This window comes from Mesorhizobium sp. M8A.F.Ca.ET.181.01.1.1, from assembly GCF_004792025.1.
Taxonomy (GTDB): Bacteria; Pseudomonadota; Alphaproteobacteria; order Rhizobiales; family Rhizobiaceae; genus Mesorhizobium.
This window is the reverse complement of sequence record NZ_SRTV01000001.1, coordinates 810,506-923,743: the sequence shown is the minus strand read 5'-3', so window position 1 is coordinate 923,743 and position 113,238 is coordinate 810,506. Positions and strand designations below refer to the sequence as shown.

Here is a 113,238-nt window from a genome sequence, read left to right as displayed (position 1 = left end):
TCGGGGAACGAAGCGCTGAAGGTCGCAGCCGACATGCGTGCATCCTTGTAAGGGTTGACCGCCCCGCCGGCCGCGATGGTCATGCGGTCGAGCTCGCCGAGCAGGGCAAGCGTCGCCGCTCCCCTGTTGGGGAAGTCCAGCGTCAGCGTGTAGCCCGGCCTCGGGAACGACAGCAGTGCCGGCGAGCGGACTCCGCCGAAGCGCTTCAGGACGGTGAGGAAGGACCCCTGCCTGGCCTGGCGGGCAGCCGTCAGCAATGCCGGCACGATCGCGCGCGCCGCCTCTTCCGGGACCACGCTTTGATGCTGGAACAGCCCCTTCGGGCCATAGAGCCTGTTCCAGTCGTGCAAACCGTCGAGTGGGAAGAAAAAGCCCTGGTATTCGACCTGGCGCGGCACGGTAGCCGGGCGTTTTTTCCACCTGTAGGCAGCGTTGAACGCGGTCAGGAACGGCCGGCTGAGCACGTTGAAGGGCGGCTGGAACGGCACCGAGAATTTCCCGTTTGCACGCGCGGCCGCGTGCGACCCATGCTCGGCGTGGTTGCCGGTAAACAGCAAGCCCCGTCCGCTGTCGCGGCCACCGGCAAGTTGGTCGATCCAGGCGACGGCATATTCGTTGGCCTGGTCCGCTGCTTCGGCAAGGTCGAAATATTCGCCGAGTTCGCGAAACCGCGCCGTCTTTTCGATGATGTCGAGCGACGGAACCCGCATCAGCCGGATCGAGGCCGACAGGATCAGGCCCGTGAGGCCCATGCCCCCGATGGTCGCCCGAAACAGACGCGGATTGTCGGTCGCCGAGCAGCGATAGCTACGCCCGTCCGACCGCAGCAGGGTGAAGCTTTCCACATGGCAACCGAACGTGCCGCGCCGGTGATGGTTCTTGCCATGGACATCGTTGGCGATGGCGCCGCCGAGCGTGACGAATTGTGTGCCGGGGACCACCGCCGGAAAGAAACCGTGAGGCGCGGCATGTGCAATGACATCCGCGAGCGGCACACCGGCATCCGCTTCGAGCAGGCCGCTCTCGGCGTTGAAGCCGCGAATGCGGTTCAGGGACCGCATGTCGATGACCGTGCCGGCCTGGTTCTGGCAGGAATCGCCATAGGACCGGCCATTGCCATAGGCAAGCAACGATGCTTGCCTGGCCTGGCCGCCTTTCAGCAGTGCAATGGCGTCATCGGCATGCATCGCCCTTGCCGCAGGCGGCGTGGCAAGGCCAAAGCTCTGGAAGCGTTCGGCCATGCCTACCAGCCCCCGATGACCAGCAGCACCGCGCCGATCGCTACCACGATCTGGCTACGCCAGTCGCGTATGATGAAGACGACCGGGTCATCGTGCATTTCGTCGCGGCGCGCCAGGATCCAGACGCGCATGGTGAGGTAGAGCACGATCGGCGCCAGCGGCCAGATCAGCCAGGGATGCGGATAAAGTTCGCGCACCGCGACGCTGTCCATGTAGAGCGCCAGCACCAGCGCCGAGGAGAAGGCCGAAGCCATGCCGGCCTGGGCGACGATCTCCTGGTCTTCGGTGCGATAGCCGCGGCCGGCAATGCGTTCGCCTGGCGGAATGGCGGTGGTGCGCAATTCGACGAAGCGCTTCACCAGCGCCAGCGACAGGAAGAAGAAGATCGAGAAGGCGAGCAGCCAGAACGAGACGTCGACGCCTGTGGCGGCCGCGCCCGCCAGCACACGGATCGTATAGAGCCCGGCAAGCGTCAGCACGTCGACCAGAAGCATGCGCTTGAACGACAGCGAATAGGCGGTCGTAACGACCATATAGCCACCGAGCACCCCGAGGAATTCGATCGGCAGAAGGCAGCCGGTGCCGACGCCGATCGCCAGCAGCACCGCGATCGCGCCAAGGCCGAACGGGATCGAGAGCGCGCCGCTGGCGAACGGCCTGTTGCGCTTGGTGACGTGCTTGCGGTCGAGCGCAAGGTCGAAGAAGTCGTTGAGGATATAGATCGCCGAGGCAACGGCGCTGAACGAGACGAACGCCAGCAGGCATTCCCAGATCATGTTGGAGTTGAAATATTCGTGCGACAGCATCATCGGCACGGCGATCAGCGAATTCTTCAGCCATTGGTGGACGCGCAGCATCTTGATGATGGTCGGCAATGTCGGCTTCGGAGCCGGCATCGTTTCGGCGCCATGCGCCGCCTGCCAGCGTGCGGCATGACGGTCCGGCGCCACCACGATCGCGCTGCGCGCCGCGTCGAAGACCTGGAGGTCATGGCGGCTGTTGCCGGCATAGTCGAAACCGGCATCGCCATAGGCCGCGAGGAGCGAGGCGCGCTTCTTGCCCGAAGTGAGATTGTCGAGGCCGTCGGTGGCCAGCACCCGGTCGAAGATGCCGAGATGGACGGCAATGGCGTCGGCGAACTTGCGCGGCGTGCCGGTGGCCAGCACGAGCTTGCGGCCTTCGGCGTGCTCGGTGCGGAGCCGGTCGAGCAACGGCGCCCGATAGGGCAGCGTGGCGGGGTCGATGTCCACGCGCTGGGCGATCGCCTGCTTCAGCCGCGCCGGTCCCCCGGCCGCCCAGAAAGGCACCAGGAAAAGATAGAGCGGGTTCTTCTTGAGGAGGATGAACAGTCCTTCCCACAACAGGTCGGTCGCGATCAGCGTGCCGTCGAGATCGACCGCAAGCGGTATTGCGTTCCTGTCCGACCGCGCGTCCATGCCCGTCCTGCCCTGCCAGCATATGATCCGGAAACCGGAACCCCTTGAGCGCCGTATTTCGGCGTCTTGGACAGTGGTATAGCGGGGGATCGCCTAGCGAACGTTAAAACGTACGGTTGCAGGCGGCTGCCGCGGCGGTATTTCAGGCGTCACTGTTAAGCAACAGCTACCGGAAACGATAAAAGGCCGGACAAATGCCCGGCCTTTCCAACCATGCCACGGAGATTACTTGATGCGGGCGACGCCGCCGGAAATCTCGATGGTTTCCGAACCGGTCAGGGCTTCGAGGTCACCGTTCGGCAAGGTGACGAAGCAGCCGTTCTGGCAGAACTCGACGGTTTCACCGCCGGCCAGGGCAAGCTCGGTCTTGCTGCCGCCCTCGGTCACGACCAGCGTGCGGGTCTCGGCGTCCTTGTTGACCGCGCTGGCGGCATGGGCCGAGCCGCTCACGGCGAGCAAAGCCACGGCAGCGACGAGAGACTTCCACATTTGCAGTATCGGTGTTCCCACCGCCTCTGTTGCATTTCACAAGGCATTTTCGCCGTTGCATGGGAGCTTATATGAGATGAAAGCTGAACCGCAACTGAATGCCGCATTCATGCCGCAATTGGCTTTGGCTTTTGCCCACCCCGTTAATCTGGCCGCCCGGCACGAAATGAGCCGAAAGGCAGCGACGGGCGCCGCCCGGCAGGCCGGATGCCGGGCCTAGTCCGGATCGGGCTTCTTGGACTTGCGCGGCTTCGGCAGCTTTTTCGACTCCGCCTCGGCTTGCGCCTTGGCCTCTTCCTGCTCCGCGAAATCGGCCTCGATCTTGTCGTCATCGGTTGGCCAAGCCTGGTGCTTCTTGGCCTCGACGACCGCGCGCGGCGTGGAAGGGATTTCGATGTGCTGGTCGTCGAACTTCTCCAGCACGGTGAAGCGGACGTCGTTCTGCACGATGTTGCCGTTCATCACATCGGCCAGGAACACACGAATCTCGAATTCGAGCGCGGCGGGTCCGAAATTGGAAAACAGCACGAAAGGCTCGGGATTCTTCAACACCAGCGGATGGCTGCGCGCGATATCCAGCAGCACGGCGTGGACCTGCTTGACGTCGCTGCCATAGGCGACGCCGACCTTGATGTCGATGCGGCCGAGCTTGTTGCGGTGCGTCCAGTTGCCGACGGCGTTGTTGATCAGGTTGGAATTGGGCAGGATCACCGACTGCCGCTGGAAGGTCTCGATCTCCGTGGCGCGCACGCTGATCTTCTTGACCGTGCCGCTGACGTCGCCGGCCACGATCCAGTCGCCGACCTTGAACGGGCGCTCGGCCAAAAGGATCAGGCCGGAGACGAAATTAGACACCACATTCTGCAGGCCGAAACCGATACCGAGGGAGAGAGCACCGGCGACCAGCGCCAGGCTGGAGAGGTCGATGCCCGCGGCCGAGATGCCGACCAGTGCGGCGAGCGCTACGCCGGCATAGCCGACCGCCAGCCGGATCGAGTTGCGCACCCCGGTATCGACCTTGCCGCGCGCCATGACGGAGCCGTCGAGCCAGCCCTGGAACCAGCGCGTCAGGAAATAGCCGATGACGAAGACAACGATGCCCGACAGGATGCCGGTGACCGAAATCGTCACCGAACCGATATTGATGCCGGTAGCGAGCTTATATGCCCACGCCTCGATATCGCCGGGCTGGAAGCCCCACATCAAGAGGATCAGCGGCAGGAAAACCAGCACGATCATCAGGTTGATGGCGATGCTGACGACAAGGCCGAGCTGGTCGAGCGCGGTATCCTCGTAGCTGGAATTGGCCGACAGCCAGCGCCCGACCGAGGTGTTGGCGAAAGCGCCCTCCTCGCCGATCGCCTGCGCCGACAGGAAGCCGATATAGGCTGTTATCAGCGCGGTGCCGGTGACCACGACCTGCAGCGATACGAACAGCGCAAGGCCGATATAACCGAGTAGCGCCGCGATGATGGTGAAAAGCCCGAGCCCGAGCGAGGTGTAGCGCAGCCATGCCGGCCACGGGCGCCAGCTTCCGTCACGCGCCTTGAAGGGCCTCAGCATCGCCATCAGGATCAGGATGACGCCGACGATGATGGTGGCGACGAAACTGCGCGCGATGGTCAGCGACAGCGGCGACCCCATCTTGTCGTTCACGATCGACAGGAAGGTGTTGAAGCTGATGACCACGGCCATGGCGGTGGTCAGGCGGACCAGCCAGCGCGCCGGCCCGGTTTCGACGGGGATGAGACGCCAGTTGGGCAAACGCGGCTCGAGTGCCGCGTTGGTCAGCCGGTTGACGCAAAACACCACGCCGATGACGGTGGCCAACGCATTGAGGAAAAGCCCAATATCGCCGCGCAAGACGTTGTAATAGTTGAAAAAGAAGATAGTCGAGCCGAGAAACGCGGCAACCGCCAGCGTCGGCAGCAAGGTCGACCAGAAGGCCACCGAAAGACGGCTGAGATAGGATGGATCCTCATTGCTGGGGTCGGCCTCGAACACCCGCCCGAACAGGCGCCGCCCGCCGACCAGAAGCACCAGCGCCAGGCCGAGCGCCACGAAGGTTGCCGCCAGGATGGCCTGGAACTTGAACTTGATGGCGAAGCTCAGCCAGGACGACACCGCCTTGTAGAAATTGCCGAACTCGTCGCGCGCATCGGAAAACACCTGCGGGCTCAAGGCGTCCGAGAGTACGTAGCGCTTGGTCAAAAGATTGCGGAACAGCGCGCTGCGCATGTTGCCGATCTTGTCGATCAGCCCGCTGATGCGGATCGACAGGTTCTGTGCGCTGGCGACGACCGCGTTGATCTCGGCCTTCTCCGACGCCAGCGCCTGGCGTTCGCCGGTCACTATGTCGGGCTCCTGCGGCTGGCCCGCCGCCGGCGGCGGGCCCAGCACCTCGATGCGATTGTTGATGTCGGTGAGGCGCGAACGGAATGCCAGCGCACTGGTGAGTGCCGACCGCGACAGATCCTCCAGTTGCAGACGGATATCCACGAGCGAGGCATCGTCCTCACCGTCCTGCTGTATTTTCTTCTCGAGATCATCGGTTTTGGCTGTCAGGCCCTGGATGACCTTCTGCTGATCGGTGACCAATCCGGCGGCGCCCTGGCCGAGCGCTTGCGCCATCGCCTCGAACGAAGGCGGCGCCGAAACGACAAGCGCGAGGATCAGGATGAGGCGAAGCAATCGAAAAAGCATGATCTGTTGGCGACTCACGGAGCGCAAAGGCAATTCAAAAAAAGCCTGTCCTTGATAAAGACGGCCATATCATGGGGCAAGCCGTCGCATCGAGGCGTCGGCCAGTCGAAAGGCCATGGCGCAATATTGGCTTTGCCGATGCGGCCTGCTCTATAGTCTGCCGCATCGCCCGCAACGGACACCTTACACATGGCAGAGTACTCGGCCCTTTCGCTGCTCGCGAACGCGCTCAAGGGAAACAAGGACTGGAAGCCGGCCTGGCGCAAGCCGGATCCGAAGGCATCCTACGACGTCGTCATCATCGGCGGCGGCGGTCACGGCCTGGCGACCGCCTACTATCTGGCCAAGGAACACGGCATCACCAATGTCGCGGTACTGGAGAAAGGCTGGCTGGGATCCGGCAATGTCGGCCGCAACACCACGGCCGTGCGCTCGAACTATCTGCTGCCGGCCAATACCCGCTTCTACGAGCATTCGATGAAGCTTTGGGAGGGCCTGTCGCACGAGCTCAATTACAACGTCATGTTCTCGCAGCGCGGCTGCCTGAACCTGGCGCACACGCCGGCTCAGTTCGACGACTACGCGAGGCGCGGCAACGCCATGCGCCATCTCGGCGTCGACGCGGAATTGATGACGCCAGCCGAGATCAAGCGCCTGATCCCGGCGCTCGATATCTCCAATGATGCACGCTTTCCCGTGGTTGGCGGCCTGATGCAGCGGCGCGCCGGCACCGCCCGGCACGATGCGGTTGCCTGGGGCTATGCGCGCGGCGCCGACCGCCGCGGCGTCGACATCATCGAGAATTGCGAGGTCACCGGCTTCCTGCGCGACGGCGACCGCATCACCGGCGTCACCACCTCGCGCGGCGATATCAGGGCCAAGAAAGTGGCGGTCGCGGTGGCCGGCAGCACCGGCCGCGTCATGCAATTGGCCGGCGTCGAGACGATGCCGATCGAAAGCCATGTGCTGCAGGCCTTCGTCACCGAATCGCTGAAACCTTTCATCGACACCGTCGTGACCTTCGGCATGGGCCATTTCTACATGTCGCAGTCCGACAAGGGCGGCCTTGTCTATGGCGGTGACATCGACGGCTACAACAGCTACGCCCAGCGCGGCAATCTGCCCATCGTCGACGAGGTGATGAGCGAGATGCTGGCGCTTTTCCCAGGCCTTGCCCGCGTGCGCATGCTGCGCTCCTGGGGCGGCGTCTGCGACATGTCGATGGATGGCTCGCCGATCATCACCATCGGCCCCCTGCCCGGCATGTATCTCAATTGCGGCTGGTGCTATGGCGGCTTCAAGGCGACTCCGGCTTCCGGCTGGTGCTTTGCCTGGACCATCGCCAAGGACCAGCCGCACGATTTCAACGCCCCTTTCACGCTCGACCGCTTTCATCGCGGCCTGGTGATCGACGACAAGGGTCAGGGCGCGAACCCGCGGCTTCATTAGGAACATTCCGTGCTGATCACTTGCCCCTACTGCGGCCCGCGCGACGTCATCGAGTTCACCTATCAGGGCGACGGAAACCGCGAGCGTCCCGACCCCGCCTCGCAGAATTTCGAGGCCTGGAACGCCTATGTCTACGACCGGCTGAATCCGGCCGGCGACCACAACGAGATCTGGCAGCACTCCGGCGGCTGCCGGGCGCATCTGAGGGTTGTGCGCAACACGCTGACGCATGAGATTTCCAGTGTCGCCTTCGTGCGCGGCGATCACAGCTCGGCCGCGCGCCGCAAGGCGGAGGACAAGCCATGAGCCCGCGCCGCACCGACACCGGCGGCCGCATAGACCGGCTGAAGACGATCCGCTTCACTTTCGACGGCGTTGCCTATACCGGGCATGGCGGCGACACGCTGGCGTCCGCGCTGCTGGCCAATGGCGTCACGCTGTTCGGACGTTCCTTCAAATACCATCGGCCGCGCGGCCTGCTGAGCGCGGGCGTCGAGGAGCCCAACGCGCTGGTAACGGTGCTGAAGGGCGAAGTGCGCGAGCCCAACATCCCGGCGACCATGGTCGAGATCCATGACGGGCTGATCGCCGTCAGCCAGAACCGTTTCCCCTCGCTCACCTGGGACATCCATGCCGTCAACCAGCTCGGCGGCAAGATCCTGTCGGCCGGCTTCTACTACAAGACCTTCATGGGTCCGGTTGTCGGCCCGCTGAAAGGCACGCGCTTCTGGATGTTCTGCGAGCATTTCATCCGCCGCGCCGCCGGCCTCGGCAGCGCCGGATCGGCAAAGGACCCGGCCCGCTATGAACGCATGAACGCGTTTTGCGACGTGCTTGTGGTCGGCTCCGGCCCGGCCGGGCTGATGGCCGCCAAGGCTGCCGCCGATCAAGGCGCACGCGTTGTCCTGGCCGATCTCGAGCCGCGTTTCGGCGGTTCGGGCAACTGGTCGGGCGAAACCATCGATGGCGCACCGGCGGCTGAATGGGTGCGGCGCACCGTCGCCCAGCTCGAGGCCCGCGACAATGTCCGGCTTCTGCCGCGCACCACGGTCTGGGGTTACTACGACAACAACACGCTTGCCGCGCTCGAGCGGGTCAGCGACCACAAGGCGCAGCCCGCAAAGGGTGAGCCGCGCCATCGTTACTGGGCGATCCGCGCCGGATCCGTGGTGCTGGCCACCGGCGCCTTCGAAAGGCCGCTGGTGTTCCCGGGCAATGACCGGCCCGGCGTGATGCTGGCGCACGCGGCGCAGCGCTACGCCAGCGAATTCGGCGTGCTGCCGGGGCAGCGGGTGGTGGTGTTCACCAACAATGACAGCGCCTACCGGTCGGCGTTGGCGCTGAAGCAGGCAGGTGCCGCGATCGTTGCCATCATCGACGTGCGCCCGCAGCCCTCCGCCGAGATGAGCGCCCTGGCCGGCGAAGCCGAGGCGGAATTGCTGTCCGGCCATGCGGTGGTCGCCACGGAAGGTGGCAAGGCCTTGTCCGGCCTCAAGGTCCAGCGTTTCGACATGGTCGCCGGTGCGCTGAGCGGCGATGCGCGCAGCGTCCATGCCGATTGCCTGCTGATGTCGGGCGGCTGGTCGCCGACCATTCATCTGGCCAGCCAGGCCGGCGCCAAAGCGGAATGGAACGCCGCCCGGCAAGCCTTCCTGCCGCCCAAGCCGACACAAAACTGGATTGGCGCCGGCGCCTTCACCGGCAGCTTTTCGACGGTCGAGGCGATCGCCGAAGGCCGCGCCGCAGGCCTTGCCGCAGCCGGAGGAACAGGCACGCCGGCGGCGCTGCCCACTGTCGAGGCAACTCCTGGAGACCAGGATCCCGCGCCTGTGTTCGAGATCAAGGGCAGCGGCAAGAGCTTTGTCGACTTGCAGCACGACGTCACGGCGGAGGATGTCCGCCTGGCGCATCGCGAAGGCTTCGTCTCAGTCGAGCACCTGAAGCGCTACACCACGCTCGGCATGGCCACCGACCAGGGCAAGAGCTCCAACATCCCCGGCCTTGCCATCATGGCGGAAGCGCTCGGCAAGCCGATCCCGGAAGTCGGCACGACCCGCTTCCGGCCGCCCTTCGCGCCAGTGTCGATCGGCTCGCTGGCAGCCGAACGTTTCGGTGACCTCAAGCCCGAGCGGCTTACGCCGATGCATGACTGGCACCTCGCCAATGGCGCGACCATGTATTCGGCCGGCCTCTGGTACCGGCCGATGATCTACGGGCTTTCAGGCGAGACTGTCGAACAGGCCTATGTGCGAGAAGCCAAGGCGACGCGCGAAAGCGCGGGCATGGTCGATGTCTCGACACTGGGCAAGATCGCCGTGCAAGGCCCCGACGCGGCCGCGTTCCTGGACCGCGTCTACACCAACATGTTCTCGACGCTCGCCGTCGGCAAGGCACGCTACGGGCTGATGCTGCGCGAGGACGGTTTTGCCTTCGACGACGGCACCACCTGGCGGCTGGGCGAACAGGATTTCCTGATGACCACCACCACGGCCAATGCCGGCAAGGTGATGCAGCATCTGGAATATTTCCTCGACGTGATCTGGCCGGAACTCAAGGTCCATGTCACCTCGGTGACCGACGAATGGGCGGGAGCCGCGATAGGCGGCCCCAAAGCGAGGCAGATTCTCGCGGCCTGTGTCACCGGCACGGCTGTCGACAATGCGACGCTGCCCTTCATGGGCATCGTGCACGGTGAGATATCAGGTGTGCCGGTAATGATTTGCCGGCTATCCTTCTCCGGCGAAATGGCCTTCGAAGTCTATTCCGGCGCCGGCCACGGCACCCATGTCTGGGAAGCCTTGGTCGAGGCCGGCAAGCCGTTCGGGCTGGTGACCTACGGGCTCGAGGCGCTGGGCACGATGCGCATCGAGAAGGGTCATGTCACCGGCGCCGAGATCGATGGCCGCACCACGGCGCGCGACCTGCATCTCGACTGGATGCTGTCGAAGAAGAAGCCGTTCATCGGCTCCGCGATGATGGACCGGGAAGGCCTCGTCGCGTCCGAGCGGCTGGAACTGGTCGGCCTGATCGCGCTCGACAACCGGCCGCTCAATGGCGGCGCGCATATTGTCGAGGAAGTCGACGAGGTCAATCCGCACGGCTCGATCGGGCACATCACCGCCTGCTGTTATTCGCCGGCGCTCGGCAAGCATATCGCGCTGGCGCTGGTCAAGGGCGGCAAGGCCAGGCACGGCACGCGTGCCCATGTCTCCGATCCCTTGCGCAGCCGCTTCGGACCCGTGGAGATCGTCTCCAACCACTTCTACGATCCGGAAGGGACCCGCATGCATGGCTGAGCGTCAATCGCCCCTCGAACCGGAATTCCATGTCGGCTCGCACGGCAATTTCGAACATGGCGTCGAAATCCTGCTCACCGAAACCAGGCCGGGCTCGATCGTGCAACTCGCGGCATGGCCTGGCGAAGAGAAGAAACTGATGGCAGCGATCCGCGCCGTCAGCGGGCTCGCTCTGCCGGACGGCGCCGGCGGCGGCTTGAGCGACGGCGCGAAGTCGGTGTTCGGTTTCGCACCGGGAAAATTCACCGTGGCCGATGAGGCCGAAGGATTGGCCGCGGCCTTCGCCAAGGCGGTGACGCCGGCCATCGGCACGGTGACGGACCTGTCGCATGGCCGCACCGCCATCCGCATTGCCGGGCCGAAAGCCGAATGGGTGCTGTCGAAATTCTTTGCCATCGACTTCGTTCTGCCCGCCTTTCCGGTCGGCGCCGGCCGCTCGACAACGCATCACGATGTCTTCGCCCAGATCCAGCGCACCGGCACCGACCAGTTCGACATCTATGTCTTCCGCTCTTTCGCCCGCTCGTTCTGGAAGGCGCTCTGCCATGCCAGCGAGGAAGTCGGCTACGAGGTGCAGTAGGCAGTGCGGCCGGATGTGCCCATTGCCGCTGCTTCTGGCCTCAATACCGGCCAGTTCTGCCGCTAGAGAATCCTGCCGCGGGCGCCCATGATGCAAAACATGGCCGCCCACGGTCCAAGGGATATGAAAATCCGGTCTCAAAGTCGGCATATTTGGTTCGAACATCCCCATGACTGCTGAACTATCCGCCGGCGCCACCGATCGCGCCGATGTGCCGGCCAGAGCCTTGCTCCTGCTGCCGCTGACGGTCGCGTGCGGCGTGTTCATGACCAGCCTCGACCAGAATGTCGTAGTGACGGCGCTGCCGGGCATCAGCCAAAGCCTCGGCCGTCCGCCGAGCCAACTCGGCCTGCTGATCACCGTCTACGTCGCCAGCCTGATCATCTCCATGCCGCTCGGGGGCTGGGCGGCCGATCGTTTCGGCCTGCGCAACGTCTATTGCTTCGCCTTGCTGGTGTTTGCCGCTTCATCGGCTCTGTGCGGGCTCTCGAACGACATCTGGATGCTGGTCGGCGCCCGCGCGCTGCAGGGTTTCGGTGGCGCACTGATGGGCACGCTCGGCCAGGTCGTCATCCTGTCGACCTTCCCGCGCAGCCGGACCTTGAAGATCAACATGTATATCTCGCTGGCCGGCCAGTCCGGGCCGCTGGTCGGTCCGCTCGTCGGCGGCGCGCTGACCACCTACATCTCCTGGCGCTGGATCTTCTTCATCAACGTGCCGTTCGCACTCGCCGCCGCAATCCTTGCCGCCTCACTGTTCCCGACAATGACTAAGCCCGTGCGCACGCGGTTCGATTTTCCAGGCTTTGTGCTTGTCGGCAGCGGCATGGTGCTACTGGTCTTCGGCATGGACTCCCTTGCGGCAAAAGACGCCGCCAGCGGCATGATCGCGGCCGAGCTTGCGCTGGCGCTCGTCATCCTGACGGCCGCCTCCTTCTACTGCCTGCGTGTGCGCAATCCCTTGCTCGATCTCAAGCTCCTGCGCATCCGCACCTTCCGCATCTCCTTCCTTACCGGCGGCGGCCTCGACACGATCGGTCTCAGCTCCGTCGTCTTCCTGCTGCCGCTGATGTTTCAGCTCGGCTTCGGCATGAGCGCGGTGCAGGCGGGATCGCTGACCTTCGTTGCGGCGGTCGGCTCGGTAGGTATGCGTTTCTTCATGCCACGCCTTCTCAACCGTTTCGGTTTTCGCCGCGTGCTGGTCTTCAACACGCCCGTGGTAGCCGCCATGGTCGCGGGCTTCGCCTTGATCCAAGCAACGACCCCGGTCTGGATCACGCTCACCTACATCTTCGTCTTTGGCGTCTTCCGCTCGGTGCAATGGGCTTCGACCGGCAATCTAGCCTATTCCGACATCGCGCCCGAGCAGCTCGCCCGCTTCAGCGCGCTCTATTACATCCTGTGGCAGCTGGCGGTCGCCATCAGCGTCGGCCTCGCGGCCGCGATGCTCTCGTTTCTCGCCGGCGGCGGGCCGGCCGTCGCCAGCGATTTCCGGATCCTGTTCGTGATCGAGGGCATCATCACGCTCTGCGCGCTGCTTGCCTATCTCAAGCTGACGCCGCAAGACGGCGCCCATGTCAGCGGCCACGGCGCGCACATGAATACGGAATAGCGGCCCTGCCCCGGTTGGCGGCCGAGACCTATTCGCTGAACGTCACCCATTCCTCGAGCGGCTCACGATCGGTGCGGAAGGCGTTCTCGGGCTTGGAAGTGTCTTCATAGCCGAGCGCCATGCCGCAGACGACGATCTCCTCGTCGGGAATGCCGAGCACCGACCTAATCTGCCGGTGATAGGGCGCGAAGGCCGCTTGCGGACAGGTATGCAGACCCCTGCCCCGCGCCGCGACCATGATGTTTTGCAGGAACATGCCGTAGTCGATCCACGAACCCTGGTTGAGCCGGCGGTCGATGGTGAAGATCATGCCGACCGGCGCGTCGAAGAAGACGAAGTTGCGGTCGTGCTGGGCGCGCATCTTGTCGACCTCCCGGCGGCCTATGCCGAGCGCGCCATAAAGGCCGAACCCGTTGGCACGGCGGCGGGTGAGATATGGCTCGAAGAACTGGGTCGGATAGTAGCGATATTCGTCCCAGTCGGCTTTTTCCGCGCGGATGCCGGAATTCATGATGGCATCCGTGATCCGCTGCTTGGTCCCGCCCTTGGTAACGTAGACCCGCCACGGCTGCATATTGGTGCCGGAGGGAGCGCGCGCCGCAACAGTCAGTATGTCACGGATCGTCTCGTCATCGATCATGTCGGGCAGAAATGCACGCACCGAACGGCGCGACATGATCGCGTCGTCGACGATCTCGGCATCAACCGTGATTCGAGCCTTCTTTTCCAGCATGGGCCGTCCCTTAGCCGTTGTGTCGATCGGACGTCCCCACTCGCCGCTCGCGGCGGAGCCTTTGCATGAACCGTCAAAATCCTGCAAGCAAATCTTGAGCATTGGTGAAAATCTACTTGATTTTTTCATGAGCTTGATTTCTCATGAAATTCGGCTGAAAATTTTCATGAAGTGAGCGATTTGGTCTCCCCTACCCCACGAACATTACAGGGACCTGACGAGCGAGTCCTGGCCGGCGATATCAGGGCCTTGCGCCGGGTGCGCGGACTGACGCTGGCCGAGATCGCGCTGAAGCTCGGCCGTTCGGTCGGCTGGGTCAGCCAGGTCGAGCGCGGCCTGTCGACGCCATCGCTTAGTGATCTCCGGGCCTTTGCCGAACTGTTCGGCGTGCCGATCAGCCTGTTCTTCAGCCATGACGTGCCCGTGGAGAGCGAGCGCGGCGTGGTGGTGCGCGCCGGCAAGCGCCGCGCGCTTGGCACCAGCGAATCCGGTCTGGTGGAGGAGCTTCTGTCACCGGACCTCGGTGGTAGCTTCGAGATGGTGCGGTCGGTCTTCGCGCCGGGAGCGGAGTTGAAGAACGAGGCCCGCCGGCCGACCGAGGAGGCCGGATACATCGCGTCCGGGCAGTTCGACATCGAAATAGCCGGGGTCTGGCACCGGCTTGGCGAAGGCGACTCCTTTCGCTTCGAAGGCAAGCCTTACCGCTGGCGCAATCCGGGTAGCGAGCCGGCTGTTGTCATCTGGGTGGTTTCGCCGCCGGTCTATTGATTGATGAGTGGATGTCGTCCGGAACCATGCAGCGGTTTTGCGACGGCGACACGCATAAAAACAAAAAGAAAAGCGCGGCGCGCTTGAAGATTGGGAGAAGAACATGGCGGGTTTGCCGAGCACCGCGCGCGTGGTGATCATCGGAGGTGGCGTGGTCGGCACCTCCTCGCTCTATCATCTGGCCAAGGCCGGCTGGACCGACTGCGTGCTCCTGGAAAAGAACGAGCTGACCTCCGGCTCGACCTGGCATGCCGCCGGCAATGTGCCGACCTTCTCCTCCTCATGGTCGCTGATGAACATGCAGCGCTATTCGACCGAACTCTATCGGGGCCTCGCCGACGCCGTCGACTATCCCATGAACTACCATGTCACCGGTTCGCTCAGGCTCGCCCACTCGAAAGAGCGCATGCAGGAGTTCCAGCGCGCCAAAGGCATGGGCCGCTATCAGGGCATGGACATCAACGTGGTCGGGCTCGACGAGATCAAGCGCCGCTATCCCTTCCTCGAAACGCACGAGTTGAAGGGCGCGCTCTACGATCCGAGCGACGGCGACATCGACCCGGCACAGTTGACGCAGGCGCTGGCCAAGGGCGCACGCGACATGGGCGCGAAGATCATCCGCTTCTGCCCCGTCACCGGCGTGCGCCGTGAGAAGGACGAGTGGGTGGTTGTAACGGCGCAAGGCGAGATCCGCTGCGAGATCGTCGTCAACGCAGCCGGCTATCGTGCCGCCGAAGTCGGCAGGATGTTCGGCCGCGAAGTGCCGATGATGGTGATGAGCCACCAGTACATATTGTTCGAAGAGATCCCCGAGCTCGCCGCCTGGTCGAAGGAACAGGGCAAGAAGCTGCCGCTGCTGCGCGACGTCGACACTTCATATTATTTGCGCCAGGAAAAGGCCGGCATGAACCTCGGCCCCTATGAGCGCAATTGCCGCGCGCATTGGGCCACCCATAACGATCCCATGCCGGATGACTTTTCGTTCCAGCTCTTCCCAGACGATCTCGACCGACTGGAGCATTATCTGGCGGACGCGGTCGCCCGCGTCCCGATCCTGGGCACCGCCGGCCTGTCCAAGGTCATCAACGGACCGATCCCCTATGCGCCCGACGGCAATCCGCTGATCGGGCCGATGCCGGGCGTTCCCAACGCCTTCGAGGCTTGCGTCTTCACCTTCGGCATCGCCCAGGGCGGCGGCGCCGGCAAGGTGTTGGCCGAATGGGTGACGCAGGGCCAGACCGAATGGGACATGTGGTCGTGCGATCCGCGCCGCTTCACCTCCTTTGCTTCCGCGCCGGACTATTGCGTGGCCAAGGGCATGGAAATCTACGGCAACGAATACGCCATCCAGTTCCCGCGTCACGCCTGGCCGGAAGGCCGCGACAGGAAACTGTCGCCGATCCACGATCGCATCAAGGCGCTGGGCGCCCGCTTCGATGCCTATAATGGCTGGGAACGCGCCACCTGGTACGCGCAGGACGGCGACGACATCTCCGAGGAAGCCACGCTGACCTTCCGCCGCGAGGGGCCCTGGCAGCAACGAGTCCGCGAAGAGTGTCTCGCGGTCCGCGACGCCGCCGGCATCCTCGACCTGCCCGGCTTCTCGCGCTTCAATCTCGAAGGCCCTGGCGCCGCCGAATGGCTGAGCCGGCAGGTAACCGGCCTGGTGCCGAAGCCCGGTCGCATCGGCCTGGTCTATTTCTCCGACGACAAGGGCCGCATCGTCACCGAAATGTCGGTGGTGCGCCATGGCGAGGAGTCCATGACGCTGATCACCGCGGCGGTGGCGCAGTGGCACGACTTCGAATGGCTGAAGTCGCACATGCCCGGGGATGCCGCGTTCAAGCTGATCGACCGGACAGAGGAATTCTCCACGCAGATCCTGGCCGGCCCCAATTCGCGAAAAATCCTTGCCGATGTCTGTGAGGCCGACCTGACCTTGCCATGGCTGACGCATCAGGAGACCAGGATCGCCGGCCGCTGGGCCAAGCTGGTTCGCGTCTCCTTCGCGGGCGAGCTCGGCTGGGAGATCCACACCAGGGTCGACGACACCGCCGCCATCTTCGATGCGATCTGTGCCGCCGGGCAGCACCACGGGCTGAAGCCGTTCGGCATGTACGCGCTGGATTCGCTGCGCCTGGAAAAGGGCTACCGCACTTGGAAGGGCGACCTGTCGACCGACTATTCGATCCTGCAGGGCGGGCTCGAGCGCTTCGTCAAATGGGAAAAGCCCGACTTCCGCGGCAAGGCGGCACTCCAGAACGAGAAACAGCAAGGCGTGAAGAAGCGCTTCGTCACGCTGGTGGTCGAAAATCCCGGCGATTGCGACGCGCCCTACATGTCGACGCTCTGGCACGACGGCCAGATCGTCGGTGAGACGACATCGGGTGGCTGGGGTCATCGTGTCGACAAATCGATCGCGCTCGGCATGCTGCGCGCCGACCTGAGCGAACCCGGCACCTCTGTCGAGGTCGAGATCTTCGGCGACCGTTTCAAGGCGGTCGTGCAGCAGGACGAGCCGTTGTGGGATCCCAAGAACGAAAGGCTGCGCGCATGAAGCCGGTTATCCTCACCGATGGCGGCATGGGCCAGGAGCTGGTGCGGCGCAGCAAGTCCGAGCCGACGCCGCTGTGGTCGGCCAGGGTGCTGATCGACGAACCGGACCTCGTGCGCGGCCTGCATGCCGAATTCATCCGCGCCGGCGCCCGGGTCATCACCATCAACACCTATTCGGCGACGCCCGAACGCCTGGCGCGCGAGGGCGCGGAAGACCTGTTCAAGCCGTTGCAGAAGCGTGGCATCGACCTCGCCAGGCAAGCCCGCGACGAGGCCGGCGACGCGGCGATCGCCGGCTGCCTGTCACCGCTTTTCGGCAGCTACGCGCCGGCGCTGACGATCCCCTACCGGGACACGCTCGACATCTACCGCCGCATCGTCGCCGAACAGGCTGATGGCGTCGACCTGTTCCTGTGCGAAACCATGGCCTCTGCCGAAGAGGCGCGCGCGGCAGTCACCGCCGCATCGGAAAGCGGCAAGCCCGTCTGGGTGTCATGGACGCTGGCCGATCACGGCACGCCACGCTTGCGCAGCGGCGAGACGATTGCGTCGGCAGCGGACGCGCTCGGAAATCTGCCGGTGGCGGCGCGGCTGCTCAACTGCTGTCGTCCGGAAGCCATCGCGGCGGCCTTGCCGGAACTGATCGAGCTCGGCGGCCCGGTCGGCGCCTATGCCAATGGCTTCACCTCCACCGAAGCGCTCAAGCATGGCGGCACGGTGGATGTGCTGCATGCCCGCCACGATCTCGGTCCGGATGCTTACGCCGATCAGGCTGTCGGCTGGGTGGAATCCGGGGCGGACATCGTCGGCGGTTGCTGCGAGGTCGGTCCCGCTCACATCGCCGCCTTGCGCGATCGGCTGGAACAGAACGGTTACGCGATCTCGGGAGTCTTACATGCCTAAACCATCATCGCGCATCACCGGCATCGTGCCATCGGGCAAGGATGGCTGGGAGGTTCATTTCGCCGCCTGGAACCGCAAGGAGGCTGGTGAGGACATCATCATGCTGTCGGTCGGCGACCACGATTTCGACACGCCGTCGCAGACGATCGAAGCTTGTGTGGCAGCGGTCCGTGGCAGCAACCATCACTACACGCCGCTGCCCGGCCTGCCACGCCTGCGCAAGGCCATGGCGGCGGCCTCCAGCGCCTGCACCGGCGTCGAGACCATGCCCGAAGAGGTCATTGCCACGCCGGGAGGCCAGGCAGCACTTTACGCTGCCGTGCAAGCCGTGCTCGATCAGGGCGACCACGCCATCGTCGTGGCGCCCTACTATGCCACCTACCCCAACACTTTCAGTGCCGCCGGCGCCAGTTTCACCGTGGTCGAGACGCCGGCCGAGGATGGGTTCCAACCCCGCACGGAAATGATCCGTGCAGCACTCAAGCCCAATACGCGCGCCATCCTGATCAACACGCCGAACAATCCGACTGGAGCGGTCTACTCGCGCGAGCGGCTGGAACAACTGGCAGAGCTCTGCCGCGAGCACGACCTCTGGCTGCTGTCCGACGAGGTTTACTGGACGCTGGGCGGCGGCGAGCATGTCTCGCCGCGCTCGCTTCCCGGCATGGCCGAGCGCACGCTGGTCATCAATTCGATGTCCAAGAGCCACGGCATGACCGGCTGGCGCATGGGCTGGCTGACGGGTCCGGAGGAGATGATCGCGCTGCTGATCAACCTCAACCTGGTGACGACCTACGGCCTGCCGGCCTTCATCTCGATCGCTTGCGCCGAGGCGCTGGAGCAGCACTATGGCGTCAAGGACATCGCCGAACGCTACGCCGCACGCCGCACCGTCCTGCTCGATGCGGTGCGCGGCATGAATGATGTCACCGTGCGCGGCTCCGAAGGCGGCATGTATGTCATGCTCGACATATCGGATGTCGAACCCGACGACGAGAAATTCGCTTTCGCCTTTCTCGACAAGGAGAAGGTCGGCGTCATGCCTGGCTCCAGCTTCGGCGAAGCCGCGGCCGGCCATATCAGAATCAGCCTGTGCCAGCCCGAACCGGTACTGCGGGAAGCAGCCGCTCGGCTGCGCCGTTTTGTTTCCAGCTACCGTCGTGAGGCCGCATGACCGCCAAGACCATTCCCACCAAGGCGCGGGCCGTCATCATCGGCGGCGGCGTCTCCGGCTGCTCGGTCGCCTACCACCTGGCCAAGCTCGGCTGGACCGACATCGTGCTTTTGGAGCGCAAGCAGCTGACCTCGGGCACGACATGGCATGCCGCCGGCCTGATCGGACAGTTGCGCGGTTCGCAGAACATGACCCGGCTGGCGAAATATTCGGCCGACCTCTACGTGAAGCTGGAGGCCGAGACCGAGGTCGGCACCGGCATGCGCCAGGTCGGCTCGATCACCGTCGCGCTGACCGAGGAGCGCAAGCACGAGATCTACCGGCAGGCATCGCTCGCCCGCGCCTTCGATGTCGATGTGCGCGAGATTTCTCCCAATGAAGTCAAGCAGATGTATCCGCATCTCAACGTCTCCGACGTGGTCGGCGCCGTGCACCTGCCGCTCGACGGTCAATGCGACCCGGCCAACATCGCCATGGCGCTGGCCAAGGGCGCGCGCCAGCGCGGCGCCACCATTGTCGAGAATGTGAAGGTGACGAAGGTCCATACAAAAAATGGCCGGGTCACCGGCGTGTCCTGGGCGCAGGGCGAAGAGCAAGGCACCATCGAGGCCGACATCGTCGTCAACTGCGCCGGCATGTGGGCGCGCGAACTCGGTGCCCAGAACGGCGTTACCATCCCGCTGCATGCCTGCGAGCATTTCTATCTCGTCACCGAGCCCATCTCAGGCCTCGGCCGCCTACCGGTGCTGCGCGTGCCCGACGAATGCGCCTACTACAAGGAAGACGCCGGCAAGATGATGCTCGGCGCCTTCGAGCCGGTGGCCAAGCCATGGGGCATGGACGGCATCCGCGAGGACTTCTGCTTCGACCAGTTGCCCGAGGACATGGACCATTTCGAGCCTATCCTCGAAATGGGCGTCAACCGCATGCCGATGCTGGCCACCGCCGGCATCCACACTTTCTTCAACGGCCCGGAAAGTTTCACCCCCGACGACCGCTACTATCTCGGCGAGGCGCCGGAACTGCGCGGCTATTGGATGGCGACCGGCTACAACTCGATCGGCATCGTCTCGTCCGGCGGCGCCGGCATGGCGCTGGCGCAGTGGATCAACGATGGCGAAGCGCCGTTCGACCTGTGGGAAGTCGACATCCGCCGCACCCAGCCGTTCCAGAAGAACCGCCGCTATCTCAAGGAGCGCGTTTCCGAAACGCTCGGCCTGCTCTATGCCGACCATTTTCCCTACCGGCAGATGGCGACATCGCGTGGCGTGCGCCGCTCGCCCTTGCATGAACATCTGAAGGCGCGTGGCGCCGTGTTCGGCGAGGTTGCCGGCTGGGAGCGCGCCAACTGGTTCGCGCGCGAAGGCCAGGAGCGCGAATATCGCTATTCCTGGAAGCGGCAGAACTGGTTCGACAATCAGCGTGAGGAGCATCTGGCGGTCCGCAACAAGGTCGGTCTGTTCGACATGACCTCGTTCGGCAAGATCCGAGTCGAGGGTCGCGACGCTCAGCGTTTCCTGCAAAGGCTCTGCGCCAACGACATGGATGTGGCGCCGGGCAAGATCGTCTACACGCAAATGCTCAATCAGCGCGGCGGCATCGAGAGCGACCTCACCGTGTCGCGGCTTTCGGATACGGTCTATTTCCTCGTCGTTCCAGGGGCCACGCTGCAACGCGACCTCGCCTGGCTGCGCCGCCATGTCGGTGAGGCGTTCGTCGTCATCACAGATCTGACCGCCGCCGAAAGCGTGCTCTGCCTGATGGGTCCGGATGCGCGAAAACTGATCCAGAAGGTCAGCCCCAACGACTTCTCCAACGAGAACAATCCGTTCGGCACCTTCCAGGAGATCGAGATTGGCATGGGGCTCGCCCGGGCGCACCGCGTCACCTATGTCGGCGAACTCGGCTGGGAGCTCTATGTCTCTACCGAACAGGCTGCCCATGTCTTCGAGGCGGTCGACAAGGCCGGCGCGGATGTCGGCCTGAAACTCTGCGGCCTGCACACGCTGGATTCCTGCCGCATCGAAAAGGCTTTCCGCCATTTCGGTCACGATATCACCGATGAGGACAATGTGCTGGAAGCAGGCCTTGGCTTCGCGGTGAAGACAGCCAAGGGCGATTTCATCGGCCGCGACGCCGTGCTGAAGAAGAAGGAGGCCGGGTTGAACCGCCGTCTGGTCCAGTTCCGGCTGAAGGACCCGCAGCCGCTGCTCTTCCATAACGAGGCGATCCTGCGCGACGGCAAGATCGTCGGTCCGGTCACCTCCGGCAATTACGGCCATCATCTCGGCGGCGCCATCGGCCTTGGCTATGTGCCATGCCAGGGCGAAAGCGAGGCGGATGTGCTCGCTTCATCTTATGAGATCGAGATCGCCGGCGAACGGTTTGCCGCCGAAGCATCGCTGAAGCCGATGTATGATCCGAGGTCGGAACGGGTGAGGATGTAGCGCGGCTTTTTCCTTCTCCCCTTGTGGGAGAAGGTGGATCGGCGCGCAGCGCCGAGACGGATGAGGGTGTTCCAGCGGAGTGAGGCGTTGGTGTTCCCTGGAGCACCCCTCATCCGACCTCGCTTCGCGAGGCCACCTTCTCCCACAAGGGGAGAAGGCAAGTGCAGCGCTCAAAAACGCTCCAGCTTCGCCCGCACCTTGACCAGAAACGCCGCTCTCGTCGCCGGCGTCGAGGCGTCCATCAAATAATGCGCCAGGAAAAACGTCTTGCAGCGTCTGGCGCACAGCGCCCGCATGCCGCGCAGCAAGGTCTTACGTCCGGGCTGGCCGACGACGACGCTCCACCAGGTTGGCGCACCACAGGTGGTGATGACGCCGACCTTGGTGACATGCGTCATCAGCGACTTGATCCCGCCCTTGCCCGCCGGCAGCTTGAAGGCGATGTCGGTCGCCCACACCCGGTCGAGCCAGCCTTTCAGCATCGCCGGCAGCCCATACCACCAGGTCGGATAGACGAATAGGATCGCCTCGGCCCAATTGAGCAGTTCGAAATGCGGCTTCAGCGCCGGATCCTGCGGCGAATGGTCGTTGTAACTGCGCCGCTCCTCGCAGCTCATCACCGGATCGAATTTCTCGGCATAGAGGTCGAGCAGCCGCACGTCCCAGCCTCGACGCGTCAGCACGTCCACGGCGGTGTCGCGGATCGCGGCGCAAAAGCTCTCCGGCACCGGATGGCAATAGACGACAAGCGCACGCATCAGAAGGCATCCATGCTGGCCGCGACCTTCGTCATGAAGGACTTGCGCGTTTCGTCGGTCGACAGGTTCATCGCATAATGGGCGAGATAGGAGACGGGAGCGCCGGGCTTGATCGTGGCGCGCAGCATGCGCTTCACGACCTTGCGCGGCGGATCGCCCATCACCATGGCGCGGAACCGGCTGCCGCCATAGGTGGTGACAGCCGCCAGTTTACGGATGTTGTGCAGCGTCGGCTGCACTTTGCCATCGACCAGCTTGAACGACACGCCGGGCAGGAAGACGCGGTCGAAAAATCCTTTCAGGATCGCCGGATAGCCGTAGTTCCAGACCGGAAATGACAGCACCAGGGCCTCGGCCGCCTGCAGCCTCTGAATGTAGCCGGCAACCGCATCCCCTGGTCCACGCGGGTCGTGATAGCCAAGCCGTTCGGCCCGCGTCAGGCGCGGGTCGAAATTCTCTGCGTAGAGGTCGCAGTTGTCGACTGTGTGACCCGCCGCCGTCAGCCGCTCGACGATCATCCGGTGCAGGCCGGCATTGAAGCTGGTCTCGACCGGATGGGCGTAGAGCACGAGGATGTTCATCAGCCTGCCTTTTGCAGCCCCTTGAACAGAAAAGTCCGGCCCGAACGGTAGTCGTAGTCCGGGTTTTCCCAGGCGATCATCTTGCCGGGGTTGAGCAGGCCTTCCGGATCGGTCTCGCGCTTGAAGGCCAACTGCACGGCGTCGGTCTGCTTCATGCCGCCCTCTTCCAGCGTGTAGCGGTGCGGGTTGAAGATCGGGCAGCCATTGTCCTCATGCAGGCGGATGATTTCGTCGAGCCTCGCCTCGGTGGTGAACTTGACCAGCGGCAGGCCGAAGCAGGTGATGTTGCCGTCCAGCCGGACGAATTCGAGATGCGAGAACACCTCGCCAGGGAACATTGCATCCATCTTCTCGACCAGCGCCAACTGGTCGGGAAAGGGATAGAGCGATTGCAGATAGGTAATCGACGGATCGACCCGCAGTGCCCTGAGCGTGGTGTGGTTCCAGGCCAGCTCGTAGGCCGGCGGCAGGCCCTTTTTCTCCTCCGGCGCGGCAAGGGCAGCGTTGAAGATCACGTCGCCCCCGGCGCGGCGCGTAAAGGCCAGGAAGGCGTCCAGCCCATGCCGAGCCACCATGACGACGCAGATGCTTTGCCCTTCCCTGAAAAATTTCTGGTGCCGCTTGAAGTAGAGTTGCGGCACGGGTGCCGCGATCGGCGTGATCAGCTTGGTCAGGATGCCGTCCTGGCAGGCGAGCGCGTTTCCATAACGGGCTGCTTCCATGAAGGCGTCGAAACCGACGATGACATCGATCCAGTCATAGGCTGCCGTCAGCGGCATCTCGACCTCGGATATGATGCCATTGGTGCCATAGGCGTGGGTCACCTTGTGCAGGTTCTCGCCTGTCAGTTCGAGCACCTTCGGCTCGGCCTCCATCGTCACCACGCTCAGCCGCAGCACGTTGCCGAAGTCGCGCAATCCGCCGAAATTGATCGAGCCGACACCGCCAGAACCACCGGCGATGAAGCCGCCGATGGAGGCGGTGTTGTAGGTCGAGGGCGACAGCCGCAGTTCCTGGCCGGAATGCGCCCGCGTCGCCTTGTCGATGTCGGCCAGCACCGCGCCGGGTCCGGTCACCACGCGGCCTGGGCCGATCAACTTGATCTCGTTCATCTCGGCGAGGTTGAGTACCACCCCGCCCGACAGCGGCATTGCCTGGCCGTAATTGCCGGTGCCGCTGCCGCGCGGCGTCACCGGCACGCCATGGCGGTGACAGGCGGCAAGCACGCGGATCAGTTCGGCCTCGGTCTTCGGCGTCACGATGAGGTCGCCGGTGACGTGGTCGAGCTGCCGTTTCAGCACCGGGCTGTACCAGTAGAAGTCGCGGCTCTTCTGCTGGACGATCGCCGGATTGTCGTCGAGCTTTATCCCGTCGAGATCGCGTTTGAGCGCCGAAACATCCATCATTCCACCATCAGCTCGTCGAGTTCGGCATAGTCGGGCAATTGCCGGTCGATCGCGCGTCCGGCGCGCACGACGATGCGATCCGATTCGGGCCGCGACAGCAATTCCGTCCAGCTTCGACCTTTGAACAGGACGAAATCCGCGTCGCCGCCGGCGGCAAGCACGCCGAAGCCATCGAGCCGCATCACCTTGGCCGGTGTCGCGGTCACCGCCTGCGGCCAGTCGGCGACCGGATGATCGAAATGCAGGATGCGCGTCGCCATGCGATAGACTTCCAGCATGTCGAGATCACCATAGGCGTAGAAGGGGTCGCGCGTGTTGTCGGAAGCGACGGCCACCGGAATGCCCCTCGCCTTCATCTCGTGCAGCAGAGTCACGCCACGCCAGCGCGGCGTGGTGCCGTCGCTCCGTCGATCCTGCAAATAAAGATTGCACATCGGCAGCGACACGACGGCGAGCCCGGCCTTCGCCACCTTGTCCAGCGTGTCCAGCACCTCGAGATCGGGCTGCCGCGCCAGCGAGCAGCAATGGCCGACGAGGATCTTGCCCTCGAATCCGTTCCACAGGGCTGCCTCGGCGATCTTCTTCAGCGAGATCGCGGCGACATCGTTGGTCTCGTCGGCGTGAAAATCGAGGTCGAGCCCGTGCTTGGTCGCCTGCGCGAAGACGTGGTCGAGCAGTTCCTCCAGGTCCGGCACCATATAGGTGACCACACCCAGCACGCCCCTGGCGGCGGCCACTCGTTTGGCCAGCCTGTCGAACCATTTTCTGTCACGCACGCCCTCGATGCCGAGCAGGCAGGCACCCTGCAATTCGATGCGGCCGCGCCATGCGTCGCGCATCGTCTCGAACACTGGCCAGGAGATTTCCTCCTGAGGGGCGACGCTGTCGATATGGGTTCTCAGCGCCCTGGTGCCATGCGCGTAGGCCGAGCGCAGCGAGAAATCCATGCGCTTCGCCACGTCCTCGGCGCTCCAGCGCGCCATGCGGTCGGCGCCGGTGGCGTTCAGCGCACCCATGAAGCTGCCGTCGGGATTGGGCTTTCGCGGCCAAATATGGCCCTTGTCGAATGCGTGTGGCAATCGACGAAACACGGCAGCACGATACGGCCGCCAAGATTGATGGCGCCGGCGGGTGCCTTCGATGCGGCATACGCGGCGATGCTGGAAATCTTGCCATCGGCGACAGCGATGTCGGCGAGCGCAAAGCCATCATTGTCGTAACCAGCGGCAAGGCCCGGCGTCAGGGATTGGTGAAGCCGGGCATTGGCGAGCCGGTATGAACCTGTATTCGGTATCAAGGACCTAGCGCTCCTGCTTCAGCGCGCTCTCGTGCCAGCGCCGTAAAATGAGATGCGAAATCAGCGACAGCACGAGGAAGATCAGGATGCCTGTCAGCGAAATCAGAAACAAAGCTGCAAACAAACGCGGCGCATTCAGCCGGTAGCCGGCCTCGATGATGCGCGAGGCGAGCCCCGACGACTGGCCGGTGGCGCCGGCGACGAACTCGGCCACCACCGCGCCGATCAGCGACAGGCCGCCGGCAATCTTCAGCCCGCCGAGAAAATACGGCATCGCCGCCGGCAGTCTGAGATAGCGCAGCTGCTGCCAGCGCGTCGCGCCATTGAGCTTGAACAGGTCTCGCAGATTGCGGTCGACGGAGTTGAGGCCGAGCGTGGTGTTGGACAGGATCGGGAAAAAGGCGACGATCCAGGCGCAGAGCAGAAGCTTGGTCGTCTGGTTGTCAACATAGATGTTGATCAGCGGAAAGATCGCCACGATCGGCGTCACCTGCAGCACGATGGCGAAGGGGAAGAACGACATCTCCACCCATTTCGACTGCGCGAACAAGACCGCCAGCCCGACCCCGCCGACAACCGCGAGGAGCAGGCTGAGGAAGGTGATGCGCAAGGTGACCAGCAGCGCGGAGAACAACAGGCCGGCATCGTTGTAGAGCGTCCACAGCACCACGCCCGGCCGCGGCAGGATGTACTGCGGAATCTCGTTCCAGACGCAGATGCGGTCCCAAAGCCAGATCGCCAGGATCATGATCGCCAGCGGCAGCACCCAGCGTCCGATCCGCTCGAGCCGCTCCTGGCGCACGCGCCGCGCTTCCTCGGGGTCGAGTTTCAACGTGCCGTCAATGACCGTCATGATGCGAGCCCGCCGTTGAATTGATGGCATTGACCAGAACGTCGGAGGCCTGCCGGCACAGCGCTGCATAATCCGGCGACGTGCGGAAAGCCTCGTCGCGCGGATAGGATGCCTCGATGGCGAGTTCGTCGAACACCCTGCCCGGCCGCGCCGCCATGACGACGACGCGGTTGGACAGAAACACGCTTTCGAACACACTGTGGGTGACGAAGACGACGGTGAAGCGCTCGTCCTGCCACAGTTCCAGCAGGTCGTTGTTGAGCTTGAAGCGAGTGATCTCGTCAAGCGCGGCGAACGGCTCGTCCATCAACAGCACGCGCGGCTTGGTCACCATGGCGCGTGCGATCGAGACACGCATCTTCATCCCGCCGGACAGCTCGCGCGGCACCGCGTCCTCGAACCCGGTGAGGTGAACCCGCGCCAGCATTTCCGTTATTGCCGGTGCGGCCTTGGCGCGAGAAATGCCTTTCAGCCTGAGCGGCAGCCAGACATTGTCGAAGACGCTGGCCCAGGGCAGCAGCGTCGGCTCCTGGAAGACGAAGCCGATATTGGCACGGTCGAGCGAGCCGCCGCCGCGCCAGTCGAGCACGCCTGACGTCGGCGTCGACAGGCCGGCGATCAGCCGCAGCGCCGTCGACTTGCCGCAACCGGACGGTCCGAGCAGGCTGAGGAAGTCGCCTTCCCGGATCGTCAGGTCGACATCGCTGAGCGCCGTCACGCCATTGGAAAACACCTTGCCGACGCCACGCAGCGCCAACAAGGTCGGAGCGACGTCCAAGGCCGGCGCTTGCGCCACCTTCTCCCTCTTCATACCGGGACCGGCCTATTTCTTCAGCTCGAGCCCAACGCCCTTGTTGACGAAGGCCAGCGTGTAGGCCTTCGTGATGTCGATGCCAGCGGGCGTGACCTTGGCCTTGACCATCTTGTCGTAGAAACTCTTGATCCGCGCATCGGTCATGGCGCCGATGCCGAGCTTCTCGGTGTCGCCGGAATCGGCAAGGCCGAACTTCTTCATCTGCTCGATCGAGAAGGCGATCTGCTCGTCGCTCATGTCAGGATTATCTTTCTTGATCATGTCGTTGGCGGCCTTGTTGTCGCCGTAGAGGTATTTGTACCAGCCCTTGGCCGAGCCATCGACGAAGCACTGGACCACCTCGGGCTTCTTGTCGATCGTGTCCTGCATCACCTCGATCGTGGTCGAATAGGTGTCCCAGCCATAGTCGGCGAGCAGGAACTGGTTCGGCACGAAGCCGCCTTCCTTCTTGACCGCGAACGGCTCCGAAGTGACGTAGCCCTGCTGGATCGACTTCTTGTTGGCGAGGAAAGGAGCGGTGTTGTAGGTGTAGGGCGCGCGCTTTGAGGCGTCGAAACCGAGCTCGATGACCATCCACTGGAAGAAGGTCTGCGCACCTTCATCGCCCAGAATGTACTGCTCGGCGTTCTTCAGGTCTTCCCATTTATCGAGCCCCTCGCCGGGGTGGGACATGATGACCTGTGGATCCTTCTGGAAATCCGCCGCCACCACGCGCATCGGAATGCCTTGCTGGACGGCATCGAAGGCCGACAGCAAATTGCCGCCCATGTAGAAATCGATCTTGCCGGCGAGCAGCATCGGCCGGCCGCTGACCTGCGGGCCGCCCTGCATGATGGTGACATCGAGGCCGCAGGCGGCATAGGTGCCATCCGCCACGGCCTGATAATAGCCGCCATGCTCCGGCTCGGCGAGCCAGTTGGTGCCGAAAGTGACTTTTTCATTCGCCGCCGCGCCCAGCGTGCTGGCCGCAAGCAGAGCCACGACAGCCACCGAAATCTTCTGTTTCACGTACATTGACACCGCCCTTTATTTGCACCGGCGCGTTGCGCGCCGTGCTTGACACCAAAGATTCAAGAAGCAAGACACATGCCACCGGCGTCGCGCGCCGGGACCCGCCCGCCTGCACCACAGCCATCTGCGAAAGCCGGAAAGGTCGTGCTGCACCGAAGGGCATCGTGCCTATTTTTTGAACGCCTGTCCACAATCGCACGGGCGACATGCACCGCCATCTTGATGGTGCAATGCATCCGGCCCTAGGCTGACGATATCCAGGAGATTGCCATGTTCAAGTTTCTCACCCCGAAGTCGATCAAGCCGCCCTTTGCCCGTTACAGCCACGGCGTCGAGGTGCCGGCCGGCAAGCGCCTGGTGCTGTGCTCGGGCCAGGTCGCCATCACGGCGGACGACCAGATACCGGAAGACGCCGGCGCGCAGGCCGAACTCTGCTTCAAGAACATCGCGGCGATCCTGGGCGAAGCCGGGCTGGGGTTGCCTGATATCGTTCGCATCAACGCTTACGTCACCGACCGTGCGCATCTGCGGCCCTATATGGAGGTCCGTGACCGTATGTTCTCCAGCCCGGCGCCGGCCTCGACGCTGATGATCGTTTCCGGCTTTGCCAGGCCCGAATTCAAGGTCGAGGTCGAGGTCATCGCGGCCGGGTAAGAAGCGCCAGTGAAACCCTACGAATCGACAGTCCAATCGTCTAAAGTCACGCGAAGTTGGCGCTGCCCCTCATCCGCCTGCCGGCACCTTCTCCCCGTATAGAGACGGGGAGAAGGGAAGCGCTCCGAGGCTGGCGATACCCTCTCCCCGTCCTTACGGGGAGAGGGTAAGGGTGAGGGGCAGCGCCGACGCCAAATCAGTTCCGTTGAGGCACAAAATGAACGAGACAAAAAGACGCGTCTGGTGGGGCGACTACCGGACATCAGAATATGCCTCGATCGATCCCGAGGCGACTATAGCGGTGTTGCCGCTGGCGGCGATCGAGCAGCATGGGCCGCATCTTCCTGTGTCGACCGACACCTCGATCATGAACGGCATGCTCGACACGGTGATCGCACGCCTGCCCGAGGACCTCGACATCCGTATCCTGCCGGTCCAGGCGGTGGGCAAGTCGAATGAGCATCTCCATGCGCCGGGCACATTGACCCTGCCGGCAACGACGCTGATCGAGGCGTGGACCGAGCTTGGGCTGTCGATCGCGCGCGCCGGCGTGCGCAAGCTCATCGTCGTCAACTCGCATGGCGGCAATGAGGAGATCATGGGCATCGTCACGCGCGAACTGCGCGTGCGCGAAAAGATGCTGGCGGTGAAGACCAGCTGGCAGCGCTTTGGCCGCCCGGCCGGCATGTACACCGAGCTCGAGGACCGCCACGGCATTCATGGCGGCGATGTCGAGACCTCTTTGATGCTGCATTTCCGGCCGGATCTCGTCGACATGGGCAAGGCTGACAATTTCATTTCCAACGTTGCCAAGGCCGAGAAGGACTTCTCGCTGCTGCGCCACACCGGCACGCATGCCTTCGCCTGGATCGCTGGGGATCTCAACCCCAACGGCGTGGTCGGCGACGCCAGCATTGCAACGGCAGAGAAAGGCCGATTGACTGCGCAATATCAGGCCGACGGCTTCATCAACCTGCTGCGGGACATGCGCAAGGCAAAGCTCGCGGAGTGGCTGAAATAGCCGCCTAAATATCGATCTTGAGCGCGAACGGCGTGCCTTCGAAGGCGTCGGCCCCTCGCCCGATCGACTCGATCGCCTCAATCATGCGGCCCTTGCGCTCGAGCAGCGTGTCGGCCACCGCGATCAGTCGCGGATTGGGCGTCGCCGAAGGAGACAGCGCGCGCAACGTCTGCGCCAGTTCCAGCTCATTGCGCTTAGGCGCCAGCGCCGCGGTGATGATGTAGGCCGAAGCCGTCGAACGGCTGATGCCGGCATAGCAGTGAACCACCATCGGCCTTGCCCGGTCCCAGCGGCGCGCGAAATCGAGCAGACTGCGCACATGCTCCTCGCCAGGCATGGTCATGCCGTCCTGCGCCACCGCAATGTCATGCATGACCAGATGCAGGTGGTTTTCCCTAGGGATCGAGGCCGGACGCACCACATCCGTCCCGGCCGCAAGCAGCGATAGCATGCGGTCGGCGCCTGTCCTGGCCACCGTTTCCTCGATCTTCGCCAGCGAGCAGACATGGATCATTGTTTCTAACCTTTCGACCGATCCTCGCGCCGCGACGCCCAATCGGCAAGCGCGGATTCGAGCCTGCGCCATTCCACCTCGCTCCCCGGCAGGCCGGCGCGCAGGACATGCGGCCGGCCGGAGAAATGCCGGAGCAGAATGCCGCTCTCGCCAAGCGCGGAAAACAGGCCGCCGGCATCGGGGAGGCTGAGATAGCGGAACAATGTGGTGCCGCCAGCGACGCGAACGCCGAAACGGCCGAACAGCGCATCGAGGCGCGCCGACGCATCCACCAGCGACGCCCGCATCGCATCCTGCCACCCGAGATCGGCGAGCGCGCGGATGCCATATTCCAACGCCGGCCCGGCGACGGCCCAAGGTCCGAATTGTGTCTCCAGCCGCTCGACCGTCGGCGCATCGGCAAGCGCGAACCCAAGCCGCAGGCCGGCCAGACCAAAGAACTTGCCGAAGGAACGCAGCACAACGATGCCGCCCTGGCCGACATCGCCGGCGAGACTGTGCTCGCGCGGGCCGACATCCATGAACGCCTCGTCGACGACCAGCAACCCGCCCCTGGCGCGCAACCTGGCGGCCAGCGCCAGCAGCCGGTCGCGCTCGATGATGCGCCCATCCGGATTGTTCGGATTGACGATGATGGCGAGGTCGGCTTCGGCCAGCGCGGCGAAATCGCCGACCCCGGCCACCTCGTGCCCGGCGATTGCCGCCGCCCTGGCGTGTTCCGCATAGGTCGGCGCCAGCACCAATGCCTTGCCGGGCCGCACCAGCGATGCCACGCGCGGCAGCAGAATCTGCGTACCAGGCGCCGCCACGACGTTGCCCGCTGAAGGCGCGCCATAGGTTTGGGCCGCAATCTCTATCAGCTCGCACCCACGCGCGGCCTCCGGCAATCGCCACAGGGCGGTGGCGGGCAGGTCGAAAAGCGGGTAGGAGTGCGGATTGATACCGGTCGAGAGGTCGACGAACGGCAGCACGGCATTGGGGAAAAGCGCCCTTGCCCGGCCAAGACTTCCACCATGGTCCACCGCTCCTTCAAGAAGCTTCATGTCAGTCCTGATCGCTTTCCTGTCATTGGTTGTCGAATTCGCCCTCGGTTATCCCGACTGGCTGTTTCGCGCCATCGGCCATCCGGTGACGTGGTTCGGAAGGCTGATATCCTTTCTCGACTTGAGGCTCAACCGCGCCACTGATCCCGACGCGCTGCGTCGCCAACGTGGTGTCCAGGCGCTTCTCGTCATCGTGCTGGTGCCGGCGGCAGCAGGTCTTTGCGTGCAGCTTGTCCTGCTCTGGTTCGTCCCCTTGGGATTGATCATTGCCGTCCTTCTGGCGACATCGCTTCTGTCGCAGAAAAGCCTTTACGAACACGTCGAAGCCGTCGCCGACGCGCTCGACAGCGGAGGCCTCGACATGGGCCGAGCCGCCGTCTCGCGAATCGTTGGCCGCGATCCCGAAACGCTGGACCGCGCCGGCGTCTGCCGGGCGGCGATCGAGAGCCTGGCGGAGAATTTCTCCGACGGCATCGTCGCCCCCGCCTTCTGGACCGGTGTCGGCGGGCTGGCCGGCGGCGCCGCCTACAAGGCCGCCAACACCGCCGATTCGATGATCGGCCACCGCACCCCACGCCATGAGGCCTTCGGCTGGGCGGCGGCACGCTTCGACGATTGGATCAACCTGCCGGCATCCCGGCTGACGGCGGTGCTGATTGTGCTGGCCGCTTTCCTGGTCAAGGGCACCGACCCCGGCAATGCCTGGCAGGCGGTACGGCGCGACGCGAAAAAACACCGCTCGCCCAATGCCGGCTGGCCGGAAGCGGCCATGGCCGGCGCACTTGGCCTCGCGCTCGCCGGGCCGCGCAGCTATGGCGGCGTCGTGGTCGACGACGTCTTCATGGGCGAAGACGGACGACGCGATGTCGACAGCGGCGACATCCGGCGGGCGCTCCAACTTTATCGTGTCGCCGACTATTTGCTGATTGGCCTGTTTGGGCTGATCGCGGTGATCGCAATCCTGGTGTTCTAGAACTCGATGCCCTGCTGCGCTTTTACGCCGGCGGAAAAATGGTGCTTCGTCAGCCCCATCTCGGTGACCAGGTCCGCCGCCTCGACCAGCGCCGGCTTCGCGTTGCGACCGGTGACGACAACGTGCAGGCCCTCGCGGCGAGCCTTGAGCGCGGCAACCACCTTGTCGAGATCGAGATAATCGTAGCGCAGCGCGATGTTGAGTTCATCGAGCACGACAAGGCTGATCGAGGGGTCGCCAATCAATTCCACGGCCTTGGCCCAGGCGGCTTCGGCGGCCGCGATGTCGCGCTTCAGATCCTGCGTTTCCCAGGTGAACCCCTCGCCCATCGCATGCCAGACGATCCGGTCGCCGAAGGCGGCGAAAGCGTCCTTCTCGCCGGTGTGCCATTTGCCCTTGATGAACTGGACGACGCCGACGCGCTTGCCGTAGCCGAGCATCCGCAGTGCGAGACCGAAGGCGGCCGTGGTCTTGCCCTTGCCGGGGCCGGTGTTGACGATCAGCAACCCCTTCTCGATCGTCTTGCCCGCGACCTCGGCGTCCTGCACCGCCTTGCGCTTGGCCATCTTGGCGCGATGGCGTTCTTCATCCCGGTCTTTGGAGCCCTTGTCTTCGGTCATTTCATTTCACCTTGAGCGGTAGCCCCGCCACCATCAGGAGCACCGTATCGGCGACCGCGGCGACCCGCTGGTTGAGCCGACCGGCGTCGTCGCGAAAACGCCGCCCCAGCGCATTGTCGGGCACGATGCCTTGCCCGACCTCGTTCGACACCACGAACCACGGCCCGCGCGGCCGCGACAGAACGTCCGCCAGCCGTCGGCACGCGGCCTCGACGTCGTGATCCGCCAGCATGTGATTGGTCAGCCACAGCGTCAGGCAGTCGACAAGCACCGGCTGATCATCCGGCAACGCCTCCAGGGCTTCGGCAAGGTCGAGTGGCGCGTCGATGGTCGACCAGCCCTCGCCGCGCCGCGAGCGGTGCAGCGCGATGCGTTCATGCATCTCGTCGTCATAGGCTTGCGCCGTGGCGATATAGGCCCATGGCGAGGGCAACGCCGCCACCAGAGTTTCTGCGTGCGCGCTCTTGCCGGAGCGCGCACCACCGATGATGAAGGTCAGCTTGCCCAGATCAGGCAAAGCTGTCGCGCAGGCTGGTCGCCGTGCCGGTGAAGCGCCCGCGAACCACGCCAACGACCGCGCCGAGCACCAGCCAGAACACCAGATTTGTCACCGTCACCGCCACCACGAACTGATGGTGCAGGCCTTCCGGGATCGGTGTCTCGAAGCTGTCGGGCTGCGGCGCGCCGACAATGTGCGGCGCGACGATCAGCAAGACCGCGAGGATGGTCAACGGCAGCGATCTGCGAAACACGATCAGGCCAAGGCCGATAGCGGTTGCCGCCACCGTTGCCGACCACCAGATCTGGCGCGGCAGGAGATCGGCCGCCGGCATTGCAGGCAGCTCCGGCTGCAGGCCGAGGCCAGGCGCCAGTGTGAACACGGCAAAGCCGGCCAGACCCCAGAAAACGCCCTGGCGCCAGTTGCCGACGCCGCCTGCGAATTCCGAAACCGCGACCAGGACCAATGCGAAGCCGATGCCGGTGACGATATTGGCAAGCACGCTGAAGGCGAAACGCTCTAAGCCGTCGGCCGGCGCCCAGCCTTCATCCTCCGCTGCCGGAGCAGCTGCTTCCGCTGCCGGCGCGGCGGAACTCATGGCATTGCCTGCCGGAGCGGCCGTGCTCACGGCGCCGGTTTCGGTTGTGGCGGGTGCCGCGCCATGGTCGTGGTGATGGCCGCCGCCGGCCTGTTCGTAGACTTCCGCTTTCAGGATCAGCGGAACGGTCGCGTAGGCCTGCATGCAGGCAAGAACGACACCGGCCACGAGCCCCGCGATCGCCGCGACGAACACGACGTTGCGAAAAAGGTTCATGATGTCAGATCCCAGTTAGTGGCAGGGAAACGCCATCGAGTGGCGATAATCGTGGGCGGCGTTGTGGACCGCATCGATGTGCGAGAAGCCGACAAAGCCGACAACGAAAATGCCGAGCAGCGCGGCGAGCGCAAGCTGCATGAAGCGCGACTGCGAGGAGACGGAGGCGCCGAGGGAGACGGTAGCAGTGGTCATTTCCAGTCCTTTCGCCCTCCACCCGAGGGCATAGAAGTCAGTCTTTTCGCCGCCGGCAGGTCTCCTGGCTCGCGGATAAGCGCCCTTCCCCACCTTCCCGAAGAAAAATCTTCAGTGGCATATGGAGAGGACTACCGCACACAGTTGCGGGGGCAGCCACGGCATTGGGCGAAACCTCGCCCGCACCGCATTCCCTCTTGGCTCCCAAAAAGGAACCGACGACGTTGGTGACTATAGGGAAATTCGCCGCGCGCGGCAAACCAAATTCCGACAGCCGCCAGCGCAGGAGCGTCGTATCGGCAAAGCCGCTCCCATCCCGTCCTGATTGACAAACTTCATGGCCGGGTGTCGGCTGGCAAGCCTCACAGGAAGCCAGCCATGCAGCCCAATGCCAGCGAGCGCGATCCCTATAACGGGCTGACCCGTACCGAGCCGACGCTGCCCTCATCGGCATATTGGGACCAGGAGAGCTATAAGCGTGATCTCGACGCCATCTGGTACAGAGACTGGCTGCTCGTCTGCCGCGAGGCCGATCTGGCGCAGCCGCTAGCCTTCCGCCGATTCCGCATCGGCACGCAGGACATCCTCGTGCTGCGCGACGACACAGGTGAGCTGCGCGCCTTCCACAACACCTGCCGCCATCGCGGCTCGCAGCTTTGCCAGGAGAGCGAGGGCCGCCTGAAAGCGCGGCTGATAACCTGCCCGTATCACGCCTGGTCCTACTCGCTGCGCGGCGAGCTGGTGCGCGTGCCGTCGAAATCACTGCCTGACGGCTTCGACAAGGCCGATCACCCGCTTTATCGCGTCGCGCTCTCGGTGTGGCGGGGCTTCGTCTTCGTCAATCTTGCTGAAGATGCCGCCGGCTCGGCGCAATCCTCCTTCGATCCCGCGTCCGGCAACCTCGGCAACTGGCCGCTCGAAACGCTGGTATCGGGCCATATGCTGCGCAAGGTCATGAACTGCAACTGGAAGATCTTTTGGGAAAACTTCAACGAGTGCCTGCACTGTCCGGGCGTCCACAAGGATTTGTCGCGGCTGGTGCCGATCTATGGCCGCGGCCTGATGAGCCGGCATGACGATCCCGAATGGCTCCGCCACGCCGACAATGACGCGCCGGAATTTTCCGGCGGCTTGCGCGCAGGCGCCCAGACCTGGTCGCGCGACGGCCAGACGCACGGCCCGGTCTTCTCAGGGCTGAAGCCGGCGGAACGCAGCGCCGGCCAGACTTATGCCACCAGCCTGCCCTCGATGTTCATCGTCGGCCATGTCGACTATGTCAGGACCGTGCACCTGGTGCCGCTCGGTCCCGAACAGACCGAGCTTGTCGCGGAGTGGCTGTTCGCGCCCGAGGCCCTCGCCGAGACCGATATCGACAACATCATCGCCTTTGGCACACAGGTGCTGGAGGAGGACGCCGCCATCTGCGAGGTCAACCAGAAGGGCTTGCGCTCGATGCGCCACACAGCCGGCGTGCTGATGCCCGAGGAATATGATCTGCACCGCTTCCACAATTGGGTGCGCGAGCGCCATGCGGCGGTGACATGAGGGTATGTCGAGATTCAGGTCAGGCCGGCATCACCTGAATATCGACATACCTACAGGGACTTCGGCAGGTAGCGCCAGGTCATGAAGCCGCAAAACGCCGCCAGCAGGCTGAGGGTGACGAACACCGATCCCAGGCCGAAGAACGCCAGCACCACCGAATAGACCAGCGGCGGCGTCAGTTCGGAAAAATCGAGATAGGTGCGGTAGACCGCCGCCATCTGCGCCCGCTCATAGGAGCGTACCGAGCGCATGAAGGCGGTCGAACCCAGGGCGTCGAGCGCGATGGTGAAGAAGGCGCCGCACAACAGGAAGGCGCCGGTCAGCAACGGTGCTGTCGCTCCGATCGTGCCGGCGGCCAGCAGCGATGCCGACATGGCGAAATAGGCAAACGTCATGGTGCGCCGGCCGCCAAAGCGCTTTCCTGCCTTGCCCCAGAAGATAGCCATGAACAAAAGCGCGTTGCCGGCCGAGACCAGCAGGCCGCCGGCGATATCGCCCTGCCCGGTGATGACCATGAACAGCGGCCCATAGACGAAGAACGTCGTCCAGAAGCAGGAGCGGCCGAAGGCGATCAGCCAGGCGAGTCTGAGCCTCGGCTGCGCCACGAAGCGGCCGATATTGGCGAGCGGATTGGCCGGCCGCGTCTTACCCGGGCGGATCGACGGGTTGTCACCCAGCCGGTAGGTCCAGAACAGCGCCAGCAAGGCCAGGGCGAACACCGCCACCGCACCATGCGCGGCATAGATGCCGAAATGCGCGTAAAGAAAGATGCCGAGCGTCGGCCCACAGGTCCAGGCAACCATCGACCACGCCATGCGCAGCGATTCGGCCTGCATGAAGTCGGTCTTGCGGATGTGGTCCATGATGTAGAGGTTGAGCATGATCGACAGCGCGCTGGCGCCCATGACGCGGCACAGCATGCCGGCCAGTTGCCCGGCGAGCGTATGGGTAACGAAGAACAGCGAGCCTATGGCAAGCAGGCAGGCGCCGGCGGTGTACACCCACCGCCGCGCGAAGCGGCGGATCAGCATCGGCATGAACAGGGTCACCGACAGGCCGAGCAGCGACACGACGGTGTAGAGGATCGAGACGACCTGCTCGTTGTGCAGGATTTCGTAGGCCTGGATCGGGATGACGCTCGACACCATGGCGCGGGCGAAGGATTCGACCGCGTAGAGCGAGGCGAAGGTGCGCGCGTCCGCGGCCTTGAGGGCCGGAAGCCAGATCGGATGGCGCACATGGGTGGACATTGCTTCCCCAAACAGAATCGCGGCGCCAAATCTGGCGCGGACATTTCAGGCCCATTAAGAGGAAACCGACGCACACCCGGCAAAAAGCGAAGCCGGTCAAAGGCTTTCCCGCGCTGGCCCAAACCCGGCGGCTGGCGCGGGCTCCGCCGCGCGGTCCGGGCCAGGGCGACCGGTCTTCTTCTATCCGGTGCAACCGTGATAGTCGTCTTGGAGGGGCTGAATCAGATCACGAGACCATGAGCATCAACACGCCGACCGCACCCGTTCCGGAGCCATCGAAGCGAATCGTCGCCATCGACATCGTGCGCGGCATCGCGTTGATCGCGATGGCGAGCTACCACTTCACCTGGGACCTGGAATTCTTCGGTTACACCGACCCTGGCCTCACCGCCTTCGGTTGGTGGAAGATCTACGCCCGCTGCATCGCTTCGACCTTCCTGTTCCTGGTCGGCGTCAGCCTCTATCTCGCCCATGGCGGACAAATCCGCTGGAACGGTTTCTGGAAGCGGTTCGCCATGGTTGCAGGCGCGGCGGTCGCCATATCGGTCGTCACCCGCATCGCCACGCCCGACGGATTCATTTTCTTCGGCATCCTGCACGAGATCGCGCTGGCGAGCCTGCTTGGCCTCGCCTTCCTGCGCCTGCCGGCGCTGCTGACGCTTGTCGTCGCCGCGCTCGTCATCGCGGCGCCAGCCTACCTGCGCTTCGAGGCCCTCGATCATCCGTGGCTGTGGTGGATCGGCCTGTCGGCGATCAATCCGCGCTCCAACGACTATGTGCCGCTGTTTCCATGGTTCGGGGCCGTGCTTCTCGGCCTCGGGGCGGCGAAACTCGCTTCCGCTTCCGGTATACGGGCACGTCTGGCGAGCCGCGTGCCAGGCCGCTGGGCCAATCCTCTGGTCTTCATCGGCCGCCACAGCCTGGCCTTCTACCTGATCCACCAGCCGCTGCTGATCGGTTGCGTCTGGCTGTTCTCGCAAGTGATGCCCGCGCAGGTCGACCCCCCGCGGGTCAATTTCCTGAAAACCTGCCAGCGCTCGTGCGAGCAGATGCGCAACGCAACCTTCTGTTCGAGCTATTGCGGCTGTATGCTCGAGACTCTCGACGGTGAAGGCTCTCTTGATCGGCTCTACAACAACGACCAGACTGCGGACTTCAGGGCGCATCTGTCCGATCTTGCCGCAACGTGTACCGCCAAGACCGAGGACAAGATGACGGAGGGAGGGACGCAATGACGGAGCCGAAGCCTGGGCTGATACCGTGGCCGCCGGTGATCTACGTCGCCGCAATCGCCCTCAGCATCATCCTCGGCCTGCTCTATCCCCTGCCCTGGATCGGCGACCTGCTGGGCGACATCCTGTTCGCCGCCGGTTGGGTGGCTTTGTTCGCTGTCGCCGTCCTCTGGTTCACCGCGATCCGCACCATGATACGGGCCAGGACAACGCTCAATCCCAACGCCGTGCCCGATCATCTCGTCACGACCGGTCCCTTCGGCGTCACCCGCAATCCGATGTACCTGGCCAACACGCTGATGCTGATCGGCGTTGCCTTCGTCTCGGGCATCGCCTGGTTCTTCCTGCTTGCCTTCGTCGCCGCCTTCGTCACCCAGAAGGTCGCGATCGAGCGCGAGGAAAAGATGTTGGCGGCGAAATTCGGCAAGAAATACCGCGACTACGCCAAACGCGTGCGGCGCTGGATCTGAGGTCCGGCGGGATCAGTCAGAAGCCTTGCCTGGAGCGCCTGCCGTGTCCGGAAGCAGTTTCCGGCCGACATAAAACAGCACCGGGAGCAGAAGCACGATGGCCAGGACAATGGCGGGCGCCGTCAAGGCGAAGCCGGTCGCCGAAATATATCCCTCGCGAAATGCCTGATGCAGCAGAGCCGCGGTGACCGGCAGGTTCAATGCGAGAGCGGTCGCGGTCCCCGGCATATAGCGGCGCGTGACCATTGTGACGAGGAGATGTGGAAAAGCCACGTTGAGCAGCATCGCAAGCGCATAGCCCGACAGGACGTAGGCGCCGAAACTCTCCCGTCCCTGCACGGTGGCGAGCAAAGCCGCAACGCCAGCAAGAACAACCAGCACGAACACCACGAACCGGAATTCGTTGGCCGCGAGGGGACGGTGCCAGCGCCCCGCCTGCTCGGACCAGGCAGGCAGGAAAACCGCCTCCTCCAGATTGTGGACGGTGACAGCGGCGACAAACAGCCAAGCGAGAGTGATGAACATGACGTGATCGACCGCCGGTTCAAGCCTTCACAGTTCCTGGCGGCGAGGCATCGGAGCAACCGCACAGGTCAGGTATTGACGCCGAGCTCGACCAGCCGCTCGACGCAGGACTCTTCGGCCTGGTCGAGTTCGGCCAGCGTCTCCTCGAGGTCGCGGCGCTTCTGCCTGAGATCCTCGCGCTTTTCCTCGATGCGCTTGATCATCAGCTTGAGCTGCCCGACCTCGCCCGGCGGCTCCTTGTACATCTGGATAATCTCGCGGATCTCGTTGATCGAGAAGCCGAGCCGTTTTCCACGCATGATCTGCCGGATGAGATGGCGATCGGAAGGGCGAAACAGACGCGTGCGGCCGCGACGCACCGGCTGCACCAGCCCCTCGTCTTCGTAGAAACGCAGCGTCCGCGTCGACACGTCGAATTCGCGGGTCAGTTCGGTGATCGAATAATATTCCCGCATTGTCACTCCATACCGGAATTCCGGGTGATCGCCATGCGGCGTCGCCCATCTGTCCCGAACCAAACCCTTGCCCGCCGGAATCGAACCGGGCACCCCCGCACGAGCCTCGCACGGCATTTACGTAAAAGTCAATTGAGACACTTACCGGACGCCGAACCACCAGGTCGCGAGGCCGAGGAAGGCAAAGAATCCAACGACATCGGTGACCGTGGTGACGAAAACCGCCGAAGCGACCGCGGGATCGACCTTGAAGCGGTCGAGCAGCAGCGGGATCAGGATGCCGGCAAGGGCCGCCACGAACATGTTGATGATCATCGCCGCGGCGATGATGCCGCCCAGATTAGGATCGCGAAACCACGCCGCCGCGACGATGCCGATCAGGATGGCGAAGACGATGCCGTTGATGAAGCCGACGCCCATTTCGCGCCGGATGATGCGGCCGGCATTGTAGATGTCGAGATCCCTGGTCGCCAGCGCCCGCACGGTGACGGTCATGGTCTGCGACCCGGCATTGCCGCCCATGCCGGCCACGATCGGCATCAGCACGGCGAGCGCCACGATCCGTTCGATCGTGTGGTCGAACAGGCCGATCACCGATGCCGCCAGAAATGCGGTCAAGAGATTGACGAGCAGCCAGGGAACGCGCGAGCGCGAGGTCGCCAGAATGCTGTCGGAGAGCTCTTCGTCGCCGACGCCGCCCATGCGCAGCAGGTCTTCCTCCGCTTCCTGCTGGATGACGTCGACGACGTCGTCGATGGTCAGCACGCCGACCAGCCGCTCGTTCTCGTCGACCACGGCCGCCGACAAGAGATCGTATTGTTCGAATTCCCGCGCCGCCTCTTCCTGGTCCATGGTGGCCGGGATGGCGTGCCGCGTCTCATGCATGACTTCCTCGACCTTGACCGCGCGCTTGGTGCGCAGGATCTGGTCGAGATCGATGGCGCCCAGCAACTTGAAGGTCGGATCGATGACGAAGATCTGGCTGAAGCGCTCGGGAAGGTTCTTGTCCTCGCGCATGTAGTCGATGGTCTGGCCGATCGTCCAGAAGGGCGGCACCGCGACGAACTCGGTCTGCATGCGCCTTCCGGCGGTCTCTTCCGGGTAGTCGAGCGAACGGCGCAGCCTGATCCGCTCGGTGAACGGCAGTTGCGACAGGATCTCGTCCTGGTCTTCCGGCTCGAGGTCTTCCAGGATGTAGACCGCATCGTCGGAATCGAGCTCCTGCACCGCCTGCGCGATCTGCGCATTGGGCAGATTGTCGACGATATCCATGCGGATCGCCTCGTCGACTTCGGTCAAAGCGGAGAAGTCGAAGTCGGCGCCCAGCAGATCGACCAAGGCAAGCCGTTGTTCGGGGTGCAGCGCCTCGATGAGGTCGCCAAGTTCCGACTGATGCAGGTCGTCGACTTCACGCTTGAGGGTCAGCGTGTCGCGGTCGGCGATCGCCGCACCAATCCGGGCGAGGAAGGACGAAAGGACGGCACCGTCCTCGCCATAGATGTCGGCGTGGTGCTCGTCGGCGGCCTTGGCGCCCGTCGTCCGTTCGTCCTGGCCTTCCACCAGCGCCTCCCGCCATCAGAATCCCGGAAAAGGTGCAAATCAGGTCTAGACCATGAGTCCGCAAAGTGGAAACCGGTTTTTCGGCCCGGTGCCTGTGCAAAAGCGACGTCGGCCCAACACGCTTCAACTTCGCAACATGGCCTTCTAACGCTCGGGAATCTCAGGTCAAACGCATGCTTGCCCGCTCACGTCGGGCTTCGCCGATGCCGTGTTGTCATGCGCGCGCGGACTATCGATTTCATCAAAAGAAGGGCGCCCTTCGGCTTCCGGCGGCGCGACAGCTGATGTCGCTGGGGAAAGAGCACCCTCGCGCCATTGGGGCAGAATTACCATGACGCAGGTCCAGGCATCGCCAGGACCCGCCAGGCCGCAACAAAAAAGCCGGAAGCCCTTGAAGATCAGGTCACGGACAGAGAACAAGGCAATCGAAGAGCGGCGCGTTCGCGTGGTCGTCGCCGAACGCAATCCGCTCGTCATATCGGCTCTGCGCGAAATGCTGGAATGCGACGGGCGGTTCGAACTTTTGGCCTCGGTACAAAGCGGCAGGCATTTCCTGGAGCTTGCCACGGCACAGGAGTTCGATGTCGCCGTGATCGGTTGGAAGCTCTCTGACATGGACGGCGCGGACGTCCTGGCCGAGGTCCAGGGCAGCAAGCTCAACGTTCGCATCGCCATCTTTTCAAACGACCATGACATCGGCATCCTGAAACAGTGCGTGCGCCTGGGGGCGCAGGGCTACTGCTTCCAGTTCGACGATCCCGCCATCATCTTCGACACGATCCTGGCGGTCGCGCACGGCCGCATCTGCATTCCCTATATCGACATCAACAAGGTCAACGACACGCCTCTGTCTCGACTGACCGTGCGCGAGCGTGAACTGCTGGCGGTGCTGTCCGACGGCTGGACCAATTTGCAGATCGCGACCCGGACCGGCATCTCCGAGAATACGGTGAAATATCACCTCAAGAATCTCTACGACAAGCTGGATGTCCGCAACCGCGCCATGGCGGTGGCGCTCTATTCGAGCGAGAAGCGCCGAAGCCCCAAGTCACCTATCGGGTAGGCCAACCGGGTAGGAGCACCCCACCCGCGCGGGCCAACTACTTACCCGGCAAGGTGTTGTTGGCCGGCCGCATCGACGCGACACTCCCTCCACAATCCAAAAAGATCGGAGGAGTTCGTACATGGCTGGGTTCACTCATCTCTTCATCCCAGGACCCACAAACATTCCCGAGCAGGTGCGGCAGGCGATGAACCTGCCGATGGAGGACATGCGCGCCGCCACCTTCCCCGATCTCACCCTGCCGCTGTTCGAGGACATCAAGAAAGTCTTCAAGAACGAAACCGGCCGCGTCTTCATCTACCCGTCCTCCGGCACCGGTGCCTGGGAAGCGGCGATGACCAATGTGCTCAGCCCTGGCGACCGCGTTTTGATGTCGCGCTTCGGCCAGTTCTCGCATCTGTGGGTCGACATGGCCGAGCGGCTCGGCTTCGAGGTCGACGTGATCGACTGCGAATGGGGAACCGGCGTTCCGCTCGAGCTCTATGCGGAGCGGCTGAAGGCGGACAAGACGCACCGCATCAAGGCCATCTTCTGCACCCAGAACGAGACGGCGACGGGCGTCACCAGCGACGTCGCCGGCTGCCGAGCCATACTTGACGACGCAAACCACCCTGCTCTCCTCTTCGTCGACGGTGTCTCGTCGATCGGCTCGATCGACTTCCGCCAGGAGGAATGGGGCGTCGACTGCGCCGTCAGCGGTTCGCAGAAAGGCTTCATGCTGCCGGCCGGCCTCGGCTTCCTGTCGGTCAGCAAGAAGGCTCTCATCGCTTCGAGAACCGCCACCCACCGGCGCTGCTTCTTCTCCTTCGAGGACATGATCCGCGCCAACGATGCCGGCTATTTTCCCTACACGCCGGCGACGCAATTGCTGCGCGGCCTGCGCGCCTCGCTCGATCTGATCGCCGATGAAGGGCTTGAGAATATCTTTGCCCGCCACCATCGCCTCGGCGAAGGCGTGCGCAAGGCGGTCGATGCCTGGGGGTTGAAGCTCTGCGCCAAGGCGCCGAAATGGCACTCCGACACGGTCAGCGCGATCCTTGTGCCCGAAGGCATCGACAGCGGCGACGTCGTCAAACAGGCCTACCAGAAGTACCAGACCTCGCTTGGCGGCGGTCTCAACAAGGTGATGGGCAAGGTCTTCCGCATCGGCCATCTCGGCTGGCTGAACGAGGTGATGGTGCTCGCCTCGCTGTCGGCGGCCGAAATGGCGTTGCTCGATTGCGGCGTCAAGCTTGCGCCGGGCTCGGGTGTCGGCGCCGCGATCGCGCATTTCCGCCGCTCGCAGCAGCCCGTCATCGCCGAAGCCGCCTGATCCAGGAGCGCGACATGAGCCACACCATCAACCATCTGAAGAAACTCAGGCTGCAGCGCAGCGAGCTGGCGGTTCCCGGCTCCAGCCCGGAGATGATCGACAAGGCGGCCAACAGCGCCGCCGATTTCGTCTTCCTCGACATCGAGGACGCTGTCGCTCCGCCCGACAAGGAACGCGCCCGCAAGAACATCATCCAGGCACTGAACGACATCGACTGGCGCGCAAAGGGCAAGACAGTCTCGGTGCGCATCAACGGCCTCGACACGCACTATATGTACCGCGACGTCGTCGACGTGATGGAACAGGCCGGCGACCGGCTGGACACCATCCTGGTGCCGAAGGTCGGCGTGCCCGCCGACCTCTATATGGTCGAGGCCATGGTCAACCAGATCGAGATGGCCAAGCGCTACAAGACCCGGGTCGGTCTCGAAGCGCTGATCGAGACCGCGCTCGGCATGGCCAATGTCGAGGCCATCGCCGCGACGCCCGGCCGGCTGGAAGCCATGCATTTTGGCGTCGCCGACTATGCCGCCAGCAACAAGGCGCGGACCGTCAACATTGGCGGCCTCAACCCCGATTATCCCGGCGACCAGTGGCATTTCGCCCTGTCGCGCATGACCGTCGCCTGCCGCGCCTATGGCCTGCGCGCCATTGACGGGCCGTTCGGCGATTTCTCCGATCCGGAAGGCTACAAGGCGGCCGCCCGGCGCGCCGCCGCACTCGGCATCGAAGGCAAATGGGCGATCCATCCCTCGCAGATTGCTTTGGCCAACGACGTGTTCTCGCCGCCGGAGAAGGAAGTCACGCGCGCGCGCCGCATCCTGGAGGTGCTGAAGGAAGCCGAGGCGCAGGGCAAAGGCGCCGCCGCACTCGACGGCAAGATGATCGACGCCGCTTCGGAACGCATGGCGCGCAACGTGCTGGTGGTCAACGACGCCATCGAACGCGCCGGCCAGCTTAATTAGCCAACAAGGGCCGCGTCGCGGCACTTTGACGATTTGCGGAGGAGAAAAAATGGACATCCACGAATATCAGGCCAAGGAACTGCTCGCCCGGCATGGAGTGCACGTGCCGCGCGGCGGCCTGGCCTACAGCCCCGAGCAAGCCACCTACCGGGCGCGCGAAATCGGCGGCGGCAAATGGGTGCTGAAAGCGCAGGTTCATTCCGGCGCGCGCGGCAAGGCCGGCGGCATCAAGCTCTGCGCCAATGACGAGGAGATTTCCAGCGCCGCCGAAGCCATGCTCGGGCGCAAGCTGGTGACCCATCAGACCGGCCCGCGCGGCAAGCTGATCTCGCGCCTCTACCTTGAGGAAGCCGTCGACATCGCGCAGGAGCTCTATCTCGGCTTCGTGCTCGACCGCAAGGAAGAGCGCGTCATGATCGTCGCCTCGGCCGCCGGCGGCATGGAGATCGAGGAGATCGCCGAAAGAGCGCCGGATTCCATTATCCGCGCCACCGTCGACCCGGGCGTCGGCATGCAGCGCTTCCAGGCACGCGAGATCGCCTTCGGGCTCGGGCTGGAGGACAGCCTGATCGGCAAGGCGACCGAGACCATCTTCAGCTGCTACCAGGTGTTCCGCGACTACGACGCCTCGATGCTGGAGATCAATCCGCTGGTGGTGACCCGCGACGGCAGCCTGGTGGCGCTCGACGCCAAGATGTCGTTCGACGAGAACGCGCTGTTCCGGCGGCCGGAAATCTCCGAATTGCGCGACAAGAGCCAGGAAGATCCGCGCGAAACCTTCGCCAGCGACCGCGGCCTCTCCTATGTCGGCCTCGAAGGCAATATCGGCTGCATCATCAACGGCGCCGGGCTCGCCATGGCGACGATGGACATGATCAAGATCGCCGGCGGCGAGCCGGCCAATTTCCTCGACATCGGCGGCGGCGCCTCGCCCGAGCGTGTGGCGAAATCCTTCCGCGCCGTGCTCGGGGACAAGAATGTCGAGACCATCCTGGTCAACATCTTCGCCGGCATCAACCGCTGCGACTGGGTTGCCGAGGGCGTCATCAAGGCGATCCGCGAGGTCGGCGTCAGCGTGCCGCTTGTGGTGCGGCTGTCCGGTACCAGGGCCGAGGAAGGACGCAAGATCCTGGCCGATTCCGGCGAGGCGGTGATCGTCGCCGACACGCTCGCCGAAGCCGCCGAAAAAGCCGTCGCCGCATGGCGCGCGGCCACCAATAAAAAAGCAGCCTGAGGGAGGACAGAAAATGGCAATCCTGCTCAACCGCAGCACGCGCGTCATCGTGCAAGGTTTCACCGGCAAGATCGGCAGCTTCCATGCCGAGGACATGAAGCGCTACGGCACCAAGCTCGTCGGCGGCGTCACCCCCGGCAAGGGCGGCCAGACGCATCTTGGCCTGCCGATCTTCAACACCGTCAAGGGCGCTGTGCGCGAAACCCGTGCCGAGGCCAGCATCGTCTTCGTGCCGCCGCCCTTCGCCGCCGATTCGATCATGGAGGCGGCGGACGCGGGAATAAAACTCTGCGTCTGCATCACTGACGGCATCCCCTCGCAAGACATGATGCAGGTCAAGCGCTACATGCGTCGCTACCGCTTCGAGGACCGCATGCGGCTGGTCGGGCCGAACTGCGCCGGCATCATCACGCCCGGACAGGCGCTGATGGGCATCATGCCCGGCTCGATCTACCTTCCCGGCCGCGTCGGCATCGTCGGGCGGTCGGGCACGCTGGGCTACGAGGCCGCCTCGCAGATGAAGGCGCTCGGCATCGGCGTCTCGACCAGCGTCGGCATCGGTGGCGATCCGATCAACGGCTCCTCCTTCAAGGACGTTCTGAAGCTGTTCGAGCAGGACGACGAGACCGACGCCGTGGTGATGATCGGCGAGATCGGCGGACCGCAGGAAGCCGAAGCCGCGATCTGGGCGCGCGACAATATGAGGAAGCCGCTGATCGCCTACATTGCCGGGCTTTCCGCCCCGAAAGGCCGCCGCATGGGCCATGCCGGCGCCATCATCTCGGCTTTCGGTGAGTCCGCGCAGGAGAAGGTCGAGATCCTGAAAGAGGCCGGCGTCATCATCGTGCCGACGCCGTCGTCCTTCGGCGACGTCGTGGCCGAGACTTTGGAGCGAACGAAGAAGGCGGCTTGAAGCGTTTGGAACAGAGCAGACGCATCAAATTTCGGGAGGACGAGCGCAGCCTCTTGTTGCGCCTGCTGCTTCAGGTCGCAAGCGCGCGGGAGCCGGAGATCGCCGCCGTTCTGACCGGACGTCGGTCGCTTGTCTCGCTTGCCGCGGAGCAGCGCATCCCGGCGCTTCAGGCGAGCGGCGTCTGGTTCCAGCTGCTCGCCATTGCCGACGAGTTGCTCGCCATGCGGGCGCGCCGCGAACTCGAACAAGGCACCGGTGTCGACGACGTGCCCGGCTCCTTCGCTAGCGTGATCGCGCGGATGGCGGCGAACGGCCATTCGGCGGAGCAGGTCCAGGCCAGGCTCGACGAACTCTGCGTCGGCCCGACCATGACCGCGCACCCGACGGAGGCCAAACGCGTCACGGTGCTGGAGATCCATCGCCGTATCTACCGCAAGCTGACCGAACTCGACCAGCCGCGCTGGGCGCCGCGCGAACGCGACCTGCTGGTCGCCGATCTGGAAAGCGAGATCGAGCTTCTGTGGATGACGGGCGAGCTGCGGCTGGAGCGCCCGACGATCGAACGCGAAATCGCCTGGGGCCTGCATTTCTTTCGTGAAGTCATCTTCGAGGCAACGCCGCAGCTCTATGGCAAGCTGGAAGGCGCCCTCGAGCGCCATTATCCGGCAGCGCCGATCAGAATCCCCTCCTTCATGCGCTATGCCTCGTGGATCGGCGGCGATCGCGACGGCAACCCGAATGTGACGGCCGCCGTCACCGCCCATGCCCTGGCCGAATACCGCGATACGGCCATAGGCTGGTATCTGGCGCAGATGCAGCGGCTGGTGACGGTGCTGAGCGCCAGCTCAAACGTCATCGACCTGCCGGCGAGCTTCAAGCCGGTGCTGCAAACGGCGCTTGATAAAAGCCGACAGGCCGATGGGATCACCACCCGCAACCCTGACGAACCGCTCCGCCAGTTCGCTTCGGCCCTGCTTGCCCGGCTGGAGGCGACACGGGACGGCGGTGCGGCGGCGTACCCGTCGGCGGGCGCGTTTCGTGCCGATCTGGAGGGGCTGTCGAGCGTTCTCGAAGCAATCGGCGGGCGCGCGGTGGCCAGGCGTTTCGTCCAGCCTCTGCTCTGGCAGGTCGGCAGCTTCGGCTTCCGCACCGTCTCGCTCGACCTCAGGCAGAACTCCACGGTCGTCAACCGCGTGCTGGCCGAGCTGTTTGCGCTGACGAACCCCGCCGATCCGGTCGCGGCTGGCACGCCGCAATGGTCGGCGCGCATTCGCAAAGCCATCAGCGAGGGCGAGCGGCTGGAGATAGACGCTGGGCGGCTCTCGGCTGAAGCAGGCGAACTGCTTTCGACATTCTCCGTCATCGCCAGGCACATCTCCAGCTCTGATCCCGACGCTGTCGGCTCTTTCGTTCTCTCGATGACCCGCTCCGCCGACGATCTGCTCGCGGTCTATCTGCTGGCGCAATATTGCGGACTTTCGACCGCGCCCGCCGGCGGCACAATCAGGCTGCGGATCGTGCCCTTGTTCGAGACCATCGCCGACCTGCAGGCCGCCCCTGGCATATTGAACGGATTGCTCGACGTCTCGCTGGTGAGGCGCACGGTGCGCGATTTCGGCGCGCGCCAGGAAATCATGCTCGGCTATTCCGATTCCAACAAGGACGGCGGCTTCCTCGCCTCCAATTGGGAACTGGCCAAAGCGCAGAAGCGGCTCGCTGCCGTCGGGCGCAAGCACAAGGTTGGGATCAGTTTCTTTCACGGCCGCGGCGGCTCCGTCAGCCGTGGCGGCGCGCCGACCGGCCGGGCGATCGCGGCGCAGCCGCAAGGCACCGTCGCCGGCACCATGCGGGTGACCGAGCAAGGCGAGGTTGTATCGTCGAAATTCGCCAATCGCGGCACCGGCCTCAACCAGCTCGAGATCCTCGCCGCCGCCGTTCTGGCCCACAGCGTCGGATCGCCGGGCGATGCCGAGACGAAGGAGACGCCGGAGTTCGACGAAGCGCTCGAGGCGCTCGCCGGTATGTCGCAGGCATCCTATGCCACGCTGATGGCCGAGCCCGGCTTCCTCGATTATTTCAACCAGGCGAGCCCGGTCGCGGAACTGGCGCTCCTGAAAATGGGCTCACGGCCGGATCGCCGTTTCGGCGCCAACGGCATCGCCGACCTGCGCGCCATTCCATGGGTGTTCGCCTGGAGCCAGAACCGTCATCTGTTGACCGGCTGGTATGGCATCGGCAGCGCGCTGAGCGCCTTCGTCGCGGTGCGCGGCGAGGTCGGGCGCGACCTTCTGGCCCGCATGTTCGAGCACTCGCGCTTTTTCCGCCTGGTCGTCGACGAAGCCGAGAAGACGCTCTACCAGGCCGACATGGAGATCGCGCTGCTCTACGCCGGCCTTGTGTCCGACAGCGATGCCGCCAAACGAATCTATGCCCGCATCGCCGGGGAGTACGAGTTGACGCGACGCCTGATCGGCGACCTCACAGGGGGTGATCTTTCCGAGCGCTTTCCGATGTTCAAGCGGCGTTTCGACAGCCTGCGGCGGCAGATGGACGACATCCACCGGCTGCAGGTCGATCTGCTGCGTGATGTCAGGGCAAGGACGACGGATCAAAAGCGGGCAACTGACGCCTTGCTGGTGTCGATTAATTGCATCTCGGCTGGGCTGGGATGGACGGGGTAGCTCGCCGGCTGGCCGAGTTACGTCAGTCACCTTGCTTCATCATTCTTGGCTGATTGCCGATCGCCCAGATCATCGGCCTGTCTGCCCGAAAGGCCGCCGCATGGGCCATGCCGGCGTCATTATCGTGCCGACGCCGTCCTCCTTCGGCGAGGAGGTGGCCGATACGCTGGCACGGATGAAGAAGGCTGCATAACCTCTGGGAACAGGCTGCCTAAGGGCAGTTCCCGGAGCACGGGGCGGCGCGATCTGAATGCGCGGCCCAGCGGTCCCTTCCAAACAGTCGAAAAGCTCACGCCACGATGGAAGCCCGCCCGCTTTCGACGGCGGGCGATCTGGCAGAAGCCGGTTCGGCCCAGCCCTTAGGTCGGGCAGCCGAAGCTAGGACAAGCTATCGCCGTCACGGCGGACAGCTTTTCGCGCCTTACGAACATCGGCTTCACATAAGTCTTCTTCATGGTATCTCCCCTTTGCCAAAACCCACGGAGCGATTCGTGCCGTGGTCTGGATCGCTTTGTCAAGCGAGCTGAGAGCAGTAACAAAACAGCGACAGCCTTGTTTAGCAGCTCAGCTGAGGAAGCGGCCCGCCGCTGGTGAACTTTAGTTGGCCGACAAAAAATCCCTCTCGACAGCGGTCAGGCCGGCCCAACGTCCTGACGAGCGGGACTATCAAACATTCCCGAGTCTGACGCTTTGCCGTTCCAGAGGCGCGCACGGAGCCAAGATCAAGCCAAGATTGCGCAACAAAACTTAACATCACTTCATGCATACAGCCATTTTCACCTGAAATAGTCCGGGCATCGGGCCTCTTACTGCCTCCCGATGGGCCGGGCATTTCCATGACAGCGCGCTCGCGCGTGTTCGAACCGTTCTTCAAGGAGGACATGTCACGCGGCGTTGCCTCGAAGCACGGCTTCGGGCTCGGCCTTTCCATCGTAGCGGATATCATCCAGGGGCACGGCGGCAAGATCGAGTTGCACGACAACCAGCCAAGCGGCCTCGTCGTGACCTTTGATCTGCCGAGTGGAACCGAGATCCGGCCCTTATAGCAGGCCGGCGCCATACTCAGGATCTGATGATCGCCAGATTGCAGGAGGTCATTTCAAGACGTCCGAAGGCTTGCCTCAGGAATACTGGTGCGGTCGAGAAGACTCGAACTTCCACGGGTTGCCCCACAGCGACCTCAACGCTGCGCGTCTACCAATTCCGCCACGACCGCACGTGGTAGGAGCCGGAACCGACCGGCTCGCGGCGTGTAGCAAATCGTTTCCGGCGAAACAAGTGCGTGGCGAGCAATAATGTCGGGCAATTGGCATAACGTTCCACAGGATTGCAATGAGCGTCGCGAACTGGACGTTTGCGCCCGATATCGCCATATGGAGGCCAAAGGCATGTCGCCCAAACGTGCAAGGCGGTTTTGGGGCCGTGACATGGATAAGCAAAGCGATACGTCATGACCGAACGCAGCCAGATCGCCACGTCGTTCCTGCCCTTGCCCGGTTCGGCGCCGGTCGAATGGCTGGTCGAACCCGGCCTTACCGCCTATCCCGACGCGCTTGCCTTCATGGAGGCGCGCGCCGAGGCGATCCGCAGCGGAGCTGCCGCCGAGATGGTCTGGCTGGTCGAACATCCACCACTCTACACCGCCGGCACCAGCGCCCGCACCGAGGACCTGATCGAGCCGGACCGCTTTCCGGTCTTCGCGGCCGGACGCGGCGGCGAATACACCTATCATGGGCCCGGCCAGCGGGTTGCCTATGTCATGCTCGACCTGAAGCGCCGGCGCGAGGACGTGCGCGCCTTCGTCGCCGCGCTCGAACAATGGATCATCGGCACGCTCGCCACCTTCAACGTGCGCGGCGAGCGCCGCGAGGACCGTGTCGGTGTCTGGGTGGTGCGGCCGGAGCGCCCTGCTTTGCCTGACGGCTCGCCAGCCGAGGACAAGATCGCGGCGATCGGCATCCGGCTGCGTCGCTGGGTGAGTTTTCACGGCATCGCCATCAATGTCGAGCCGGAGCTTGGCCATTTCAGCGGCATCGTGCCTTGCGGTGTCTCGGACTACGGCGTCACCAGCCTCGTCGACCTCGGCCTGCTCCTGACCATGGCCGATCTCGACCTGGCACTGAAATCCGCTTTCGAGGACGTGTTCGGTCCCGCGACGGCCTTGCCCGCCGAAGCTTCGCGCAAGGCCGGCTGACACTGTCGGCCTGGGAACTGCATAAGGTGTATTGAGATTCAGGTCAGGCCGAGTCGAAAGCTGTGGGTTCCGAGCGCCCTTAGATCAGTTGGGCGGAAGCCCATAGCACGCCGCAGCCATGGATGGCGAACACCGCCAGCAAGGCGCCTGCGATGACGAAACGGTCGAGGGTGCCGATCGGCTCCAGTTCGTGACGCGGCTTCACCCCGCTGCCGACGGTGAGCAGGCTGAGGATCGAAAACACCGCACCGGCCGCCAGCAGGAAGCCCGAGGAAAAACCAGCCCGCCAGCCAAGCGCCAGAAAGGCCGAAAGCAGCGAGAAGGACGCCAGCGCCAGGACCACCGGCCCTGGGCAGATCTGGCGCAGCACCTGGCCGCCGTCGAATTTCCACACCGGCACCAGATTGGCGATGTTGAACAGGGCAGCACAACCTGCGAGGGCGGCCAGCAGCGCGGCGGCAACCTTGTGACCCTCGTTCCCGGCAAGCACGCTGGCGGCGATGACGATCGGCACCAGGAAGGCGGAGAACCCCGCCCCCATCAACGCCACGAAGGCCACTTCGAAACGGCTGTTGTAGGGTCGTCCGCCAATGGCGATGCCGCCAAGCAGCGGGATGAAGATCATCCGCGCCCTGCGATGGCCCGTCAACCGGAACGCCGCCATGTGGCCGAGTTCGTGCAATGCCACCACCGACGTCAGGATCGCGGCCAGCGCCAGCCCGCCGAGGTGAAGGCCGAAGAACGGCCACAGCATCAATGCCGACAGCACGGCAAAGCCGACCTGGCTCAGCGGATGCTCGAACCAGCCGCCCTTGCGGTACTGCCCGGTCCTTGCCCAGCGCTGCAGCTTGGAAAGCTCGCGGCGCATGGCGAAGTAGCGGAACACCAGGAAGGCGACGCCGCGATACCGGTCGGTCCGGCTGAGCGTCACGCGTGTGCCGCTGCCCTCCGAAACCAGCTCGGCGGTCTCGCCATAATCCTTCCAGAACGAGCCATCGAGCGCGGTATCCTCGATCACCCGCATCGAGAAGCGGCTGCCCTCGACGACATCTTCAAACCGCGCCCTGCGCTCTATCGGCTTGCCGTCGCGGCCTTCCCACGACAGCATGATGCGAGCCACGCCCTCTTCGTCCAGCGGCTGCGCCGACAGGATCTCGCCGGACCAGCCGGCATCGCTGCCAAGCGGCCACAGCGCCTGCCACAGGCGCTGCCGGTCCATTGCCACGATGCGGCTGGACCGGACCGTGCGCAAACCAAGCGGCACGGTCATCAAGAGAAAGATCAGTCCGAGATTGCTGGCCACGAGAATGGCCGTGACGATGGGCGACACCTGGATGCTGCTCCCTGCCTGGAGACGCACCCTAACGTCGCGGCGGCAAGAAAAGCTTAACGGCGGAGCGGCTTAGGGCCATCGGGAAACAGCGATGGCAGACGCCGCCAACTCACATGGCTCCGATCCAGATCGCCATGGAAACAAGAAACGCGCTCATGCAAACCAGCGAGATGACATCCTGAACCAGATCGGTCATAACTCTCTCCCGTTGTGGATATGTTTCCAATTTGTTCTAATTTTGTTCCATTGTCAATCGCCGGGAGATAGAGCGATAGGTGGGGAATTTTGCACGGTTAGCGAAAGGTTAATCGTTCGCCACGAGACGATGCTGAAAGCGCGGCGGCGTAGGCTTCCAGTCCTGGAGATCAGGATTAGCGCGCGCTTGTATTAAAGCGCGGCCGAAGCAATAATTCTTGGGCTGGGGCACTGCCGGGCGATGGATATGGGGAAGTACGGAGGCGCGAATCAAGGTGACCGTTGGCGAAAGCGCATGCGACAAGGCCGCCGGCGACGCCTCTCTCGCAACCTTGTAATCTGGTTGTTCATCCTGGCGACGAGCGCGATATCGTCCACTCTGATCGCAATGAACGCTCACTGGCGATTCTAAGCTACCCCCGCGCGGTACATTCCAGGCGAGAACCGTTCCTTACAGCGGCACCACCTTGCCGTCGGCCAGCGTGACACGCCGGTCCATGCGCGATGCCAGTTCATGATTGTGGGTAGCGATCAGCGCGGCGAGCCCCGATTGCCGCACCAGCGCCTCCAGCGCCTCGAAGACGTAGGAAGCGGTGACCGGGTCGAGGTTGCCGGTCGGCTCGTCGGCGAGCAGCACCAGCGGCGCGTTGGCGACCGCGCGTGCAATGGCGACGCGCTGCTGCTCGCCGCCGGACAGCTCGGATGGCCGGTGCGACGCCCGCTTGCCGATCTGCATGTAGTCGAGCAGTTGCGCCGCGCGCTCGCCCGCTTCCTTGCGCGGCAGCCCCTTGATGAGCTGCGGCATCATGATGTTTTCCAGCGCGGAAAACTCCGGCAACAGATGATGGAACTGGTAGACGAAGCCGACATCGTTGCGGCGGATCGAGGTGCGCTCGTCATCGGACAGCCGGCCACAGGCGCGTCCGGACAGGATCACGTCTCCGGCGTCAGGACGCTCCAGCAGGCCCGCCGTGTGGAGCAGCGTCGACTTGCCGGTGCCCGACGGGGCCACCAGCGCCACCATCTCACCGCGCCGCAGCGAGAAGTCGGCGCCGTTCAGGATGGTGAGCTTGCGCGGCCCCTGGACGTAGTGCCGCTCGACGCTCTTCAGCTCGATAATGACCTCGGCCACTACTCGTACCTCAAGGCTTCGACCGGATCGAGGCGGGCCGCCCGCCACGCTGGAAACACTGTTGCCAGGAAGGACAGCGCCAGCGCCATTATGATGACATAGGTCGTCTCGCGCGGATCCATCTTGGCCGGCAACTGGCTGAGGAAATAGAGCTCCGGATTGAACAGCACCTTGCCGGTCATCCAGGAGAAGAACTGGCGGATCGATTCGATGTTGGTGCAGATCAAGACGCCGAGCAGCACGCCGGCGAGCGTGCCCGTCACGCCGATCGCCGCACCCGTCATCAGGAAGATACGCAGGATGGCGCCGCGCGAGGCGCCCATGGTGCGCAGGATGGCGATATCATGCCCCTTGTCCTTCACCAGCATGATCAGTCCGGAAATGATGTTGAGCGCCGCCACCAGCACGATCAGCGTCAGGATCATGAACATCACGTTGCGCTCGACCTGCAGGGCAGAAAAGAAGGTCTCGTTGCGCTGGCGCCAGTCGACCAGGTCGATGGGGCGTTGTGCCGCCTCCTCCACCTTCGGCTTCAGCGCGTCGACATCATCGGGATTGTCGACATAGATCTCGATGGTCTGCGCCCGGCCGTCCATGTTGAAATAGAGCTGCGCCTCGGAGAACGGCATGTAGACGATGGAGCTGTCATACTCCGACATGCCGACTTCGAAGATCGCCGCGATCTTGTAACCCTTCATGCGCGGCGTGGTGCCGAGCGGCGTCACATCGCCGTCCGGCGAGATCAAGGTGATGGTATCGCCGAGCGTCAGGCCAAGATTCTCGGCCATCCGCTTGCCGATGGCGACACCGTCGCCCGTATCGAAGCCGTCGAGCGAGCCTTGTTTGATGTTGCTGGCAACGATGGCGATCTTGCCGAGGTCTTCACCCCGGATGCCGCGAACCAGCGCGCCGCTGCCGCCGCCGACATTGCCTTGCGCCAGCACCTGGCCATCGATCAGCGGAATGGCGTATTTGACCCCGGCCACACCGTTGATGCGGCTGGCGACCTGGGCATAGTCCTCAAGCGGCGAATCGAGCGGCTGCACGATCAGATGGCCATTGACGCCGAGAATGCGCGTCAAAAGCTCGGCGCGGAACCCGTTCATCACGGCCATCACCACGATCAGCGTGGCAACGCCCAGCATGATGCCGAGGAAGGAGATCGAGGCGATCACCGAGATCACCGTCTCCTTGCGCCGCGAACGCAAATAGCGCCACGCAACCGTGCGTTCGAAGATGGAAAAAGGGCCGGCGCCGGCCGATCTCGCTGCCGCCGCCTCGCTCATGCGGCGACACCGAAGCGTTTTTTCGCGTCGGCGATCGGCAGCGTCACGCGCTCGCCGCTCTTGCGATTCTTGATCTCGATCTCGCCGGCGGCCACGCCGCGCGGCCCGACGATCACTTGCCAGGGCAGGCCGATCAGGTCGGCGGTGGCGAATTTGCCGCCCGGCCGCTGGTCGGTATCGTCGTAAAGCACATCCTTGCCGGCCGCGGTGAAGGCGGCATTGAGTTCGTCGCAGACGCGATCGCAGTCGGCGTCGCCCGCCTTCATGTTGATCAGGCCGATATCGAACGGCGCCACCGCTTCGGGCCAGATGATGCCATTCTCGTCGTGGCTGGCCTCGATGATCGCCGCGACCAGCCGCGACGGGCCGATGCCGTAGGAGCCGCCCGAGGCGAAATGATCCTTGCCGTCGGGCCCGGTCACCTTGGCGCCCATCGGCTTGGAGTATTTCTCGCCGAAGTGGAAGATATGGCCGACCTCGATGCCGCGCGCCGAGACCCGGTCGCCTGTCGGAACCTTCTCCCAGGCCGCCTCGTCATGCATCTCGTCGGTCGCGGCGTAAGGCGTCGTCCACGTCTTGACGATATCGGCAATTTCGCCGTCATTGGCGAAGTCGGTGTTCGCGCCGGGCACGGCAAGCGACAGATAATCGCGATGGCAGAAGACCTGGCTCTCGCCTGTGTCGGCCAGGATGATGAATTCGTGGCTGAGATCGCCGCCGATCGGCCCGGTGTCGGCCCGCATCGGGATTGCCTGCAGGCCCATGCGGGTGAAGGTCCGGAGATAGGAGACGAACATCCTGTTATAGGCGGCTCGCGCGCCCTCGAAGTCGAGATCGAAGGAATAGGCGTCCTTCATCAGGAATTCGCGCGAACGCATCACGCCGAAGCGCGGCCGCACCTCGTCACGGAACTTCCACTGGATATGGTAGAGGTTGAGCGGCAGGTCCTTGTAGGACTTGACGTAAGCGCGAAAAATCTCGGTGACCATCTCCTCGTTGGTCGGTCCGTAGAGCATGTCGCGGTCCTGGCGGTCCTTGATGCGCAGCATCTCCTTGCCATAGTCGTTGTAGCGCCCGCTCTCGCGCCACAGATCGGCCGACTGGATGGTCGGCATGAGAATCTCCAGCGCGCCGGCGCGGTTCTGCTCCTCGCGGATAATCTTGCAGACCTTGTCCAGCACCCGCTTGCCCAGCGGCAGCCAGGAAAAACTGCCCTGCCCCTGCTGGCGGATCATGCCGGCGCGTAGCATCAACCGATGCGAGACGATTTCGGCCTCGCGCGGATTTTCTTTGAGGATAGGCAGGAAATAGCGCGACAAACGCATGGACTGGTCCGTGAATGAGAATGGCCACGCCAGAATCGGCGCGGCGCAGGCTTGCTTGCCCCGGCTTCATAGCGATTTCATGACGGAATGGAAACCCGGCCATCCCTATACATCACCCCCTTCCGGCCCGGAATCCCTCGCTTCCGGATCAGTCGGCGCCGACAATGGAACGCGCCGAACGTCTTCGGGTCGAGCCGCCAATTCTTTGCGCGCGTCAATTGCGAACATGCCGCAAAGGCTCTGTCGAACTCGCCTGTTCGTTTCAAAAGCAAAGCCTGCCGCACTATTGTGCAGTGCAACACGAGAATGCCCGTTTCAAGGCAAAATTCTTCGTGACATTTTCATTTCCGTTGGGCTAATGTGCCCCGATAACCGAGAGGGCGGAGAAAAATCTGCCCTCCTACGCGGTCAAAGTCTTGGGAGGATGCGATCTAGGCGCGGTTACTCGCTGCCGCCGGATAACGGAAACAGATCGGACGCGTTTAATTGCAAGGCCTCGTGCCTTGCATTTTTTTTGTGCAATCATCTGGTTAGCGCCGCAAGTTGCAAGGTTGCGTGACCTTACGTCACCAGACGTTCGGCGGCGAAAACGCGGCAGCATCCCAATCAGCATCCGATGCTCGATGTGGTCGAAAGGACTTGCCGGCTCTCTACTTCGCTGGGGTCTGGCCGAAATCCGGCACGATGTGCGGGATGTCGTTGAGGCTGTATCCCAGCCCGTGCGTCAGACCGTAGAAAATGCCCATCAGGATCGCCGTCGCGATGGTGGTGCGGATCACGGCACGCAACATATGCGGCCCGCGCGGCGCGCTCGGAACCGTGCCCAGCGTCACGTCGTGATCATCGTCCTGCGTCTTGACGCTGAACGGCAGAACGGCAAACAGCACCACCCACCAGGTCGCGAAAAACAGGGCGGTGAACGAGACCCAGCTCATGATTGCTCCAGTTCGATTAGCGTACCGAAGAAATCCTTCGGATGCAGGAACAACACCGGCTTGCCATGCGCACCGATCTTGGGATTGCCGTCGCCAAGCACGCGGGCGCCGGCGGCCTTGAGCTGGTCGCGCGCCGCCAGGATGTCGTCGACCTCGTAGCAGAGATGATGCATGCCGCCTGACGGGTTCTTTGCCAGGAATGCCGCGATCGGCGAGCCCTCGCCAAGCGGCTCCAGCAATTCGATCTTGGTGTTGCCGACATTGACGAACACCACGGTGACACCATGCTCCGACAAAGCCTGCGGCTCGGTCAGTTCGGCGCCGAGCGTGTTGCGGTAAGCTGCAATGGCGGCAGCCAGATCCGGCACCGCAAGCGCGACATGGTTCAGCCGTCCGAGCATGTCCGAGCTTCTTTCTCCCAGATCCAATGACTGGCGTCATACGTTAAATCAGCCGCGATCAACAGCCATTCGGGAAGCGCGCACTGTCGCACCTGTTCCAACCGATATCGGCGAAGTACAAACGGCAATGTCTGGAATCAGCTCTGCCCGCCCCCGTGTTTTTACCTTCGATCTCGGGTCGTTCAAAGTTGCCGCCTTGCTCGATGCCGTCGACATCAGAGACGAGCTTGCATCGGCCTTCGCGGCCGGACAGCCGCCGGCGGCGGTGCTCGAACTCGCGGCCTCGAACTTCATCGACCAGGATCGCTACGAGCATTGCTTCATCCCGACGCTGATCGACACCGGTTCCGAAAAGATCCTGTTCGACACAGGCTGCGGAGATGACGGCGGTTCACTCCCGGACTGCCTGCAAACCCTTGGGCTCGGCCCCGATGACATCGACGTGGTGGTCATCACGCACGGGCACCCGGACCACATTGGCGGGCTGGTCAGGAATGGCCAACCTGTCTTCAGCCGAGCGCGATACGTATTCGGCGCGGCCGAGTTCGCCTTTTGGACCGAAGGAAATGCGGTGCGCTCGGCAAGGTTGGCCAATCGTGATCTGTTCAGGCGGATTTGCACCGGCCTGGCCGACCACGCGACATTCATCGCGCCTGGAGACGAAGTGGTGCCGGGCATCACTGCCATCGACGCGGCCGGTCACTCTCCCGGGCTCTTGGCATTCCTGGTCGAAAGCAGCGGACAGCAATTGCTGATCTGGTCGGACGCTTTCCTGCACTATGTCGTGTCCATCCAGCGTCCGGAGTGGCATGCGGATTTCGACGACGACAAGGAAAAGGCGGTCGAAACCCGCAAGCGGCTGCTGAGCATGGCTGCGGAGCGGCGCCTGCTCGTCGCCGGCCATCACATGCCGTTTCCGGGCCTGGGCCATGTCGGGCAGACAGGCGGGTCCTTTCGCTGGATTCCGGCAGCTATCAGCTGAACGTCTGACCAGCCGCCGCCTTCAGCGGGTGACGAAAACCGTCACCAGCGGTTTCTTGCCCCAGGCTTCGTTGGCCGCGCCGCGCACCGCGCGCCGCACCGCCTCCTGCACGAGGTCGAGGTCCTTGCGGCGCTGACGGGGGATCGAATCGACCGCGCCTACGGCCGCGTCGATCATCAGGTCCTCGAGCGTCTCGCCACGGGCATCGGCCTCGGCGACGCCGATTGCGACCAGGTCGGGATCGCCGGCCAGCTCGTACTTCTCGTCGAGCACGACATTGACCGCGACATGACCGGCAAAGGACAGCTTGCGCCGGTCGCGAATACCCATCGCCTGATCGGTGCCGATCAGATTGCCGTCCTTGTAGACGCGGCCGAACGGCACCTGGTCGATGATGGTGGCGGGTCCTGGCGCGAGCCGCAGCATGTCGCCGTCGCGCACCTGCGCCACCTGGCCGATGCCAGAGGTCGACATCAGCGAGCCCTGCGCCACCAGATGCGCGGCCTCGCCATGCACGGGAACGCCGATCTGCGGGCGCACCCATTCGTACATCTTGCGCAGTTCGCTGCGCCGCGGGTGGCCGGAGACGTGTACCAGTGCGTCGCCGTCCTCGATGATCTTGATGCCGAGATCGATCAGGCGGTTCTTGATTTCGAGGATCGCCTTCTCGTTGCCGGGAATGGTGCGCGAGGAAAACACCACCGTGTCGCCCGCCGTCAGCGACACCGATTTCATCTCGTCGCGCGACAGTTTCGCCAGCGCCGCCAGCGGCTCGCCCTGGCTGCCGGTGCAGATGATGACCAGGTTCTCGCGCGGGATGAAGCCGAAATCCTCCTCGGCGATGAACTCCGGCAGCCCGTCCATATAGCCAAGCTCGTCAGCCACATCGATGACGCGCTTCAGCGAGCGGCCGAGCACCAGGCACTGGCGGCCGGCATCGCGCGCAGCCCTGGCAATCGAGACGATGCGCCCGACATTGGAGGAGAAGGTGGTGACGGCCACGCGGCCCTTGGCGGCCTGGATGACGCCTTTCAGGCCCTCGCCCACGGCCACTTCCGAAGGCGACTCGCCTTCACGCAGCGCATTGGTCGAATCGCAGATCAGCGCCAGCACGCCCTTGTCGCCATAGGCGCGGAACCGCGCCTCGTCGGTCTTGGGTCCGATCGTCGGTTCCGGATCGATCTTCCAGTCGCCGGTATGGATGACGGTGCCGGCAGGCGACGTGATCGCCAGCGACATGGGTTCGGGAATCGAGTGCGCCACCGGAATGGCTTCGATCTCGAAGGGACCGACGGTGAACTTTTCGCCCGCGCGGTAGATCGTCAGCGGGATTTTCGGCGCGCCCTGCTCGCCCTGCCACTTGGCTTCCAGCAGGCCGGCGCTGAACGGCGTCATCCAGACCGGCGCCTTCAGCCTCGGCCAGGTGTCGAGCAGCGCGCCGTAATGGTCCTCATGCGCGTGGGTGATGATGATGCCGCGCAGATTGGCGAGGTTCTCCTCGATGAAGCGCGTGTCGGGCAGAATCAGGTCGACGCCCGGATGCGCGGCGTCGGGAAAGGTGACGCCGACATCGATGACGATCCACTCGCGCGCGCTCGGCGGGCCGTAGCCGTAGAGGGCGAAGTTCATGCCGATCTCGCCGACACCGCCGAGCGGCACGAAGACGAGTTCGGCGTTGTCCGCTTTCGCCATGATTTTTCCCTTCCTGGCCCTCAGGCCAAGCCGTTAAAGCAATTCCGGCAAAGGTGTCTAACGGTTTTCAGTCCCGAATTGCCCAAAAAACAAAACTAAACCCGCGCGGACGCGACCGCACCGAAATGAACATCGCCGGCGGCGACCGTCAGAACAGCCCCGTCATCGTCGCGGATCACGAAACGGCAGTCCTCGTCAATGGTCTCGAACACGCCACGCACCACATTACCGTCAATTCTGACAGCAACCTCGCCGCCAAGGCCCGCGGCGCGGGCCAGCCAACGCTTTCTGATCGCGGCAAGGCCTCGTCCTTCGTCCCAAAGGCGGGCATTCTCGCTCCAGGCATCCGACAGTGCCAGAAACAGCGTTTCCGCATCGCAGGCAGCGCCCAATGCATGAAGCGATGTCGCGGGATAGGGCAAGTCCTGCGGGTGCGCCACCACATTGACGCCGATGCCGACCGCCACCGCGAAGCGGCCGCCGTCGAGCATCGCCGACTCCAGCAGGATGCCGGCCAGCTTGGCTCCGGACGCCAGCACATCGTTCGGCCATTTCAGCTCGAAGCGGTTCTGTCCCTGGCTCGCACCGTCTAGGCCTACCGAAATGCGGCCCTTCGGGACCGCCGCGTCGAGCGCGTCGGCCAGTGCCAGCCCGGCGACGAAACCGAGCGTCGCGGCAAGGCGCAGTTCACCGCCGGTGATGACGAGCAGCGTCGCCGCCAGATTGCCTTCCGGCGTTGCCCAGGCACGGCCACGCCGGCCGCGCCCGCTTTCCTGTTTCTTGGAAACGACCCAGAGCTTGCCCGGGTCGCCGGCGCGGGCATGGTCCAGCGCCAGCGCGTTGGTGGAGCCGACACTGTCATGCGCCTCGAGCCGGAACCCTTCCGACGCCGAGGTTGGAGCCAGCCGAAATGCCATCCCGTCAGAAAAATGTCTTGGCGGCGGCTTCGGCATAGGTGCCGATCGGCCCGCCGATCAGCACATAGAACAGCACGAAGGCGCCACTGACGCCGAGCACGACACGCAATTCGCTGGCCATCGGCACGAAGCCGCCGACCGGCTCGTCGAACCACATGATCTTGATGATGCGCAGATAATAGTAGGCGCCCACCACCGAGGCCAGCACGCCGATGATCGCCAGCGCATAGAGATTGGCGTTGATGGCGGCGAGGAAGACGTACCATTTTCCCCAGAAGCCGGCGAGCGGCGGGATGCCGGCCAGCGAGAACATCAGGATGGTCAGGATCGTCGCCATGACCGGGTTGGTCGACGACAGGCCGGCGAGATCGCTGATCTGTTCGACATTGCCTTCCTTGCGCCTCATGGCGAGGATGAAGGCAAAGGTGCCGAGCGTCATCACCAGGTAGATCAGCATATAGATGGCGACGCCGCGCACGCCGGCCTGGCTGTTGGCGGCAAGGCCGACCAGCGCGTAGCCCATATGGCCGATCGAGGAATAGGCCATCAGCCGCTTGATGTTGGTCTGGCCAATGGCGGCGAAGGCGCCAAGCGCCATCGAGGCGATCGAGATAAAGACGATGATCTGCTGCCAGTCGGAAGCGATCGGCTTGAACGCGCCCATGGTGACGCGCACGATCAGCGCCATCGCCGCCATCTTGGGCGCCGCCGCCAGGAAGGCCGTCACCGGGGTCGGGGCGCCCTCATAGACGTCCGGCGTCCACATGTGGAACGGCACCGCCGATATCTTGAAGGCAAGTCCGGCCAGCACGAAGACGAGGCCGAAGACGAGGCCAAGCTGGCGTTCTCCGCTGCCCAGCGCGGTCGCGATCTCCTGGAAGCCGGTGTTGCCGGTGTAACCGTAGACCAGGCTGATGCCGTAGAGCAGCATGCCCGATGACAGCGCGCCGAGGACGAAATATTTCAGGCCGGCTTCGGTCGAACGCAGATTGTCGCGGTTGATCGCCGCCAGCACATAGATCGCCAGCGACTGCAGTTCGAGGCCGAGATAGAGCCCGATCATGCCGTTGGCCGAGATCATCAGCATCATGCCGAGCGTGCAAAGCAGGATCAGCACCGGATATTCGAACTTGTCGAAACGCTCCGCCTTGGCAAAGCGCATCGACATGATGAGCGTCACCGCCGAGCCGACCAGGGCCAGCACCTTCATGAAGCGGGCGAAGGAGTCCTGGATGAAGGCGTGGCCATAGGCGCTGCCCTGCCCTGCGTGGAAGATCAGCCAGGCGCCCGCGATCACCAGCACGGCCACGGCAAGGCCGGTCACCGTACTTGCGGTTTTGGAACGCGAATAGGCCCCGACCATCAGCAGCGCGAGCGCGCCGATGGCAAGGATCAGCTCGGGCGTCGAGAGCGACAGGCTGGAGAGAAGGTCCGGCGTCATGGTTCGCAAAACCCCTGGGTCAGTTCGCCGCCGCGGTCTGCGCGGCGCCGATGGATGCGGTGACATTGGTGACGAGCGACTTGACCGACTGGGCCGTCGCGTCGAAGACGGGTGCGGGATAGACGCCGAAGAAGATGACCAGCACGACCAGCGGATAGATGATCGCCTTCTCGCGGGTCGACAGGTCGAGCAGCCCCTTCAGGCTGTCCTTGGTCAGCGCGCCGAAAATCACCCGGCGATAGAGCCAGAGCGCATAGGCGGCCGACAGGATGACGCCGGTGGCGGCGAAGAACGCCACCCAGGTGTTGACGCGGAACACGCCGAGCATGGTCAGGAACTCGCCGACGAAGCCTGACGTGCCCGGCAAGCCGACATTGGCCATGGTGAAGACCATGAACACGGTGGCGTATTTCGGCATGTTGTTGACGAGGCCGCCATAGGCGGCGATCTCACGCGTGTGCATGCGGTCATAGATGACGCCGACGCAGAGGAACAGCGCGCCCGAGACCAGGCCGTGGCTGAGCATCTGGAAGATCGCGCCCTGCACGCCTTCCTGGTTCATGGCGAAGATGCCCATGGTGACGAAGCCCATATGGGCGACCGACGAATAGGCGATCAGCTTCTTCATGTCCTCCTGCATCAGCGCCACCAGCGAGGTGTAGATGATGGCGACGACCGACAGCGTGAACACCAGCGGCGCGAACATTTCGGACGCCAGCGGGAACATCGGCAAGGAGAAGCGCAGGAAGCCGTACCCGCCCATTTTCAAGAGAATGGCCGCCAGGATGACCGAACCGGCCGTCGGCGCCTCGACGTGTGCGTCGGGCAGCCAGGTGTGCACCGGCCACATCGGCATCTTCACCGCGAAGGAGGCGAAGAAGGCGAGCCATAGCCAGGTCTGCATGTTGGCCGGGAAGCTGTGCGTCAGGAGCGTCGGAATGTCGGTCGTGCCGGACTGGTAGAACATCGCCATGATGGCGAGCAGCATCAGCACCGAGCCGGCCAGCGTATAGAGGAAGAACTTGAACGAGGCGTAGACGCGCCGCTTGCCGCCCCACACACCGATGATGATGAACATCGGGATCAGGCCGGCCTCGAAGAAGACGTAGAACAGCACGATGTCCAGCGCGCAGAACACGCCGATCATCAGCGTTTCCAGCAGCAGGAAGGCAATCATGTACGCCTTGACGCGCTTCTCGATCGCTTCCCACGACGCCAGGATGCAAAGCGGCATCAGGAAGGTCGTCAGGATGACGAACAGCATGGAAATGCCGTCGACGCCCATATGGTAGGAAATGCCGGAGTCGAGCCAGGCCACCTTCTCAACGAACTGGAAGCCGGCCTGCGAATTGTCGAAGCCGGTCCAGATAAACAGCGAGATGATGAACGTGAATGTCGTGGTCAACAGCGCGATGGCGCGGATGTTGCGGCGTGCGTTTTCACTGTCATCATTGATGAACAGGATCAGCAGCACACCAACCAACGGCAGGAAGGTGACCAGCGAGAGGATTGGCCAGGCGGTCATCAGAGCATCATCCAGGTGACGAGTGCGGCAACGCCGATCAGCATGGCGAAGGCATAGTGGTAGAGGTAGCCGGTCTGCAGCTTGACGACGCGGTTGGTGACATCGACGACGCGCGCCGAAACGCCGTCAGGCCCCAGGCCATCGATGATGGTCCCGTCGCCGGTCTTCCACAGGAAGGAACCGAGGCGCTTGGCCGGCCGCACGAACAGGAAGTCGTAGAGTTCGTCGAAGTACCACTTGTTGAGCAGGAAGGCGTAGAGCCCGCGATGCCGCGCGGCGAGATCGACCGGCATTTCCGGCGAGCGGATGTAGAACTTCCAGGCCAATGCCAGGCCGATCAGCATGGCGATGAAGGGCGACAGCTCGACCCACAGCGGCAATTCGTGGATTTCGTGCAGGATATGGTTGTCCGCCAGGGTGAACAGTGACGCCTTCCAGAATTCGGCATAGCCCTCGCCGATGAAGGCGCCGTGGAAGATGATGCCTGCAAACAAAGCGCCGGCCGCCAGGATGAACAGCGGCACCAGCATCACCGGCGGCGATTCATGGACGTGATGCATCACATCGTGGCTCGCCCGCGGCTCGCCATGGAAGGTCATGAAGATCAGCCGCCAGGAATAGAAGGAGGTGAAGCCGGCGGCGATCACCAACAGCACGAAGGCCAGGCCCGCAGCCGAATTATGGCCGGCAAAGGCCGTCTCGATGATGGCGTCCTTGGAGAAGAAGCCGGCGGTGCCGATCACGGTCACGGGAATGCCGACGCCGGTCAGCGCCAGTGTGCCGATCACCATCATCCAGTAGGTGGTCGGGATCAGCTTCCTCAAGCCGCCCATCTTGCGCATGTCCTGCTCGTCGGAGACGGCATGGATGACCGAGCCCGAGCCAAGGAACAGCAGCGCCTTGAAGAAGGCATGCGTGAACAGGTGGAAGATGGCAGCGCCATAGGCGCCGACGCCGAGCGCCACGAACATGTAGCCGAGCTGCGAGCAGGTCGAATAGGCAATGACGCGCTTGATGTCGTTCTGGACGAGACCGACGGTCGCGGCGAAGAATGCGGTGAAGGCGCCGATGAAGGTCACCACCGTCAGCGCCGAATGCGACAGCTCGAACAGTGGCGACAGCCGCGCCAGCATGAACACGCCGGCCGTCACCATGGTGGCGGCATGGATGAGTGCCGACACCGGGGTCGGGCCCTCCATGGCGTCGGGCAGCCAGGTGTGCAGCGGCACCTGCGCCGACTTGCCCATGGCGCCCATGAACAAGAGCAGGCAGACGACGGTCATCGCCGCCTGCTTGTCGAGCGCATGGCCGAGGAAGGTGAGCACAGCGGCACCCTGTGGCGCGCCTTCAGCGGGAATGAACGTCGCCGCATTGGCGAAGATGGTGCCGAGATTGACCGAGCCGAACAGCACGAAGAGGCCGAAAATGCCGAGCGCGAAACCGAAATCGCCGACGCGGTTGACGACGAAGGCCTTTATTGCCGCAGCATTGGCCGATGGCTTCTTGTACCAGAAGCCGATCAGCAGGTAGGACGCGAGGCCCACCCCTTCCCAGCCGAAGAACATCTGCACGAGGTTGTCAGCCGTCACCAGCATCAGCATGGCGAAGGTGAACAGCGACAGATAGGCGAAGAAGCGCGGCCGGTTCGGATCGTGGTGCATGTAGCCGATCGAATAGATGTGAACCAGCGCCGACACGGTGTTGACCACCACCAGCATCACCACCGTCAGCGTGTCGATCCGCAGCGCCCAGGAGACGTCCAGCCCGCCGGACTGAATCCAGTGCAGCACCGGCACGGTGAACACCTCGCCATGGCCGAAACCGACGCTGAAGAAGGCGACCCATGACAGCACGGCCGCGATCACCAGGAAGCCGGAGGTGATGTATTCGGATGCCTTGGCACCGAGCGCGTTGCCGAACAGGCCGACGATCAGGAAGCCGAGCAGTGGAAGGAAGACGATCGCTTGATACATAGTCGCCCCGTCAACCCTTCATGGTGTTCACGTCTTCGACCGCGATCGAGCCACGGTTGCGGAAGAAGACGACGAGAATGGCAAGTCCGATGGCGGCTTCAGCCGCCGCGACCGTCAGCACGAACAGCGCGAACACCTGGCCGACCAGATCGCCGAGCGCCGCCGAGAAGGCGACGAAGTTGATGTTGACCGCGAGCAGGATCAATTCGACCGACATCAGGATGACGATGATGTTGCGGCGGTTGAGGAAGATGCCGAACACGCCGAGCGTGAACAGAACAGCCGATACGGTCAGATAATGTGCGATGCCGACGACCATCTCAGACTCCTTCGCCCGACTTGACCTTGCGGATTTCCATGCCGGTCGCCGCGGTGCGGCCGACCTGGGCGGCGATCGACTGCCGCTTGACCCCTTCCTTGTGCCGCAGCGTCAGGACGATGGCGCCGATCATGGCAACCAGCAGGATGAGGCCCGAAATCTGGAAGTAGTAGAGGTAGTCGGTATAGAGGATGTCGCCGAGCGCTGCCGTGTTCGAGCGCGCGGCGAGATCCGGGATGGGCTTTGCGACCGTCGCGGCGAGCTTCGGGGCGAATGTGTAGCCGCCCAGCACGACGATCAGCTCCGCCGCCAGGATCAGCCCGACCAGCGCACCGATCGGCGCGTATTGCAGGGCTCCCTCCTTCATCTCGGCGAAGTCGACGTCGAGCATCATGACGACGAACAGGAACAGCACCATGACCGCGCCGACATAGACGACGAGCAGGATCATCGCCAGGAACTCGGCGCCGGTCAGCATGAACAGGCCGGCGGCGTTGAAGAAGGTCAGGATCAGGAACAGCACCGAATGCACGGGGTTGCGCGACGAAATGACCATGAACGCCGATGCCACCGCGACAAAGGCGAAGAGGTAGAAAAAGGCCGCCTCTAGTCCACTCAGCATTGGGGATCCCCCGGGTTCCTGTCCAAACAGGACACTCGCCCTGTTCGTTGTCTCTGGCTTCGTCGTACCGAAGCCGCGTTGTCCTATCGCATGTTCCGATCGGGTTGAAATACCCGATCGAAAGAAACATGCGACACTTTTGTCTTCCGGAGGATGATCTTGTCCGAAAAGTCTGCAACTTTTCGGGATCATCCTCTAGACGAGGCCCTTCGCCCCGTCCATGCGTCAAATCTCAGCGATAGGGCGAGTCCAGCGAGATGTTGCGCGCCAGTTCGCGCTCCCACCGGTCGCCATTCGCCAGCAGCCTGTCCTTGTCGTAGTAGAGTTCCTCGCGCGTCTCAGTCGCGAACTCGAAATTCGGCCCCTCGACGATGGCGTCGACCGGGCAGGCTTCCTGACAGAAGCCGCAATAGATGCACTTCACCATGTCGATGTCGTAACGCACCGTGCGGCGCGTGCCGTCATTGCGGCGCGGGCCGGCTTCGATGGTGATGGCCTGCGCCGGGCAGATCGCCTCGCACAATTTACAGGCGATGCAGCGCTCCTCGCCATTGGGATAGCGGCGCAGCGCGTGCTCGCCCCGGAAGCGCGGGCTGACCGGCCCCTTCTCGTGCGGATAGTTGATCGTCTCCTTCGGCGCGAAGAACTGGCGCATCGACAGGAAGAAAGCGCTGACGAAATCCTGCAGCAGCAGCGATTTTGCGGCCTGGGACAAAGCGGACATCACGCAAACCCCGTGATCTTGAGGAAGGCCGCGGTGGCGACGACCATGAACAGCGAGATCGGCAGGAACACTTTCCAGCCCAGCCGCATCAGCTGGTCGTAGCGGTAGCGCGGCACGAAGGCCTTCACCATCGAAATGCCGAAGAACACGAAGCAGACCTTCAGCACGAACCAGATGACGCCGGGCACCCAGGTGAAGGGCGCGAAGTCGAAGGGCGGCAGCCAGCCGCCGAGGAACAGGATGGTGGCCAGCGCGCACATCAAGACGATCGCGACATACTCGCCGAGGAAGAACAGCAAGAACGGCGTCGACGAATATTCGACCATGTGGCCGGCGACCAGTTCCGATTCGGCTTCGACCAGATCGAAGGGTGGCCGGTTCGTCTCGGCCAGCGCCGAGATGAAGAAGATGATGAACATCGGGAACAGGGCCAGCCAGTTCCAGTCGAGGAACGTGTTGGGCAGGCCGAGCCGTGTGCCAATTCCGTCATGCTGCGACAGCACGATATCGCTGAGGTTGAGCGAGCCGGCGGTGAGCAGCACGGTGACGATGACGAAGCCGATCGAGACTTCATAGGATACCATCTGCGCGGCCGAACGCAGCGCGCCGAGGAACGGATATTTCGAGTTGGACGCCCAGCCGCCCATGATCACGCCATAAACCTCCAGCGAGGAGATGGCGAAGACATACAGGATGCCGACATTGACGTTGGCGATCGCCCAGCCTTGGCTGACCGGAATGACCGCCCAGGCCGAGATCGCCAGCACGGCCGAGACCAGCGGCGCCAGCAGGAAGACGCCCTTGTTGGCGCCGGACGGGATGACCGGTTCCTTGAAGACAAACTTCAACAGGTCGGCGAAGGCCTGCAGCGTGCCCCAGGGGCCGACGACGTTCGGGCCCCGGCGAAGCTGCACGGCCGCCCAGATCTTGCGGTCGGCGTAGAGGATATAGGCGACGAAGATCAGCAGCACGACGATCAGCACGACCGACTTCAGAAGGATCAGCAGCGCCGGCAGCACGTAGAAGGAGAAGAAGGTGTCCATGCTTATTCCGCCGCCTGCTTGAAGCCGCTCTTGGCCAGTGCCGAGCATTCCGCCATCACGGCCGATGCCCGCGCGATCGGGTTGGTCAGATAGAAATCCTTGACCGGCGAGGTGAAGGTGCCCTTGTTCAGCCGCCCGCCGAGCTTCGCCACGCTGGCGATATCCTCGGCGTTGCCGGCTGCGACCTGGTCGATGCGCGCCAGATGCGGGTATTCGCCATAGAGCTTGGCACGCAGTTGCGGCAGCGAGTCGAACGGCAGTTTCTTGCCCAGCACGTCGGACAGCGCCCGCAATATCGCCCAATCCTCGCGCGCATCGCCCGGTGCGAAGCCGGCGCGGTTTGTCTGCTGCACCCGCCCCTCGGTGTTGACGTACGTGCCCGACTTTTCAGTATAGGCCGCCCCCGGCAGGATGACGTTGGCGCGGTGCGCGCCGGCGTCGCCATGCGTGCCGACATAGACGACAAAGGCGCCGCCGGTCTTGCTCATGTCGATCTCGTCGGCACCGAGCAGGAACAGCACATCCGTCTCGCCCAGCATGCCGGCAACGTTCTTGCCGCCTTCGCCCGGCACGAAGCCGAGGTCGAGGCCGCCGACGCGTGCCGCCGCATTGTGCAGCACGGCAAAGCCGTTCCAGTCGGCGCGAGCAGCATTCACGGCAGCGGCGAGCCTGGCCGCCTGGCCGAGCACGGCCGCACCGTCGGCGCGCGCCAGCGCGCCCTGGCCGACGATGATCAGGGGATGCGTCGCCTTCTTCAGCGTCTGGAAGAACTTGCCGTTGCCGTCCGCCAGATCCTTGAGCGAGTCCGGCCCGGCGCCCAGTTGTTCGTAGTCATAGCGCGTGTCGCCGACATCGCCGATGACGCCGACCGGCAGATTGCCGAGGCGCCAGCGCTTGCGGATGCGGGCATTGAGCACAGAGGCCTCGAAGCGCGGATTGGCTCCGATGATCAGCACCGCGTCGGCCTGCTCGATGCCTTCGATGGTCGGGTTGAAGATATAGCTGGCGCGTCCGAGCGCCGGATCGAGCGCGGCGCCGTCCTGGCGGCAATCGGTGTTCTTCGAACCGAGCGAAGCCATCAGGAGCTTCAACGCAAAGATTTCCTCGACCGCCGCGAGATCGCCTGCGATCGCGCCGATCTTCTCAGGCGTCGTCTTCGACACCGCGTCCTTGATAGATGCGAACGCTTCGGCCCAGCTCGCCGGAACCAGCTTGCCGTCCTTGCGCACATAGGGGCGGTCGAGGCGCTGCGTGCGCAGGCCGTCCCAGATGAAGCGGGTCTTGTCGGAAATCCATTCCTCGTTCACGGCCTCGTTGACGCGCGGCAGGATGCGCATCACTTCCCGGCCACGGCTATCGACGCGGATCGCCGAGCCGACGGCGTCCATGACGTCGATGGATTCGGTCTTGGTCAGCTCCCACGGCCGCGCCTGGAAGGCGAAGGGCTTGGAGGTCAGCGCGCCGACCGGGCAGAGATCGATGACATTGCCCTGCAGCTCCGAGGTCATTGCCTGTTCGAGATAGGTGGTGATCTCGGCATCCTCGCCACGGCCGATCAGGCCGAGTTCGGAAATACCGGCAACCTCGGTGGTGAAGCGGACGCAGCGCGTGCAGTGGATGCAGCGGTTCATCACCGTCTTGACCAGCGGGCCGATATACTTGTCTTCGACCGCGCGCTTGTTCTCGTGATAGCGCGAGGAATCGACGCCGAAGGCCATCGCCTGGTCCTGCAGGTCGCACTCGCCGCCCTGGTCGCAGATCGGGCAATCCAGCGGGTGGTTGATCAGCAGGAATTCCATCACGCCTTCCCGGGCCTTCTTGACCATCGGCGTGTTGGTGAAGATTTCCGGCGGCTCGCCGTTGGGGCCGGGGCGCAGGTCGCGCACGCCCATGGCGCAGGAGGCCTGCGGCTTGGGCGGCCCACCCTTCACCTCGATCAGGCACATGCGGCAGTTGCCGGCGATCGACAGCCGCTCGTGGAAGCAGAAGCGCGGCACTTCCGCGCCCGCGTCTTCCGCCGCCTGCAGCAGCGTGTAGTGGTCGGGTACAGTGACTTCTTTCCCGTCGACCTTGAGCTTTGCCATTCGTCTCAAACCCCTGCGGATTTCCCGCAATCTCATTTCCCGGGCGCGGCAGGAGCAGCGCCCGACATTTCGTTTACTTCTTGGCGGCCAACGCCGCGGCCTGGGCAGTCCAGTCGTCACGGCCGATACGGCCGTTGAACGAGAGATAATCGTCGACCCAGGCGATCTCCTGCGGCGACCATGCGGCGATCTGGGCGTAGGTCCAGATACCCAGGCCGTTCAGCACCTTTTCCAGCTTCGGACCGACGCCCGATATCGCCTTGAGGTCGGACGGTTTCGCCGGCTTCTCCATGGCCTTGGGCTGCCTGAAATCTTCCGGCAGCAGCACATCGGAGGCCTCACCCGCTGCCGGAGCGGCATTCGCGGTCGGCACGATGACAGCGGCTTCCCTGGCTGCGATATCGGTGACCTCCTGGGCGAAGGACTGCGCCTCGGCAATCATGGTCTTCGCCGTCGCCCGCGCCCTGGCGGACGACGAATTCGCGCCCTCGAATTGCTCGACGCGTGCCTCGAAATCCTCGATCAACGGCTGCATGAGCCGATGTGACGCCTCGGCGGCTCCCGAAAGCGCTCCCATCCAGACGCCGAAGGCATGATTGGCGAGCCCCATGCCAAGCGCCGACATCGCCACCGCACCCGCGACAGGATGCGCGAAAAGGTTGACGGCGCTGGCCATCTCCTTCGGCATCATCCTGGTCAGGTCCTGGTTCATCTTGTCGATCTGTTCCAAATTGGGCATCAATGAGTAGGGTGTCGAATACGGCGCCATAGAGTTCTCCTGGTCGTTTCTTCGTCCGCCCCGCCCCGTTTTCTTCCCGAATTCAAAAGTTTCTTTTTATTCCGCCGCCACCATCACCGGTTCGGCCCGGTGCGCGTTGCGTGAAAACTCGTCGATGCGCCGCTCCACCTCGCCACGGAAATGCCGCATCAGGCCCTGGATCGGCCAGGCCGCGGCATCGCCCAGCGCACAGATCGTGTGGCCCTCGACCTGCTTGGTGACGTCGAGCAGCATGTCGATCTCGCGCTTCTGCGCCTCGCCGCGCACCAGCCGCTCCATCACCCGCCACATCCAGCCTGTGCCCTCGCGGCATGGCGTGCACTGGCCGCAGCTCTCGTGCTTGTAGAAGTAGGAAAGCCGCGCGATCGCCTTCACGACATCGGTCGACTTGTCCATGACGATGACGGCCGCGGTGCCGAGGCCGGATTTGAGGTCGCGCAGCGCGTCGAAATCCATCGGCGTGTCGATGATCTGCTCGGCCGGCACCAGCGGCACCGAGGCGCCGCCCGGAATGACCGCAAGCAGATTGTCCCAGCCGCCGCGGATGCCGCCACAATGCGTCTCGATCAGTTCGCGGAACGGGATCGACATCGCCTCTTCGACGGTGCACGGATTGTTGACGTGGCCGGAGACGCAGAACAGCTTGGTGCCGACATTGTTGGGCCGGCCGAAGGACGAGAACCACGCGGCCCCCCGGCGCAGGATGGTCGGCGCCACGGCAATCGATTCGACATTGTTGACCGTGGTCGGGCAGCCATAGAGGCCGACATTGGCCGGGAATGGCGGCTTCAGCCGGGGCTGGCCCTTCTTGCCTTCGAGGCTTTCCAGCAGCGCGGTTTCCTCGCCGCAGATATAGGCGCCGGCGCCGTGATGCATGTAGATTTCGAAATCGTAGCCCGACGTGTTGTTCTTGCCGATCAGCTTGGCCTCGTAGGCCTCTTCGATCGCCCGCTGCAGCGCCTCGCGCTCGCGGATGAATTCGCCGCGCACATAGATATAGGCGGCAATCGCGCCCATGGCGAAGCCGGCCAGAAACGCGCCCTCGACCAGCGTGTGCGGATCGTTGCGCAGGATGTCGCGGTCCTTGCAGGTGCCGGGCTCGGATTCGTCGGCGTTGATGACGAGATAGCTCGGCCGGCCGTCGCTCTGCTTGGGCATGAACGACCATTTGAGGCCCGTCGGGAAGCCGGCGCCACCACGGCCGCGCAGGCCCGACGCCTTCATCTCGTTGACGATCCACTCACGCCCCTTGGCGACGATGCCGGGCGTGTTGTCCCAGGCGCCGCGCGCCATGGCGCCGGCCAGCGACTTGTCGAAGAGGCCGTAGATGTTGGTGAAGATGCGGTCTTTGTCCTGAAGCATTTTTCGTCCCTCAGACCGGCTTCTTGCCGAAAACGCGGATGTATTCGGCAACGCCGCCCTTGGCGAGCGCCTTGGCTTGCGCAACCCAGTTGTCGCGGTCGATGCGGCCCTGGAAGGAGAGATAGCCGTCGACCCATTCGCGCTCGGCCTTCTTCCACGACGCGACTTGCGCGAAGGTGAAGATGCCGAGCGTATGCAGGATGCCCTCGATCTTCGGGCCGACTCCCGAGATCAGCTTGAGATCGTCGACCGCGGCCGGCCTGTCGATACCGGCCGGACGATTCTTGTCCTCGAGCGACGGTTTTGCCGGCTTCGCGGCTGGCACCTTGGCTTCCGGCGCCTTGAAGGCCGAAGCCGGTTCGACCTTGGCCGTCGGCCCATTGCGCTGCTTGGCAACCTTCTCGACTTCCGGCGCTGCCGTATTCGCGTTGGCGGCCGAATGCAGCGGCGCCGAAACGCTCGCCGCCTTTTCCGCCGCCGGCGCCACCTTGGCCTTTGATGGCGTCTTTAGCGCCGGGCTGGTCTCAGGCGCATCGGTTTTCGGCTTGCTGGCATTGGACGGCGCGACAGGAGCGCCAGCCGGTGCCGGCACCGGCGCCGCGATGATCGCGCCGGGCGCTGCCTTGGCGGCCTTGGCTGCTTCCCGGGCTTCACGGTCGCGGGTCGATTTGAGGATCGCCTTTTCGCTCTTGAGCGTCGTCAAACCGGAGGCCGGCTCCGAGCCGGTGCGGCCGTTCTGCGGTCCCGGCGCCACCGAGGCGCCCTTGCCGGCATCATAGAGATCGATGATTTCGGCCAACCGTTCAGGCGTCAGATCCTCGAACGTATCCTTGAACACCATGACCATCGGTGCGTTGACGCAGGCGCCGAGGCACTCGACCTCCTCCCACGACAAGGTGCCCTTGTCGTTGGTGTGGAACTGGTCGTGATGGATTTTCGAGCGGCACACATCCATCAGCGCTTCCGAACCGCGCAGCATGCACGGCGTGGTGCCGCAAACCTGGATATGCGCGCGGGTGCCGACGGGATTCAACTGGTACTGCGTGTAGAAGGTCGCGACCTCGAGCCCACGAATGCGCGGCATGCCGAGCATGTCCGAAATCGTCTCGATCGCCGCCTTGGTGACCCAGCCTTCCTGCTCCTGCGCTATCATCAGAAGCGGGATGATCGCCGATTGTTCGCGCCCCTTCGGATATTTCTTGATCCACTGCTTGGCCGCCGCCGCATTCGCCTTGTTGAAGGCGAAGGACGCTGGCTGGACGCTGGCTTCTGCGAGACGGCGGACTGACATTTAGCGATCGACCTCACCAAACACGATGTCGAGGGAGCCAAGAACGGCGGTGACGTCGGCCAGCATGTGGCCGCGGCACAGGAAGTCCATGGCTTGCAGATGCGCGAAACCCGGCGCGCGCAGCTTGCAGCGATACGGCTTGTTGGTGCCGTCGGAGACGAGATAGACGCCGAACTCGCCCTTCGGCGCCTCGACCGCCGCATACACCTCGCCGGCCGGCACGCGATAGCCCTCGGTGTAGAGCTTGAAGTGGTGGATCAGCGCTTCCATCGAACGCTTCATCGCCTGGCGCTTGGGCGGCACCACCTTGCCGTCGAGGTTCGACACCGGGCCGGTGCTTTCCTTGCCGAGCAGAAGATCGACGCACTGGCGCATGATCCGCGCCGACTGGCGCATTTCTTCCATGCGCACGAGATAACGGTCGAAGCAGTCGCCGTTCTTGCCGATCGGGATGTCGAAATCCATCTCCGAATAGCATTCATAGGGCTGCGACTTGCGCAGATCCCACGGCGAGCCCGAGCCGCGCACCATGACGCCCGAAAAGCCCCAGGCCCAGGCATCGGCCAGCGAAACGATGCCGATATCGACATTGCGCTGCTTGAAGATGCGGTTGCCGGTGAGCAGCTTGTCGAGATCGTCGAGCGATTTCAGGAACGGGTCGATCCATTTGCCGATGTCCTCGACCAGCTGCCGTGGCAGGTCCTGGTGGACGCCGCCGGGCCGGAAGTAGGCCGCATGCATGCGCGAACCGGAAGCGCGCTCATAGAACACCATCAGCTTTTCGCGCTCGACGAAGCCCCACAGCGGCGGCGTCAGCGCACCGACGTCCATCGCCTGCGTCGTCACATTGAGGATGTGCGACATGATGCGGCCGATCTCGCAATAGAGCACGCGGATCAGCTGGCCGCGCCTCGGCACCTCGATGCCGAGCAGGCGCTCGGCGGCAAGCGCGAAGGCGTGCTCCTGGTTCATCGGCGCGCAATAGTCGAGCCGGTCGAGATAAGGCACCGCCTGCAGATAGGTCTTGGCCTCGATCAGCTTCTCCGTGCCGCGATGCAGCAGGCCGATATGCGGATCGACGCGGTCGACGACTTCGCCGTCGAGTTCGAGGACCAATCTCAAAACACCATGCGCCGCAGGGTGTTGAGGTCCAAAGTTGATGTTGAAATTGCGGACGGAGGTTTCAGCCATTCTGGCGCCTCAATTCGTCTTGGCTTTTTCGTCCCCGGGCAGCACGTAGTCGGTGCCTTCCCAAGGGGAAAGAAAATCAAAATTGCGGAATTCCTGCTTGAGCTCGACCGGCTCGTAGATGACGCGCTTGGCCTCGTCGTCGTAGCGCACTTCGACGAAACCGGTCAGCGGGAAGTCCTTGCGCAGCGGATGGCCTTCGAACCCGTAATCGGTCAGCAGGCGGCGCAGGTCCGGATGGCCCGAGAACAGCACGCCATAGAGATCGTAGGTCTCCCGCTCGAACCAGTCGGCGCCGGGATAGACGCCGGTGACCGACGGCACCATCGTCTCCTCGTCGGCCTGCACCTTGACGCGGATGCGGACATTCTGCTTCGGCGAAAGCAGGTGATAGACGACGTCGAAGCGCTTGGCCCGCGACGGATAGTCGGCGCCGCAGACATCGATGATCGAAATGAACTGGCAGCGCGCATCGTCGCGCAGGAAGGTCATTACCTCGATCAGGTTTTGCGGCTCGACGTGAACGGTAAGCTCGCCGTAAGCGAGCACAGCGTCGCTGAAGCGGCCAGGCAGCTTCTCGCCGAGATAGGTCGACAGTTCGCTAAGGGATGCGGCCATGGATTTACCGTTCGATCGTGCCGGTGCGGCGGATCTTCTTCTGCAACAGAAGAATGCCGTAGAGCAGGGCTTCGGCGCTCGGCGGGCAGCCGGGCACATAGATGTCGACCGGCACGACCCGGTCGCAGCCGCGCACCACCGAATAGGAATAGTGGTAATAGCCGCCGCCATTGGCGCAGGAGCCCATCGAGATGACGTAGCGCGGCTCCGGCATCTGGTCGTAGACCTTGCGCAGCGCCGGCGCCATCTTGTTGGTCAGCGTGCCGGCGACGATCATGATGTCGGACTGGCGCGGAGACGCGCGCGGCGCGACACCGAAGCGCTCCGAATCGTAACGCGGCATCGAGGTGTGGATCATCTCGACCGCGCAGCACGCCAAACCGAAGGTCATGAACATCAGCGAGCCGCTGCGCGCCCAGGTGATCAGCGCCTCGGTCGAGGTGACCAGAAAACCCTTGTCTGCAAGCTCATTGTTGATTTCGAGGAAGAAGGGATCGTCCTCCCCCACCGGCCTGCCGGTGTTGGGATCGATGATGCCCTTGGGCTTTGGCGCGACGAGGGTGCCTGAACTGTCGTTCAATCCCATTCCAGCGCTCCTTTTTTCCATTCATAGGCAAAGCCGATGGTCAGCACCGTCAAAAACACCATCATCGACCAGAAGCCGAGCATGCCGATCTTCGAGAAGGACACTGCCCAGGGAAACAGGAAGGCCACTTCGAGGTCGAAGATGATGAACAGGATCGACACCAGGTAGAAACGAATGTCGAACTTCATGCGGGCATCGTCGAACGAGTTGAAACCGCACTCGTAGGCGGACAGCTTTTCGGGATCGGGGTTGCGGTAGGCCACCAGGAACGGTGCGACCAGCAGCGCCAGGCCGACCACCAGCGCCACGCCGATGAACAGGACGATGGGCAGGTACGAACTGAGGAGTGCGTTCATGCAGCGGCTTTCCGTTGGCGCCAATCCACGTTGATTACAGCACCGGACCTTAATGCGGAAGCGTGACAGTTTAACCGCTGAACCGTTTTAAGGAGCCTATGCTGCAACGCGGCGAGGGTTAGCGCAGCACTTCCAGCGAAGCAAGTCAAACCTTGTTCAAAACAACGAGCTGGACGGCATTCCGGGAGAAACTGGTCTCATAGGCTCCTGTTTGATTTCCTTCTCTTTTTACTCCACTTTTCTCTCCTGACAGGGTTGCCGCCAAAACCCTGCTAGCATGGGCTGGAATCACCCATCACATCTTTGTCAAAGCACCCTCAGAGTGACGCCTGCATGAAGGAAAAGATCTCGCTAGCCGCCGCCCGGCGCATCGCGCTCGCCGCTCAGGGATTTCTCGATCCCCGCCCCGCCGGCATGCCCGACCGCCGCCATTTCGCCCGCGTTCTGTCCCGCACCGGCCTGCTGCAGATCGATTCCGTCAGTGCGGTGGTGCGTGCCCACTATATGCCGCTCTATTCGCGTCTGGGTCCCTATCCCGTCGCCTTGCTCGACAACGCCGCCGTGACGCGCAAGCGCACGGTGTTCGAATATTGGGCACACGAGGCCTCATTCCTGCCGGTCGAGACGTACCCGCTGATGCGCTGGCGCATGCAGCGCGCCGAGCAAGGCGATGAAATGTATCTGGGGCTGGCCAAATGGGGCCGTGAGCACGCTGCCTATATAGAAGAGATCTACCGCCAGGTCGTCGATCGTGGCCCGATCGCCGCTTCGGCGCTGGAAGGCCAGAAAGGCTCCGGCGGCTGGTGGGGTTGGAGCCACGCCAAGCACGCCTTCGAATGGCTGTTCTGGGCCGGCCGCATCACCACGGCGCACCGGCGCGGTTTCGAGCGCTTCTATGACCTGCCGGAGCGGGTGCTGCCGCAAGCGATCCTCGACCTGCCGGTACCGGCGGCCGAGGATGCACATCGCGAATTGCTGCGCATTTCCGCCCGCGCCCACGGCATCGCCACATCAGGCGACCTGCGCGACTATTTCCGGCTCTCCCCCGCCGACATGAAAGGCCGGCTCGAGGAACTGGTCGAACTCGGCGAGTTGTTGCCGGTCCGTGTCGAGGGGTGGGACAAGCCAGCTTACCTTCACAGGGATGCGCGTTTGCCACGCAAGATCGAGGCCCGCGCCCTGCTGGCGCCGTTCGATCCCGTCGTCTTCGAGCGCTCGCGCTCGGAGCGGCTGTTCGATTTTCACTATCGCATCGAAATCTACACCCCGGCCGAGAAGCGCCAATACGGCTACTATGTCCTGCCCTTCCTGCTTGGCGACAGGATCGTGGCGCGCGTCGACCTCAAAGCCGACCGGCCGGCCAGTGTCCTGCGCGTCCATGCCGCCTATGCCGAGCCCGGCGCGCCGCCTGAAACCGCCGCTGAACTTTTCGAGGAATTGAAGCAGATGCAGGGCTGGCTTGGGCTTGAACGCATCGAAGTGACGCCTGCCGGCGACCTCGGCCCGGCGCTGTCCGACATCGCGGTGTCGTAAGCTCGCGTTGACACCGCTGCCCGCAAGAGCCTAAATCCGATCCAGACGGTCTCCTCTCGGCAAAGGGAGGAGCCAAGAGGGAATGCGGTGCGGGCCGAAAAGCCCAAATCCGCGGCTGTCCCCGCAACTGTAAGCGAAGAGCCAAGGCCGAAAGCCACTGGGATTGTCCCGGGAAGGCGGCTACCCAAGGCGATGACCCGCGAGCCAGGAGACCTGCCGTCTGGAATGCAAGAATCCGATCGCCCGGCGGGTTTTCCGGGCAAGGAGCCTGATTTGGATCGCGACAGCAGTTTCTCGGCTGAAACAACGGACATTTCGTCCGGCGAGGATGATTCCCTGGCCGGCATCACTGTCATCGTCTGCGCCTCCTGTCGCGACGAGACCGGTTCCGACGCCCATCCCCGGGCCGGCGAACTTTTGGCTGAAGATACGCGCCAAGCCGCCTCGAGCGAGAAAATCCGCATCCGTACGGTCGAATGCCTCGGCAATTGCAAGCGCCGGCTCAGCGCCGCGATCCTGCGCGACGGCTGCTGGAGCTATGTGTTCGGCGACCTGACCGCGACCAGCGGCGCCGATCTCGTCGCCGGCGCGAAACTCTTCGCCACCTCGACCGACGGCCTCATTCCCTGGCGCGGCCGCCCCGATAGCCTCAAGCGCGGCCTCGTTGCCCGCATCCCTCCTCTCGACATGCTGAAGGACTTGACATGACCGCTCCAAATTCGGCCGGCAATCTCTCCCGCGTTCCCTGCACCGTCGTTACCGGCTTCCTCGGGGCCGGCAAGACGACGCTGGTCCGCCATCTCCTGGAAAACGCCGGCGGCAAGCGGATTGCCATCATCGTCAACGAATTCGGCGATATCGGCATCGACGGCGAAATCCTCAAGGGCTGCGGCATCGACACCTGCCCGGAGGAAAACATCGTCGAACTGGCCAATGGCTGCATCTGCTGCACCGTCGCCGACGATTTCGTGCCGGCGCTCGACCAGATCCTGTCGCTGACGCCGAAGGTCGACCATATCCTGATCGAAACCTCCGGTCTCGCTCTCCCCAAGCCTCTGGTCCAGGCGTTCCAGTGGCCGACGGTGAAAAGCCGCGTGACCGTCGACGGCGTCATCGCCGTGGTCGATGGCCCGGCGTTGGCTGAAGGCCGCGTCGCCAATGACATGGACGCCCTGCAGGCGCAGCGCGCCGGGGATGAGAGCCTCGACCATGACGACCCGGTCGAGGAAGTGTTCGAGGACCAGATCGCCTGCGCCGACCTGATCATCCTGTCGAAGAGCGACCTGATGGACGCCGACGGCTCGGCCCGCGCCAACGCCATCGTCAATGAACACTCCGCCCGCGCCGTGAAGATCGTGCCGACGTCGCATGGCAAGGTCGATCCCTCGGTGCTGCTCGGGCTTGGTCTTGCCGTCGAGGATGACATCGAGAACCGCAAGTCCCATCATGACGGCGCATTCGACCACGAGCATGACGACTTCGACACGTTCATCGTCGACATTCCTTCGATCGCCAATCCGGACGAGTTGGCAAAGCGCGTCGCCGCGGCCGCCGAACAGGAAAACGTGCTGCGTGTGAAAGGCTTCGTCGAGGTCGGCGGCAAGCCGATGCGGCTCCTGCTGCAGGCCGTCGGCCCGCGCGTCAATCATTACTATGACCGCGCCTGGGCCGCCGAGGATGACCGCCGCTCGCGCCTGGTCGTCATCGGCCTCAAGGGGCTGAACCGTCCGGCGATCGAACGCATACTCGCCGGCTGATTTCAGACACGGGCCGCGATGCACATCCTCACCACGACCTCCGCCTCGCTCGACGACCTCGCCGAGCCTGTCGACCTCAGGCAAACGCCGGGGGATATCGTGGCCTTGTCGTTCACCGACAGCGATCTCGCCGGACTGGCGGCGGCATGGAAGGCGGACGCCGATCGCTTGCCCTCCATGCGGCTGGCCGCACTGCGCGATCTGCGCCACCCCATGTCCGTCGACCTCTGGATCGACAGCGTCGCCCGCCATGCCAAGGTCATCCTGGTGCGCATCCTCGGCGGCAACGACTGGTGGCGCTATGGCTGCGACCAGCTGGCGGTGATTGCCCGTGAGCGCGGCATCAAACTGGCGCTGCTTCCGGGTGAAAGCCATGACGAGGATCTCAGGCTGATCGAAGCCTCGACGCTGCCACGCGCCGAACTCGACGGCCTGCTTGGCTATTTCCGAGAGGGCGGCCCGGCCAATATGAGCGCGCTGGTTCGGAGGCTGGCAGGCCTGGCTGGACAGGATACGTCCGTCGCCAGTCCGGTCAGCGTGCCGAAGGCCGGTTACTATCAGTCTGGATTGGGGGTCGCGGAGGAGCCGGACCTTTCAATGGTCGGCGCTCCCGTCGTCCCTATTCTCTTCTACCGCTCGATGCTGCTCGCGGCCGACGTCGCCCCGATCGATGCGCTGGCCGAGGCTTTGCGCTCCCAGGGACTGGCAGCGGTCCCGGTCTTCGTTTCCAGCCTCAAGGATCCTGGGTCCCTGGCCTTCGTCGAAAACGCCATTGCATCGCTGAAACCCGCCGCCATCATCACCGCGACCGCCTTCGCTTCGGGTGCCGAACCCGGCGTTGAAACCCTGTTCGACCGCGCCGGCGTGCCCGTCTTCCAGGTCATCATCGCCACCACCCGCCGCGATGTCTGGGAAAACAACCAGCGCGGCCTGGCGCCGGCCGACCTTGCCATGCATGTCGTGCTGCCCGAACTCGACGGCCGCATCCTTGCAGGCGCCATTTCCTTCAAGGGCGAGAGCGATGTCGATCCGGCGCTTGGCCACCGTGCGCTGGCCAACCGGCCGGAACCGGATCGTGTGACGCAGGTGGCTAAGCGCGTTGCGGCCTTCATCCGCCTGCGGGAGACATCGCGCGCAGAGCGCAAACTGGCGATCCTGATTCCCGATTATCCCAGCGCTCCTGGCCGCACCGGATATGCGGTCGGGCTGGATGTGCCATCCAGTGTGCTGGCGATGCTGCACGACTTGAGCGAACAGGGCTATGCCGTTGAGGGGATTCCGCAAACACCGCGCGCGTTGCTGGATCTGCTGGAGCACGGCAATGATCGATTGGGGCTCGACGACTATGGTGCCTTTTCTATTGAGCTTCCGACATCGGCAATTGCCGCGGTAGACGCCGCGTGGGGCAGAGCAGATCAGGAGACAGGTTTGCGCGAGGCGCCCCCCTCTGTCCTGCCGGACATCTCCCCCACACGGGGGGAGATTGTGCCCGCATCTCCGCTTTCGCCAATTTCGAAGGTTAAAGAACGGGCGCCGAAGTTGCCAATCTCCCCCCTCGTGGGGGAGATGTCCGGCAGGACAGAGGGGGGCGCTCAAGCGCCAGCCTCAGCAAACTTCCCCTTCCGTGCCGCAACCTTCGGCAACATCACCGTGGCACTCGCCCCTGATCGCGGCCGTTCCGCCGATCGCCGCGCCGATTACCACGACCCGACACTGCCTCCGCGCCACGCCTTGATCGCCTTCGGCCTCTGGCTGCGCAAATCGCTCGGCGTCCATGCCTTGATCCACGTCGGCGCCCACGGCACGCTGGAATGGCTGCCCGGCAAGACCGTCGCGCTTTCGCAAAACTGCTTCCCCGAGATCGTGACCGGGTCCCTGCCCGTCATCTATCCCTTCATCGTCTCCAATCCAGGCGAGGCGGCGCAGGCCAAACGGCGCATCGCCGCCGTCACCCTTGGCCATCTGCCGCCGCCGCTCGCCGGTGCAGGTCTCGACGAGGACCAGCACAAGCTCGAACGCCTGGTCGATGAATACGCCCAGGCCGATGGCCTTGACCGCCGCCGCCGCGACCGTCTCGCCAGGCTGATTGTCGAAACCGCGCAAAAGACCGGCCTTGCCTCCGAAGCCGGCGTCGCCAAAACCGATGCGCCCGACGAAGCGCTGCGCCGTATCGACGCCTGGCTCTGCGATCTCAAGGACTTCGCTATCAAGGACGGGCTGCATATCTACGGCCGCGCGCCCGAGGGCGAGCCGGATGCCATGCGCCGCCAAAGCGCGGAAGCCGAGAAGTCGGCGCTGTTCGCCGCGCTCGATGGCTGTCACGTCAAGGCCGGCCCGGCTGGCGCGCCCGCACGGGGCCGCTCCGACGTGCTGCCCACTGGCCGCAACCTGTTCACCTCGGACCCGCGCACCATGCCGACGCCGACCGCCTACGACCTGGGCAAGGCGGCGGCGGAGGAAGTGGTGCGCGGCTACCTGCAATCGCATGGCGACTGGCCGCGTTCCCTGGTTATCGACCTCTGGGGCTCGGCCTCGCTGCGCACCGGCGGCGAGGAGATCGCGCAGGGCCTGGCGCTGATGGGCTGCCGACCGCAATGGGACGCTGCCACCGGCCGCATCACCGGCATCGAGGTGCTGCCGCCAGCTATGCTCGGCCGTCCGCGCGTCGACGTCACCTGGCGCATATCAGGCCTGTTCCGCGACATGTTCCCGACCCAGATCGCCCTGATCGACGCCGCCGCCAACGCCGTTTCCGCGCGCGACGAGGACGATTCGGAAAACCCGCTCGCCGCCAAGACCCGCGCCGATGGCAAGATCAGCCCGCGCATCTTCGGCACATCGCCCGGCACTTACGGCGCCGGCGTCGAGGATCTGTTGTCGAGAGGCGACTGGAGCGCGCGCGATGAGATCGGCCGCGCCTATCTCGACGCCACCTCGCACGCCTATGGCGGCGCCGGCGGCGAAGGCGTCTCGGCGCCCGGAGCGTTTGAAGGCCGCATCGCCGAAGCCGATCTTCTGGTCCACACCGGCGACGACCCCGGTCGCGACATCCTCGAAGGTTCCGCCGACGTCGCCTTCATCGGCGGCTTTTCGGCCGCCTTGGCCGCACTCGGCAGGAACGCCGACGTCATCGTGCTCGACACCACCGATCCGCAAAAACCGAAACCGCGATCGGTCGGCGAGGCCGTGTCGCGCGTGGTGCGTGCCCGCGCCGTCAACGCACGCTTCATCTCAGGCCAGATGCGGCACGGCCCGCGTGGCGCCTCCGAATTCGCCGAAACGGTCGATCGGCTGGTCGGCTTCGCCGAGACCACCCATGCCATTTCAGGCGCGCTGATCGAGGCCGTGCACGATGCCTATCTCGGCGATCCGGACGTTCGCGCCTTCATCCTGCGCGAAAATCCCGCCGCCGCCAAAGTCATCGCCGAGCGCTTCCTGTCGGCGCGCCGCCGCGGCCTCTGGCATCCTTTGCGCAATTCCATCGACGACGATCTCGCCGCGCTGATTGCGGAAGCCAACGCGCCCGGGGTCGCGGCATGAACGCCTTCTCGCGCCGTGGCGCCTGCCCCGCTCTGTCCGCGCCGATGCAGACAGGCGACGGCCTGCTGGTGCGCCTGAACCCGGTCGCCGGAGGTCCATCCTCCGGAGGGTTGTCGCCGAAGCTCTTGATCGGGATCGCCGAATCCGCCTTGCGGCACGGCAACGGCATCATGGAAGTCACCGCGCGCGGCAGCCTGCAGATACGCGGCCTCACGGCGGACAGCGCTGCGTTGCTGGCGGCGGAGGTGGATGCATTGGGAATCGCGGTGCGCACCGGGGTGCCGGTCGAGACCGGCCCGCTGGCAGGCATTGACCCGCAGGAGATCGCCGATCCCCGGCCGATGGCGGAAGAGATTCGCGTGGCCGTCGAGGAAGCTGGGTTGACGCAGCGGCTGGGACCGAAGGTTTCGGTGATCGTTGACGGTGGCGGGCAACTGACGCTGGATGCGGTAACGGCCGATGTGCGGCTGAGGGCGGTGCGAGCCGATACAGCCAGCCGTTGGCTTGTATCCGTCGCGGGTGACGGGCGGACCGCCAAGCGGCTCACCGTGGCGGATGAGGATGCGGCACGCGACATTGCTGTCGCGGCGCTGCGGATGGTTGCCGAGAAAGGCCGGGACGCACACACGCGGGATTTGTCGGGGCGGCAATTGGAGTCTCTCGCAAGCTGGCACTCTACGGCGCCCCCCTCTGTCCTGCCGGACATCTCCCCCTCTAGGGGGGAGATCAACGGCTTCGACGCTGGCTTTTCAACAACACCGGAGATTGGCGAAACCATCGGTGACAGCGCAATCTCCCCCCTTGAGGGGGAGATGTCCGGCAGGACAGAGGGGGGCGCCTCGCGCAAACCTATCGGGCTTTTCCCCTTGGCCGGTGAAACTTTCGCCCTCGGCATCGGCCTGCCCTATGGCAGCATCCCAGCGGACAAAATCATCGCACTCGCAAAAAGCGCCCTCGCCCTCGGCACCACCGAAATCCGCCTCGCCCCAGGCCGCGCCTTGCTTTTCCTCGGCCAGCCGGCGACCGCCAACCAGCCCCTGCAAGACACAGCCGCCACCCTCGGCTTCGTCACCTCAGCCGCCGACCCGCGTACGCGCATCGCCGCTTGCCCGGGTGCGCCGGCCTGCGCGTCCGGCCGCATCGCCACCCGCGATATCGCCGAGACGATCGCCACCGAAAACGCCGACATCCTCGATCCCTCCCTCACCCTGCACATTTCCGGCTGCGCCAAGGGCTGCGCGCATCCCGGCCCGGCGGCGCTGACTTTGGTCGGCGGCGAAAACGGAGCCGGACTTGTCGTGAACGCGACGGCAAAGGCTCTTCCTGCCGGCTACAGGCCGGGCTATGACGCCGCGCGCGGCATCGGCCGCGTCGCCGCGGTGATCCGCGGCGCTCGATATCAGGGCGAGACCGCCGCCGCTTGCCTGACAAGGCTGGGCACGGCCGGCATCGCCGAAACTTACCAACGGGCCCAACCTTACCAACGGAAATGAGCATGGCCGCCTACGACTACATCCACGACGGCACGGCGATCTACGAGCGCTCCTTCGCCATCATCCGCGCCGAGGCCGATCTCTCGCGCTTCTCGGAGGCCGAGGCCGATGTCGCCATCCGCATGATCCATGCCTGCGGCCAGGTCGAAGCCGCCAGGAATTTTGTCTTCTCCCCCGATTTCGTCACCGCCGCCCGCAAAGCCCTGGCGGCGGGCGCGCCTATCTTCTGCGACGCGGAGATGGTCTCGCATGGCGTCACCCGCGCCCGGCTGCCGGCCGGCAATGAGGTGATCTGCACCTTGCGCGACCCGCGCACGCATGACATCGCGAGGGAGATCGGCAACACCCGCTCGGCCGCCGCGATCGACCTGTGGGGCGAGCGCATGGCCGGTTCGGTTGTCGCCATCGGCAATGCCCCGACCGCGCTCTTCTACCTCCTGGAGAAGCTGCGCGATGGCGCGCCGAAGCCAGCTGCCATCATCGGCATGCCAGTCGGCTTTGTCGGCGCCGCCGAATCCAAGGATGCGCTGGCCGAGAATTCCTATGGCGTGCCCTACGCCATCGTGCGCGGCAGGCTCGGCGGCAGCGCCATGACCGCCGCCGCGCTCAATTCGCTGGCGAGGCCTGGTCTGTGAACGCGATTTCCAAAGGCAGGCTTGTCGGTGTCGGCACGGGTCCCGGCGACCCCGAATTGTTGACGCTGAAGGCCGCGCGAGCCTTGGCCGAGGCCGATGTCGTGGCCTATTTCGCCAAGCGCGGCAACAACAGCAATGCGCGCGCCATCGTCGAAGCGCGCTTCCGGCCCGACATGCTGGAACTGCCGCTGCTCTATCCCGTGACCACCGAAATCGACAAGGATCACGACGACTACCGCTCGCAGATATCAGGTTTCTACGAGGAATCGGCCGACAAGGTCGCCGAGCACCTAGATGCTGGCCGGATGGTCGCCGTGCTGTCCGAAGGCGACCCGCTGTTCTACGGCTCTTATATGCACCTGCACGTCCGTCTCGCCAATCGTTTCCCGACCGAAGTCATTCCCGGCATCACCGCCATGTCCGGCTGCTGGTCGCAGACCGGTGTGCCGATCGTCCAGGGCGACGACGTGCTGACCGTGCTGCCCGGCACGATGAGCGAGTTCGAGCTGACACGCCGGCTCGCCGACACCGACGCCGCCGTCATCATGAAGGTCGGCCGCAACCTGCCCAAGATCCGGCGGGCGCTGGAAGCGACCGGAAAGCTGACGCGCGCCGTCTATGTCGAGCGCGGCACCATGGCCGGCAGCGTCTCGATGCGGCTTGCCGACAAGCCGGACGACAAGGCGCCCTACTTCGCCATCGTGCTGGTCGCCGGCTGGTCCGGCCGCCCGACTGGAGCGCAGGCATGAGCGGCCGTCTCACCGTCATCGGCCTCGGCCCCGGCAATGCCGACCAGGTCACGCCGCAAGCCAGCCGCGCTGTCGCCGAGGCGAAATTCTTCTACGGCTACAAGCCTTATCTCGACCGGCTTGATCTGCGCCCCGACCAGACCCGCGTCGCTTCGGACAATCGCGAGGAACTCGCCCGTTCCAAGGATGCCCTGACCAAGGCCGCCGAAGGCCACGATGTCGCCGTGGTGTCCGGCGGCGATCCCGGCGTCTTCGCTATGGCCGCCGCTGTCTGCGAGGCGATCGAGGCCGGTCCGGCCGAATGGCGTGCGGTCGATGTCGCCGTCGTGCCTGGCGTCACCGCCATGCTGGCTGTCGCCGCCCGCATCGGTGCGCCGCTCGGCCACGACTTCTGCGCCATTTCGCTGTCCGACAATCTGAAGCCTTGGGATTTGATCGAACTGCGTCTTCTGGCGGCGGCTGGCGCCGGCTTCGTCATCGCGCTCTATAACCCGATCAGCAAGGCGCGTCCCTGGCAGCTTGGCCGCGCCTTCGAATGCCTGACCGCCATCCTGCCCGGCACGACGCCGGTGATCTTCGGCCGTGCCGCGGGCCGGCCAGACGAGCGCATCGAGGTCTATCTACTGGCCGACGTCGACGCTGAAAAGGCCGACATGGCGACCTGCATCATCATCGGTTCGCCGGAGACCCGGATCATCAAGCGCGGCGACAAGCCGGCGCTGGTCTACACGCCGCGCTCGGCGTCGGGTTCGACGAAATGATCGATCATGGCGGCCAGCGCTTCGACGGTTTCAGCCGAAGGCACCTCCGGCAAGGCCGGCCTGCGCACCATGACCACCTCGATGCCGAGCGTTCGCGCCGCGGCAATCTTCCCGTATGTCGCCGCGCCACCGCTGTTCTTCGACACCACGACACCTATGTGATGCTTTTCGAGCAAAGCGCGTTCTTCCCTCTCGTGAAACGGGCCCCGCGCCAGCAGATAGTCGGCGTCGGGCACAACCAGCTTCGGCTCGACCGGATCGACGCTGCGGATGAGATAGTGGTGCTGGGGTGCTGCCTCGAAGGCGGCGACCTCCTGCCGGCCAAGCGCCAGAAATACGCGGCGCGGCACATCGCCAAGCGCCCGCGCGGCGCCAGCAACGCTATCGATCTCAAGCCAGCGGTCGCCTTCTACGGCCTCCCACCCCGGGCGCCGCAAGGCAAGGATCGGCACGCCGGTCTTGCGCGCGGCCATTGCAGCATTGGCGGAGATCCGCGCCGCGTAGGGATGCGTGGCGTCGATCAGCAGACCAGTGCCGGTCTCCCTGAGATATGCGGCCAGTCCATCGGCGCCGCCGAATCCACCGCTTCGCACCGGCACGCCCTGCGCAACCGGGCTTTCCGTGCGGCCGGCCAGAGAAAGCGTGACGAGGAAATCCTCCACCAGTTTTCCGGCCAATTGGCGCGCTTCTGTTGTGCCGCCGAGGATCAGAATCTTCTTCATGGGCACCATGTCAAACATCGTCGGCGCTGCCCCTCACCCTTACCCTCTCCGCGTGAAGGACGGGGAGAGGGAGGCGTCGGCGCCGGAGCTTCTCCCTTCTCCCCGTCACTATACGGGGAGAAGGTGCCGGCAGGCGGATGAGGGGCGGCGCGACATGTCAAAAAATCAGCCAACGCCAAAATGGCTTACGGTAGTCGGCATCGGCGAGGACGGTTTAGCGGGTCTCGGCGACGAGGCCAAGCGTCGGATCGCCGAGGCGGAGTTCATCTTCGGTGGCAAGCGGCACCTGGCGCTAGTCGCTTCTTTCGCCAGGGGTAAGCCATGCCCCTGGCCGGTTCCTTTCGATGCCGGGATGGCCGATGTCCTGGCGCTCACCGGCAGGAATGTCTGTGTGCTCGCCTCCGGCGACCCGTTCTTTCACGGTGTCGGCGCCACCCTCGCCCGCAAGGTCCAGCCACAGGAGATGCATGTCATATCAGCTCCGTCGGCGATTTCGCTGGCCGCGGCGCGGCTCGGCTGGGCGCTGCAGGACATCGAGATCATCTCGTTGCACGGCCACCCGGTCGACCTGATCCGCCCGCTGCTGCAGCCCAACGCGCGCATCCTGGCGCTGACGTCGGATGGCGACGCGCCCGCTGCAATTGCCCGCCTGCTCACCGAGCTTGACTTCGGCGCTTCACGGTTGACGGTGCTGGAGGCGTTGGGCGGACCGAAGGAGACATTGCGCTCAGCGCGTGCCGATGCCTTCAATCTGGAAAACATCAATCCACTCAACGTGCTGGCGATCGAGATTGATTCGAATCCGCAAGGGCGCGTGCTGCCGCTCACATCGGGCCTTGCCGATCATATGTTCGAGCATGACGGCCAGATCACCAAACGCGAAATCCGCGCCATCACCCTGTCGGCGCTGGCGCCGAGACGCGGCGAAGTGCTGTGGGATATCGGCGCCGGCTCAGGGTCCATCGGCATCGAATGGATGCTCACCCACCCTTCGCTGCGCGCCATCGCCATCGAGGCCGACCCGACCCGCGCCGCCCGCATCGGCCACAATGCCGTCGCCTGTGGTGTTCCCGGCCTCGTCATTGTGGAAGGCAGCGCGCCCAAGGCACTGGCCAAACTAGCGACGCCCGATGCCATCTTCATCGGCGGCGGCGGCAGCGACGCCGGTGTCTTGAACGCCGCCATCAAGGCGCTGCGCGCCGGCGGCCGTCTCGTCGCCAACGCGGTGACGCTGGAGATGGAAGCCCTGCTTCTCGCCCAGCACACTAGGCGCGGCGGCGATCTTGTCAGGATAGGCATTTCCCGCGCCTCGCCTATCGGCTCGATGCAGGCGTGGCGGCCGGCCATGCCTGTCACGCAATGGAGCTGGGTCAAGCCATGATGGTCGCGGGCATCGGCAGCCGAAAAGGCGTCACCGTCGAGGACGTGCTCGCGGCGATAGAAACCGCGCTCGAAGCGCATGGGCTGGCGATGTCGGCTCTTTCGGCCCTGGCCACCGCGGCGCTCAAGAAGGATGAAGACGCGATCGCTGCCGCCGGCCGCGCGCTGAACCTTCCGGTCATCATCGTCGATGACGCAGCTCTCCAGGCAGCCTCGCCACGGACGCTCAGCAGCTCCAGCCTCTCGCGGGACCTGGCCGGCACACCATCGGTTTCCGAAGCGTCGGCCGTTGCCGTCGCCGGCAAAGGCGCCAGCCTGCTTGGTCCGCGCACGGTGCTCGGCGCGGTCACCTGCGCCATCGCCATCAGCGGAGACGCCGAATGACCGTCCATTTCATCGGCGCCGGTCCCGGTGCCGCCGACCTCATCACGCTGCGTGGCGCAAGGCTCTTGGCGAGTTGCCCGGTCTGCCTCCATGCCGGCTCCATCGTCGCGCCGGAATTGCTGCAGCATTGCGCGCCGGGAACGAAGCTGATCGACACCGCGCCGATGTCGCTCGACGAGATCGAGGCTGAATATGTGGCGGCCCACAAGGCCGGCCATGACGTTACCCGTCTGCACTCCGGCGACCTGTCGGTGTGGAGCGCGGTTGCCGAGCAGATCCGCCGGCTGGAAAAGCATGGCATCCCCTACACGCTGACGCCGGGCGTCCCTTCCTTCGCGGCGGCGGCCGCCGCCCTTCGCCGCGAGCTGACCATTCCCGAAGTCGCGCAAAGTCTTGTGCTGACCCGTGTCTCCGGCCGCGCCTCGAAAATGCCGCCTGGCGAGACCTTGGCCGGTTTCGGCCGTACCGGCGCCACGCTGGCCATCCATCTTGCCATCCACGCCATCGACCGCGTCGTCGCCGAACTGACACCGCACTATGGCGGCGATTGCCCGGTCGCGATCGTCTTTCGCGCCTCCTGGCCGGACGAGCGCGTGCTGACCGGCACGTTGGAGACGATCGAGGCAAAGCTCGCCGCCGATCCGATGGAGCGCACGGCGCTCATCTTCGTCGGCCGCTCGCTGGCGGCGGAAGGCTTTGGCGAGAGTTCATTGTACGACGCCCACTATCAGCGGCGTTTTCGCGGACGGGACGGATTGTGAGCGGCAGCACCAAAAACAAAGGCGAAAACGCCACGCTCGAACAGGCGCTTGCGCGGCTGAACTTCAAGCCGCGTCCGCTCGAGCCCGGCCATGTCTGGCTGGCCGGCGCCGGCCCCGGCGATCCCGGCTGCCTGACGCTGGAAGTGCTGGCGGCTTTGGCGAAAGCGGATGCGCTGGTCTATGACGCGCTGGTTTCGCCTGACGTGGTCGCGGTTGCCGGAAACGCCGAGCTTTTCTTTGCGGGAAAACGCGGCGGCCAGCCTTCGATGAAGCAGGACGATATCACCGCTTTGCTGGTGCGGCTGGCGCGTGAAGGCCGCCGCGTCGTCAGGCTGAAGGGCGGCGACCCCTATATTTTCGGCCGTGGCGGCGAAGAGGCGCTGGCACTGGCGCGCGAAAACATCCCGTTCCGTGTGCTGCCGGGCCTGACATCGGGCCTCAGCGCATTGGCGGCCACCGGTATCCCGGCCACCATGCGCGGCATCAACAAGGCTGTCATTCTGGCGACCGGCCACGCCGCCGGCACCGATGACGACATCGACTGGGTGGCAATCGCCCGCACCGGCCAGCCGGTCGTCGTCTATATGGGCATGGCCAATCTGCCTGTTATAGCGGCAGCCCTGCTCGACGGCGGGCTTGCGCCATCGACGCCGGCGGCCGTGATCGTCGCCGCGACGACGCCGCAGGAGCGAACCGTCGTCGCCACGCTCGCCACCATTGCCGAGGCAGCGGCGGCGGCCGGGCTTGCCTCACCGGCATTGATCGTCGTCGGCGGCATCGTCGCCATGCGCGCGGCACTGGCTGGGCAAGCATGACCGCGCGCGCGATCATCATCGGCGCGCCACGCTCCGGTTCTGGCAAGACCAGCGTCACCATCGGCATCTTGCGCGCGCTGACCCGGCGCGGCCTGAAGGTGCGCGGCGCCAAATCCGGCCCTGACTATATCGATCCCGGCTTCCACACCGCCGCCACCGGCCTGTCCGGCGTCAATCTCGACAGCTGGGCGATGTCGCCGTCGCTGCTCAATGCGCTGGCCGCACAGGCGGCCGACGATGCCGATTTCGTCATCCTCGAAAGCGCCATGGGTCTGTTCGACGGCATCCCGGCCGCGCAGGGGCGCACCGGTTCGGCCGCCGATCTGGCGCGGCTTTACGGCCTGCCGGTGCTGCTGGTGCTCGACGTGTCGGGCCAGTCGACCACGGCGGCGGCCGTCGCCAAGGGCTTTGCCACCTACGATCCGGATGTGCACATGGCGGGCGTGGTGCTGAACCGGCTGGGTAGCGAGCGCCACCGTCGGCTCTCCGGCGACGCCATCGAGGCGATCGGACTGCCCGTCGTCGGCGCCATCCTGCGCGATCCCACGCTCAATTTGCCCGAACGCCATCTCGGCCTCGTCCAGGCCGGCGAATATGACGACCTGGTGGCGCATCTCGATCGGCTCGCCGACATGGCCGAGAAGTCGCTCGACCTCGATGCGATCATGGCGCTGGCAACACCCCTCGCCCCGACAGTTGGCGACTTTGCCGACGCGCTGCGGCCGCCCGGCCAACGCATCGCGCTGGCAGAGGACGCCGCCTTCAGCTTCCTTTATCCGCATGTCGCCGCCTGTTGGCGCAAGGCCGGCGCGGAAATCGTTCCGTTCTCGCCGCTCGCCGACCAAGCGCCCGACGAGGATTGTGATGTCTGCTGGCTGCCCGGCGGCTACCCCGAGCTTCACGCCGGCACACTCGCAGCCGCAATGAATTTCCATGCGGGAATGGCGCGTTTCGCCGCGAAGAAGCCGGTCCATGGCGAGTGCGGTGGTTTCATGGTTCTTGGTGAAGCGCTGGAGGATGCTGGCGGCGAGACGCATCGCATGCTCGGCCTGCTCGGCCATTCCACCAGCTTCGCCAGGCGCAAGATGAATCTCGGCTACCGCGAGGCGCGGCTGCGCGCCGACTGTCCGCTGGGGCCGCAAGGTGCGCTGATCCGAGGTCACGAATTCCACTATGCGCAGATGACGGCCGCCGGCAATGACGAGCCGCTGGCCGACCTCGCCGACGGCCAGGGCAATCCGCTCGGCGCTTCCGGCTACCGGCGCGGCCATGTCAGCGGCACCTTCTTTCATGCGATTGCGAAGAGCTAGGCCATGAAGCTCCCAAGAATCACCCTGTCGCCTCGGCAAGTCCTCGATGACATCGCGCTCTGCCTGGTCTTCTTCACGCGCCTGCCGCTGCCCGTGCTCGATTTTCGTGGCCGCAGCCTCGCCGCCGCGATCTGGGCCGCTCCGATCGCCGGCCTTGCCGTCGGCTTGATCGGCGCGATCGTCTTTGCCACTGCGGAACGCTTTGGCCTTGCCATTGGGCCATCAGTCGCCCTGGCCCTTGTTGCAACCGTGCTCACCACCGGCTGCCTGCACGAGGATGGCCTCTCCGACGTCGCCGATGGCTTCGGTGGCGGCAAGTCGCGCGGACGCAAGCTCGAGATCATGCGCGACAGCCGCATCGGCGCCTATGGTGCGATGGCGCTGGCGCTGGCGCTGCTGACCCGCTGGAGCACGCTGTCGGAACTCCCCGATCCCACGCAAGCCCTCTTCGCTCTGGTGGCCGCGCATGCGGCCTCGCGTGGCGTGCTCGGCGCCTTCATGCACCTCTTGCCGCCGGCACGATCCGACGGCCTGTCGGCCGACGCCGGCACGGTATCGCTCGGCACCGCCATAGCCGGCGGCGTGCTCGGCGCGATCCCTTTGCTGTTGCTTGGCCCCGGCGGCGCCATCGCCGCGCTCGTCCTGCTTGGCCTGCTGTTTGCCGCTTTCCACGCTCTTTGCCTCAACCAGATCGATGGCCAGACCGGCGATACGATCGGCGCCTTGCAGCAGGTGAGCGAAATCGCGGTGCTTCTCGTCGCTTCCGTCGCCCTTTCCTGATCCCTTGACCTGATTCCCTTCTGGAGACCTTGCCCCCATGCCCTTCAAATCCCTCGATGAACTGCGCGCTGCCTGCCTTAATCTGCCCGCCGGCAGCGAGACGGCGGCCGATGCCGTTGCCCGCCGTCAGGACACGCTGACCAAGCCGCAAGGCAGCCTCGGCCGGCTGGAAACCATCGCCGCCTGGCTGGCGCGCTGGCAGGGCCGCGATATGCCCAAGCTCGACCGCGTGAAAGTCTTCGTCTTCGCCGGCAACCACGGCGTCACCGCGCAGGGCGTGTCGGCCTACCCTTCCGAAGTCACCGTTCAAATGGTGGCGAATTTCGCCGGCGGCGGTGCCGCCATCAACCAGTTGGCCCGCATCGCCGGCGCCGAACTCGACGTCATCCCGCTCGACCTCGACCAGCCCACTGGCGACTTCACGCAGACATCGGCGATGGATGAGAAAGCCTTTCTCGCCGCGGTTTCCGCCGGTTATGACGCGGTCACCAAGGACATCGATCTCGTCTGCTTTGGCGAAATGGGCATCGGCAACACCACGCCGGCCGCCGCCATCTCGGCTGCCCTGTTCGGCGGCGGCGCGGAAAAATGGACTGGACGCGGCACCGGCGTCGACGATGCCGGCCTGAAGCGCAAGGTGGTCGCCATCGAAGCCGGCCTGAAGCGCCACGCCGCCGCCCTTGCCGATCCGCTGGGGATCGCGGCCAGCCTTGGCGGACGCGAACTCGCCGCGATCTTTGGCGCGACGCTGGCCGCACGGCATCTGGGCATACCCGTACTGCTCGACGGCTTCGTCTGCACCGCTGCCGCGGCACCCCTGGCCAAGCTGCACCCGACCGGCCTCGCTCACACCATCGCCGCCCACGTCTCGGCCGAATCGGGCCATCGCGGCCTGCTCGAAGCGCTCGCCCTGCCGCCGCTGCTTGATCTCGGCATGCGGCTCGGCGAAGGCTCAGGCGCGTGCCTGGCCGTCAACATCGTGCGCTCGGCGCTGGAATGCCATGCGAGAATGGCGAGCTTTGCCGAGGCTGGCGTGTCGGAGAAGTAATGCGCGGATCGCCTTGAGGTACAAACCCTCATAAATTTTGGTAGTGGGTCAGTTTGAAATTGCGAGCATCATTCCTCGATCTCATAGGAACCTATAGGGCCCAGCATGGCAGCGACATGGGCGATCACATCGGATAGGATGTCGTGGCGCGCGTGATAATATGGATCAGCGACCTTCGCGAGGCGATCCTTGGGTATTTCCTGCGAATGGGCGTGAAAGAACGCTAGGTGTTTCGCGGTGTCCAAAATCTCCCGCCTGGTTCTGGACATTTGCTCGTCATTATCCCGAAACGGATGCTTCATGACGAAATGCATACGTTCAACGGCATCTGGGTATTTGGTCAGATGCAGATGCATAAACTCTTCGATTTGACTGTCGCTGAACGTTCGCTGTCTCAATTAAGTTTCTTTCGATAAGCCCCGCGAGCCATTGGCTTCTCGGCTTCTTTCGCTTCAATCAACGCGACAATATCACCGATCTCCCAAAGCTTGTCAGTCACGCCAGCGGCCATCGCCGGGGTGACGCGCAGCGTCTTATGGATGCGGACGAAATTGTAATACATGAAGTGCAGAGCGACCGCATTAGCGTGAGCTTCAACCTTTTTGGAAAAGCCATTGGTCAGGCGGGTGAAGCGGCGCATGTGCATCCGCATGGTGAGGTTCTGGCGCTCGGCAAATGACGTGCTGACGTGCTTAGGATCGGGATTGCCTTCGACCGTCTCTTTGCGTCCGCCAGGCGAGCGGCTTCTTATCTTCAGCCTCGCCGGTGGCGAGCGAGACAATCGACTTCGCCAACTGGTTAGGATCGCGCGGGCGCTTTGGGTGCTTCTCTGTCATGCCTTGAAGATGGCATGCGCTTCAGCCTATTTTCCAGACAGAGCGTAGGCGAAAGCGCCTATTGTGATCGGGGCGGAATTTCAAACTGACCCACTACCTAAATTTTCGAAGACCCCGAAACAGGGGGGCGCGATGTCCTTGCTCGAACCGACTGAAATTTCGACAGCAAGAGAAGGCACGGGCGCGCTCGGCCCTTCTGCAGGCTCCAAGGACGCATATTAGCAAGAAAGAATATATTAACGGCTGTGATGCAGCCTTCCATAAGGGGATGGGAAACGCCTCCTCATCGGACGTTCCAAACGCGCGCCCTCAAGCGCCGGGACGCTCGACCAATGCGGAGCAAACGCATGAGTGTCGGAGCAGCTCTCGAACTATTGCTACGGTTGATTCATAGCCGAGCCATGAAGTTGGCGGCGTTGCCGGAGGATGAAAGGGATGTACACTATGATCTCATCCGCCGCGCATGCTGCGAAGCAGCCGAGCACATCGGGCAAAACCCCGACAAGGCAGCCATCACGGCAAACGATATGGTTGAGTTTGTTCACGCGCTGGTGGGAATCATCGAAGTGGGCCGTGGACCAGATCAAGGGGCAAGCACCGACCGACCGCCAGCGCGACATTTTGGTAGCCGGAAGCATGACATGACGCGCATCTAGAGCATGATGCCGAACAAGTGTGACGCGGTTTTCGGACGACATCATGCTCCATCTCTTTGATTTAGAGGCGGATGGGTTTCGCAAGCTTTGAATTTCCGGAGAGGCCGACGGGGCTTTTTGGTCGGATTGAGCGGGAAAGAAACCAGGACGCAACTTCGATGCTGCCCAAAATATTCAGACATAGCGCGGATACCGACTTCCGCCTGCATCCGTCAGGGTCCCTCACCTCGTCCAACAAATTGATTTTGTTAGATTTTTGGTGGGTGCGCACAGGATTGAACTGTGGACCCGCTGATTAAGAGTCAGCTGCTCTACCAACTGAGCTACGCACCCACTCGGCCGGTAAAAACCGGCGTTGGCGGCCATATAGCCGCCGATACTGGTCCTGTCCAGCCCTGCCGGAATCATTTCCCGACAAATCGACAAAGCCCGGAGGCGATCAGAGGAAAAGCTTGCCTTCCGCGACTTTGATCGCATTGCCGCCAATGCGCGCGGAGGCCAGTTTTCCGCCCTGCACGGTCAATTCGAGGCGGATGCGCGATGGCCGCCCCATCTCCAGTCCCTGTTCGATCCACAATTGCGAAACCCCGTCGGTCGGAGCGTCGAAATGCATGATGGCGCCGGCGAAGGCCGCCGCCGCCGAACCCGTCGCCGGGTCTTCATAGGACGGCGTGCCCGGCACGATCATGCGCACGTGGAAAGCGCTTTCGTGGTTTACCGTCTCGCGGCAATAGACATAGGGGCTGGCAAAGGCCCATTCGCTCTTGCGCGGCGCCAGTTCCGACCACGCCTGATTGTCCAGCCGGATCCGGCCCGCCGCCTCGATATTGGCGACCGGAATGGTCACGTAGGGCACGCCCGCCGACCAGAAGGCGACGCGGTGATTCTCGAAGCCGACTTCATGCGGTGCCAAGCCAAGCGCCGCGCCGATCGCCACCGGATCGGCTTCGAGCTTCAGCGGCTCCGGCAGCTTGGCCAGGTCGAATTCGGCGAAGGTGGCGCCATCGTGCTGGCTCACGGCGCAACGCACCGGTCCGATATTTTCCTCCAGCACGAAGATGCCGGCACCGCCCTCACCGGCCAATTCCGCCAGCGCAATGGCCGAGCCCACCGTCGGGTGGCCCGCGAACGGCATTTCATAGTCGGGCGTGAAGATGCGGATGCGGTTTCGGTGCTTGGGATTGTCCGGCGGCAGCACGAAAACCGATTCGGACAGGTTGAACTCGCGCGCGATGGCTTGCATCGCGGCGGTGTCCAGACCTTTGCAATCCAACACCACCGCCAGCGGGTTGCCGGCCAGTCGCTCGGTCGTGAACACATCGTAAAGCAAGTAATTCCGGGTTTGCATTCCTGCCTCAATCCCAACATGGGCGAAATTTAATTTGATATTTGAACCGGTAAGCCTGATCTGTGCACAGATAGGGACGTTGCGCATCATAGGGGTCCGAGGTGGACCAGATTGTCAATCTGCCAAAGACGGAATCGGATTCCGCCATCGAGACGGCGCTGGGGCTCGACCACGCCGGCCGGCGCAGGACGCGCCGCCGCGGTTGGCTCTACGCGCTGCTGATCCTGATCGCCCTCGTCGCGGCTTTTGCCGGCTATCAATGGTATGCCGGCACGCCGACCAGGATCGACTATACGACAGTGCCGGCCGCCAAGGCCGACCTCACCGTCCAGGTGTCGGCGACGGGCACGCTGCAGCCGCTCACCCAAGTCGACATTTCCAGCGAATTGTCCGGCATCATCCGCTCGGTCTCCGCCGAGGAGAACCAGCAGGTCAAGAAGGGCGACGTGCTGGCGACGCTTGATACGGTGAAACTCGAGGTCCAGATCGAACGCGCTGAGGCATCCGCCAAGGGCGCCGCAGCCAATGTCGAAGACGCCACGGTGACGCTGGCCGAGACCGAAAGCGCGTTGGTACGCGCAGCGGCCTTGACAAAACGCGGCATGGCGACCGACCAGTCGCTCGAAGCGGCAACCGCGACCCGCGACCGCGCCAAGGCGGCGCTCGACAGTGCGCAAGCCAATCTCGCCATCGCCCAGGCCGACCTCAAGGCGCAGCAGACCGACCTTGCCAAGAGCACCATCTACGCGCCGATCGACGGCATCGTATTGACCCGTTCGGTCGACCCCGGCCAGACGGTCGCTTCCTCGCTGCAGGCGCCGGTGCTGTTCGTCATCGCCGCCGATCTCAGAAACATGGAGTTGGTGGCCGCGGTCGACGAAGCCGACATCGGCGCGGTCAAGTCGGGCCAGCATGCCCGCTTCACCGTCGACGCCTTCCCCGACCGGCCGTTCGATGCCGAAATTCGCGACATCTCCTATGCCTCGGTCACGACGGATGGCGTCGTCACCTACAATGCACGGCTCGAGGTCGACAACGGCGAACTTCTGTTGCGGCCCGGCATGACCGCCACAGTTTCGGTGGTCACGCGGCAGGCCAAGGACGTGCTCACCGTGCCTTCTTCCGCCTTCCGCTACCGCCCGGCGCAGCAAGCGGCACGCGGCTGGAGCTTGAGCGACCTGTTCACCGGCCGCATGGGCCGCCCCGGCGGCAACCGCCAGCGCCAGGCCGCGAAGGCACCGACCGATGGTTCCCGCACGCTCTATGTGCTGGATAACGGGCGGCCGCATCCGGTCAACGTCAAGATCGGCTCCACCGACGGCGAGCTGACCGAGATCACCTCCGGCCTGGAGGAAGGCGCGCAGGTGATCACCGCCTCGCAGTCGCGGAGCTGAGGCCATGGCCGCCGGTGCCGCCCTCATCACCTTCGACAAGGTCTGGAAGAGCTACGGCCAGGGCGAAGCCAAGGTGCATGCGCTGGCCGGCGTCGACCTTGCCATCAAGCGCGGCGAATTCGTCGCCATCATGGGTCCGTCCGGCTCCGGCAAGTCGACGGCGATGAATATCATCGGTTGCCTCGACACGCCGACGGCCGGAACCTATTCCTTCATGGGCGTCGATGCCGGCCGGCTCGACCGCAACCGCCGCGCCATGCTGCGCAACCTCTATGTCGGCTTTGTCTTCCAGGGCTACAATCTCCTGGCCCGCACCACGGCGGCGGAGAATGTCGAACTGCCGCTGATCTATCGCGGCGTCGCTGCCCGCGAGCGCCGCGACCTCGCCATGCAGGCGCTGGCCGAGGTCGGCCTCGTCGGCCGCGAGCACCACACGCCGGCCGAACTTTCCGGCGGCCAGCAGCAGCGCGTGGCGATCGCCCGCGCCATCGTCACCAGGCCGACACTGCTCGTCGCCGACGAGCCGACCGGCAATCTCGACACCGCGCGCACGCATGAGATCATGGAGCTGCTGACGCGGCTGAACAGGGAGCTTGGCCTGACCATCGCCATGGTTACGCACGAGGCCGATGTCGCCGAATACGCCGAGCGCACCATCCGCTTCCTCGACGGCCACGTGGCCTCCGATTCCATGAACCTGGAAGTGGCATAGGCCATGATCTGGGAAACCGTACGCCTGTCGCTGCGCTCGATCCGCCGCAACGTGCTGCGCTCGTTCCTGACCTTACTCGGCATCGTCATCGGCGTTGCCGCCGTCATTGCCATGCTGACCATCGGCTCCGGTACCACGCAGAAGGTCAAGGCCGACATTTCCAAGCTCGGCAGCAATCTGCTGGTCGTGCGTGCCGGGCGCCCGGCCGGCCCCGGCGGTCCGGGCGGGCTCGACCAGGCGGTGCGGCCGCTGGCCGAAAAGGACCTGGCGGCGCTGGTTGCGCATCTCACCGGCGCGCGCGCCATATCGCCGGCATCGCAGAAGCAGGTGCGCGTCATCTTCGGCACCGAAAGCCTGACCTCTGGCGTCACCGGCACCGACAGCGCCTATCTCGACGCACGCGACTGGAAACTGGTCTCGGGCCGCCCGTTCAGCGATTCCGAAACCCGGTCGGGCACCGGCGTGTGCCTGATCGGCGAAACGGTGCGCCAGCAATTCTTCGGCGCCGGCGATCCCGAGGGCGAGATCATCCGCGTCAACCGCACCTCCTGCAAGATCGTCGGCCTGCTCGAGCCCAAGGGCTATACCGGCTTCGGCCAGGACCAGGACAATGTCGTGCTGATGCCGCTCGCCGCCTATCAGCGCCGCATCGCCGGCAACCGCGACATCGACAACATCTACATCGCCGCCGACGACCGCACGCCGACCACCGAATTGCAGCCGCGCGTCGAGGACATTTTGCGCGATGCGCGCCATATGACCCCCGACCGCGAAAGCGATTTCGCCATTCGCGACATGACCCAGATCGCCGATGCCATGGCCAGTGCCACCACCACCATGACCGGCATGCTGGGCGCGGTCGCCGGCGTCAGCCTGCTGGTCGGCGGCATCGGCATCATGAACATCATGCTGGTGTCCGTCACCGAGCGAACGCGCGAGATCGGCATCAGGCTCGCCATCGGCGCGCATGAAAAGCACATCCTCATCCAGTTCCTGGTCGAGGCGACCGTGCTGTCGCTGCTCGGCGGCATCATCGGCATCCTGATCGGGCTGGCGCTGGCCGGCCTCGCCTCCGTGACCTTGACCATACCCTTTGCGCCAAGCCCCGCGGTGATCCTGCTCGCAGTCGGCTTCTCCGCCCTGATCGGCATGGTGTTCGGCTTCTTCCCGGCCCTGCGCGGCGCCAGGCTCGATCCGATCGACGCGCTAAGGCACGAGTAAGGGAGCAAGCTGCAAAGGCGCCCGGCACGCCGCGCCGGTTTTTGCGCAACCTTGGACGATTCCGCCCTGCCCCTGTCGTCACTGTGTCGGCGATGTTATGCCAAGGCATTTCTGGTCGAGGAGCAGCTGATGAGCAAGAAGGCGCGCGTGATCCTGACCATGGTGATTATCGAAGCTGTCCTGGCAGGGATCTGGTGGTATCTCGCCGATTACGGGATGACCAACCCCGATCGCGTCAAACCGGATTTCCAAGCGGTCGTCGGCCAGACCATGGGTATGGCGATGGGCGGGTTGCTGGGCGTCGGCTTCATTCTGTTTTTCATCGCCGCGCGCAACGAACGCAAGGCACTCACGAGCAAGACATCATAGAGCCCTGTCCGCCTCTCCCCGGATCATTCATCCCGACCGCGGCGACAACGTGCGGTTTCGAGTGGCAGGCACGGTTACAACGCTGCTTCCCACGGATTGACGGTATTCAACCCGGCGGCCGCCAACGGGCTGGTATCGCGGGTGGCGACCGTGAGGCCGTGCGCAGCGGCTGTGGCGGCGATGTAACCATCCGCGTTGCCGATGGCCTTGCCCGCGGCCCTCGCCTGCACCATGAGGATGGCATAGGCGCGCGACGCATCGAGATCGAAGGGCAGAATACGGCCAGCAAACAGCGGCAGCGCGTCCTGCTCCAGACGATCCTGCAGGATCGTGCGGCGCTTGCCGGCAGGCATCGCCGCGACACCGAAACGCAGCTCGGCCACGGTGACGGCCGAAAGATACAGGGTTTCAACGGCCTGAGCGTCGATCCACGCGATGACGCGCGGATCGGGCGCGGGTTTCCACGGTTCGGAAATTACATTGGTATCGATGAGGATCATTCGAACCGTACCGGCTCGCCCGGTGTCTTGTCGCGGAGCCTTTGCAAGGTATCGACATCCTCTTGCGACAATCCAGCCTCGCGACCGATGGCGGCGAGCAGCGAGCCGAGTTTGACCCGATTGGCCGGCCGCACGGCCGTTTCCAGGATCTCTCGCATTTCGGCCTCAGTGCTGCGGCCGTGGTGGGCCGCCCGCACCTTCAAGGCGCGGAGCGTTTCCTCTGGCAAATTGCGGATGGTGACAGCGCTCATCGATAGCAACATACTTATAGTGACATCTTTGATAGCATTTTATCAAGTTTGATATCACAACGCAATCTCTCGACGCTTCTCCGTAAGGCGCATGCAAGGGGATTTAGCCCTCGTTCGCAAAATGCCACTCGATCAGCGGCTTCATATGCGGCGACAGACCGTCCGGCAGGTCGCCGGCATGGCGGATGATCACAGGCCCCTCGATCTCCGGATCGGCTTCGGAGGCGACGAAGGCGCGGATGCGCGATGCGATCTCGTCAGCCGCCTCATCGACATGATAGCGGCGGAAGATGACCGTGCCGCTTGTCGTCGACAGGGCGTGCCAGCGCACACCGCGCCTGGCATCCGACAGGTCGAGGCCGGTCTCCTCGCGCACCTCGCGGATCATGTTGAAATCGACATCGACGAGACCGTCGCGGAAATCGGTCGGCTCGAACGAGCCCGCGGCGAAATAGACGCTCCCGGCACCCACTGTGTGTCGTCCCATGCGGATCGCCACCAGAGCGTTGTCCCCGGCCACCAGCATGGCGTGCCCATAGGCGTGCTCGGCGCCGGAATTCTCCCGTCGTTTGCGCCAAAGCATGAAGGTCGAGTAGTTGATCGCATGACAGCGGCCAATGAGGCTGCGGTCGCGATAGGCGAGTTCCGAAAGCAGAACCACCGTGCCGTCGAACAGCGCCGGATTTGCCGCGATCTCGCTCTGCCAATTCTTGGCGATCGCCTCGGCATTATCCACCGCGAAGGGATGCGGGCCGGGATCGAGACGGACGTCGATGGCATCGACCGGCAGGATGACATTGCGCGGAAGATCGAAGCTCATGTCGGCTCAGGTCCCGATCCTGCCCATCAGGCCATGTCCAGCGTGATCGCCACCGGGCAATGGTCCGAGGCCTTGGGCCGATCCCAGCCGGCACGCGGGAAGCGCTCGACTTCCTGGCCCGCGGGAAAGATCGTGCGCCAGGGCTGGCCGTTGCGGATGATGTCGGGAACGGCGGTGGCGTTCTTGGCCGCCAGTCCCCTGGAAAGCAGGATATAGTCGAGCTGGCACAAATGCCGCTCCTCGGGTCCGCGTGTGTGATAGAAGGTCCAGCGGTTCATTTCCGGCCGCCGCTCGACCACGTTTTCGCAGAAGCCGCCCGCTGTCAGCACGTTGATGCAGGACAGGTTCTCGTCGACCACCTCGAAACGGTAGCCGTCGACCTCATCGCCGGCGATCTTCACGCGCTGGCGGTAATCGTTCATGTCGCCGCAGATCGCCCAGCGCTTGTCGGCAGCGTGATCCCCACCGAAGCGCTCCTCGATGATGCGCCGCACGGCCTGCGCCTCGGCGATGCGCACCGGCATTGTCGCCTCGCGTCCGTCGAGCCCGTTGCGGGGCGACCCCATCGACTTGAAGTGCACGAGATAGAGCGTCATCGGCGCGCCGCCCACCTTGATGTCGACCTCCAGGCAGTCGCGCCGGAAGATGCGTTCATTGGCCTGGTTGCCAAGCGCCGCGAGTTCCGGCGTGTGCAAGCCGAACTGCTCGTAGGTGACATAGGCGTGGCTGGTCATGCGCACGAATTCGATCGGCTGTCCCTGCGCAGTCTCGTTGCGCATCATTATCGCGACATCGATGCCGCGCGAATCATTGCCCGACGTGGTGTATTTCTGGCGGTAGCCCTGCCCCACCATCTTGAACAGATAGCCGTACTCGAACGCCTTCAGCGCTTCGATGTTGTCGACCTCCTGCATGCAGATGATGTCGGCGCGGGTGGCGGCGATGGCCAGCGCCGTCAGCTGGCGCGTGTCATCGGATTGCGCGATGGCGCGCGCCTGTTCCAGCATCCTGTATTCGGCCTCGCTCTGGATATCGAACAGCGCCAGTGTCCGGTCCTCGTTGAGTTGGTTGCGATAGCCGGAAAAGTCGAACCTATTCATCAGGTTCTCGACATTGAAGGTGGCAAGGCGCAGCGACATGCGCTGACCTTTGCCTGCAAGAGCAGCGGAAGACAAGATCGCAAGACCACAAGCAGGGATCGTTTGGTCCTGACGGCGTTCGCGCCATGGTTGACGGAACCTTTCCGTTCATCCGCCGTTCAGACGCAAAGATCCACAGTGGTCCCATTCCCCTGGGTAGGGCGTGGGGCCTGTTCTCTTGGAGAAGTGCAATGAACGCGCTTTTTTCTTCCACTGTCAAATCCGGGCTGATAGCGCTTGGTATTGTCTCCGGCGTCACGGCGCCGTCCGCTGCCGGGCCGATCCTACAGCCGGATGTGTCGATCCCGGCCAGCACCGCCGCGCCAACGGTCACCCCGGTCCGCGAAGGCTGGGCCGGCGGCAACAACCGGAGTTTCAACAACGATTGGAGATGGCGCCGGTCGGGGAACTGGAACGGCCGCCACTGGAATGGCGGAGGCAACTGGAGCGGCCGTCACTGGAATGGTGGCGGCAACTGGAACCGCGGCGACGACTGGCGCTGGCGCCATGGCCGCCGCTACTATCACGGCGGCTACTACGACGATGGCGCCGCCGCGATCCTCGGCCTTGGCCTGGGTCTCGGCCTTGGCAGCATGTACAACAACTATAACAACTACGACTACTATGCGCCGGCGCCACGCCGCTACTACCGCGCGGGACGGCTTTCGAGCGCCCATGTCCGGTGGTGCTACAACCGCTACCGGTCGTACCGCGCTTACGACAACACGTTCCAGCCCTATAACGGGCCGCGCCAGCAGTGCTGGTCGCCCTATAGTTGAGCTGCCTGCGGCTGACACCAGAAATGAAAACGGCGCCACGTGGCGCCGTTTTTGGTTTTTGACCGTTCGAAGTCAGAGCAATTCCAGAAAAGTGCGTAGCGGTTTTCCATCCGGAATTGCGTAAAAACCAAGAGTTGGAGGGGCTTCGAGCGGATAGATTTCGCTCAATTCTTGGCCTTGTCCACCAGCTTGTTCTTCGAAATCCAAGGCATCATCGCGCGCAGCTTGGCGCCGACTTCCTCGATCTGGTGGCTGTCGTTGTTGCGGCGGATGCCCTTGAAGCGCGACATGCCGGCGCGGTATTCCTGCATCCATTCCGAGGTGAATTTCCCCGTCTGGATGTCCTTCAGCACGCGCTTCATCTCGGCCTTGGTCTCGGCGGTGATGATGCGCGGACCCGAGACATATTCGCCCCATTCGGCGGTGTTGGAGATCGAGTAGTTCATGTTGGCGATGCCGCCTTCATAGATCAGGTCGACGATCAGCTTGACCTCGTGCAGGCACTCGAAATAGGCCATTTCCGGCGCGTAACCGGCTTCCACCAGCGTCTCGAAGCCGGCGCGGATCAGTTCGACCAGGCCCCCGCACAGCACGACCTGCTCGCCGAACAGGTCGGTCTCGCATTCTTCGCGGAAATTGGTCTCGATGATGCCCGAACGGCCGCCGCCGACGCCGCAAGCATAGGAGAGAGCGAGGTCGAGCGCGTTGCCCGAGGCGTCCTGGTTGACGGCGACCAGGCACGGCACGCCGCCGCCCTTCTGGTATTCGCCGCGCACCGTGTGGCCGGGACCCTTCGGCGCGATCATGACCACGTCGACGGTCGACTTGGGTTCGATGAGGCCGAAATGCACGTTGAGGCCGTGCGCGAAGGCGATCGCGGCACCGTCGCGGATGTTCGGCGCGATCTCGTTCTTGTAGATGTCGGCCTGCAATTCGTCTGGCGTCGCCATCATCATCAGATCGGCCCATTTGGCGGCGTCGGCGACGCTCATCACCTTGAGCCCGTCAGCCTCGACCTTCTTGGCGGTCGCCGAGCCGGCCTTGAGGCCGATGGCGATTTCCTTGGCGCCGGAATCCTTGAGGTTGAGCGCATGCGCCCTGCCCTGGCTGCCATAGCCGATGATGGCGACCTTCTTGCCCTTGATCAGGTTGAGATCGGCATCACGATCGTAATAGACGCGCATTTTTACTTCCTTCCCGTTTTATGAAGAGGCCTTGCGGCCGTTTGTTGCTCCGAAAAGAGCGAGAAACTGCTGCGTCGCGCGGATGGCATCGCCGCCGATCGCCGCCTCAGTCAATTCCAGCCGGTCACCGAGGAGCAGACGGATCTGCACATCCCGGCCAACCAGTCCGAAAAAGGTACGGAACGCCATCTCGGCATCCGAAAATTCAAGGAGTCCCGCCTGCCGGCCGGCCTCAAGCACCGGCTTCAGCCGCTTGGCCAGGGCAAAGCGCCCATTCTCCAGCACGACGGCGCCGAGATTGTCCTTGCCCGACCCGGCATGGCCGACCGCGACACGGTTGAGCGCAATCGAGGTGTCGCTGGAGATCACTCTCAGCCAATCGGAAGCGAAACGCTCTAGGCTCGCCGCCAGCGAGGCAAGGTCAAGCCCCTTGCCGTCGACCGGAGCCACCCGGACCTTGGAGGCCTGCCACTGCACGGTTGCCGTCAAAAGCCCGTCGCGGTCGCCGAACCATTTGTAGAGGGTTTCCTTGGAACAGCTGGCGCGTCGCGCCACGGCAGTCATGGTCAGGTTGTCGCCCTCCTCGACCAGCAGCCGCAGCGCCGCGTCCAGGACGGCCTGCTGCCGCTCCGTCAGCGTCTGGCTGTTGTCGATGTCGGCGTTGGCCTGCAACACGCTCGGCTCCTGTTCGAAGGGTACAGTTCGGCGTCAACTACAGCGTACCGTACGTTACGGTTCGGGATATTGCGCGATCCGCCATCCGACGCAAGGGGAAAAAGTAGAAATATTTGGCGGCAAAAGGCGACGGTGCGCAACAGCCGCTCAGTACTCTTCCAACCTCAATGGTCCACAGGCGGATCGCGCAGCCGGCCGAGCATCGCCGAGACCGTGTTCAACTCAACGGTTGACAGTTTGGCGCCAACCAGGTCCGCGATCGAGCGCCCGTAGACCGCCCACATCCGGCGGCGCGTCTCACGTCCCGTGGCCGTGACGCGGATGGTTTGCCCACGGCCGTCATCGGCCACCGGCAGTTTCTCGACCAGCCCGCCGGCCTCGAGCCGCGCCAGCAGCCGCGAGATGTTGTACTGGGCAAACAAGGTGCGCTCGATCAATTGAAACGGCCGCAAACCGGCCTCGCCGGCCTCGGCAAGCTCGTGCAACACGTCATACCATGCGAGCGGCGGCAGGCCGCCCTCCTTCAGCGCGTCCTCGGCGCGTTCCATCAATTGGCGCGACACCCGCATCAGGCGGGCCCAGACCTTGATGGCTTCAGGCGAAGGCATGGCTGTCTCTGTCATGGCCGCACCATACGAGGTAGATGCAATTGCATCAAGCTTGACGATCAATGCACATGCATCTACATAAATGCAACCGCATCGATATCGAGAGGCACATCCCCGTGCAACATACCGACACCCTCATTCTCGTCAGCCACCCCCTTTGCCCCTATGTCCAACGCGCCGCGATCTCGTTGGCCGAGAAGGGCGTCCCGTTCGAGCGCGTCGACATCGACCTCGCCGACAAGCCGGACTGGTTCAAGGCGATCTCGCCACTCGGCAAGGTGCCGCTGCTGCGCGTGCGGCAAGCTGGCGACGAGACGATAATCTTCGAATCGGCGGTCATCCTCGAATTCCTCGAGGAGACACAGACCAATCCCCTCCACCCTGCCGATCCCTACGCTCGTGCCCGGCACCGGGCTTGGATCGAATACGGCTCGGCCATCCTCAACGCCATCGGTCGCTTCTATTCAGCGCCGAGCGAGGCCGGCTTCCTCGCCGAGTGTAGTGCGCTGTCGGCGATGTTTGGCCGCCTCGAGGCTGAACTCGCGGACGATACCCCGCGGCGCGGGCCATGGTTCGCTGGCAGCCGCTTTTCCCTCGTCGATGCCGTTTACGGTCCGGTCTTTCGCTACCTCGACGCCTTCGACCGGATCGGCGATTTCGGCATCCTGGAAGGCAAGCCGCTTGTCCAGGCCTGGCGCAAGGCGTTGAGCGGCCGTCCGTCGATCAGGCAAGCCGTGGCGCCTGACTATCCGCAGCGCCTGCATGCTTTCCTGCGGGCGAAGGGGTCTTTCCTATCGAGTCTCATTCGGCAAGGCGATCCGGCCACCGCGCTTCGGCAAGCCCTGCCCGCCTGAACGGATCGATCACCGTGCCGGCCACCATCGAGGCGAGAAACCGCGGCGCCGGCGGGATTTTGGCGATCGTCGCCACCAGCCTGTCGCGGATGAAGGGCAGCGCCGCCGAATCCGACTGGTAGAAGGGCGTGAATGCCAGCGACAGTGCCTGGAAGGCCCGCACATGCCAGCGCCGCGCTCTCGCATAGGCTTCCAGCGCTGCCTCCACGCCGTCCGCTCGCGCCAGCGCATGGCTGAGCGCGGCGGCGTCGAGGAGCGCCATGTTGGCGCCCTGGCCAAGCTGTGGGCTGGTCGAGTGCGCGGCGTCGCCGATCACGGCCAGCCGCCGGCCAGCCGGAAATTTCATCGTATGGTGGCCGTAGCGGGCCAGCGAGAGCTGGTCGAAACTGTCGATCTGGCCGGTGAACGCCTCGGCCTGCGGCCACAGCCGCAGCACCCGCTCCTTCCAGGCATCGATGCCGAGGTTGCGCACGGCATCGGCATCCGCCGGTTTCAGGCTCCAGAAGAAAGCCGCCATCCTTTCGGCATCGGGTTCCGGCCGGCCGATCGGCAGCACGCCGATCATCACGCTGGCCTTGTCGTAGCGCTGCAAGAGCGCGTGCTCGTCAAAGCCCTCGCCTCGCCAATCCAGCGATGCCCAGAACGCGCCATAGGTGAGTGGTCGTGGTGCCGCGGCATTGCCGGCGCATTGCCGCAGTTTCGAGCGTGCGCCGCTGGCATCGACGACCAGATCGAACGGCCCCGCCTTTCGCCCGCCGCTGTGGATCAGCGTTGCCCGTTCGCCGATTTCCAGGGTCTCGATTTCGACGCCGGTTTCGATGGCGAGGGTCTCACGCCGGGCAGCGCGGAACAGCACGCCGAACAGGGCAGCCCGGTGCACCGCCAGGCCGAAGCGGCCGCCCTGCTGGGCGTCGTAGCGGACATCGAGCACGGTGCGGCCGGTCGAGGCATCGGCGCCATGCAGCCGGTCGATGCGGGCACCAAGTGCCATGACATCATCGAGCAGGCCGAGATCGGCCAGCACCGTCAGCCCGGTCGGCTGCAGGATCAGGCCGGAGCCGACCGGCCTGGGTTCCTCGAAGCGTTCGAAGACGGTGACCCTGTGGCCGGCGCGCTTGAGGTAAAGCGCCATGGCCAGCCCTGCCGGACCGGCGCCTGCAATTGCAATGTCGTAGGAAATGCCGATGCCCCCAAGCCGAACTGGCCGGGACAATCCTTCAGCCGTCGGGCGAAATCAAGTCGCCGAGCCGCGCACTGTCCGTTGTTCAAGCCTGGGTCGCGTCGAAGGCAGTGCGCGCGTCGCGCACCGCGTCATGGTTGTTTTCAGCCCACTGCAGCAAATACTGCAAGGCATCGAACATCGAGCGCCCGAGGTCGGTCAGGCTGTATTCGACACTCGGCGGCTTGGTCGGAAACACTTCGCGACGCACATAGCCGTCGCGCTGCAGATCGTAGAGCGTCTGGGTCAGCATGCGCTGCGAAATGTCGGGAACCAGCCGCCGCAGCTCGCCGAAGCGATAGGGCTGCTCAGCCAAGGCCGCCGTCAACAGCGAACTCCATTTGCCATTGAGCCCCTGGATGACGTCGCGGACCGGGCAATCGGCGATGCTTCCGCCGTCGGTCATCGCTTTGTAGACTTCGAGTTTGGATCTCAGATTGACGGTTCGGCTGTCCATGACTGGTTCCCTGCCTGTGCCTACCTCCCCAAAAACTGCCTTCTTTACGGCATCGGGTCAATTCCTATTTTAGTGCTGGTCTCTTTTTGAGACCACCACTCGAACCGCCCTTCCGGCGCAAAGTCAGGATCCCCCATGACCGCAACTCTTCTCGTCACCGGCGCGTCCGGCCAGCTCGGCCGCAGCGTCATCAACCATCTGCTGGACACGTTCGAGATACCGGCGGCCCGAATCATCGCCACGACCCGCACGCCCGCCAATCTTGCCGACCTGTCAGCGCGCGGCGTCACTGTTCGCGAGGCCGACTTCGACGATCAGGCCTCGCTTGCCAAAGCTTTCGCCGGCGCCGACCGGGCGCTCATCATTTCGACCAACGAGCTGGCGATCCAGGGAAAGCGGCGCGAACAGCAGCTCGCGGCGGTCGCTGCGGCCAGCAAGGCAGGCGTCGGCCACCTGCTTTACACCTCGATGCCCAACACCGAGCCGGGGTCGCCGGTGCTCTTCGCGCCCGACCACTACGACACGGAACAGGCGATCAAGGCGAGCGGCATTCCCTACACGATCTTCCGCAATGGCTGGTACGACGAGAACCTGTTCATGGCGATGCCGCAAATCCTCGCATCGGGCCAATGGTATACGTCCGCGGCCGATGGCGCCATTTCCTACGGCGCGCGGAGCGATCTGGCCGCGGCCATAGCCGCGGGGCTGGCTTCGGACGACACCGAAAGCACGACTTACACGCTGACTGGCCCCAAGGCCTATACACCAGCCGAAGTCGCCGCACTGGTCACCGAAGTCACCGGCAAGCCGATCCAGGTCGTCCAGCTCTCCGACGAAGCGCTGACCGAGGGAATGAAGGCGGCCGGGCTTCCCGAGCCGATCGCCAAGCTCCTGGTGTCCTTCGATGCTGCCACACGCGCCGGCGACCTTGGCATGGTAACGGACTCGGTGGAGACCCTTTCCGGCCGGAAGTCGGTACCGCTGAAGCAGTTTCTCAAGGCCAACAAGGCCGCGCTGGCCGGCTGAAATCCGCGCGGCGGGAAGGCTTTGTCCCGCCGCGCTATTTCGGGGTCTTGACCAGCCCAAGCCGAACCAGGCTTGCTCCGGTGGCGGCCAGGGCATCCTCGCGCGAGCGCGGCGCCCAGCCGAGCATGCGCACCGCCTTGGCGTTGGTGGCGTTCTTGACCTTGCCGAGTTCCGTCACCAGCTGCGCGGCTTCCGCGTTGAACAACCCCACCACCCGCACCAGCCAATCGGGAAGCTCCCGTGTCGAGACACGCGAGGCGGCCGCGCCGAGCCGCGTCTTCACGGCCTGCGCGATCTCCCGCACGGTCATGAAATCGCCGGCTACGGCCAGAAACCGCTCGCCCTTGGCAGCGGGATTGGTCATGGCGCGCACATGCAGGTCGGCCACGTCGCGCGCGTCGACCACACCGAAGGACAGGCGCGGCAGCCCCGGCATGGCACCGTTCATCATGCGCTGGACGAATGCGGTGGAGGTCGAATGGTCGGCCCCCAGGACAGGCCCGAAAATGCCGACCGGATTGACGACTGCCAGCTCCAGGCTGCCACCCTCGGCGGCGATGAAATCCCAGGCCGCGCGTTCGGCGAGCGTCTTCGACTTCACATAGGCGCTGACCTTGGCCGTCGGATCGGTCCAGCTCTCTTCGGTGAAGGGCCGGCCGTCCGGCGGCATCTTGCCATAGCCGATAGCGGCGAAGGATGAGGTCAGCACGACGCGTTTGACGCCTGCGTCTCGCGCCGCCCTGAGCACGCGCAAGGCGCCTTCGCGAGCCGGGATGATCAGGTCATCTTCATGCTTCGGCACGCCGAAGGGAAATGGCGAGGCGACATGCAGGACATAGTCGCAGCCGGCAACCGCTTGCGGCCAGCCGGCGTCGCTCATGAGGTCGGCAATGGCAAAGGAAAGCCGGTCGCCGGGCTCGGCGCCACCAACCTTCAGCATGGCCAGAACATCGGCTTCACGCCTGGCGGAGCGCAGCGTCGTGCGCACGCGATAGCCCGGCTTCAACAGGGCAAGGATGCAGTGAGCGCCGAGGAACCCCGACCCGCCGGTGACAAGCACCAATTCGCCGCTCATCCCCGCCTCCCCGTTCAGGCCGAGGCGATCGACCTCGTCAGATCGCCACCTGCGTACCGATTTCTACCACACGTCCGGTTGGAATCTGGAAATATTCGGTGGCGTCGGCCGCCGTGCGCGCTAGGCCGATGAACAGCCTGTCCTGCCACATCGGCATGCCGGAATTGGGCGAGGCCTTCAGCGAGCGCCGCGACAGGAAGAAGGACGTCGTCATGATGTCGAACTTCCAGCCTTGCTTGCGGCAGATCGCCAGCGCGCGCGGAATGTTGGGCTGCTCCATGTAGCCGAAGGTCAGCGTCACCCGCATGAACAGCTCGTTGACCGTCTCCATCTTGACCCGGTCGCTGTCGGGCACCACCGGCTGAGGAGCGGTGACCACCGAGAGGATGACGTTCTGCTCGTGCAGCACCTTGTAATGCTTCAGGCTGTGCATCAGCGCGGTCGGTGCGCTCAAGGGATCGCTGGTTAGGAACACGGCGGTGCCCGAGACCAGCTGCTGC

At 64.2% G+C, this 113,238-nt stretch carries 106 protein-coding genes, 2 tRNA genes, 4 pseudogenes and 2 riboswitches (1 of these 114 running past the window's edge); of the genes and pseudogenes, 50 read left to right on the top strand and 62 right to left on the bottom strand.

Annotated features, from left to right (window positions below):
* The 3 genes from EN824_RS04540 to EN824_RS04530 form a co-directional block, all read right to left on the bottom strand.
* Positions 1-1,241, bottom strand: partial view of an FAD-binding oxidoreductase gene (locus tag EN824_RS04540; RefSeq protein WP_127277683.1) — the 5' portion only. 109 nt of this gene lie to the left of the window's left edge; the window shows 1,241 of its 1,350 coding nt (coding positions 1-1,241); the start codon lies at positions 1,239-1,241; the stop codon falls past the left edge of the window.
* A gap of 2 nt (positions 1,242-1,243) precedes the next feature.
* Positions 1,244-2,677: a UbiA family prenyltransferase gene (locus tag EN824_RS04535; protein WP_127277682.1), complete on the bottom strand. Its 1,434-nt coding sequence runs from the start codon at positions 2,675-2,677 to the stop codon at positions 1,244-1,246.
* 225 nt (positions 2,678-2,902) lie between these two features.
* Entirely contained in the window at positions 2,903-3,166 is a 264-nt protein-coding gene (locus EN824_RS04530; protein ID WP_127277681.1) for a hypothetical protein, read from the bottom strand.
* 76 nt (positions 3,167-3,242) lie between these two features.
* Between EN824_RS04530 and EN824_RS35085 the strand changes: the two genes are divergently transcribed.
* Entirely contained in the window at positions 3,243-3,386 is a 144-nt protein-coding gene (locus EN824_RS35085; protein WP_167531377.1) for a hypothetical protein, read from the top strand.
* Here the strand turns inward: EN824_RS35085 and EN824_RS04525 are convergent.
* Positions 3,383-5,869, bottom strand: coding sequence for a mechanosensitive ion channel family protein (locus EN824_RS04525; RefSeq protein WP_127871544.1), 2,487 nt, complete (start codon positions 5,867-5,869; stop codon positions 3,383-3,385). The two genes, EN824_RS35085 and EN824_RS04525, sit on opposite strands and share 4 nt — an antisense overlap.
* Positions 5,870-6,058: 189 nt before the next feature.
* Here EN824_RS04525 and EN824_RS04520 point away from each other — a divergent pair, with 189 nt between their 5' ends.
* The 5 genes from EN824_RS04520 (at position 6,059) to EN824_RS04500 (ending at position 12,806) form a co-directional block, all read left to right on the top strand.
* Positions 6,059-7,318 carry a sarcosine oxidase subunit beta gene (locus EN824_RS04520; protein ID WP_127871545.1) on the top strand — a complete coding sequence of 420 codons (1,260 nt, stop codon included), beginning with the start codon at positions 6,059-6,061 and terminating at the stop codon, positions 7,316-7,318.
* Positions 7,319-7,327: 9 nt separating this feature from the next.
* Complete coding sequence (locus EN824_RS04515) at positions 7,328-7,624, top strand: sarcosine oxidase subunit delta (RefSeq protein ID WP_027145874.1); 297 nt, start codon at positions 7,328-7,330, stop codon at positions 7,622-7,624.
* The gene (locus EN824_RS04510) at positions 7,621-10,614 is read left to right on the top strand and encodes a sarcosine oxidase subunit alpha (protein ID WP_127871546.1); all 2,994 of its coding nucleotides are present in this window, start codon (positions 7,621-7,623) and stop codon (positions 10,612-10,614) included. Before EN824_RS04515 ends, EN824_RS04510 begins: the two co-directional genes overlap by 4 nt.
* Complete coding sequence (locus EN824_RS04505; protein WP_127871547.1) at positions 10,607-11,194, top strand: sarcosine oxidase subunit gamma; 588 nt, start codon at positions 10,607-10,609, stop codon at positions 11,192-11,194. The genes EN824_RS04510 and EN824_RS04505 overlap by 8 nt, the downstream gene beginning before the upstream one ends.
* Positions 11,195-11,363: 169 nt before the next feature.
* The gene (locus EN824_RS04500) at positions 11,364-12,806 is read left to right on the top strand and encodes an MFS transporter (protein WP_135931938.1); all 1,443 of its coding nucleotides are present in this window, start codon (positions 11,364-11,366) and stop codon (positions 12,804-12,806) included.
* Between the two features lie 28 nt (positions 12,807-12,834).
* Here the strand turns inward: EN824_RS04500 and EN824_RS04495 are convergent, their stop codons facing one another.
* Positions 12,835-13,539, bottom strand: a complete 705-nt coding sequence (locus EN824_RS04495) for a nitroreductase (RefSeq protein ID WP_189343741.1) — start codon at positions 13,537-13,539, stop codon at positions 12,835-12,837.
* 171 nt (positions 13,540-13,710) lie between these two features.
* Here EN824_RS04495 and EN824_RS04490 point away from each other — a divergent pair, with 171 nt between their 5' ends.
* The 5 genes from EN824_RS04490 (at position 13,711) to EN824_RS04470 (ending at position 21,387) form a co-directional block, all read left to right on the top strand.
* Entirely contained in the window at positions 13,711-14,307 is a 597-nt protein-coding gene (locus tag EN824_RS04490) for an XRE family transcriptional regulator (protein ID WP_189343740.1), read from the top strand.
* 103 nt (positions 14,308-14,410) lie between these two features.
* The gene (locus tag EN824_RS04485) at positions 14,411-16,864 is read left to right on the top strand and encodes an FAD-dependent oxidoreductase (RefSeq protein ID WP_135931937.1); all 2,454 of its coding nucleotides are present in this window, start codon (positions 14,411-14,413) and stop codon (positions 16,862-16,864) included.
* Positions 16,861-17,766, top strand: coding sequence for a homocysteine S-methyltransferase family protein (locus tag EN824_RS04480; RefSeq protein WP_135931936.1), 906 nt, complete (start codon positions 16,861-16,863; stop codon positions 17,764-17,766). The genes EN824_RS04485 and EN824_RS04480 overlap by 4 nt, the downstream gene beginning before the upstream one ends.
* Entirely contained in the window at positions 17,759-18,940 is a 1,182-nt protein-coding gene (locus tag EN824_RS04475) for a pyridoxal phosphate-dependent aminotransferase (RefSeq protein ID WP_135931935.1), read from the top strand. The genes EN824_RS04480 and EN824_RS04475 overlap by 8 nt, the downstream gene beginning before the upstream one ends.
* Positions 18,937-21,387 carry an FAD-dependent oxidoreductase gene (locus tag EN824_RS04470; RefSeq protein WP_135931934.1) on the top strand — a complete coding sequence of 817 codons (2,451 nt, stop codon included), beginning with the start codon at positions 18,937-18,939 and terminating at the stop codon, positions 21,385-21,387. The genes EN824_RS04475 and EN824_RS04470 overlap by 4 nt, the downstream gene beginning before the upstream one ends.
* A gap of 170 nt (positions 21,388-21,557) precedes the next feature.
* Here the strand turns inward: EN824_RS04470 and EN824_RS04465 are convergent, their stop codons facing one another.
* The 7 genes and pseudogenes from EN824_RS04465 to EN824_RS04435 all read right to left on the bottom strand — a co-directional run bounded on the left by EN824_RS04465 (position 21,558) and on the right by EN824_RS04435 (position 28,110).
* The gene (locus tag EN824_RS04465) at positions 21,558-22,145 is read right to left on the bottom strand and encodes an NAD(P)H-dependent oxidoreductase (RefSeq protein WP_135931933.1); all 588 of its coding nucleotides are present in this window, start codon (positions 22,143-22,145) and stop codon (positions 21,558-21,560) included.
* On the bottom strand, positions 22,145-22,726 hold the full coding sequence (locus EN824_RS04460) for an NAD(P)H-dependent oxidoreductase (protein ID WP_167531380.1): 582 nt from the start codon (positions 22,724-22,726) through the stop codon (positions 22,145-22,147). Before EN824_RS04460 ends, EN824_RS04465 begins: the two co-directional genes overlap by 1 nt.
* Positions 22,726-24,129: an FAD-binding oxidoreductase gene (locus EN824_RS04455; protein WP_135932126.1), complete on the bottom strand. Its 1,404-nt coding sequence runs from the start codon at positions 24,127-24,129 to the stop codon at positions 22,726-22,728. The genes EN824_RS04460 and EN824_RS04455 overlap by 1 nt, the downstream gene beginning before the upstream one ends.
* A pseudogene (locus EN824_RS04450) lies at positions 24,129-25,429 on the bottom strand (cytosine deaminase). Before EN824_RS04450 ends, EN824_RS04455 begins: the two are co-directional and overlap by 1 nt.
* A 4-nt stretch (positions 25,430-25,433) precedes the next feature.
* Entirely contained in the window at positions 25,434-26,282 is an 849-nt protein-coding gene (locus EN824_RS04445) for an ABC transporter permease (protein WP_127871556.1), read from the bottom strand.
* On the bottom strand, positions 26,269-27,093 hold the full coding sequence (locus EN824_RS04440; protein ID WP_135915686.1) for an ABC transporter ATP-binding protein: 825 nt from the start codon (positions 27,091-27,093) through the stop codon (positions 26,269-26,271). Before EN824_RS04440 ends, EN824_RS04445 begins: the two co-directional genes overlap by 14 nt.
* Positions 27,094-27,105: 12 nt before the next feature.
* Positions 27,106-28,110: an ABC transporter substrate-binding protein gene (locus tag EN824_RS04435; RefSeq protein WP_127277990.1), complete on the bottom strand. Its 1,005-nt coding sequence runs from the start codon at positions 28,108-28,110 to the stop codon at positions 27,106-27,108.
* Between the two features lie 267 nt (positions 28,111-28,377).
* On the opposite strand from EN824_RS04435, the gene EN824_RS04430 reads away from it, so the two are divergent.
* Together EN824_RS04430 and EN824_RS04425 are read left to right on the top strand one after the other, a co-directional pair.
* Positions 28,378-28,761 carry a RidA family protein gene (locus EN824_RS04430; RefSeq protein WP_127277991.1) on the top strand — a complete coding sequence of 128 codons (384 nt, stop codon included), beginning with the start codon at positions 28,378-28,380 and terminating at the stop codon, positions 28,759-28,761.
* A 217-nt stretch (positions 28,762-28,978) separates the two neighbouring features.
* Positions 28,979-29,782, top strand: coding sequence for a creatininase family protein (locus tag EN824_RS04425; RefSeq protein WP_127277992.1), 804 nt, complete (start codon positions 28,979-28,981; stop codon positions 29,780-29,782).
* A gap of 4 nt (positions 29,783-29,786) precedes the next feature.
* On the opposite strand, the gene EN824_RS04420 is transcribed toward EN824_RS04425, so the two are convergent.
* Positions 29,787-30,296 carry a tyrosine phosphatase family protein gene (locus EN824_RS04420; protein ID WP_127277993.1) on the bottom strand — a complete coding sequence of 170 codons (510 nt, stop codon included), beginning with the start codon at positions 30,294-30,296 and terminating at the stop codon, positions 29,787-29,789.
* 5 nt (positions 30,297-30,301) lie between these two features.
* On the bottom strand, positions 30,302-31,339 hold the full coding sequence (gene cobD / locus EN824_RS04415) for a threonine-phosphate decarboxylase CobD (protein WP_127871561.1): 1,038 nt from the start codon (positions 31,337-31,339) through the stop codon (positions 30,302-30,304).
* Here cobD and cbiB point away from each other — a divergent pair.
* Complete coding sequence (gene cbiB / locus EN824_RS04410; protein ID WP_127280780.1) at positions 31,338-32,312, top strand: adenosylcobinamide-phosphate synthase CbiB; 975 nt, start codon at positions 31,338-31,340, stop codon at positions 32,310-32,312. The two genes, cobD and cbiB, sit on opposite strands and share 2 nt — an antisense overlap.
* On the opposite strand, the gene cobO is transcribed toward cbiB, so the two are convergent.
* The 4 genes from cobO to EN824_RS04390 are packed head-to-tail and all read right to left on the bottom strand — an operon-like array spanning position 32,309 to position 34,440.
* On the bottom strand, positions 32,309-32,932 hold the full coding sequence (gene cobO, locus EN824_RS04405) for a cob(I)yrinic acid a,c-diamide adenosyltransferase (protein WP_127280781.1): 624 nt from the start codon (positions 32,930-32,932) through the stop codon (positions 32,309-32,311). The genes cbiB and cobO overlap by 4 nt on opposite strands.
* A gap of 1 nt (position 32,933) precedes the next feature.
* Positions 32,934-33,449, bottom strand: coding sequence for a bifunctional adenosylcobinamide kinase/adenosylcobinamide-phosphate guanylyltransferase (gene cobU / locus EN824_RS04400; protein ID WP_127280782.1), 516 nt, complete (start codon positions 33,447-33,449; stop codon positions 32,934-32,936).
* A complete protein-coding gene (locus EN824_RS04395) occupies positions 33,442-34,245 on the bottom strand; it encodes a CbtA family protein (RefSeq protein ID WP_135866611.1) in 804 nt (267 codons plus the stop codon). The genes cobU and EN824_RS04395 overlap by 8 nt, the downstream gene beginning before the upstream one ends.
* 15 nt (positions 34,246-34,260) lie before the next feature.
* Positions 34,261-34,440 (bottom strand): CbtB domain-containing protein, encoded by a 180-nt coding sequence (locus tag EN824_RS04390; RefSeq protein WP_127280551.1) that lies wholly within the window; start codon positions 34,438-34,440, stop codon positions 34,261-34,263.
* A 36-nt stretch (positions 34,441-34,476) separates the two neighbouring features.
* A riboswitch (cobalamin riboswitch) is annotated at positions 34,477-34,675 on the bottom strand.
* A gap of 143 nt (positions 34,676-34,818) precedes the next feature.
* Here EN824_RS04390 and EN824_RS04385 point away from each other — a divergent pair.
* Positions 34,819-35,985, top strand: coding sequence for an aromatic ring-hydroxylating dioxygenase subunit alpha (locus EN824_RS04385; protein ID WP_135928401.1), 1,167 nt, complete (start codon positions 34,819-34,821; stop codon positions 35,983-35,985).
* Between the two features lie 50 nt (positions 35,986-36,035).
* On the opposite strand, the gene EN824_RS04380 is transcribed toward EN824_RS04385, so the two are convergent.
* Positions 36,036-37,235, bottom strand: coding sequence for an MFS transporter (locus EN824_RS04380; RefSeq protein WP_127280549.1), 1,200 nt, complete (start codon positions 37,233-37,235; stop codon positions 36,036-36,038).
* Between the two features lie 236 nt (positions 37,236-37,471).
* Here EN824_RS04380 and EN824_RS04375 point away from each other — a divergent pair, with 236 nt between their 5' ends.
* Positions 37,472-38,470, top strand: a complete 999-nt coding sequence (locus tag EN824_RS04375) for a DUF1624 domain-containing protein (protein WP_135931932.1) — start codon at positions 37,472-37,474, stop codon at positions 38,468-38,470.
* Positions 38,467-38,937 carry an isoprenylcysteine carboxylmethyltransferase family protein gene (locus tag EN824_RS04370; RefSeq protein ID WP_127280835.1) on the top strand — a complete coding sequence of 157 codons (471 nt, stop codon included), beginning with the start codon at positions 38,467-38,469 and terminating at the stop codon, positions 38,935-38,937. The genes EN824_RS04375 and EN824_RS04370 overlap by 4 nt, the downstream gene beginning before the upstream one ends.
* 12 nt (positions 38,938-38,949) lie before the next feature.
* On the opposite strand, the gene EN824_RS04365 is transcribed toward EN824_RS04370, so the two are convergent.
* From EN824_RS04365 to mgtE, 3 genes are all read right to left on the bottom strand, one after another.
* Positions 38,950-39,462, bottom strand: coding sequence for an HXXEE domain-containing protein (locus tag EN824_RS04365; protein WP_135931931.1), 513 nt, complete (start codon positions 39,460-39,462; stop codon positions 38,950-38,952).
* Between the two features lie 68 nt (positions 39,463-39,530).
* The gene (locus tag EN824_RS04360) at positions 39,531-39,917 is read right to left on the bottom strand and encodes a MerR family DNA-binding transcriptional regulator (protein ID WP_006203215.1); all 387 of its coding nucleotides are present in this window, start codon (positions 39,915-39,917) and stop codon (positions 39,531-39,533) included.
* A 141-nt stretch (positions 39,918-40,058) separates the two neighbouring features.
* A complete protein-coding gene (mgtE, locus tag EN824_RS04355) occupies positions 40,059-41,477 on the bottom strand; it encodes a magnesium transporter (RefSeq protein WP_127871569.1) in 1,419 nt (472 codons plus the stop codon).
* 391 nt (positions 41,478-41,868) lie between these two features.
* Between mgtE and EN824_RS04350 the strand changes: the two genes are divergently transcribed.
* From EN824_RS04350 to EN824_RS04320, 8 genes and pseudogenes are all read left to right on the top strand, one after another.
* Positions 41,869-42,540, top strand: coding sequence for a response regulator transcription factor (locus EN824_RS04350; protein WP_135931930.1), 672 nt, complete (start codon positions 41,869-41,871; stop codon positions 42,538-42,540).
* Between the two features lie 121 nt (positions 42,541-42,661).
* Positions 42,662-43,852, top strand: a complete 1,191-nt coding sequence (locus EN824_RS04345) for an aminotransferase class V-fold PLP-dependent enzyme (protein ID WP_135931929.1) — start codon at positions 42,662-42,664, stop codon at positions 43,850-43,852.
* A gap of 14 nt (positions 43,853-43,866) precedes the next feature.
* Positions 43,867-44,817: a CoA ester lyase gene (locus tag EN824_RS04340; RefSeq protein ID WP_135931928.1), complete on the top strand. Its 951-nt coding sequence runs from the start codon at positions 43,867-43,869 to the stop codon at positions 44,815-44,817.
* A 49-nt stretch (positions 44,818-44,866) separates the two neighbouring features.
* Entirely contained in the window at positions 44,867-46,051 is a 1,185-nt protein-coding gene (locus EN824_RS04335; RefSeq protein WP_135931927.1) for a malate--CoA ligase subunit beta, read from the top strand.
* Between the two features lie 13 nt (positions 46,052-46,064).
* Positions 46,065-46,964 carry a succinate--CoA ligase subunit alpha gene (sucD, locus tag EN824_RS04330; protein WP_127871573.1) on the top strand — a complete coding sequence of 300 codons (900 nt, stop codon included), beginning with the start codon at positions 46,065-46,067 and terminating at the stop codon, positions 46,962-46,964.
* A complete protein-coding gene (locus EN824_RS04325) occupies positions 46,961-49,645 on the top strand; it encodes a phosphoenolpyruvate carboxylase (protein WP_245520943.1) in 2,685 nt (894 codons plus the stop codon). The genes sucD and EN824_RS04325 overlap by 4 nt, the downstream gene beginning before the upstream one ends.
* 31 nt (positions 49,646-49,676) lie before the next feature.
* Complete coding sequence (locus EN824_RS35080) at positions 49,677-49,838, top strand: hypothetical protein (RefSeq protein ID WP_189522123.1); 162 nt, start codon at positions 49,677-49,679, stop codon at positions 49,836-49,838.
* Positions 49,839-50,463: 625 nt separating this feature from the next.
* Positions 50,464-50,691, top strand: a pseudogene (locus tag EN824_RS04320) (ATP-binding protein); the annotation flags it as partial.
* 85 nt (positions 50,692-50,776) lie between these two features.
* On the opposite strand, the gene EN824_RS04315 reads toward EN824_RS04320, so the two are convergent.
* Positions 50,777-50,861, bottom strand: a tRNA-Leu gene (locus EN824_RS04315).
* A gap of 234 nt (positions 50,862-51,095) precedes the next feature.
* Here EN824_RS04315 and lipB point away from each other — a divergent pair.
* Entirely contained in the window at positions 51,096-51,839 is a 744-nt protein-coding gene (gene lipB, locus EN824_RS04310) for a lipoyl(octanoyl) transferase LipB (protein ID WP_135931926.1), read from the top strand.
* Between the two features lie 79 nt (positions 51,840-51,918).
* Here lipB and EN824_RS04305 read toward each other — a convergent pair whose 3' ends face one another.
* The 6 genes from EN824_RS04305 to mce all read right to left on the bottom strand — a co-directional run bounded on the left by EN824_RS04305 (position 51,919) and on the right by mce (position 58,446).
* Positions 51,919-53,169: a site-2 protease family protein gene (locus tag EN824_RS04305; RefSeq protein ID WP_135931925.1), complete on the bottom strand. Its 1,251-nt coding sequence runs from the start codon at positions 53,167-53,169 to the stop codon at positions 51,919-51,921.
* Positions 53,170-53,818: 649 nt separating this feature from the next.
* Positions 53,819-54,499: an ABC transporter ATP-binding protein gene (locus EN824_RS04300; protein WP_135915676.1), complete on the bottom strand. Its 681-nt coding sequence runs from the start codon at positions 54,497-54,499 to the stop codon at positions 53,819-53,821.
* Positions 54,499-55,785: a lipoprotein-releasing ABC transporter permease subunit gene (locus tag EN824_RS04295; RefSeq protein ID WP_127871574.1), complete on the bottom strand. Its 1,287-nt coding sequence runs from the start codon at positions 55,783-55,785 to the stop codon at positions 54,499-54,501. Before EN824_RS04295 ends, EN824_RS04300 begins: the two co-directional genes overlap by 1 nt.
* Positions 55,782-57,110: a proline--tRNA ligase gene (gene proS / locus EN824_RS04290; protein ID WP_127871575.1), complete on the bottom strand. Its 1,329-nt coding sequence runs from the start codon at positions 57,108-57,110 to the stop codon at positions 55,782-55,784. Before proS ends, EN824_RS04295 begins: the two co-directional genes overlap by 4 nt.
* A 650-nt stretch (positions 57,111-57,760) precedes the next feature.
* Positions 57,761-58,045, bottom strand: coding sequence for a DUF1467 family protein (locus tag EN824_RS04285; RefSeq protein ID WP_127276486.1), 285 nt, complete (start codon positions 58,043-58,045; stop codon positions 57,761-57,763).
* Positions 58,042-58,446: a methylmalonyl-CoA epimerase gene (gene mce, locus EN824_RS04280; protein WP_127276488.1), complete on the bottom strand. Its 405-nt coding sequence runs from the start codon at positions 58,444-58,446 to the stop codon at positions 58,042-58,044. Before mce ends, EN824_RS04285 begins: the two co-directional genes overlap by 4 nt.
* Between mce and EN824_RS04275 the strand changes: the two genes are divergently transcribed.
* Positions 58,445-59,428 (top strand): MBL fold metallo-hydrolase, encoded by a 984-nt coding sequence (locus EN824_RS04275; protein WP_245464283.1) that lies wholly within the window; start codon positions 58,445-58,447, stop codon positions 59,426-59,428. The genes mce and EN824_RS04275 overlap by 2 nt on opposite strands.
* A 21-nt stretch (positions 59,429-59,449) precedes the next feature.
* On the opposite strand, the gene EN824_RS04270 is transcribed toward EN824_RS04275, so the two are convergent.
* The 17 genes from EN824_RS04270 to EN824_RS04190 form a co-directional block, all read right to left on the bottom strand.
* Positions 59,450-61,120, bottom strand: coding sequence for a ribonuclease J (locus tag EN824_RS04270; protein WP_135931924.1), 1,671 nt, complete (start codon positions 61,118-61,120; stop codon positions 59,450-59,452).
* Positions 61,121-61,215: 95 nt separating this feature from the next.
* On the bottom strand, positions 61,216-62,037 hold the full coding sequence (locus EN824_RS04265; RefSeq protein ID WP_135919214.1) for a biotin--[acetyl-CoA-carboxylase] ligase: 822 nt from the start codon (positions 62,035-62,037) through the stop codon (positions 61,216-61,218).
* Positions 62,038-62,041: 4 nt separating this feature from the next.
* On the bottom strand, positions 62,042-63,478 hold the full coding sequence (gene nuoN / locus EN824_RS04260; protein ID WP_127276494.1) for an NADH-quinone oxidoreductase subunit NuoN: 1,437 nt from the start codon (positions 63,476-63,478) through the stop codon (positions 62,042-62,044).
* Between the two features lie 19 nt (positions 63,479-63,497).
* A complete protein-coding gene (locus tag EN824_RS04255) occupies positions 63,498-65,003 on the bottom strand; it encodes an NADH-quinone oxidoreductase subunit M (protein WP_127276496.1) in 1,506 nt (501 codons plus the stop codon).
* Positions 65,003-66,976 carry an NADH-quinone oxidoreductase subunit L gene (nuoL, locus tag EN824_RS04250; RefSeq protein WP_135919215.1) on the bottom strand — a complete coding sequence of 658 codons (1,974 nt, stop codon included), beginning with the start codon at positions 66,974-66,976 and terminating at the stop codon, positions 65,003-65,005. The genes EN824_RS04255 and nuoL overlap by 1 nt, the downstream gene beginning before the upstream one ends.
* 10 nt (positions 66,977-66,986) lie before the next feature.
* Positions 66,987-67,295 carry an NADH-quinone oxidoreductase subunit NuoK gene (gene nuoK, locus EN824_RS04245; RefSeq protein ID WP_127276500.1) on the bottom strand — a complete coding sequence of 103 codons (309 nt, stop codon included), beginning with the start codon at positions 67,293-67,295 and terminating at the stop codon, positions 66,987-66,989.
* 1 nt (position 67,296) lies between these two features.
* Positions 67,297-67,917, bottom strand: coding sequence for an NADH-quinone oxidoreductase subunit J (locus EN824_RS04240; RefSeq protein ID WP_127276502.1), 621 nt, complete (start codon positions 67,915-67,917; stop codon positions 67,297-67,299).
* A gap of 232 nt (positions 67,918-68,149) precedes the next feature.
* The gene (gene nuoI / locus EN824_RS04235; protein WP_023763316.1) at positions 68,150-68,641 is read right to left on the bottom strand and encodes an NADH-quinone oxidoreductase subunit NuoI; all 492 of its coding nucleotides are present in this window, start codon (positions 68,639-68,641) and stop codon (positions 68,150-68,152) included.
* Positions 68,641-69,684 carry an NADH-quinone oxidoreductase subunit NuoH gene (nuoH, locus tag EN824_RS04230; RefSeq protein WP_135866582.1) on the bottom strand — a complete coding sequence of 348 codons (1,044 nt, stop codon included), beginning with the start codon at positions 69,682-69,684 and terminating at the stop codon, positions 68,641-68,643. Before nuoH ends, nuoI begins: the two co-directional genes overlap by 1 nt.
* Before the next feature lie 2 nt (positions 69,685-69,686).
* Positions 69,687-71,768 (bottom strand): NADH-quinone oxidoreductase subunit NuoG, encoded by a 2,082-nt coding sequence (gene nuoG / locus EN824_RS04225; RefSeq protein WP_135931923.1) that lies wholly within the window; start codon positions 71,766-71,768, stop codon positions 69,687-69,689.
* Positions 71,769-71,841: 73 nt separating this feature from the next.
* A complete protein-coding gene (locus tag EN824_RS04220; RefSeq protein WP_135915671.1) occupies positions 71,842-72,537 on the bottom strand; it encodes an NADH-ubiquinone dehydrogenase in 696 nt (231 codons plus the stop codon).
* 66 nt (positions 72,538-72,603) lie between these two features.
* Positions 72,604-73,908, bottom strand: a complete 1,305-nt coding sequence (gene nuoF, locus EN824_RS04215) for an NADH-quinone oxidoreductase subunit NuoF (RefSeq protein WP_015317342.1) — start codon at positions 73,906-73,908, stop codon at positions 72,604-72,606.
* A 10-nt stretch (positions 73,909-73,918) separates the two neighbouring features.
* Positions 73,919-75,199, bottom strand: coding sequence for an NADH-quinone oxidoreductase subunit E (locus EN824_RS04210; RefSeq protein WP_135915670.1), 1,281 nt, complete (start codon positions 75,197-75,199; stop codon positions 73,919-73,921).
* On the bottom strand, positions 75,200-76,390 hold the full coding sequence (locus EN824_RS04205) for an NADH-quinone oxidoreductase subunit D (protein ID WP_127871586.1): 1,191 nt from the start codon (positions 76,388-76,390) through the stop codon (positions 75,200-75,202).
* Positions 76,391-76,399: 9 nt separating this feature from the next.
* Complete coding sequence (locus tag EN824_RS04200; protein WP_135866573.1) at positions 76,400-77,005, bottom strand: NADH-quinone oxidoreductase subunit C; 606 nt, start codon at positions 77,003-77,005, stop codon at positions 76,400-76,402.
* Positions 77,006-77,009: 4 nt separating this feature from the next.
* A complete protein-coding gene (locus EN824_RS04195; protein WP_015317338.1) occupies positions 77,010-77,591 on the bottom strand; it encodes an NADH-quinone oxidoreductase subunit B in 582 nt (193 codons plus the stop codon).
* Positions 77,582-77,947, bottom strand: coding sequence for an NADH-quinone oxidoreductase subunit A (locus EN824_RS04190; RefSeq protein ID WP_135931922.1), 366 nt, complete (start codon positions 77,945-77,947; stop codon positions 77,582-77,584). Before EN824_RS04190 ends, EN824_RS04195 begins: the two co-directional genes overlap by 10 nt.
* 333 nt (positions 77,948-78,280) lie before the next feature.
* Between EN824_RS04190 and EN824_RS04185 the strand changes: the two genes are divergently transcribed.
* From EN824_RS04185 to EN824_RS04150, 8 genes and pseudogenes are all read left to right on the top strand, one after another.
* Positions 78,281-79,480 (top strand): winged helix-turn-helix domain-containing protein, encoded by a 1,200-nt coding sequence (locus EN824_RS04185; protein WP_135919217.1) that lies wholly within the window; start codon positions 78,281-78,283, stop codon positions 79,478-79,480.
* 29 nt (positions 79,481-79,509) lie between these two features.
* Positions 79,510-79,716, top strand: a riboswitch (cobalamin riboswitch).
* Positions 79,717-79,753: 37 nt separating this feature from the next.
* Positions 79,754-80,188 (top strand): DUF1636 family protein, encoded by a 435-nt coding sequence (locus EN824_RS04180; RefSeq protein ID WP_135915668.1) that lies wholly within the window; start codon positions 79,754-79,756, stop codon positions 80,186-80,188.
* A complete protein-coding gene (gene cobW, locus EN824_RS04175; protein WP_135915667.1) occupies positions 80,185-81,237 on the top strand; it encodes a cobalamin biosynthesis protein CobW in 1,053 nt (350 codons plus the stop codon). Before EN824_RS04180 ends, cobW begins: the two co-directional genes overlap by 4 nt.
* Positions 81,238-81,255: 18 nt before the next feature.
* Positions 81,256-84,777, top strand: coding sequence for a cobaltochelatase subunit CobN (locus tag EN824_RS04170; protein WP_135931921.1), 3,522 nt, complete (start codon positions 81,256-81,258; stop codon positions 84,775-84,777).
* Positions 84,774-86,267, top strand: a pseudogene (gene cobG / locus EN824_RS04165) (precorrin-3B synthase); the annotation flags it as partial. The gene EN824_RS04170 and the pseudogene cobG, both read left to right, overlap by 4 nt.
* A 5-nt stretch (positions 86,268-86,272) precedes the next feature.
* Positions 86,273-86,905 carry a precorrin-8X methylmutase gene (locus EN824_RS04160; protein ID WP_127871593.1) on the top strand — a complete coding sequence of 211 codons (633 nt, stop codon included), beginning with the start codon at positions 86,273-86,275 and terminating at the stop codon, positions 86,903-86,905.
* Complete coding sequence (locus tag EN824_RS04155) at positions 86,902-87,654, top strand: precorrin-2 C(20)-methyltransferase (RefSeq protein WP_127280970.1); 753 nt, start codon at positions 86,902-86,904, stop codon at positions 87,652-87,654. The genes EN824_RS04160 and EN824_RS04155 overlap by 4 nt, the downstream gene beginning before the upstream one ends.
* Positions 87,651-88,415 (top strand): precorrin-3B C(17)-methyltransferase, encoded by a 765-nt coding sequence (locus tag EN824_RS04150; RefSeq protein WP_127280969.1) that lies wholly within the window; start codon positions 87,651-87,653, stop codon positions 88,413-88,415. The genes EN824_RS04155 and EN824_RS04150 overlap by 4 nt, the downstream gene beginning before the upstream one ends.
* Here EN824_RS04150 and EN824_RS04145 read toward each other — a convergent pair.
* Positions 88,379-89,137 carry a cobalt-precorrin-6A reductase gene (locus EN824_RS04145; protein ID WP_135866560.1) on the bottom strand — a complete coding sequence of 253 codons (759 nt, stop codon included), beginning with the start codon at positions 89,135-89,137 and terminating at the stop codon, positions 88,379-88,381. The two genes, EN824_RS04150 and EN824_RS04145, sit on opposite strands and share 37 nt — an antisense overlap.
* 154 nt (positions 89,138-89,291) lie before the next feature.
* Between EN824_RS04145 and cbiE the strand changes: the two genes are divergently transcribed.
* From cbiE to cobT, 7 genes are read left to right on the top strand one after another with little or no spacing between them, the layout of a single operon-like run.
* Entirely contained in the window at positions 89,292-90,518 is a 1,227-nt protein-coding gene (cbiE, locus tag EN824_RS04140; protein WP_135931919.1) for a precorrin-6y C5,15-methyltransferase (decarboxylating) subunit CbiE, read from the top strand.
* Positions 90,515-90,901 carry a cobalamin biosynthesis protein gene (locus EN824_RS04135; protein WP_135866556.1) on the top strand — a complete coding sequence of 129 codons (387 nt, stop codon included), beginning with the start codon at positions 90,515-90,517 and terminating at the stop codon, positions 90,899-90,901. The genes cbiE and EN824_RS04135 overlap by 4 nt, the downstream gene beginning before the upstream one ends.
* Positions 90,898-91,662, top strand: a complete 765-nt coding sequence (cobM, locus tag EN824_RS04130) for a precorrin-4 C(11)-methyltransferase (RefSeq protein WP_135866554.1) — start codon at positions 90,898-90,900, stop codon at positions 91,660-91,662. Before EN824_RS04135 ends, cobM begins: the two co-directional genes overlap by 4 nt.
* The gene (cobA, locus tag EN824_RS04125) at positions 91,659-92,477 is read left to right on the top strand and encodes a uroporphyrinogen-III C-methyltransferase (protein WP_135866552.1); all 819 of its coding nucleotides are present in this window, start codon (positions 91,659-91,661) and stop codon (positions 92,475-92,477) included. The genes cobM and cobA overlap by 4 nt, the downstream gene beginning before the upstream one ends.
* Entirely contained in the window at positions 92,474-93,787 is a 1,314-nt protein-coding gene (locus tag EN824_RS04120) for a cobyrinate a,c-diamide synthase (protein WP_135866550.1), read from the top strand. Before cobA ends, EN824_RS04120 begins: the two co-directional genes overlap by 4 nt.
* Positions 93,788-93,790: 3 nt before the next feature.
* Complete coding sequence (cobS, locus tag EN824_RS04115; RefSeq protein WP_135866548.1) at positions 93,791-94,567, top strand: adenosylcobinamide-GDP ribazoletransferase; 777 nt, start codon at positions 93,791-93,793, stop codon at positions 94,565-94,567.
* 37 nt (positions 94,568-94,604) lie between these two features.
* Positions 94,605-95,615, top strand: coding sequence for a nicotinate-nucleotide--dimethylbenzimidazole phosphoribosyltransferase (gene cobT, locus EN824_RS04110; protein ID WP_127279491.1), 1,011 nt, complete (start codon positions 94,605-94,607; stop codon positions 95,613-95,615).
* A 68-nt stretch (positions 95,616-95,683) separates the two neighbouring features.
* Here the strand turns inward: cobT and EN824_RS04105 are convergent, their stop codons facing one another.
* Both EN824_RS04105 and EN824_RS04100 read right to left on the bottom strand, forming a co-directional pair.
* Positions 95,684-95,971: a hypothetical protein gene (locus EN824_RS04105; protein ID WP_127279492.1), complete on the bottom strand. Its 288-nt coding sequence runs from the start codon at positions 95,969-95,971 to the stop codon at positions 95,684-95,686.
* 38 nt (positions 95,972-96,009) lie between these two features.
* Positions 96,010-96,330, bottom strand: a pseudogene (locus EN824_RS04100) (IS1 family transposase); the annotation flags it as partial.
* Between the two features lie 468 nt (positions 96,331-96,798).
* On the opposite strand from EN824_RS04100, the gene EN824_RS04090 reads away from it, so the two are divergent.
* The gene (locus EN824_RS04090) at positions 96,799-97,107 is read left to right on the top strand and encodes a hypothetical protein (protein WP_135866546.1); all 309 of its coding nucleotides are present in this window, start codon (positions 96,799-96,801) and stop codon (positions 97,105-97,107) included.
* 257 nt (positions 97,108-97,364) lie between these two features.
* On the opposite strand, the gene EN824_RS04085 is transcribed toward EN824_RS04090, so the two are convergent.
* Together EN824_RS04085 and EN824_RS04080 are read right to left on the bottom strand one after the other, a co-directional pair.
* Positions 97,365-97,440: transfer RNA gene (locus EN824_RS04085), tRNA-Lys, on the bottom strand.
* A gap of 106 nt (positions 97,441-97,546) precedes the next feature.
* Positions 97,547-98,455 (bottom strand): PhzF family phenazine biosynthesis protein, encoded by a 909-nt coding sequence (locus tag EN824_RS04080; protein WP_127279494.1) that lies wholly within the window; start codon positions 98,453-98,455, stop codon positions 97,547-97,549.
* Between the two features lie 101 nt (positions 98,456-98,556).
* Here EN824_RS04080 and EN824_RS04075 point away from each other — a divergent pair, with 101 nt between their 5' ends.
* The 4 genes from EN824_RS04075 to EN824_RS04060 all read left to right on the top strand — a co-directional run bounded on the left by EN824_RS04075 (position 98,557) and on the right by EN824_RS04060 (position 102,151).
* Positions 98,557-99,849, top strand: a complete 1,293-nt coding sequence (locus EN824_RS04075) for an efflux RND transporter periplasmic adaptor subunit (RefSeq protein ID WP_127279495.1) — start codon at positions 98,557-98,559, stop codon at positions 99,847-99,849.
* A gap of 4 nt (positions 99,850-99,853) precedes the next feature.
* Positions 99,854-100,561 (top strand): ABC transporter ATP-binding protein, encoded by a 708-nt coding sequence (locus EN824_RS04070; protein WP_127871606.1) that lies wholly within the window; start codon positions 99,854-99,856, stop codon positions 100,559-100,561.
* A 3-nt stretch (positions 100,562-100,564) separates the two neighbouring features.
* The gene (locus EN824_RS04065; protein WP_135866537.1) at positions 100,565-101,782 is read left to right on the top strand and encodes an ABC transporter permease; all 1,218 of its coding nucleotides are present in this window, start codon (positions 100,565-100,567) and stop codon (positions 101,780-101,782) included.
* 129 nt (positions 101,783-101,911) lie between these two features.
* Positions 101,912-102,151, top strand: coding sequence for a hypothetical protein (locus EN824_RS04060; RefSeq protein ID WP_127280734.1), 240 nt, complete (start codon positions 101,912-101,914; stop codon positions 102,149-102,151).
* A 74-nt stretch (positions 102,152-102,225) separates the two neighbouring features.
* Here the strand turns inward: EN824_RS04060 and EN824_RS04055 are convergent, their stop codons facing one another.
* The 4 genes from EN824_RS04055 to EN824_RS04040 form a co-directional block, all read right to left on the bottom strand.
* Positions 102,226-102,651, bottom strand: a complete 426-nt coding sequence (locus tag EN824_RS04055) for a type II toxin-antitoxin system VapC family toxin (protein ID WP_127280733.1) — start codon at positions 102,649-102,651, stop codon at positions 102,226-102,228.
* A complete protein-coding gene (locus EN824_RS04050; RefSeq protein ID WP_127280732.1) occupies positions 102,648-102,902 on the bottom strand; it encodes a plasmid stabilization protein in 255 nt (84 codons plus the stop codon). The genes EN824_RS04055 and EN824_RS04050 overlap by 4 nt, the downstream gene beginning before the upstream one ends.
* Before the next feature lie 103 nt (positions 102,903-103,005).
* Positions 103,006-103,722, bottom strand: coding sequence for a hypothetical protein (locus tag EN824_RS04045; protein ID WP_127280731.1), 717 nt, complete (start codon positions 103,720-103,722; stop codon positions 103,006-103,008).
* A 26-nt stretch (positions 103,723-103,748) separates the two neighbouring features.
* Positions 103,749-104,861 carry an endonuclease/exonuclease/phosphatase family protein gene (locus EN824_RS04040; RefSeq protein ID WP_135928380.1) on the bottom strand — a complete coding sequence of 371 codons (1,113 nt, stop codon included), beginning with the start codon at positions 104,859-104,861 and terminating at the stop codon, positions 103,749-103,751.
* A gap of 191 nt (positions 104,862-105,052) precedes the next feature.
* Here EN824_RS04040 and EN824_RS04035 point away from each other — a divergent pair, with 191 nt between their 5' ends.
* Positions 105,053-105,640, top strand: coding sequence for a BA14K family protein (locus EN824_RS04035; RefSeq protein WP_127279160.1), 588 nt, complete (start codon positions 105,053-105,055; stop codon positions 105,638-105,640).
* A gap of 164 nt (positions 105,641-105,804) precedes the next feature.
* Here EN824_RS04035 and ilvC read toward each other — a convergent pair whose 3' ends face one another.
* The 3 genes from ilvC to EN824_RS04020 all read right to left on the bottom strand — a co-directional run bounded on the left by ilvC (position 105,805) and on the right by EN824_RS04020 (position 108,122).
* A complete protein-coding gene (gene ilvC, locus EN824_RS04030; RefSeq protein ID WP_013531065.1) occupies positions 105,805-106,824 on the bottom strand; it encodes a ketol-acid reductoisomerase in 1,020 nt (339 codons plus the stop codon).
* 18 nt (positions 106,825-106,842) lie between these two features.
* On the bottom strand, positions 106,843-107,499 hold the full coding sequence (locus EN824_RS04025; RefSeq protein ID WP_127279159.1) for a TetR/AcrR family transcriptional regulator: 657 nt from the start codon (positions 107,497-107,499) through the stop codon (positions 106,843-106,845).
* 164 nt (positions 107,500-107,663) lie between these two features.
* Positions 107,664-108,122, bottom strand: coding sequence for a MarR family transcriptional regulator (locus tag EN824_RS04020; RefSeq protein ID WP_135866525.1), 459 nt, complete (start codon positions 108,120-108,122; stop codon positions 107,664-107,666).
* Between the two features lie 53 nt (positions 108,123-108,175).
* Here EN824_RS04020 and EN824_RS04015 point away from each other — a divergent pair, with 53 nt between their 5' ends.
* A complete protein-coding gene (locus EN824_RS04015; RefSeq protein WP_245520942.1) occupies positions 108,176-108,961 on the top strand; it encodes a glutathione S-transferase family protein in 786 nt (261 codons plus the stop codon).
* On the opposite strand, the gene EN824_RS04010 is transcribed toward EN824_RS04015, so the two are convergent.
* Together EN824_RS04010 and EN824_RS04005 are read right to left on the bottom strand one after the other, a co-directional pair.
* Positions 108,909-110,174 carry an NAD(P)/FAD-dependent oxidoreductase gene (locus EN824_RS04010; protein WP_135866522.1) on the bottom strand — a complete coding sequence of 422 codons (1,266 nt, stop codon included), beginning with the start codon at positions 110,172-110,174 and terminating at the stop codon, positions 108,909-108,911. The genes EN824_RS04015 and EN824_RS04010 overlap by 53 nt on opposite strands.
* A gap of 52 nt (positions 110,175-110,226) precedes the next feature.
* The gene (locus EN824_RS04005; RefSeq protein ID WP_127871613.1) at positions 110,227-110,637 is read right to left on the bottom strand and encodes a helix-turn-helix domain-containing protein; all 411 of its coding nucleotides are present in this window, start codon (positions 110,635-110,637) and stop codon (positions 110,227-110,229) included.
* Between the two features lie 135 nt (positions 110,638-110,772).
* Between EN824_RS04005 and EN824_RS04000 the strand changes: the two genes are divergently transcribed.
* A complete protein-coding gene (locus EN824_RS04000; protein ID WP_127279156.1) occupies positions 110,773-111,663 on the top strand; it encodes an SDR family oxidoreductase in 891 nt (296 codons plus the stop codon).
* A 34-nt stretch (positions 111,664-111,697) separates the two neighbouring features.
* Here the strand turns inward: EN824_RS04000 and EN824_RS03995 are convergent, their stop codons facing one another.
* Both EN824_RS03995 and EN824_RS03990 read right to left on the bottom strand, forming a co-directional pair.
* A complete protein-coding gene (locus EN824_RS03995) occupies positions 111,698-112,738 on the bottom strand; it encodes an aldehyde reductase (protein ID WP_135928376.1) in 1,041 nt (346 codons plus the stop codon).
* Between the two features lie 37 nt (positions 112,739-112,775).
* A partial coding sequence (locus tag EN824_RS03990; protein ID WP_189522122.1) for a KUP/HAK/KT family potassium transporter occupies positions 112,776-113,238 on the bottom strand: 463 nt, incomplete at its 5' end.

Excerpts from the sequence above, each read along its gene's own strand:
- EN824_RS35085 (WP_167531377.1), top strand. The coding sequence starts at position 3,243 with ATGAAAGCTGAACCGCAACTGAATGCCGCATTCATGCCGCAATTGGCT.
- EN824_RS04120 (WP_135866550.1), top strand. The coding sequence starts at position 92,474 with ATGACCGCGCGCGCGATCATCATCGGCGCGCCACGCTCCGGTTCTGGC.
- EN824_RS04395 (WP_135866611.1), bottom strand. The coding sequence starts at position 34,245 with ATGAACCTTTTTCGCAACGTCGTGTTCGTCGCGGCGATCGCGGGGCTC.
- EN824_RS04340 (WP_135931928.1), top strand. The coding sequence starts at position 43,867 with ATGAGCCACACCATCAACCATCTGAAGAAACTCAGGCTGCAGCGCAGC.
- EN824_RS04160 (WP_127871593.1), top strand. The coding sequence starts at position 86,273 with ATGGCCGCCTACGACTACATCCACGACGGCACGGCGATCTACGAGCGC.
- EN824_RS04135 (WP_135866556.1), top strand. The coding sequence starts at position 90,515 with ATGATGGTCGCGGGCATCGGCAGCCGAAAAGGCGTCACCGTCGAGGAC.
- cobD (WP_127871561.1), bottom strand. The coding sequence starts at position 31,339 with ATGAAGCTTCTTGAAGGAGCGGTGGACCATGGTGGAAGTCTTGGCCGG.
- cobT (WP_127279491.1), top strand. The coding sequence starts at position 94,605 with ATGCCCTTCAAATCCCTCGATGAACTGCGCGCTGCCTGCCTTAATCTG.
- EN824_RS04150 (WP_127280969.1), top strand. The coding sequence starts at position 87,651 with ATGAGCGGCCGTCTCACCGTCATCGGCCTCGGCCCCGGCAATGCCGAC.
- lipB (WP_135931926.1), top strand. The coding sequence starts at position 51,096 with ATGACCGAACGCAGCCAGATCGCCACGTCGTTCCTGCCCTTGCCCGGT.
- cbiE (WP_135931919.1), top strand. The coding sequence starts at position 89,292 with ATGTCAAAAAATCAGCCAACGCCAAAATGGCTTACGGTAGTCGGCATC.
- ilvC (WP_013531065.1), bottom strand. The coding sequence starts at position 106,824 with ATGCGCGTCTATTACGATCGTGATGCCGATCTCAACCTGATCAAGGGC.
- cobM (WP_135866554.1), top strand. The coding sequence starts at position 90,898 with ATGACCGTCCATTTCATCGGCGCCGGTCCCGGTGCCGCCGACCTCATC.
- EN824_RS04060 (WP_127280734.1), top strand. The coding sequence starts at position 101,912 with ATGAGCAAGAAGGCGCGCGTGATCCTGACCATGGTGATTATCGAAGCT.
- EN824_RS04480 (WP_135931936.1), top strand. The coding sequence starts at position 16,861 with ATGAAGCCGGTTATCCTCACCGATGGCGGCATGGGCCAGGAGCTGGTG.
- EN824_RS04295 (WP_127871574.1), bottom strand. The coding sequence starts at position 55,785 with ATGAGCGAGGCGGCGGCAGCGAGATCGGCCGGCGCCGGCCCTTTTTCC.
- EN824_RS04535 (WP_127277682.1), bottom strand. The coding sequence starts at position 2,677 with ATGGACGCGCGGTCGGACAGGAACGCAATACCGCTTGCGGTCGATCTC.
- EN824_RS04380 (WP_127280549.1), bottom strand. The coding sequence starts at position 37,235 with ATGTCCACCCATGTGCGCCATCCGATCTGGCTTCCGGCCCTCAAGGCC.
- EN824_RS04170 (WP_135931921.1), top strand. The coding sequence starts at position 81,256 with ATGCACATCCTCACCACGACCTCCGCCTCGCTCGACGACCTCGCCGAG.
- EN824_RS04285 (WP_127276486.1), bottom strand. The coding sequence starts at position 58,045 with ATGAGCTGGGTCTCGTTCACCGCCCTGTTTTTCGCGACCTGGTGGGTG.
- EN824_RS04440 (WP_135915686.1), bottom strand. The coding sequence starts at position 27,093 with ATGAAGAGGGAGAAGGTGGCGCAAGCGCCGGCCTTGGACGTCGCTCCG.
- EN824_RS04460 (WP_167531380.1), bottom strand. The coding sequence starts at position 22,726 with ATGAACATCCTCGTGCTCTACGCCCATCCGGTCGAGACCAGCTTCAAT.
- EN824_RS04210 (WP_135915670.1), bottom strand. The coding sequence starts at position 75,199 with ATGTCAGTCCGCCGTCTCGCAGAAGCCAGCGTCCAGCCAGCGTCCTTC.
- EN824_RS04190 (WP_135931922.1), bottom strand. The coding sequence starts at position 77,947 with ATGAACGCACTCCTCAGTTCGTACCTGCCCATCGTCCTGTTCATCGGC.
- EN824_RS04390 (WP_127280551.1), bottom strand. The coding sequence starts at position 34,440 with ATGACCACTGCTACCGTCTCCCTCGGCGCCTCCGTCTCCTCGCAGTCG.
- EN824_RS04205 (WP_127871586.1), bottom strand. The coding sequence starts at position 76,390 with ATGGCTGAAACCTCCGTCCGCAATTTCAACATCAACTTTGGACCTCAA.
- EN824_RS04015 (WP_245520942.1), top strand. The coding sequence starts at position 108,176 with ATGCATCTACATAAATGCAACCGCATCGATATCGAGAGGCACATCCCC.
- EN824_RS04435 (WP_127277990.1), bottom strand. The coding sequence starts at position 28,110 with ATGTACGTGAAACAGAAGATTTCGGTGGCTGTCGTGGCTCTGCTTGCG.
- EN824_RS04090 (WP_135866546.1), top strand. The coding sequence starts at position 96,799 with ATGAGTGTCGGAGCAGCTCTCGAACTATTGCTACGGTTGATTCATAGC.
- EN824_RS04375 (WP_135931932.1), top strand. The coding sequence starts at position 37,472 with ATGAGCATCAACACGCCGACCGCACCCGTTCCGGAGCCATCGAAGCGA.
- EN824_RS04040 (WP_135928380.1), bottom strand. The coding sequence starts at position 104,861 with ATGTCGCTGCGCCTTGCCACCTTCAATGTCGAGAACCTGATGAATAGG.
- EN824_RS03995 (WP_135928376.1), bottom strand. The coding sequence starts at position 112,738 with ATGAGCGGCGAATTGGTGCTTGTCACCGGCGGGTCGGGGTTCCTCGGC.
- nuoN (WP_127276494.1), bottom strand. The coding sequence starts at position 63,478 with ATGACGCCGGACCTTCTCTCCAGCCTGTCGCTCTCGACGCCCGAGCTG.
- proS (WP_127871575.1), bottom strand. The coding sequence starts at position 57,110 with ATGCGTTTGTCGCGCTATTTCCTGCCTATCCTCAAAGAAAATCCGCGC.
- EN824_RS04430 (WP_127277991.1), top strand. The coding sequence starts at position 28,378 with ATGTTCAAGTTTCTCACCCCGAAGTCGATCAAGCCGCCCTTTGCCCGT.
- nuoI (WP_023763316.1), bottom strand. The coding sequence starts at position 68,641 with ATGTCCGCTTTGTCCCAGGCCGCAAAATCGCTGCTGCTGCAGGATTTC.
- EN824_RS04005 (WP_127871613.1), bottom strand. The coding sequence starts at position 110,637 with ATGGACAGCCGAACCGTCAATCTGAGATCCAAACTCGAAGTCTACAAA.
- EN824_RS04070 (WP_127871606.1), top strand. The coding sequence starts at position 99,854 with ATGGCCGCCGGTGCCGCCCTCATCACCTTCGACAAGGTCTGGAAGAGC.
- EN824_RS04420 (WP_127277993.1), bottom strand. The coding sequence starts at position 30,296 with ATGATCCATGTCTGCTCGCTGGCGAAGATCGAGGAAACGGTGGCCAGG.
- EN824_RS04345 (WP_135931929.1), top strand. The coding sequence starts at position 42,662 with ATGGCTGGGTTCACTCATCTCTTCATCCCAGGACCCACAAACATTCCC.
- EN824_RS04275 (WP_245464283.1), top strand. The coding sequence starts at position 58,445 with ATGTCCGAGCTTCTTTCTCCCAGATCCAATGACTGGCGTCATACGTTA.
- EN824_RS04485 (WP_135931937.1), top strand. The coding sequence starts at position 14,411 with ATGGCGGGTTTGCCGAGCACCGCGCGCGTGGTGATCATCGGAGGTGGC.
- sucD (WP_127871573.1), top strand. The coding sequence starts at position 46,065 with ATGGCAATCCTGCTCAACCGCAGCACGCGCGTCATCGTGCAAGGTTTC.
- EN824_RS04105 (WP_127279492.1), bottom strand. The coding sequence starts at position 95,971 with ATGCATCTGCATCTGACCAAATACCCAGATGCCGTTGAACGTATGCAT.
- EN824_RS04020 (WP_135866525.1), bottom strand. The coding sequence starts at position 108,122 with ATGACAGAGACAGCCATGCCTTCGCCTGAAGCCATCAAGGTCTGGGCC.
- EN824_RS04505 (WP_127871547.1), top strand. The coding sequence starts at position 10,607 with ATGGCTGAGCGTCAATCGCCCCTCGAACCGGAATTCCATGTCGGCTCG.
- nuoH (WP_135866582.1), bottom strand. The coding sequence starts at position 69,684 with ATGGACACCTTCTTCTCCTTCTACGTGCTGCCGGCGCTGCTGATCCTT.
- nuoG (WP_135931923.1), bottom strand. The coding sequence starts at position 71,768 with ATGGCAAAGCTCAAGGTCGACGGGAAAGAAGTCACTGTACCCGACCAC.
- EN824_RS04000 (WP_127279156.1), top strand. The coding sequence starts at position 110,773 with ATGACCGCAACTCTTCTCGTCACCGGCGCGTCCGGCCAGCTCGGCCGC.
- EN824_RS04265 (WP_135919214.1), bottom strand. The coding sequence starts at position 62,037 with ATGGCATTTCGGCTGGCTCCAACCTCGGCGTCGGAAGGGTTCCGGCTC.
- EN824_RS04080 (WP_127279494.1), bottom strand. The coding sequence starts at position 98,455 with ATGCAAACCCGGAATTACTTGCTTTACGATGTGTTCACGACCGAGCGA.
- EN824_RS04470 (WP_135931934.1), top strand. The coding sequence starts at position 18,937 with ATGACCGCCAAGACCATTCCCACCAAGGCGCGGGCCGTCATCATCGGC.
- nuoL (WP_135919215.1), bottom strand. The coding sequence starts at position 66,976 with ATGTATCAAGCGATCGTCTTCCTTCCACTGCTCGGCTTCCTGATCGTC.
- EN824_RS04050 (WP_127280732.1), bottom strand. The coding sequence starts at position 102,902 with ATGAGCGCTGTCACCATCCGCAATTTGCCAGAGGAAACGCTCCGCGCC.
- EN824_RS04270 (WP_135931924.1), bottom strand. The coding sequence starts at position 61,120 with ATGGCGAAAGCGGACAACGCCGAACTCGTCTTCGTGCCGCTCGGCGGT.
- EN824_RS04255 (WP_127276496.1), bottom strand. The coding sequence starts at position 65,003 with ATGACCGCCTGGCCAATCCTCTCGCTGGTCACCTTCCTGCCGTTGGTT.
- EN824_RS04045 (WP_127280731.1), bottom strand. The coding sequence starts at position 103,722 with ATGAGCTTCGATCTTCCGCGCAATGTCATCCTGCCGGTCGATGCCATC.
- mce (WP_127276488.1), bottom strand. The coding sequence starts at position 58,446 with ATGCTCGGACGGCTGAACCATGTCGCGCTTGCGGTGCCGGATCTGGCT.
- EN824_RS04220 (WP_135915671.1), bottom strand. The coding sequence starts at position 72,537 with ATGGCGCCGTATTCGACACCCTACTCATTGATGCCCAATTTGGAACAG.
- EN824_RS04510 (WP_127871546.1), top strand. The coding sequence starts at position 7,621 with ATGAGCCCGCGCCGCACCGACACCGGCGGCCGCATAGACCGGCTGAAG.
- EN824_RS04465 (WP_135931933.1), bottom strand. The coding sequence starts at position 22,145 with ATGCGTGCGCTTGTCGTCTATTGCCATCCGGTGCCGGAGAGCTTTTGC.
- EN824_RS04495 (WP_189343741.1), bottom strand. The coding sequence starts at position 13,539 with ATGCTGGAAAAGAAGGCTCGAATCACGGTTGATGCCGAGATCGTCGAC.
- cobO (WP_127280781.1), bottom strand. The coding sequence starts at position 32,932 with ATGACCGAAGACAAGGGCTCCAAAGACCGGGATGAAGAACGCCATCGC.
- EN824_RS04360 (WP_006203215.1), bottom strand. The coding sequence starts at position 39,917 with ATGCGGGAATATTATTCGATCACCGAACTGACCCGCGAATTCGACGTG.
- EN824_RS04035 (WP_127279160.1), top strand. The coding sequence starts at position 105,053 with ATGAACGCGCTTTTTTCTTCCACTGTCAAATCCGGGCTGATAGCGCTT.
- EN824_RS04335 (WP_135931927.1), top strand. The coding sequence starts at position 44,867 with ATGGACATCCACGAATATCAGGCCAAGGAACTGCTCGCCCGGCATGGA.
- cobS (WP_135866548.1), top strand. The coding sequence starts at position 93,791 with ATGAAGCTCCCAAGAATCACCCTGTCGCCTCGGCAAGTCCTCGATGAC.
- nuoF (WP_015317342.1), bottom strand. The coding sequence starts at position 73,908 with ATGCTTCAGGACAAAGACCGCATCTTCACCAACATCTACGGCCTCTTC.
- EN824_RS04065 (WP_135866537.1), top strand. The coding sequence starts at position 100,565 with ATGATCTGGGAAACCGTACGCCTGTCGCTGCGCTCGATCCGCCGCAAC.
- EN824_RS04520 (WP_127871545.1), top strand. The coding sequence starts at position 6,059 with ATGGCAGAGTACTCGGCCCTTTCGCTGCTCGCGAACGCGCTCAAGGGA.
- EN824_RS04475 (WP_135931935.1), top strand. The coding sequence starts at position 17,759 with ATGCCTAAACCATCATCGCGCATCACCGGCATCGTGCCATCGGGCAAG.
- EN824_RS04385 (WP_135928401.1), top strand. The coding sequence starts at position 34,819 with ATGCAGCCCAATGCCAGCGAGCGCGATCCCTATAACGGGCTGACCCGT.
- EN824_RS04370 (WP_127280835.1), top strand. The coding sequence starts at position 38,467 with ATGACGGAGCCGAAGCCTGGGCTGATACCGTGGCCGCCGGTGATCTAC.
- EN824_RS04055 (WP_127280733.1), bottom strand. The coding sequence starts at position 102,651 with ATGATCCTCATCGATACCAATGTAATTTCCGAACCGTGGAAACCCGCG.
- EN824_RS04500 (WP_135931938.1), top strand. The coding sequence starts at position 11,364 with ATGACTGCTGAACTATCCGCCGGCGCCACCGATCGCGCCGATGTGCCG.
- EN824_RS04145 (WP_135866560.1), bottom strand. The coding sequence starts at position 89,137 with ATGAAGAAGATTCTGATCCTCGGCGGCACAACAGAAGCGCGCCAATTG.
- EN824_RS04200 (WP_135866573.1), bottom strand. The coding sequence starts at position 77,005 with ATGGCCGCATCCCTTAGCGAACTGTCGACCTATCTCGGCGAGAAGCTG.
- EN824_RS04445 (WP_127871556.1), bottom strand. The coding sequence starts at position 26,282 with ATGACGGTCATTGACGGCACGTTGAAACTCGACCCCGAGGAAGCGCGG.
- EN824_RS04525 (WP_127871544.1), bottom strand. The coding sequence starts at position 5,869 with ATGCTTTTTCGATTGCTTCGCCTCATCCTGATCCTCGCGCTTGTCGTT.
- EN824_RS04530 (WP_127277681.1), bottom strand. The coding sequence starts at position 3,166 with ATGTGGAAGTCTCTCGTCGCTGCCGTGGCTTTGCTCGCCGTGAGCGGC.
- EN824_RS04185 (WP_135919217.1), top strand. The coding sequence starts at position 78,281 with ATGAAGGAAAAGATCTCGCTAGCCGCCGCCCGGCGCATCGCGCTCGCC.
- EN824_RS04365 (WP_135931931.1), bottom strand. The coding sequence starts at position 39,462 with ATGTTCATCACTCTCGCTTGGCTGTTTGTCGCCGCTGTCACCGTCCAC.
- EN824_RS04240 (WP_127276502.1), bottom strand. The coding sequence starts at position 67,917 with ATGCTGAGTGGACTAGAGGCGGCCTTTTTCTACCTCTTCGCCTTTGTC.
- cobW (WP_135915667.1), top strand. The coding sequence starts at position 80,185 with ATGACCGCTCCAAATTCGGCCGGCAATCTCTCCCGCGTTCCCTGCACC.
- nuoK (WP_127276500.1), bottom strand. The coding sequence starts at position 67,295 with ATGGTCGTCGGCATCGCACATTATCTGACCGTATCGGCTGTTCTGTTC.
- EN824_RS04425 (WP_127277992.1), top strand. The coding sequence starts at position 28,979 with ATGAACGAGACAAAAAGACGCGTCTGGTGGGGCGACTACCGGACATCA.
- EN824_RS04455 (WP_135932126.1), bottom strand. The coding sequence starts at position 24,129 with ATGGATGTTTCGGCGCTCAAACGCGATCTCGACGGGATAAAGCTCGAC.
- cbiB (WP_127280780.1), top strand. The coding sequence starts at position 31,338 with ATGTCAGTCCTGATCGCTTTCCTGTCATTGGTTGTCGAATTCGCCCTC.
- EN824_RS04195 (WP_015317338.1), bottom strand. The coding sequence starts at position 77,591 with ATGGGATTGAACGACAGTTCAGGCACCCTCGTCGCGCCAAAGCCCAAG.